We start from the raw sequence: 115,343 nt of genomic DNA, 5'->3' as shown, positions 1-115,343 counted from the left end.
GCACGCGCCCCTGGCGCAATACGCTGCGCCGAGCGAGCCCGTCACAGGAATCGCCCATGCCTCGTGAGATTGCTTTCCACGGTGTGTACCTGCCCACCGTTACCGTGCTGTTCATTGTTGGCCTGCTGGTGATGTGGGTCGTTGATCGCCTGTTCGCCAGCATTGGGCTGTATCGCTTTACCTGGCACCCCTCCCTGTTCCGCCTGAGCCTGTTCGCCTGCATCTATGGCGTCATGGCGCTGACCGTCTATCGTTGAGAGCCTTGTTCCATGACCTTGAAGAACCTTTTTAGCGTATTGGCGACCCTGATCGTCGTGGTAGCCGCACTGGTGATAGGCCGGCTGCTCTGGGTGCATTACATGAACGATCCGTGGACGCGGGACGGACGCGTGCGCGCCGATGTCATCAACATCGCACCGGATGTGTCGGGCCTTGTGGTCAACGTGCCGGTGCATGACAACCAGCTGGTCAAGAAAGGCGACCTGCTCCTGCAGATCGATCCGTCTCATTACGAGATTGCCGTGCATCAGGCCGAAGCCCTGGTCGCTTCGCGCAAGGCAACGCTGGACATGCGCCTGCAAAACGCCAAGCGCCGCGCCGATATCGACAGCCTGGTCGTTTCCAAGGAGAGCCGTGAAGACGCTAGCAGCATTGCCGCGTCGGCCGAGGCAGATTACAAGCAGGCCCTGGCTCAGCTTGAGGCGGCCCGCCTGAACCTGTCCCGCACCCGCGTGGTGGCGCCGGTGGATGGTTATGTCACCAACCTCCTGGTCTACCGTGGCGATTATGCTTCGGCCGGTGCACCCAAGCTTGCGATCATCGACAAGAACTCCTACTGGGTTTATGGCTACTTTGAAGAAACCAAACTGCCCCACGTGAAGATCGGCGCACCCGCCGAAATGCGAATGATGAGCGGCATGGTGCTTAAGGGCCATGTGGAGAGCATTGCCCGGGGTATCTACGATCGGGACAACCCGCAGAGCCGCGAGCTGATCGCCGATGTGAACCCGGTATTCAACTGGGTCCGCCTGGCGCAACGAATTCCGGTGCGCATTGCCATCGATGAAGTGCCGGAAGGCATGGAGCTGTCTGCCGGTACCACCTGTACGGTCGTGCTCGACGACGGTACAGGTCATGACCACCACAATTGGCTGGGCTTTGCCGACTGATACCGGCCTGCCTTACCGATCGACCAATAAAAAAAGGGCTGCACCGAGAGGCGCAGCCCTTTTAAGTTTCAGCTCTGACGAATCAATAGCCCAGCGCAAAGTCCTCTTCTGCCACGTCCATCAGGCTACCAGCCCCTGCCAGCATCGCTTCGACGTGCATGCGGGTACGTGGCAGCAGACGCTGATAATAGAAACGCGCGGTCTGCAGCTTGGCCTTGTAGAACGCAGCCTCATCGGTTCCGGCAGCAAGCTTCTCGCTGGCTACACGCGCCATATCGGCCCAGAAGTACGCCAGGCAGACATAGCCGGAGTACATCAGGTAATCCACCGCCGCAGCGCCTACTTCCTCACGGTCCTTCATGGCGGCCATGCCGACCTTGAGGGTAACGTCGCCCCATTCCTTGTTCAGCTTGGCCAGCGGCTCGATAAACTCCTTGAGCTCAGCATTGCCTTCCTGCGCCTGGCAGAACTTGTGAACGATCTTGGTAAAGCCTTTGAGCGACTCACCCTGGGTCATCAGTACTTTACGACCCAACAGGTCGATGGCCTGAATACCGGTAGTACCCTCGTACATCATGGCGATACGGCTGTCGCGCAGGTTTTGCTCCATGCCCCATTCGGAAATGTAACCATGACCGCCATAGATCTGCATGCCATGGCTAGCCGCTTCGAAGCCCACTTCAGTCATGAAGGCCTTGGCAATCGGCGTGATGAAGGCCAGCAGCGCATCGGCTTTCTTTCGCTCTTCCTCATCCTGGCTGTAACGGGTCACATCTACCAGCTTGGCAGCAAAGTAGATCATGGCACGGTTGCCTTCAGCGAACGCCTTCATGGTCAGCAACATGCGGCGGACGTCCGGGTGGACAATGATCGGGTCAGCAGCCTTCTCGGGCGCTTTTGGCCCGGTCAGGGAGCGCATCTGCAGGCGTTCACGGGCATACCGGATACCGCCCTGGAAGGCGATCTCCGCATGGGCCAGACCTTGCAGAGCCGTCCCTACGCGCGCCGTGTTCATGAAGGTGAACATGCAGTTCAGGCCCTTGTTAGGCGGGCCGATCAGAAAGCCTTTGGCGCTATCGAAGTTCATCACGCAAGTGGCATTACCGTGGATGCCCATCTTGTGCTCGATGGAGCCGCAGGTCACACCGTTGCGCTCGCCTATGCCCCCTTCGGCATTGGGCAGGAACTTGGGTACGATGAACAGCGAGATACCCTTGGTACCCGCCGGTGCGTCAGGTAGGCGGGCCAACACGATATGCACGATGTTGTCGGTCAGGTCATGTTCACCGGCAGAGATAAAGATCTTGGTTCCGCTAATCGCGTAGCTACCGTCAGCCTGCGGCTCGGCACGGGTACGCAGCATGCCCAGATCGGAGCCGCAATGGGGCTCGGTCAGGCACATGGTGCCTGTCCATTCGCCGGAAACCAGTTTGGTCAGGTAGGTGTGCTTCTGCTCGTCGGTACCATGGCTTTCAATGGTGTTCATCGCGCCATGGGAAAGGCCTGGATACATGCCCCAGGACCAGTTGGCCTGGCCGATCATTTCCGACAAGGCAATACCCAGCGACTCAGGCAGACCCTGGCCGCCATGAGCAGGATCATGCGGCAGACTTGGCCAGCCACCTTCTACGAATTGCTGATAAGCCTGCTTGAAGCCTGTCGGCGTCTTCACGCCCGACTCGCTCCATACGCAGCCTTCCTTGTCACCGACACGGTTCAGCGGCGACAGGACCTGCTCGCAGAACTTGGCGCCTTCCTCAAGAATGGCGGCAACCATATCCGGGGTAGCATCCTGGCAGCCGGGCAAGCTCTGGTAATGCGCGTCATAACCCAGCAGTTCGTCACGGACAAAGCGGATATCACGCAAGGGAGCCTTGTAGTCAGGCATGACTGTTACCTCTGGAATGCATTTTTATGGGAAGGCGCCGCAGGGATCTCCTGACCGGCGTTAAACAGTTGTTTGAAACTTATGTTTTCCTCTGAGGCCTGTCAAGCGTGTCTGACCACAGGCGACACCTGGATACAAAAACGCCGCGAGTGGTTATCCACCCGCGGCGCTTGTATTACACCTTCTCCCCCTGGAGGGAACAGAGGTCAGGCGTAGGTATCGATAAGGCTTCCCAATGTTGCACTGGCTGCCTGGATAACTCGAGAGCCCGCCAGGGCCTCGCGCTTACCCGCTTGCAACTCGACCAGCTGTGCGGCCTTATCTGCCTGATTCTGAGAAGCTCCATCGACGCTGCGAACCTGATCGACACGTGTCTGCGCATCATTCGGCAGGCTGCTGGCCGCAATGGCTGCACCGGCCTGATCGACACGGAACTGGCCAGCCTGATAGGCCGCCACCCCGTAAGTGAAACTGTTTCCGGAAATATTCATAAGCCGCTCCCTTTAACTGCTTGAGGCGTTTGGCCATTGAAGCAGATTCCGGCATCGAACCCTATGATTAAAACGTCATGCTTGCCGCTTCGCTTAGCGTCAGTTCGAATAACCAGGGAACGGTATCAGCCAGGCAATGCCTTCTTGTTAATCTTGCGCGCCCGCCTCTGGTTGGCGCCGAGGAAAAGCCTGGACATCCACTGGTGACTGTGTGGGTCCCCATAATGCAGCAAGACCGTTGCGCGTAGTGTATTAGGATCACAAGGCTCATTGGCATGTATGCTTCTATATCCCCAGAAGATATAAAGATTGCCAGGAACAAGTTTTATTTTGATGGGCTTGAGCAGGTTGTACTTGATCAATAAAGCTATGAACTTCTGACTTAATGGATTTTGAATAAGTGCTTTCTCGATAATATTGATGGCCACACTGCTCCTGATACGGCGGGTATTGGGAAACATAATAAAATCGCCACACTGGTCAGTATCATTTGGGATGAAAACAGGCACGAGTGCCGTTAATGCCGTGGCGTCATAATGAAAATAGTTGGACTCTTTAAGACCGGTTTTACCTTGCAGGCAACGCACGGCCGGAAAGATCTCTTCCTCTTCCGGTACCCGCCTGCCCAGACCGGCTTCCTGAACATCCGCCAGCATTTTCCTGAACCTCACCGAGGTGCTCAGCGCCTCGAAAAGACTACCAGTTACCGACTTTATGCCATGTAGCGCAAAATATTCGGAGTTATGTTTGTGAGTTTCCCGCAGAACATAGTCACGTGCACTTTCAAGTTGTTCCGTCGAAAGAAAGTGTTCAATAACGGCATAGCCTTGCCTCTCGATGTCGAGCGCCAGCCGAGAAACGTCTTGAGCATCAATACGCTTGAAGACAGGCATACAAAATCCTTTTTCCATTCTTGATATTGTTATAAAACTGGAACTACCACCAACGTCTGAACACCATGAGCAACTATCGGTAAGTCGTATAGCAATAAATATTAAAGGCATACAGTCACGCGCCATGCCGCAATCAATCATTAAGAATGATTGGCAGGCATAGCGAACAAACAGAAAGCACTCATAACCGCGACGAGAACATCCCTTTTAGATGAGGCGGGAAAGAGATCAATCGAGGCAAATGGACTATATGCGAAGCCGGAAAAAGCTGCGCAAAATTAAAGTAATCGCTGAAAAACTTTGTAATAAATAACGTCTATTCTGATATTAAAGTGCCTTATCACGAGCAGTCAGATACCAAAGGCGCATTAACGCGCCAATTGGCTTAAATCCAGATAATCCGCAACGGCCGCCGGCGTGGCTTCAGCCAGATAAGGAACAGTGCCCAGGCAAGGTGCAGGCAGGCGCTCATGAAGCGTGGCGAGGTTATCCTCCAGGCGTGATGTCTGCGGATCGACAATATTGGCAACCCAGCCGGCCAGGTTGAGCCCATCCTGCGCAATGGCTTCAGCAGTCAGCACCGCGTGGTTGATGCAGCCCAACCGTACACCCACCACCAGGATGACGGGAAAACCAACGGCCCTGGCTACATCTGACAGGTTCGCCTGCCCTTCCAGCGGTACGCGCCAGCCACCTGCACCTTCGACCAGCATGAAGTCGGCCTGTTTGGCCCGCATGGCCTGAATGGGCGCGACCAGGGCATCGACTGTCAAGGATGTTCCTACCTCACGGGCCGCCAGATGTGGAGCAATAGCAGGCGCAAAGGCCAGCGGATTGACCTCGGCGTAACTCAACGGCAACGAACACTCGCCCCAGAGCGACAACGCGTCGCTGTTACGCAGCCCCTCGGGCGTCATCTCGCAACCAGAAGCCACAGGTTTGACCGCTGCCGTGGAAAGCCCCGCAAGGCGGGCTACATGCAGCAGGCCGGAAGCAATGGTGGTCTTGCCGATTTCGGTATCGGTGCCGGTAATGAAGTAAGCAGACATAAGATCAGGATTCTTTCTGGAAAATGCCGTAAACCACGCGATAGCAGGCCGGGAGACCTTGGGGCTGGCGGAAGCGCTCATACGCTTGCGCCAGGGCATTCAGGCGGGCGCGTCCGGTCAAGCCAGTAGCGCGGCCAGGGTTCACGTTATGGGCGCCGAGCGCCTTGAGTTCATGGGTCAGCCTGCGGACATCCGGAAAATGCAGAACGCGTGTTTCGACGTCCAGCACCCTCTGCTTGAATTCACTGGCCGCACAGGCCCGCTGATAGACTTCAAACTGGCGGAAACGGTTAACGTGAACGAAACCATCCACTGCCTGCCAGCTGTCCCGCAACTCCTGCAGTGTACCGGTACACAGGCTGGTGAATGCAAACAGCCCACCGGGCCGCAGGATACGCTGGGCCTCGGATAATACCGCCGAAAGGTCGCCACACCATTGAATGGCAAGGCTGGTAAACAGCAGATCGCACGCCTGGTCCTTGAGCGGCAGCCGTTCGGCATCACCCGCCACAAAGTGCTCGGCCCCGCCGAGTGGACGTGCATGGCGCAGCATGCCTTCCGCCAGGTCAACGGCGATACCTTGCGCGTTGGGATAACGGGCCGCTAGCGCCCGGGTGAAGTAGCCTGTACCGCAGCCCAGGTCGACCCAGCGCTCTACAGCCTGCTCGGGCATACGCGCCAGAAGCGCTTCGCCGACATCACGTTGCAGGCTGGCAACGCTGTCATAGCTGGCCGCCGCCCGGGAGAACGAAGCCGCCACTTGCCTTTTATCCGGCAAGGAGGCGCCCTCCTGCGTTATTACAGGTAAAGCATCAGCCATCACGGCCCTCATAAATGAAACGTTCAATCGCTGCGGCAATTTCGTCCGGACGCTCCAGCGGCAGGCCATGGCTGGCCGGCTCGAAGACATGAACTTCGATGTCGGGTATCTCATCCATCAAGGCTTGCGCAGCCGATACCGGTACCAGTGCATCGTTTGACGCAAACAGGTGAAGTTGCGGACCGCTATACGCCTGAAGCGCCTCGCGTGTGTCCAGTTGCGCCAGCAGCTCAAGCCCGGCCACTGCGACTTCACCGGACGTCTCTGGCAAGGCCACCTGCAGTAGGCGTGCAAGCGTCTTGCGGTCCCGAGCCCCCTGGCTGACCAGATGGGTAAAGCGTTTGAGCGTCAGCTCCGCATCGAGCGTGCAGGCCTCGTAAAAATCAGTGAAGACACTGCGTGACATTGCGCTTTGCCAACCATGACGGGCAACAAAGCAGGGATTGCTGGCCATAGTGATCAACCCCAGGGTACGGTCACCCCGCCGCCGGGTAAGCTCACTGGCGATCATGCCACCCAATGACCAGCCACCCAGCCAGACGTTATCCGGCAGCCGGGCGTCGATATCATCGAACCAGCCACTGGCATCGGCCATGTCCGGCAAGGGTTCGATCAGTACATCCAGATATGGTGCTATTTCGAGGAGCTCATCACGCAGCGGCTCCAAAGGGGCCGTGCCCAGACCCCACCCGGGCAGCAGCACTAAAGTGTCACGCATGTTCCGTTCCTTTCAATTCCGACCAAGCTTCGGCAAGTGCGGCGAGCAGACGATCGACGTGCTGCTCGCTGTGTGCGGCCGACAGAGTAACCCGCAACCGGGCACTATTGTTCGGAACCGTAGGGGGACGGATCGCCGTGACGAGAATTCCATGGCGTTTCAGAGCAGCCGAAAAGGCTAGTGCCTGCTCGCTACTGCCGACCAGAATCGGTTGGATCGGGGTGAAGCTGTCCATCAGCGAAAGGCCGATAACCTGCGCGCCAGAGCGGAATCGCTGGATCAGTGCATTCAAATGCTCGCGCCGCCAGGACTCTGTCTGAAGCAACTCCAGCGCCTTCAAGGTGGCACAGGCTACTGCTGGCGGCTGGCTGGTGGTGTAAATGTAAGGACGTGCGAACTGGATCAAGGTTTCAATCAGCTCATCGCTGCCCGCTACAAAGGCGCCTGCAGTACCAAAGGCTTTGCCCAGCGTACCGACCAGCACTGGAACCTCATCCATACCCAGTCCAAAATACTCGGCTGCACCGCCTCCCTGCCTGCCCAACGGACCAAAGCCGTGGGCGTCATCGACCATCAGCCAGGCGCCCCGGTTGCGTGTCACTTCAACCAGGGCCGGCAGGTCGGCCACATTACCGTCCATGCTGAATACACCGTCCGTTACGACCAGCGTATTACCTTCAGCCTTGTCGAGCCGGCTGGCCAAGCTTGCTGTATCGTTATGCAGATAGCGGGAGAAGCGCGCACCGGACAGCAGCCCCGCATCCAGCAGAGACGCATGGTTGAGCCGGTCTTCAAGCACCGTATCACCACGGCCAACCAGGGCTGTCACGGCCGCAAGGTTGGCCATGTAGCCCGTGGAGAACAGCAGTGCCCGAGGGCGCCCGGTAAACTCAGCCAGCGCCTCTTCCAAGGCATGATGGGGGCCGCTATGGCCGATCACCAGATGCGAAGCGCCCCCGCCTACGCCCCAACGCTCGGCACCCTTTTGAAGTGCCGCGATGACGTCTGGATGATTGGCAAGGCCAAGGTAGTCGTTGTTGCAGAACGCCAGGAGCGGCTGGCCGTCGACCACTACTTCAGGTCCTTGCGGGCCTTCCAGCAATGGTCGCTGACGGTACAGGGCTTGCTCGCGGCGCTCAGCGAGGCGTCTGGCCAGGTCGAACGGCATAATCAGGCAGAAGCAGCGTCGTAGAACAGTGCAGAGTTCTTCTGCTCAATCAGGGCCTGCTCAATCGCGGCCTGATGCACTTCATCATCATGCTCTTCGCGCTCTTCCGGCTTGATGCCCAGACGCTTGAACAGGAGCATGTCCTTCTCAGCCTGCGGGTTAGTGGTCGTCAGCAGTTTCTCGCCGTAGAAGATGGAGTTCGCACCGGCAAAGAAGGCCAGGGATTGCATCTGCTCGTTCATCTGTTCACGACCGGCCGACAACCGCACATGGGATTTGGGCATCATGATCCGAGCAACAGCAAGGGTACGGATGAAGTCGAACGGATCGACGTCCTTCTCCTGCTCCAGCGGGGTGCCCTTCACCTTGACCAGCATATTGATCGGTACGGATTCTGGGTGCTCTGGCAGATTAGCCAGTTGGATTAGCAGGCCGGCACGGTCATCCACGGATTCACCCATGCCCAGAATGCCACCGGAGCAGATCTTCATGCCCGCATCACGCACATAGGACAGCGTTTCCAGACGGTCTGCATAGGTACGCGTCGTGATGATGTTGCCGTAGTATTCCGGCGAGGTGTCCAGGTTGTGGTTGTAGTAGTCCAGCCCAGCTTCAGCCAGGGCCTGGGTCTGCTCGCGGTCGAGCTTGCCCAATGTCATGCAGGTTTCCAGGCCCAGGGCCTTTACACCCTTGACCATCTGCAGCACGTAGGGCATGTCCTTGGCGGACGGATGCTTCCACGCCGCGCCCATGCAGAAGCGGGTCGACCCGATAGCCTTGGCCTCGGCAGCCGCCTTGAGCACCTTCTCCACTTCCATCAGCTTTTCTTTTTCAAGACCCGTGTTGTAGTGGCCGGACTGCGGGCAATATTTACAGTCCTCAGGGCAGGCACCGGTCTTGATGGAAAGTAACGTCGAGACCTGAACGCGGTTGGGGTCGAAATGCTGACGGTGAACCGTCTGTGCCTGGAACAGCAGGTCATTGAACGGCAGTTCAAACAGGGCGCGGACATCGGCAAGGGTCCAGTCGTGACGCGTAGCGGTAGCGCTCATGGCTCAATCCTTCGGTATAAAGAGACGGCTGCTCAGGCAGCACACGAATAATTGCCGTCAACTTTATTCGATACGAAGGTTTACATCTGATCAAAAAATAATCAATAGCCCTATTTATTTAAGGTTTTGATGACTGGCCCCCTTCAATAAGAGAGAGACTACGGCAGAATATGAAACTGTGAGCAGGATCGCTCGCTTGATTGAACCCATCGCTGGTAACGAACCCAACGGCATTTACAGGTTCCAAGCGACAACATGAGGACAAGGAAAGAAACATGCGTACAGAAGGGTTCTTCGACTGGCTTGGCCAAGCCCTTGGTCAGGTCATCCGCTTCATCATCGATTTGTTCAGCACCGTACTCAATGGCATTGGCGATGCCGTCCATGACTTCCTGCAAGGCATGGCTCGCGCCATCGGCATGGATGACTCCTACATCAGCTTCGTGGTACTGATCGTCGGACTGATTCTGCTCTATGCCGCGGTTCGTGCTTTTATGCGCCGCTCCATCATTGGCGGCATCATCTGGCTGGTATTGGGCCTGATGGTCATGAGCTGGCTGATTCGCTGAGCCTCTTGCACGCCAGGGAGCGGCGTGTCTGATCCCAATTGATCGATACTGGCAAGGATGCCTATGAATCGCTTGAATACCCTGCTTGCTTACCGTCCTGTCTGGCTCAAACCTCGCACGAACTGCGGGTTCTGCGGAGCAGGTGTAGAGTCCAGCCTGCCGCTATGCCTTGGCTGCGAGACTGACCTGCCCTGGCTCATGGGGCATTGCCTTCATTGTGCGATTCCGCTGCCTGACAAGGGGCTAATCTGCGGGGCGTGCCTGAAAAGGCCTCCGTCTTTTGATCATGTCGTAGCGCTTTGGCGCTACGGATTCCCCATTGCCAGTGCCATCAATCGATTCAAGCATCAAAAGGAATGGCCGCTGGGGCGACTGATGGCGGATCTGCAGGCTCGCCATTTGATGCATGCCTTTGACGAAGGATTGCCTCGGCCTGACCTTCTGCTTCCTGTCCCGATGGCGCAGAAGCGCCAACGCGAGCGTGGCTACAATCAGGCTGCCATGCTGGCGCGCTGGCTAGGAAAGTCGCTCACGCTGCCTGTAGCAGACGATGTCATTCAACGAGTGCTGGAAACCCCGGCGCAACAAGGCCTCGATGCCGCCCAGCGTCACAAGAACCTGCGCAACGCCTTTGCCCTCACCACTGCCAAGGCCGTACGCGGTCGCTCGATAGCGCTCATCGATGACGTCCTGACCACCGGTGCAACTGCCGAGGCCCTTGCCAGCCTGCTCAAGCGTGCAGGCGCCCTGCGTGTCGATGTGTACTGCTTGGCTCGCACGCCCAGGCCTGGCGACTAAACGCTCTTTTCACCTTGCCATGGGAACGGGCCGGCTCGTACACTGATCTATCGTTATATACTTTTTTATACTCCGACCTATGCTCAGTCACCTGACTCATCACATGACCCGCCGTCCCCAGCGGTTTGCGCTGCTGGAGCAGGTCGCCGCCCAGGGCTCCATTACAAAGGCTGCCAAGGCTGCAGGGCTGAGTTACAAGGCCGCCTGGGATGCCATCGATGAACTCAACAACCTTGCCGGCCAACCCCTCGTCGAGCGCAGTGTCGGTGGCAAAGGCGGAGGCGGCGCACGCCTGACCCAGGAAGGCGCACGGTTGCTGGCCTTGTATCACCGCCTTGAAGCGCTTCGCGAAAAGGTGATCGAAAGCGCTGAACACGTCGAGGACCTGGAGCGACTGGAGCGGTTGATGCTGCAAACCAGCGCGCGGAATCAGCTGCATGGGGAGGTTGTTGCTGTAGAACCCAAAGGGCATAGCGATCTGATCACGATCCGGCTGCCCGGTGGCCTTCAGGTGCTGGCACAAATCACCCGTGAAAGCACCGAGCGATTGGGCCTTGCACCGGGTCGCAGCGTTATCGTGCTGATCAAAGCATCGTGGCTAAGCCTCCATGAACACGCTCCTGTGGATGCGGCCAATGCACTTGAAGGCCGAGTCGACACCGTTACCCCCGCCCCCTCCGGACCTGCCGACATTCGCCTGAGCCTGCCCAATGGGCAAACGCTCTGCGTGCTGCTGCCAGCAGAAGCCGAGTTGTCTCCTGCTCCCGGTCAGACCGTGTTCGCCTGCTTTGAACCCGACCAGGTCTTGCTGGGGGCGCCCCTGTGAAGAAGGAATCCTTGATGAACAAACGGCTTTTGGCTGCCGCGGCGCTTGCCACGCTCTTTACCGGCGCCACTGCTCAAGCAGCTGATCACCTGCGCATTGCTGTGGCGGCCAATCTGCTGCCTGTCATGCAGACCATCGCCAACGACTACGAAAAGCAGACCGGCGCCAAGGTGGAACTGGCTGGCGGCTCCAGTGGTGCATTTTTTGAGCAGATTCAACGTGGCGCACCGTTCGATCTGTTCTACTCGGCAGACGCGATCCGCCCGGACAAACTGGCAGATGCCGGTAAGGGCACCGAAAGCCGGACTTATGCGTGCGGCCAGCTGGCGCTCTGGCAAACCAGCGGCAAGCCCGATATTCACAATCTGCCGTTCAAGCGTGTAGTGCTGGCGAATCCCGATACGGCACCTTATGGCGCCGCAGCCCTGCAGGCGCTGGACCGCAGCGGTGTACTGGAAACCGTCAAGCCGCGCCTGGCGTATGGACAGGACATTGGACAAACCTACAACTTCGTCAAAACCGGCAATTCACCCGCTGGCTTTGTAGCTCTCAGTCAGGTCAAAGCGGGGAATATGCCGCCCGCGCAATACACGATTGTCGATGCCACGCTGTACGATCCTCTGACGCAAAAGCGCGTTATCCTGGCGGAAGGCAAGCAACTCGACGCCGCCAAGCGCTTCGTGGCGTTCTTCGATAACCAGAAAGAGACGTTGCACCAGGCAGGTTATTCTCTTCCAGGCGAGACGGGCTGTGCTGCTCAGTGAAGGAGACTGGCAGGCCCTGGCGCTGACGCTCAAGCTGGCCGTGCTATCTACGGCCCTGCTTCTGCTGATCGGTCTGCCGCTGGCGGCTTGGCGAGTGCGTAAGCAGACCCGCCTGCGCCAGATCCTGGATGCCGTGATCGCACTCCCCCTGGTGCTCCCACCCACCGTGCTGGGCTTTTACCTGCTGGTGGTGTTTGCGCCAGACTCGATGCTGGGCAGCGCCTGGGAAACAGTGTTCGGTCACCCGCTGCCCTTCAGCTTTGCGGGCCTGGTCATGGGGTCCATGATCTACTCGATCCCCTTCGTGGTGCAGCCTCTTACGGTTGCCTTCCGCGAGCTGAATCCACGCCTGTTCGAGGCCGCAGCAACGTTGGGATGCGGCCGTATCGAGCGCTTCTTTCGCGTTACCCTGCCCTTGCTCAAGCGCGGCCTGCTGGTGGCTGCAAGCCTTGCATTCGCCCATACCCTGGGCGAGTTTGGCGTAGTGCTCATGCTGGGCGGTAGTATTCCGGGGCAGACCCAGGTGGTTTCCATCGCCATCTTCCAGCACGTGGAAGCCCTTCATTATGCCGAGGCCCACCGGCTGGCCGGCTTTCTTCTGGTGCTGTCGTTCCTGATCCTGCTGTTCGTCTACGGCAATGGCGATACACGGTCTTATTCGGCCCTGCGCGTCACCAGCCGCCACTAATCGCGGCTGGCGGCCGAATCGCTTCTGACACGAAACGTTCCCGAGCCGACAGGGCAGCATTTGTTACCAAATGTAACCTGCAACACCGCCGTCACAATGCCTCACTACCTTCGCCACGACCGTCCAAACCAGCCACGAAACCTGTTTCGACGACGCGACGTGAGCCGGCAGCCTGATTATTTCAAAACAAGGTCTGCGGGGTTCGTTGTACTCGCTCTCGCCTGGGGTTTTGCGCCTGCCACATCCTGTGAGGAGCGCCTTGATGAGCCTGCAAAACGAACAACACCTGAATAGTGATCTGCTTGATGACGATACCCCTACTGACCTGGAACGCATCGTCAATCTGAAGCGCCGCAGCTTTATTGGTGCCGGTGCGCTATGTGGCGCGGCCTTCTTCCTGGGCGGCAACCTGCTGTCCAACAACGCACTGGCGGGTCCGGTATCCGAAGCGGCTCGCTGGGGCAGCGCTGGACGTCCTTCACGTCCGCTGTTGGGCTTCAAGAACGTGCCAGCTTCAACGGCTGACCAGGTCATTCTGCCGCCCGGCTATGAGTTCCGTACGCTGATCAGCTGGGGCGAGCCGCTGTTTTCCAACGTACCGGACTTCAAGCATGACGGTACGAACACCTCCGAAGACCAGGAGCTGCAGTTCGGGGATAACAACGATGGCATGTGCTTCTTCCCGTTCTACAACAAGTTCGGCCGGATTGACCCTGATCGCGCCCTGATCGCCATTAACAACGAATACACCAACTACGAGTATCTGTTCTCCGATGGCCGTCAACCGTCCTCCCCGGACGATGTACGCAAGGCGCTGGCTGCAGAAGGCGTCTCGGTGATCGAAGTTCGCCGTCGCGCGGGCCGTTGGGTCTTCAAGCGCGACTCCCGTTACAACCGTCGCGTGCATGGCAACGTGATGATGGACATCAAGGGTCCGGCTGCCGGCCATGACCTGCTGCGCACCTCCATCGAGCTGAGCGGCAAACGTGCCCGTGGCACCTTCCAGAACTGCTCCAGCGGGCAGACGCCATGGGGCACTTACCTGACGTGTGAAGAAAACTTCAATGGCTGCTTTGGCAGCACCGACAAGAGCATCAAGCTCAACGCCGCGCAGAAGCGTTACGGCTTGTCGGCCAATAGTGATAACAACTGGTACCCCTATAACGAGCGCTTCGATCTCGCCAAGCATCCGAATGAAGCCAACCACTTTGGCTGGATCGTGGAGATCGACCCGTTCAACCCGGACTCCACACCGGTCAAGCGTACCGCGCTGGGCCGCTTCAAGCATGAAAACGCTGCCGTAACCACGACCCAGGATGGCCGTGTCGTGGTGTACATGGGCGATGACGAGCGTGGCGAGTTCATCTACAAGTTTGTCAGCGACCGTCGTTACAACCCGAACACGCCCCTGGCGAACCGTGACATCCTCGACCACGGTACGCTGTACGTCGCCAAGTTCGACGATGGCGACGGTGATGTGAATCATCCCAAAGGCCGCGGCCAGTGGATCGAGCTGACCTATGGCAAGAACGGGTTGACCAAGGCCAACGGCTTCAACAGCCAGGCCGAAATCCTGATCCATGCTCGTCTGGCAGGCTCGCAAGTTGGCGCTACCCGTATGGACCGCCCGGAATGGATCGCGGTGAGCCCCATCAACGGACAGGTCTTCTGCACCCTGACCAACAACAGCAAGCGTGGCAGCGCCGACATGCCGGTCAACGGGCCGAACCCGCGCGCCAATAACATCTACGGCCAGATCCTGCGTTGGGAAGAGCCAAACCCGGCCGCACTGACCTTTGACTGGGACCTGTTCATCGTGGCGGGCAACCCGGTGGTCCACCCGGAAGATCCGTACGATGGCTCGGAAAACATCAACGCCGACAACATGTTCAACAGCCCCGATGGTCTAGGTTTTGACGAAGCCGGTCGTTTGTGGATTCAGACCGATGGTGAAGACAGCAACGAAGGTGATTATGCCGGCATGGGTAACAACCAGATGCTGTGCGCCGACCCGAACACCGGTGAGATCCGCCGTTTCCTGGTAGGGCCAACTGGGTGTGAGGTCACAGGCCTGTCCTTTGCACCGGACTATCGGACGATGTTCGTCGGCTTCCAGCATCCCACCGGCGGCTTCCCGGACTATCTGCCTAACGGGCGTCCTCGCTCCACCGTCATTGCCATTACTCGTAAGGACGGCGGGATCATTGGGGAATAACATCTCCCCGCATAAAACCGGCAGCTAACCCTGCCGGTTTTTTTATGCCTGTTGATTGATGATCACTGGCACATGCATTGACATGATTTCGTCATACAAGCGCGCTAGCGTCGCGCCATCGCATACAAGGAGTCTGTTATGCATCCTGATACCCCTACCGATCTGGAACGTCTGGCCGGCCTGACCCGTCGCCGCTTCATTGGGGCTGGTGCGCTGTGCGGTGCTGCCCTCTTTCTTGGCGGCCAGCTCATTCCGCGGAGCGTACTGGCACAAAGCGTGTCGCAAGCCACCGGCAGTGCCCTGCTGGGCTTTGAGAGCATTCCGATTTCCACAGCCGATACCGTAATCGTCCCGCCGGGTTATAGGGCGTCGGTACTTATCAGCTGGGGTGAACCACTGTTTTCAGATGTACCGGCTTTCAAGCATGACGGCACCGGCACAGCAGAAGCCCAGGAGCGCCAGTTTGGCGACAACAACGACGGCATGAGCTTTTTCCCGTTCCCGAACGATCCCGACCGGGCGCTCATGGCCATCAATAACGAATACACCAACTATCGCTACCTGCTGGCCCAGGGCAAGGTACCTCAATCGACCGAGGACGTGCACAAGGCCCTGGCCGCTGAGGGGGTCTCGGTTATCGAGGTGCGCCGTATTGACGGACAATGGCATTTTGCACGTGATTCCGAGTTCAACCGTCGTATTCACGGCAACGCGCCGATTCGATTCAGCGGCCCGGCGGCTGGACATGACCTGCTCAAGACCGAAGCCGATTCAAGCGGCACGCATGTACTGGGCACCTTCCAGAACTGTGCGAACGGCAAGACGCCCTGGGGCACTTACCTGACCTGCGAAGAGAATTTTACGGATTGCTTTGGCAGTACTGATGCAACAATCAAATTCGACGCTGCCCAGAAACGTTATGGCGTGACGGTCGAAAGCAAGGGCAACGACTGGCACAAATACAATCCGCGCTTTGACATGGCCAAGAACCCCAACGAGCTGAACCGGCACGGCTGGGTAGTCGAGATCGATCCGTTCGATCCCAAGTCAGAACCCGTCAAGCGCACCGCGCTGGGTCGTTTCAAACATGAGAACGCTGCGCTGGCCCTGACTGCGGACAACCATGTCGTGGTGTACATGGGCGACGACGAACGTGGCGAATTCATCTACAAGTTCATCAGCCGCGATCGCTATGATGCCGCCAATCCCAAGGCCAACCGCGAGCTGTTGGACCACGGCACGCTGTACGTGGCGAAATTTGATGACGGTGACGGCAATCCCGATCATCCCAAGGGACGTGGCCAGTGGATCGAGCTGACCCATGGCAAGAACGGCCTGACCACCGAGAACGGCTTCAACAATCAGGCCGAAGTGCTCATCCATGCCCGCCTGGCCGGAACCCAGGTAGGTGCGACGCGCATGGACCGCCCCGAGTGGATTGCCGTCAGTCCCAAGGATGGTCAGGTGTATTGCACGTTGACCAACAACAGCAAGCGCGGCAGCGAAGGCCAGCCCGTAGGCGGGCCAAACCCTCGCGCCAACAACATCTATGGTCAGATCCTGCGCTGGAGCGAGCACGGCAATGATGCCGCTGCCATGGCCTTTGAGTGGGACCTGTTTGTCATTGCCGGCAATCCTGAGGTGCACAAGGAGACTGCCAACGGCGGCTCGCACAACATCAACGCCCACAATATGTTCAACAGTCCCGACGGCCTCGGGTTTGATGATGCCGGTCGCCTGTGGATCCTGACCGACGGGGATTACAGCAACAAGGGTGATTTCGCTGGCATGGGTAACAACCAGATGCTGTGCGCCGACCCGAATACCGGCGAGATCCGCCGCTTCATGGTGGGACCGATCGGTTGCGAGGTCACCGGCATTACCTTCTCACCGGATCAGCGCAGCCTGTTCGTCAATATCCAGCACCCTGGCGAAGAAGGCGGCTCGACCTTTCCGGAACACCTGCCCGACGGTCGGCCACGTTCCTCCGTCATGGTCATCACTCGCGATGACGGTGGCGTGATCGGCGCCTGATGACAAGGCTCTAATACGCGGGTACGGCCCTTGAGGCAGTATCCGCGTAGCGCCACTCCCTCTGTGACGGGACCTTTTTCCTCTGCACCGTCAGGCGTTCCAGTACGTACGGCATCGCACCTTCGTCACGCCCAGGCATCCAACCTGCTAGCATTCCGATTCAGAACCGGCATATGGCCGCTTCCAGATGCGTTGTAGGAGGATATCCATGTCACACCCGTTCGATACACTCAGCCCTGACGTGGTGATCGACGCCGTGGAAAGCCTCGGCTATCTCAGCGATGCGCGTATCTTGGCGCTTAACAGTTATGAAAACCGGGTCTATCAGGTGGGCATCGAAGACGAACAACCCCTGATTGCCAAGTTCTACCGCCCACAGCGTTGGACGGATGCCGCGATTCGCGAGGAGCACACCTTCTCTTTTGAGCTGGTGGAGCATGAAGTACCTGTCGTGGCGCCCTTGTCGCGTGATGGTGAAACCCTGTTCGAGCACGCCGGCTTTCGCTTTGCCCTGTTTCCCCGCCGCGGCGGCCGGGCGCCCGAGCCTGGTAACCTTGAGCAGCTGTACCGCCTGGGTCAGCTCCTGGGTCGCCTGCATGCCATTGGCGCCAGTCGCCCATTCGAGCACCGCGAGACGCTTGATGTACAGAGCTTTGGCCATGCCTCGCTGGATACGTTGCTAAGCGGCGGTTTCATCCCCAAGAGTTTGCTGCCTGCGTATGAATCGGTGGCGCGTGACCTGATCAAGAAACTGGATGCGCTCTTCAACTCGGTCAACTACACCACCATCCGCGTCCATGGAGACTGCCATCCGGGCAATCTGCTCTACCGTGACGAGACCTTCCACATGGTGGATCTCGACGACTGCCGTATGGCACCGGCGGTACAGGACCTGTGGATGATGCTGGCCGGGGATCGGCAGGAGCGCCTGTCGCAGCTTTCCGAGTTGATGGACGGGTATCAGGAGTTCCATGACTTTGCACCCCGTGAACTGGCGTTGATCGAGGGGCTGCGCTCCCTGCGTCTGTTGCAATACAGCGCCTGGCTGGCCCGCCGCTGGGATGATCCGGCCTTCCCGAAGAGCTTTTCCTTTTTCGGGACCGAGCGCTATTGGGGCGACCAGGTTCTGATGTTGCGTGAGCAACTGTCAGCGCTTGATGAAGAACCGCTGCGGCTGTTTTGATCCCTAAAGACACCAGGGCCGCCACAAACCGGGCGGCCCTGGTGTTCAGCCTTAATGACCGTTACGGGTCAAGCCGATCAGCGTATCGGCGACATCCTTGGTCCGCCGTGAAGTGCTTGCTGTTGCGCTGCTGGAGCCTTCCAGCGCACCCAACAGTTCAGTCAGGGCATTTACATCCTGAGACTGTACTTCGATCTGCTGTGCAACCTGACGGATTTCCTCAGCCAGCTTGTCGATATCCGTGCCGATTTCGCCAGCGTTCTGCTGAGTCTTTTCCGCCAGCTTGCGTACCTCGTCTGCTACTACCGCAAAGCCGCGCCCTTGCTCACCCGCACGAGCAGCCTCGATGGCGGCATTGAGCGCCAGCAGGTTGGTTTGCCCGGCGATCTGCTGAATCATCTGCACGATGGACTGGATCTTCAGACTCGATTGCGCCAAATCATTAGCACTGCGCACCACACTTTCAGCCTGACTAGACAGACTCTTGACGGTGCCACCCGCCTGATCGATCACGCTGCCCTGCTGGTTGATGGTTGAGCTAAGATCATCCATCGATACGTGCAATTCACCGGCATAGTGATTTAACTTCTGAGCAATTTGCTCCTGGTTCTGATCCGCCTGATGCAGCACTGCACCCAAGTCTTCAAGACCACGGAAAACCGGTTTGATGTGGTCATCCAGGCCGTTGCTGTCGATGTAGCTGGCAAAGTTCTTGCGCTTGAACTCATCGATCTGCTTGACCACAACCTGGCTCAAGCCCGCCAGCTTCTTGATCTGCCGACGCAGGAAGAACGCCTTGAATTCACCGTAATGCGCGGTGAAGTTGTCGATGTACTCATCACGGAACGGCGCCCCTTCCGGAGTACGGAAGAAAAATACCGCCGTCAGCGTCTGGTTCAGGTTGAGGCCCAGGATCTCGCCAAAGGTAGAAAAGCCCACCACAGGAATATCATCAAATGCTTCGTTCATGCGGCTCAGATCGTTGCCATTGTTCAGGCGACGCAGAATGCAGTCGTTGAGCAGCCCGCCTACCGGCTTGCCGGACTTGCCTTGCAGGAAGCGCTGAAGGTCTTTACGGGTAGCCTCAAGAATAGGCGTACGCTTGACCATCACCAGCTCTTCGCCTGGTGCTACGTCACAAAAGAGATGAATGCGCTCCTTGTCATAATCGATCTGCGCAATGGAGCGAACAAACAGCTCCTCTCCCACACGAATGGCAAACGAATAATTGGCCAGACGCTTTTCCAGGTCCTTGGGCTCGCAGTTCAGCGATTCGCACAGGGCGGCCACCATCGAGCGGATATTGCCCTTGGAGTCGATCACCTGACTGATGTAGCGCTCTTCCAGCGACGCGGTGAGCACGCTCAGGCTAACTGATGTCGGCTCGAAGTTCTGGCTTTTGAACACACCGAAGCGGGCATTACGGGCGCATTTCAGAAATACGATCTGTACGTGGTTTTCGTAGCTGCGCTTACCGTCATGGATCAAGGTTTTAACGAAGTCGGTCTTGCCACCAGCAGAGCCGCCTACGAACAGGCAGGGAAAACGGCCCGACTCGTAAAGGGCTTCCATGAAGAACGATTCGGATGCCGACAGGCCGTCAAACGTGACGTAAGCCAAGGTATCGCGATGGTCGATAGTCGTATTGACACGCAGCCGCTTAATCGACTCGATCAGCTTGGCGATTCGCTGCTGCATGGACATACGTGGCCCTCGGGCGCGGATATCCTGGCTTTCCAACGGCACATAGACGGTTTCGGCCGAGGCGATGATGCTGGCATCAAACAGCTGCAGCACAACCCGATCCCACTGGTTACCTGTGGCGCAGTAGAGCTGATCGTTCTGGCTGCACAGCTCACCGGAGGTCGTGCACAGGGTAAGGGCGGCGCCAGGGAAACGTTCGGCTACCTGGCGAGCCACCTTGTCCAGATCAACATGGGGCGAAACGAAACCGGCGATATAGGTCGGCTCGAACCGCAGGGTTTTCAGGTGGTTCTGCAACTGCCCGGAAGAGCTCAGTACGCTCATTACGCCGCCGGAATGGGCACTGGCGGGCTTGAGCCGGGAAAACAAGTTCATCATGAAATTTACCTGATAAAAAAGAATGCCAGACGTACGCCCACCCGCAGCGTTGAAGAACAGCACTACCCAGGATGATGGGCCGCCGTCCTCAGCAGCACGAATATGTGTGTATCAGGATGTCGACCCGCCGCAGAAGAACTGAAGGCCCTTTGTCATTGGACAAATCGATCGAGCCCATGGGAAAAGCGGCCTTTTCTTTGCTTGCGAGCTATGATTAGGGGCCTTACGAATACTAGAGACACATCATGTCCACATCCCCGCGCCAGGGTTACGTATTAGGCCTTACCGCCTATGCGCTCTGGGGACTATTTCCGTTGTACTTCAAACTGCTTGCCAGCATTCCTCCCGTCGAGATCCTGATCCAGCGTATCTTCTGGTCGGCTCTGATCGGGGTCTTGCTGCTTCTGATCTGGAAACATCAGGGCTGGTGGCGCGATTTGCGTGCCAATCCCTCCCGGATTGCCCGGTTATGGCTGAGTGGCCTGCTGGTGGGCGGCAACTGGCTGACCTACATCTGGGCGGTCAACAGTAACCATGTAATCGAAGCCAGCCTTGGGTATTACATCAACCCGCTCATCAATGTGCTGTTGGGCATGGTGGTGCTGGGCGAGCGGTTAAGGCCCCTGCAGTGGCTGGCCGTGGGAATGGCTGCCCTAGGCGTTGCCCAGCAGATCTGGACGCTTGGCCAGCTGCCCTGGGTATCCCTGGTGCTGGCCTTCAGCTTTGCTTTTTACGGACTGGTGCGCAAGGGCACCCAGGTGGCTGCCCTACCAGGCATGGTGGTCGAAACCTGGCTGTTGGTCCCGCTGGCTGCGATTGCACTACCCCTGTTGACCCAGCAGGTCAGCCTGGACCCGGCACTCTGGCAGTCACCGATGGCCATCGTACTGATCCTGTCCGGTCCCGTTACGCTGGTTCCCCTGCTCTGCTTCAACGCAGCGGCGCGCAAATTGCCCTATTCGACATTGGGCTTCCTGCAATACCTGGCCCCTACGCTGGTGCTGATACAGGCAGTCTTCCTGTTCCACGAGCCCTTCCCCATGGAGCGGATGGCCGCCTTCCTGTGTATCTGGGCAGGCCTTGCCGTGTTCAGCTTTGACGCCTGGCGCTCCCTGCGTCGTTACGCAGCCCCCTCTGCCCGCACCTGACCGTCGTGGTTGTCACGGTAGACTGCCAGCTCGACCATCAAATCGTCCGCCAGGGTCTCCAGACTCTGGCGGAGCGTATCCAGCTCAAGGGCGGGCGGCAGGGCCAGCAGCGCCGTGGTGTGGAACAACTGTTCGCTGCTCATCGGCGCCGCCCGCACATCGGTACTGAGCCGCTCGACATTGACGCCTAACCGGGTGAGTTGACGGGTAATGTCCCGAACGATCCCGGGACGGTCATTGCCCAGCAGATCCAGCTGGATGAGCTGAGGCTTGGGTGCCTGCTCTACCCGGCTTTCCGCTACCAGCACACGCATGCCCCTTACATCCAACCCTTTCAGCTGGGCAACCAGGGCGTCGCGCTGTTCCGGCGCGACACTGACGCTCAGGATTCCGGCGAACTGACCTGCCATGCGTGACATGCGGCTTTCCAGCCAATTGCCGCCCCGCTCGGCAACACAGTCGGCTAACTGCTCGACCAGACCCGGCTGATCCGGGGCAATGATGGTAAGGACCAGAACATCCACGATAGCGCTCCTTTTGGTTGATCATCTTTCCAGCGTAGAACAGCCAGCCAACCTTGCCGACCCACTTTTCATGAACGGACCTGCCATCGTTTTGCCTGTGGCAGACACTTTTCCAGCGAGGCCTAGTCACATGGCCAGATAGCCACCGAATGTCGGCGCGTCGTGCAGCCAAGCGAGGCGAACAATGAGTAGAAGAAAAACCATCGGCGGCCTGCAGATAGCCACCGCCCTTCACGAGTTCGTAAAGACTCAGGCGATTCCAGGCACAGGCACTGATATCGACCATTTCTGGCGTGGACTTGAAGGGCTGCTGGATGAGTTTGCACCTCGGAACAAGGCCCTTCTGGAGACCCGTAACCAGCTCCAGGTCCGTATCGATCAATGGCATCTGGCGCATGCCGGACAGCCACACGATGCGCACGCCTACCGCACCTTTCTTGAAGAGATCGGCTACCTGCTCCCCGAGCCGGACGAGGTCAGCGTCACGACAGCCAATGTCGACCCGGAAATTGCCCAGCTCGCCGGGCCGCAACTGGTCGTGCCGGTCACGAACGCCCGCTTTGCGCTCAATGCCGCCAACGCACGCTGGGGTTCGCTATACGATGCGCTCTATGGCAGTGACGCGATCCCTGAAGACAGCACGGTTGAAATCTGCGATAGCTATAACCCGCTCCGGGGCGAAAAGGTTGTGGCCTATGCCCGGGGATTCCTCGACGAAGCCGTGCCGCTTGCTGAATACTCCCATGGCAATGTCAGAGGCTACAGTGTCCAGCGTGGCGAACTCATGGCCGAGATTGGCGACAGTCGCTACGTTTGCCTGGCCGAGCCGGACGCCTTTGTCGGCTATCGCGGGCAGGCTTCGCAGCCGGAGGCCATTCTGCTCAGGCACCATGGGCTGCATATCGAAATCCAGATTGACCGCAACAACCCGATCGGCCAAGCCGATGCGGCAGGCGTGAGCGATATTCTGCTCGAATCGGCCCTGACGACCATCATGGACTGCGAAGACTCTGTCGCGGCGGTAGATGCCGAAGACAAGGTACAGGTCTACCGTAACTGGCTGGGCTTGATGAAAGGTGACCTCTCCCAAGACATCACCAAGAACGACAAGGCCTTTACCCGGATCATGAACCCGGATCGGCCCTACATCGCTGCTGACGGCAGCGAGTTAGTCCTGCCGGGCCGTTCACTGCTGTTTGTCCGCAATGTCGGCCTTTTGATGACGACAGACGCCATCCTGGACCGCGACGGCAACGAGGTTCCCGAAGGCATACTGGACGCCGTCTTTACCAGCCTGTGCGCCCTGCACAACCTGAACGGCAACACGTCGCGCCCCAACTCGCGCACGGGCTCGGTGTATATCGTCAAGCCCAAGCTGCACGGCCCGGAAGAGGTAGCCTTTACCGGCGCGCTGTTCGGGCAGGTCGAGGACCTCCTTGGCCTACCGCGCCATACGCTCAAGATCGGTATCATGGACGAAGAGCGGCGGACCAGCGTCAACCTCAAGGCCTGTATTGCTGCGGTGAAGGAACGGATCGTGTTTATCAACACCGGCTTTCTTGATCGCACCGGTGATGAGATCCATACCTCAATGGAGGCCGGCCCTCTCATCCGCAAGGCTCTCATGAAGCGTGCCACCTGGTTCAAGGCTTATGAGGACAACAACGTGGACGTCGGGCTGGCCTGCGGTCTGCGTGGCCGTGCGCAGATTGGCAAGGGCATGTGGGCCATGCCGGACATGATGGCCGCCATGCTCGAACAAAAAATCGCCCACCCCCAGAGCGGAGCCAGTACGGCCTGGGTACCCTCGCCTACGGCCGCTACGCTCCACGCTATCCACTACCATCAGGTCGATGTGGCGGCACGGCAGGTCGAGTTGGCCAAGCGTACGCCGGCCGCACGAGAGGAGTTGTTGAGCATTCCGCTGGTTGATGTCACCGAACTCAACGCTGAAGAGATCCAGGAAGAGCTGGACAGTAATGTCCAGAGCATCCTGGGCTATGTGGTGCGGTGGATTGATCAGGGGATCGGCTGCTCCAAGGTGCCGGACCTCGATGATGTGGGACTCATGGAAGACCGTGCCACACTGCGTATTTCGAGCCAATTGCTTGCGAATTGGTTACATCATGGTGTGATTAATAGGGAACAAACGATCGAAGCTTTCCGTCGCATGGCTCTAGTGGTGGATCAGCAAAATGCAGGCGATCCCCATTACCGCGCCATGGAGCCTGATTTCGATAGCAATATCGCTTTTCGGGCTGCCCTGGACCTCGTTCTGGAGGGAGCGAAGCAGCCCAGCGGCTATACCGAGCCGATCCTCCATCGTAGACGTCGTGAGGCCAAGGCGCGGAGGCAATGAACAGGTCTCGCTGATACGCCTTTGCAGTAGCGGCTGACGGGACCTATGGAACGCATCACCAACTATATAAAAGGCGTTACCCATGACCAATCTTCGTCCCCTGTACGCTTCAGCGCTTGCTATTGCCCTGGCCGGATGTGGCGAGCCGTCCAAGCTTGGCCCAGATGCCGCCTATGGCCCCAAGCCGCAACTTCCCGAGCCCAAGACCAGCCTTATTCCCCTGGTCAACGTAGCGCCTGCCACCGGCTGGCCGGAAGGCGGTAAACCCACTGCTGCCCAGGGCCTTCAAGTCAACGCCTTTGCCACCGGCCTTGATCATCCCCGTTGGATCTATGTATTGCCCAACGGTGACGTTCTGGTCGCCGAATCGAACAAGCCCACACAAGAGCCGGCGGGCTTCAATATCCGCAAGCAGGTTCAGGGCATGATGATGAGCAAGGCCGGAGCCGGCGTGCCCAGCGCCAACCGCATCACCCTGCTGCGCGATGCTGACCACGATGGCGTGGCCGAAACCCGGACGACCTTTCTGGAGGGCCTGCACTCGCCCTTTGGCATGACCCTGGTCGGCAATGACTTCTACGTGGCCAATGCCGATGCGCTGGTGCGCTTCCCTTACAAGGAAGGCGATACGACCATTCAGGACAAGGGCACCAAGGTGGTCGACTTGCCTGCCGGCATTAACCACCACTGGACCAAGAACGTGATTGCAAGCCAGGATGGCAGCAAGCTGTACATCACGGTTGGCTCCAACAGCAACGTCGGTGAGAACGGTATGGACATCGAGGAAGGCCGTGCGGCCATCTGGGAACTGGACCGCGCCACCAGCAAAATGCGGCTGTACGGCACAGGTCTGCGTAATCCCAATGGCATGGATTGGGAGCCGCAAACCGGCAAGCTCTGGACAACAGTAAACGAGCGTGACGAGATTGGCAGTGACCTCGTACCTGACTATGCCACCTCGGTTCAGGACGGTGGTTTCTATGGCTGGCCATACAGCTATTACGGCCAGCATGTGGACGAGCGCGTCAAACCGCAGCGCCCGGACCTGGTCGCCAAAGCCATCGTGCCTGACTATGCCCTTGGCACCCACACTGCCTCGCTGGGCTTGACCTTCTCCAAGGGCGATGCCTTGCCGGAGCAGTACCGTTATGGGATGTTCATCGGCCAGCACGGCTCTTGGAACCGTAAGCCCAAGAGCGGTTACAAGGTTGTCTTTATCCCCTTCCTGGACGGCAAGCCCAACGGTGCACCCCAGGATGTACTGACCGGCTTTTTGAATCAGAAGGAAGAAGCCCAGGGCCGCCCGGTTGGGGTCATCAATGACAAGCAGGGTGATCTGCTGGTTGCGGATGATGTGGGTAACGTTATCTGGCGAGTAACCGCGGCCAAGTAAGCAGGCCACCGTGCCTGGGCTGCTCTAAGCAGCCCAGGCACTTGCCTTAATGCTTTTCTAAACGGGCAATGGCTATAAAAACCGCAGCGGCTGTCACCACACCCCATAGGGCAGGCCCCAGGATTGCAGGTGAGAAGAAACTAATGGAGGCGGAGCAGTGCGGGCATTTCATGGGCAATTCCTTATGCTAGGCGTCGATTTCACGAGCCAGCATAACGTCTTTCAAACCGGTCCCTTGTGCTATGGTCGGCACGTCTGAACAGGCTTTACCGTCACGTAGCTGAAACATGAAACGGAGCGCATTCTAAAGGCGCCCACTATCCTTTGCGTTGTCACTCAAGCGCTAATCGCTTGTTCATCAATAGAGTCGGGCTAGGGGCTTCAGGAAGACAGGAAGACAGGAAGACAGGAAGACAGGAAGACAGGGATGAAGATCATACTTATGCGATATGGACAGCCAACATTGAAACCATGTCCAGGCAAAGTCTCGCCCTCTGATATGCACCGTTGGATCAGTGATTACAACCTGTCCGAGGTCATGGATGATCCTGCTCCGCCAACAACGCGTGAGCTGACAGCTCAGGCGAAACATATCATCAGCAGCACAATGCCCAGGGCGCTGACTTCACTCGACAGGCTAGGGCTGAAACCCTTTCAAACCAATACGCTATTTAGCGAAGCGGAGCTTCCTTTCCTGCACTGGCCTGGCCCCAGGCTTTCTCCGCTTACGTGGGCGTTTGTTTTTCGAATGCTTTGGCTCTGCGGTTATTCACATGGCGCCGAGTCGTTTTCAGAAGCACGCGAGCGGGCCCAGCGAGCTGCTCAGCGACTCATCTCGCTGGCCGAAGAAGGGACGCTACTGTTGCTGGGTCATGGCATCATGAACCGCCTTATTGCCAGGCAATTACTCGTTCACGGCTGGAAGAGCGAGACGCGCCATGGGAATAAATATTGGAGCGCCTCGTTCTATATACTGCCTGCCAGGACCTTGCAGGATTAGTGTTCACTGCTGCCCTTTTGCATAAAGCGTTACAGGCGAAAGCAGTCTTGCATGAACCCCAAGAGCGGCTTGTACTTATCAGGAAGCCCCTAATGCCTCCTCTAATTGCTGCAGGTTGAAGGGCTTGGGCAGTGACATTGATTGTATATTTGCGGATACAGTCCCTTCCCCTGACATGAAAATGACTCGCAGCCCAGGTTGCTGGCGTACAGCTTCATACGCAAGATCGATTCCGGACATACCCGGCAAGTTGACGTCTGCCAGCAGGATGTCAAACTTCAATCGCCCCAAGACCTCAAGTGCTTTTTCAGCAGTTTCACAACCTTTGGCGGTGTACCCCAGCATTTCGACCATCTCACAGGTCATGGAAAGCAGGTCGGTCTGGTCGTCCAGTATCAAAACCTGCTGTGCGCCGACAGCTTTTTCGATAGGCGCAGGCACCAGAACGTTTTCATCTATCCGTACCGGCTTATGGCTGGCCAGTAGCTGTCTAATCTTGCGTGCCAGATCATGCAGCCGATAGGGTTTGCTCAACAGCTCGACACCCGGATCAAGCCGCCCTCCGTGAACGATGGCGTTCTGGGTGTAGCCTGACGTAAACAGTACGGCAATGTCAGGCAACAACTGCTTGGCCTGACGTGCAAGCTCAGGGCTGCGCAGAGGACCTGGCATTACAACATCGGTAAACAGCAGATCGATATGTAGCCCGCTCTGCAAGATGCTGAGTGCACTTTGTGCATCATTGGCGCGTAGTACCTTGTAGCCAAGCCCGCTTAGCAGGTCGATGACCGTGGCTTGAACAGCCAGATCGTCCTCAACCACCAGAATCGTTTCATCGCCGCCGATAACCGTGCCGCCAACCGCTGCAGGCGAAGCAATCTCGATCTCATGAGTTCGGGGCAGGTATAGCTTGATTGTCGTGCCACTGCCCAGCTCGCTGTAAATGCGGATATGACCACCACTCTGCTTGGCAAAGCCATACGCCATACTCAAGCCCAGTCCGGTTCCCTGGCCCTCAGGTTTGGTCGTGAAGAAAGGCTCGAAGGCATGCTCCATCACATCAGGCGACATGCCTGATCCCGTATCGGATACCGCCAGCATGACGTACTGCCCTGGCGCAACGTCAGCCTGTGACTGGGCGTAATGGTCATCCAGCATGGCATTACTGAGTTCGAGAGTAAGCCTGCCATTGCCTTGCATGGCGTCACGGGCATTAATGGCTAGATTGAGAATGACATTTTCCAGCTGATCAGGGTCGACCATGGTCGTCCACAAACCGCCCGCAATGATTGTCTCGATCTGAACGCTCTCTCCCAGGGCGCGGCGAAGCAGGTCGTCCATGCTGCGCAGCAAGCGGCTCAGATTGGTCGGAACAGGCTTTAGTGGCTGTCGACGTGCGAAGGCCAATAGCTGCGAGGATAGTTTTGCGCCACGACTAACGGCCGCTACGGCTGCATCCAGCTTGGCCATGCCGCTGCTACTGTTTCCTAATGCGGGTCTTAATAGCTCAAGATTGCCTTCGATAATCTGAAGGACGTTATTGAAGTCATGGGCAACGCCGCCGGTCAGCTTGCCGATCGCCTCAAGCTTCTGGGATTGATGCAGCGCCAGCTGGCTCCGCTCCAGTTCCCGGGTACGCTCCTCTACCAGCATCTGCAGGTTTTCCCGGGAACGTTGCAATTCCTCCTGGGCGAGCTTTTGAGCCGTAACGTCATGTCCTTGGAAGAAGATGCCGCTTATCAGCCCGTTCTCAGCAATGACCGGCTGGAAAACAAAATCGATGTAACGTGTTTCTGCCGGTGCATCCGGCACACGTTGCACATAGACCGCCATGCTACGCCCTGTGTGGGGCCGCTTGGTGGAATACACCCGATCCAGCCACTCCAAGAGGGCTTGATCCTTGAGTCGAGGAAATGCCTTCGAAGCGGGTTTGCCGATGATATCGCGATGACCAACCAGTTGATAAAAAGCCCGGTTAGCCAGTTCAACCAGATGCTGCGGGCCTTGGGTGACTATTACAAACCCCGGCGCCTGTTCGAACAGCTGTTGTAAATGCTGCCGTTCCTGTCGGATGACGCGTCCAAATTCCTCATGGGCCAGTCGCTCAGCGACCAGTGCCGAAACATCACGAATGGTTACTGATACGCCAATCAGCGTACCTGACTCATCGCGAACACCCGACAGCATTACTTCAAGAACGGCTTCGGCATCGCATACCATGCAGTGATACTCGATCACATGCATCTTTTTGCCTGCCATCACCTGCTCAACTGACTCGTCCAATACGGGTGCCCAAAATGGCAGAGCTCGGATATTACGGCCTACCGTCTCGTCGGCACTTAGACCAAACAGCTCTTCAGCACCTGCGCTCCAATACAGTACATCCAGCCGCACATCGACACCGATGATGGCTTCCTGCGCCGCATTGATGAAATTAGCCAGGTAATAATCAGCAGCTCGCAGGCGACGATACTCATGATCGTCTACGGATCGCGTAGCACTTAAGCTGGCATTGGCCTGGTCCAGAGTAGTACGCAGCTTGATCCGACGCCGCGCCCGACTGGCGGCCTGGGCGGCCTGAAGGGCAAGCGTCCCTGGAACCAGCTCGGCAATGGACCAGTGTGATCCCAGCATGGGTGCCAGCCCCAGGTTTTTCCTAAACGCATCACCTTGTTCAGGTGCACGAACAAAAATCAGCTCGCACTGAGACCAGACGGCTCTCACTGCCTTGGCCACTGCAGCCGGTTTAATGAGCGACGGCATAAGAATGACAACAGCAGGCTCATCGCTTGCGATAAGCCCGTTTGAAACGTCTGTATCCAGGCAGTAACGAACGTCTAATGCCTGCGATTGGAGCGCCGCGCCAAGCATGAACAACTCATTACCAGCACGGGGTTCGTCTGGCGCAATGATGACAGCGGTCTGAAATATCACAACAGGTACTCAAAGCAAGGGAAGACCGAGCAGACTTCTGCCCGTCCATAATTTCAAAAGATCCGTCGTGGGTGACATGACATGGCTGGCGCGGGCATCACGGAGCATCTGAGACACTCGGCTGTTCTCCCGATAAGCCGCGCCGCCGCAGATGGTCATCGCTTCGTTAGCCAGCATAACAGCGGTATCACCTGCATCCGCCTTGCAGGCCAGGATGAAAGGCAGGGCATTCGGGTCTCCCAGATCGCCTAATCGGGCCGCCTCGCGAACCAGTGATCGAGTCTTTTCCAAAGCAATCCACATGCTGCCATAGCGACTCTGCAAGGTTTCGATATCACGCAGCGTTTCACCTGAATGCGCATAACTGCGCGTACGCAAGTGCTCACCGGCCGCATCCAACGCGGATTGAGCGATACCCAGATAGGTACCCGCCATGGCCATCAGAAAAAACGGGGCAACCACTTCGAAGACGTACCACACCTGATCACCTGGCTCACCCAGAAGATTTTTGGCAGGCATACGCACGTTGTTCAACCCTAACGCTCGAGAAGAATTGCCACGCATTCCAAAACCGTTCCAAGGCTCCTGCCACTCCAGGCCTTGCGCAGTGCTGTCCACGATCAAACAGCTGAAATCGCCTTCCTCGTTATCTTCCTCGCTTGCCACTGTAGAAACTACGTACGAATCAGCATGACCACCATTGGTGACAAACTGCTTAATGCCATTCACAACAAACTCATCGCCAACCGTGGCGATCTGAGTTGCAGGCAGATAAAAATGAGCGCCTGAGCCACTTTCAGAAAGCGCTAAGGTTGTAAGGTGACGACCGGCAGCAATCGCCTCCAGATAATGCTCTTTCTGATATGAAGTGGCTTTGGCCGCAATGACAGCGGTCCCGACACAGTGCATACCAAAACAAAGCGCAGAAGAAGGACACGCCTTACCAATGGTTTCGGTAATCACGCTTAAGGCCAGGAGCCCCTGACCGTGGCCACCCTGGGCCACAGGAACCTGGAGGCCCATGAGGCCTGCTTCGGACAAGGTCTCTATCGAATGAGCAGGCCATAAGCAATTCTGGTCCACCTGACTCGCAAGCGGAGCAATAGCCTGATCAACAACCTCTTCAACGGTTGATTTCAGTGCGGTGAGCTTAGACGACAAATGATAATCCATCGCTTGTATCACCTTTAAAAGAGACAAGTAGCCATCATGCCTGAATTCAAGCCTCAGCGATCACTACTTCATACTGAGTAATAAGTGATGGGATAGTGCCCCAGTGGCTACCCTGACCACCTTTTATGCTTGAAAACAGACGCTTCGTTATCCATTTCGTCGAAACGACGAAAAAGCCCCTTCATAAAAGACGCTTTGCGCCTTATGCCCAACAGTACGCCTCCCTAAGCTGATGCCATCTCCACACAACAACAAGGAATGGTCATGAACATCACACTTCTCGGGGCTGGCCATATTGGCTACACCATCAGTCAACTGCTGCAGGACTCCGGGGATTACCGGGTGATTGTGGCTGACCGTGATCCCAACGCCCTGGCGCGACTGGCCGCGCTGGGCATCGAGACACGGGAAGTGAGCCCGGACGGCAATGACCTGGAGCAGGTACTTGAAGGCAGCGACGCGGTACTCAACGCCCTGCCCTACCACATGGCCATTCCGGTAGCCCGAGCCGCCAAGACCACAGGCACCCATTATTTTGACCTGACCGAAGACGTCCATGCTACCAAGACGATCCGTGATCTGGCAGAGGACTCATCCACGGCCTTCATGCCGCAGTGTGGCCTGGCTCCTGGCTTTATCGGCATTGCAGCGCATACCCTGGCGTCGCGCTTCGACAGCGTGCGCGAGGTGAAGATGCGCGTAGGTGCATTGCCCGAGTTTCCCACCAACTCACTCAAGTACAACCTGACCTGGAGCGTGGACGGGCTGATCAACGAATACTGCCACCCCTGTGAGGCGGTTCGTCACGGCACGCTGAATCTTGTGCAGCCACTGGAAGGCTTGGAGCATTTCTCGCTGGACGGCGTGGAATACGAGGCCTTCAACACCTCAGGCGGCCTGGGCACCTTATGTGAAACCTGGAGTGGTCGCGTCGAAACCCTGGATTACAAAACCGTCCGCTACCCAGGGCATCGTGACCTGATGAAGTTCCTGCTCGAAGAGCTGCGTCTGGCAGGCGATCAGGAAACGCTCAAGCGCATCATGCGCGACTCGGTGCCTACGACGATGCAGGACGTAGTACTGGTCTTCGTGACCGTGAACGGCATGCGTGATGGCAAGCTGGTGCAGGAGGTGTTCAGCCGCAAGATCTTTGCGGCCGAACAGCGAGGCAAGCTGACCAGTGCCATTCAGATCACCACAGCGGCCGGTATCTGTACCGCACTGGATCTGTTCCGTGAGAAGAAACTGCCGCAGTCAGGCTTTATCCGCCAGGAAGAGATTGATCTGAACGTCTTTCTGAACAACCGGTTCGGCCGCGTTTACGGCGAACCGGCATAAGGCTACGCGTCGTGAGCCGTCAGCTACCGGGACGGCTCACTGCGGCGGTCAATCTTGCGGGTCAGGATGATCGATGTCTGGGTTTGCTTGACCCCATCGATGGCGCCGATTCGATCAAGCAATTCATCGAGCTGCTCATGCCGCTCGCAGCAGATGAACGCAAGATAATCGAACGCACCGCTTACTGCTGATACCTCTTCTACTTCCGGCATCGACGCCAGAGCCTTGATCACCTGCGCTGCGCTTCTTGGCAACACGCTAATACTGCAATAAGCCCTGACTGCGCCCGCCTCCACCGAAGCACCCAGACGTACGCCATAGCCTGCGATTACACCCTCGCGCTCTAGCCGGCCCAGCCGTGAAACCACTGTCGTCCTCGCCAGATTGAGCTTGCGGGCCAGCGTGGCCGTAGACTCGCGGGCGTTGGCCTGAAGCAGACGGATCAGTTGCCAATCGGTAGCATCGACTTTCGGATACATGAAGAACACGCGCCAGGGTTCGGAAATGCGGAGCCTAGGAGGCTCTGCAGCCAGCGTCAATGCCCGGCTCCGCTTAACCCCGGTCTTATACTCTGCGCCTCTTCGCGACCCGGCCACCGAATGGTTATCAGCGGCTCGCCCAGCAATAGACGATCACCCAGATGCTCAGGCCGGTGCCAGGTAGAACCACATCACTACGCGAGCCGCCGCTACCAGCGCCGCGCTGCCGCCAGAGCACCGGCAAGACAACCAGCTCATTCCCCACAGGGACCGCCAATGATTAAAACGGCTTCGGGTGCAAACGGCTTAGTCATCCTCTTAGCTCTTGGCGACAATGACCGGGATGCCCATGACCTCAGGCACATCCTAGTCGACTTACCACGCAGGGGCACAAGCAAGGCTGGTGCCAGAAAGGTGAAAAATACCGTAAAGGAGGGATGCAGACATGCGCCAGGGGTAGGCAACACCGCACCAGATACATGCAGCTATGCATTTAAAAAATGGCAGCCTTCCTTGGCTACCCAACGTCCGGACTGAGCGCAGGTAAGAGGTGGAGCTCTCTACCTGCGCTCGTTAAGCGCGCCGGATCACGCGGTACGGCTTACGCCGAGAGAAATGACCTTGGTGGGCTTGTTGCAGTAATAGATACCCAGCAGAACCAGACCGCCGCCTACCACCATCAATGGAGTGAGCTGCTCGCCCAGAATCACCACGCCCATCAGGACAGCAGACACCGGATTCAGGGCGATGAAGACACCCGACTGGGTAGCCCCGATCCGCTTGATGCCGTCGTAGTACCAGATATACGCCAATGCCGAGCCAATCACGCCCAGATAAGCCAGGCTGAAGCACTGAGCCTTGGTCAGGCTGGCAACAACGCCCCAGTTCAGATCACCCGTGCCGATCGACACACATAGCAGCAGTACCGTCCCGCACAGCACCGAGAAGGTCACGGTATGCAGCGGGCCGATCTCGCGAACCAGAGGCCGCGAAAACACGCTGTAGATCACCCAGCTGACCACACAGCCAAAGATCACAAGATTACCCAACCTGCTACCGCCTGCGGCTTCAAGCACCGAGGCGTCTTTGCTGACGATGACCGTTGCGGCGCCCAGGATGCAGGCCGCAATGCCACCGGTCTTGACCAGCCCCAGCCGCTCGCGATCAACAAAGAAGGTCGTCAACGCAATCATGGCTGGATTCAGTGCCACAATCAGTGAGGCCTGTGAGGCGCTGATCAGGTGCAACCCGTAAAAAAAGCACAGGTTGTACGTGAAGATGCCAAAGAACCCGAGCCAGAAAAGATGAATCACCTGTTTCACGCTGAGCCTGACAAACAGGCGTCGGGTGACTGCCAGCACAAGCACCAGGGTGAGGCTGGCCAGCAGAAAGCGCAGGCCGGCAGATGCCAGCGGCGGCACCCCGGCCGACAGGTAACGCCCGGCCACGAAGGTTCCACCCCAGATCACCGAGACCGCCGTCAGTTTCATGTACACCAGGAGCTTGTCATCTGGCTGCGCCAGGGCTGTTGCGTCCGACATTCAAATCACCTTTGCCTACATCAACATCAATCGCTCAAGCTCGGCTTGAGACTGTACGTGGGCCTTGCAGAAGTTCAGGGTCAGGTCGAGCAGCTCCCGTTGCGCACGACTGCCGCCCAGGCTCGTCCATTGATGTCGACTGGCGGTAAGAAGGTAATAACACTCCTCGTAGTGGCCTCGGGCGAACAGGGCAATGGCCCTAATGATGTCCAGTCCGGCGAGATGCGCATCAGGCTCGATACCAAAGCCGTCACTCTCGGCCATCATTTTCTCGATAAGCAGAGGCTGGTTGGCTCCGGCAAAAGCAAAGGCCGCGTGCATATTGTGAAAATGAGAGGTCGAGGTGGCGATGCTGCCAGACCAGAGAATGGCCAGCTCCTTCCAGACCTCATCAAATTCATGACTGTTGACATCCTCAAGCTTGAAGCGCCAGAGAAAGCCCACCGCATCCAGGTCCTGCTTGGAAAAGCGGTCGTTCTTGAGTGCATAGAACTCCAGGAACGCCATCTTTGCCGCCGCGTGATTGCCCAGCTGCTTGTAGGTAATTGCAAGATGCCAGTACACGTGCATACGCATACCCGGGTTGCGAATCCACTCTTCCTTGGAGTCTTCCAGGAAGTCCCGCAGCTCCACCCACATACCCTTTTCGTGCAAGGCATGGGCAACGGCGTGGATGCCGTAAATATTCGCGGAGCAGTACCGCACGGACTCCAGCCCCGTCGCCAGAGACTCATCGAATAGCCCGCACTCGCACAGCACGAATGACTTGATCGACAGGTAGAACGAGTACAGCGGATGCGATTCCTCCATGTACTCGTCACACAAGGCAAACAGCGGCTTCAACTCGGCGGTTCGGCCGGTGCAGAAGTCCAGCATGTGAATAAAGAAGAGCGCCTGCACATCCGTGGGATACGCGTGAAGGTGCGCCTGAAAGAGCGAGCGTGCCCCAACGTAGTCGAATTCGACCCATTTGCGGAAGGCACGCACCACATTAACCAGCTCGGCAGGCATATCCTCCGAGATCGCATTGAGGTAACGGGCAAACTTGTAGATGTCCTTGAGTTCGCAACCGGTAATGGCATCAAAGCCTTTGAGCAGCGAACGAAAGATGGCCTGGGTAGGCTCTTGGGCAATGACCGCCTCGGGCACGCCTTTGAGCGACAGGAACGGCACGTTGATTTCGGGCCATATGGACGAACAGCCGTCGGTTAGCAGACAGCCATTGAAACACCTGACATTAGCACTCATACCCGCCCCTCTATATCCCTATGCCGAGTAAGAAAAAGCTCTGGATAGCGTTAACCGGATAGCACCTGCTGTTGCGCTCTTATCGTGCGTGGTGTCGGCTGCCGGTGCGTTACAGGGCAAGCCGTCGTTCTATCCAAAGCGCCTATAACCCCCATCAGGCAGTGCGCAGGACGTGTTGTCGTTGTGGGTAAGTCCTGAACGATGCGTATAATTCCACTAATCCTTACTCATAGAAAAATGAGTATTTACTCATGAGGTCAGCGAGGCGCCATGACCTTTACCCAGCTTGAAATCTTTGTGCTTGTGGCAGAGCTGAAAGGCTTCACTTCGGCAGCTTCGCGGCTGTCCATCACTCAGTCGGCGGTGTCCCATGCGATCAAGGCGCTGGAGGCCGAGCTGGGTGTCGAGCTGATCAACCGGCACCAGTCGGCCCTGGAGCTGACTGCAGTAGGTGAGCGCCTCGTACTACGTGCCCGTGGCATTCTCGGGCTGGCCGAAACGATGCGGCAGGAGGCTGGCGATGCGCGCGGCATGAAGCGAGGCACGCTGCGCATCGGCTCCTTCGGCCCGACCTCTTCGGTCAAACTGCTGCCTGTCATTCTGGATGCCTATCGCCAGGCCTATCCGGGCATTGAGGTGCATATCGACGAAGGTCGGGACCGGGAAGTGGTCCAGTGGCTGCAGGATCGTCGTATCGACATCGGCTTTGTCGTCCTGCCCGATGAGCGCTTCGATACCTTCCCCATCGCCGAAGATCAGATGGTCGCCCTGGTGCCTACTCACCACGCACTGGCCAGCAAAGCTGACGTCACGCTCAAGGAGCTTTGTCCCGATCCGTTCATCATGACCGAGGCCGGGTCGGCACACCTGGTAGCGCACATGTTCAATGCCGCCAAGCTGGTGCCCAATACCCGCTACCACAGCACCCAGCTGCTCAGCACCTTGTCCATGGTCGAACGGGGCGATGGCGTTACCATTCTGGCGGAGCTGGCGCTGCCGGCGGAACGCGGCCACGAGGGCTACGTGAAAAAGCCCCTGCGACCACGGGTCAAGCGCAGTGTCGGATTGGCCCTGCTCGATGAGCGTCAGGCGTCGCCCGCCACTCAGGCCTTTATCAAGATTGCCCAGAAACTCAAGCGCCAGGGCCTGCTTCGGTTTAATGCAGACGCCTGAACTGCCCTACAGGCATGCTCAACTGTCTGTAGGCGCCTGATACAACCGCGCAGCGAATCACCATCACATTTTCGCGGCCCACCCTGAACCAAATGACATTTGGCGCCTCTGTTTGAGCCACTTACTTAACCGGCCCAGCCCAAAGGCGCTGGGATGCACAGTGACGCTCCGTGCACTGTGTCAAAATAGCTCATACCTCAGGATTGGAAGACCGTCATGGATACACTTTCGGATTTGCGAGCTGGCAAGCTGGCTGGCGCGACACGACTGGACCTGTCGTGCGGACTCACGGAATTTCCCCGCGAGATCTTCGAACTGGCCGACTCCCTGGAGATTCTCAACCTCTCCGGCAACCAGCTCAGCCACTTGCCGGATGACCTGGGACGGTTCAAGAAACTGCGTATCCTGTTCTGCTCCGACAACCCGTTCACGCATCTGCCCGAAGTGCTGAGTGAATGCCCTCAGCTGAGCATGGTGGGCTTCAAGGCCAATCAGATCCGCCATGTGCCGGCAGCAGCGCTGTCACCTTCGCTACGCTGGCTGATTCTGACGAATAACCAGATCGAAACCCTGCCCGACTCATTGGGTCAGTGCAGCGGCATGCAAAAGCTTATGCTGGCAGGCAATCGCCTGCAGGCGCTTCCAGCAACCATGACCGACTGTCATAAGCTGGAACTGCTGCGCATCTCTTCCAACCGCTTTGCCGCCCTGCCGGACTGGCTGTTGTCGCTGCCGCGGCTGACCTGGCTTGCCTACGCCGACAATCCTCTGAGCGAGGCACGCGAAGCGGCCAACGTTTCTCCCAGCGCCCCCATCAACCGGATCGACTGGAAGGACCTTGCACTCCAGCACAAGCTGGGCGAAGGCGCCTCGGGCCTCATCTACCAGGCGGATTGGAAACAGCCTTCCGGCCCCTCAAAGACCGTGGCGGTCAAGCTGTTCAAGGGCAGCATGACCAGCGACGGTACACCGCAAAGCGAAATGGCTGCCTCGATTGCTGTAGGTGGTCACCCGAACGTGATCGACGTAGAGGGCAAGCTAGTCAACCATCCTGATGGTACGGATGGCCTCGTTATGCAATTGATTGATCCACACTTCCAGAACCTGGCCAGCCCGCCCAGCTTTGCTACCTGCACCCGTGACGTTTACCCTGCCGAGACACGCCTCTCACTGCGGGTAGCACTGCGTATGGCCCAAGGCATTGCCTCGGCCACCGAGCACCTGCATGAGCACGGTATCGTGCATGGCGACCTGTACGCTCACAATATCCTGTGGACTGAACAGGGCGAGGTGCTGCTAAGTGATTTTGGCGGCGCGTCCTTCCTACCCACCGATAATCCGACGCAACAGAAGGCTTTGGAACGCCTTGAAACCCGCGCGTTTGGTTGCCTGCTGGAGGAGCTGTTGGAACGCTGTGAGCCTGCCGCGGGCGAAGAAGCGACCCATGCGGCGCTGTCTGACCTGCTCGCGAGTTGCCTGAGCACAGAAGTAATGTCCCGTCCAAGCCTAAGCGAGGTTCACGCGCAGCTGGCAGCACTCCAACAGCACCTGAATTAAGCAGAGAAAAGCCCTTCCCCGGTCAGGCAGGAAGGGCTTTGTACACCGGTTGGCCTTTACAGCCGGAACTGCTGCGCCAATCCATTAAGCGATACCGCCAGTTGCGACAAGTCATTCGAAGCAGCTGCCGTTTGATGGGCGCCAGAGCCTGTCTGCATGGACAGATCGCGAATGCTGACCAGGCTGCGGTCCACTTCCCGCGCCACCTGTGCCTGCTCTTCAGAAGCCGTGGCGATCAGGAGGTTGCGCTCGTTGATCTCGGCAATGGAGCTGTTGATCGTGGTCAGCGCCTCGCCTGCCGCTCGGGCAATGTCCAGGGTTCCGTGAGCGCGGCTGCTGCTCTGGGCCATGGACTGCACGGCTTTGTCTGTACCCGCCTGAATCGAGCCGATCATGCTCTCGATTTCACGGGTAGACTCCTGCGTCCGATGGGCCAAACCACGCACCTCATCGGCCACCACCGCAAACCCACGCCCGGCATCACCCGCACGCGCCGCCTCGATGGCAGCATTGAGTGCCAGCAGGTTGGTCTGCTCTGCCACTCCGCGGATCACGTCCAGCACCTTGCTGATATCCTGTGTCATGACGGCCAGACCCTGAACCTCTCCAGCCGTCGCTTCCACGCTGTCGTACAGCTCGTTGATGGCCTCAAGCGTTTGGGACACTTTCAGTTGCCCGGTCGTGGCCGCCTGGCTGGAACTCAACGCCGCCTCGGACGCTGACGCCGCGTTGCGAGCGACCTCATCTACCGCGGCGCTCATCTGGTTGACCGCCGTAGCCGCCTGCTCGATTTCATCATTCTGGCGCATCACGCCACGGGTCGTTTCCTCAGTAACCGCGGACATCTCCTCGGAAGTTGATGCCAGCTGAGCGGACGAATCACTGATATGACCCAGTGTTTCACGCAGGTTCGACTGCATCACGGCCAATGCCTTGAGCAGACGGGCCGGTTCATCGTTACCATGGCTCTCAATCGCGACACTGAAATCCCGGTTGGCAATGCGCTGAGCAACCTGCAGGGACTGATGAATCGGTGCGACCAGGCTGTGCGTGAGTCGCCAGGCGAGCAGTACGGTAGCCAGCAACGCGGCCACTACGATGATGCCCGTCATCATCCGGGTGCTGCCATATACCTCATCGGCATGCAGCCCTGCATTGCTGGCCTTTACATCAGCTTCCTGTTTGAGCGTGGTGATAGCGTTCTTGACCGCCTCAGCGGCGGCAAACATCTCCCCGCTGGAAAGCGCCACAGCCTCCGTCAGCTTGCCGTTGGTCAAAAGATCCAGATAGCGCTGATGGATACTGAGGTAATCGTTCAGGCCTTTGGAGAGCGCATTGAACGTGTCATGGCCTGCCTTGGTCACGATCACCTTACCGAGTTGATCGACGTAACCCAGCAGCTCTGTACGGGCGATCTGGATATCCTTCAGGGCATCAGCCTTCTTGGATGCAGGATCGCTTTCCACACGCAGCCGAGAGTTATCCAGACGAATGCGCATCAGGGTCGTATCGATCTGGCCGAGCACCTTGAGCGTTGGCAGGACATTGAGTTCGACCATTTTTTCCGCTTCATTCATCGAAGCGGATTGCTTGAGTGAATAGACGCCTTGAAAGAGGATAAGCAAGGCAAAGAGCGCAAAACAGATCGCGGAGCGCGGCGCGATATTCAATGAACGAAAGCCCATAAAGCACCTGAAATAGATTGTTACTATTGGGCTTATCGCTGCATTGACGGGCAACTTTAATTACCCGGCTAGCCATTAGTCGGACAATCAACTACCACTTGAAACCAAACAATCTGCGAGGTGTGTCCCAGAGCACTTGCCGCCTTGCACCCGGACTTGGGATCAGATTCTCGATCAGCTTGAGGAGCAGTCCGTAGTCGATTCGCTCCGGTGAATTCAGAAAAGGCCAGTCCGACCCCCACAGGCAGGCCTCGGGGCCGAAGGTTTCGAGAAGCGCCTGGACGTAGGAATGGGTATCAACGTAGGGATAGGCCTCGGCGGAAAACTGCGAAAGCCCTGATAGCTTGACGTACACACGCCCAGTTCCTGCCAGCGACAGCAGGCTCTGGAATCCGGGTTGCGCGATGCCTGCCGTCACATCAGGTCTGCCACAATGATCAATGATGAGCCGGGTGCGGGTGCGCTCGATCAATGGCATCAGTTCGCTTAGCTGCGCCTTTTCGACGTGCAGCTGGGCCAGCATATCCAGCTCAGCCAACTGATTGAATAGCTCTTCCGCTTTCAGGCAGGCCGACACACCATTCGTGACCACATCGAGCAGGACGCCTGCTACACCGGCCTCCTTGAGCCGCTTGAGCTCTCGGGTACTCGTGCGAGGCCCGACTACGGCAATGCCCTTCCAGCGACCAAATCCCAGGGCAAGCCCATCGAGCAGGCAGCGGTTGTTCTCGCCATAAATGGCCGGTGGCGTGACTACAACGGCGTGACGTACGCCATAGGCATTGAAGACATGCTGGAGCTGCGTCGAGGTCCCTACCTCCTGAGCGACGGGGGTATACACAGCATTATCGGCAATGGGAAAACGGGCGGGTTCTAGCAGGTGGGTATGGCAGTCGATCTTATACTCGCCGTAAATGCTCACTGCGGCTCCTTTTCGGTGGCGTGGCGTGCGGTCTGATAAGTCAGGAGTGGAGGCAGGATAGTCTACCGGGAAGCATTACCCGTCAGGCCGGCCGTACTCGTATAGCTAAGACTGGCGAACCCTCAAGCGGTTCAGGATGGGAAGACGGTCATCGGATGATGACTTCTACCCGGCGATTGCGCAGCTCTGCCGTATTGGGCGGCGTTTGGATCAGCAGGTTCTCCTCGCCATGGGAGGCGACTGTCAGATCCAGCAAGTCGAGATGCCGGGCCTGCAACTGGCGGGCAATCAGCTGGGCACGCTGCAAACCCACCTTTTCATTGATCGAGGCACTGCCTAGGGTGTCGGTATGCCCGATAATGGAGACGGCCGCGGGCGTGCGTTTACGCAGCGTATCGACAATGCGCTGCAGCGTGTCCTGTGACTCATCAGTGAGCCGGTTGCTGGCACCCTCAAAATACAGCGTGTAATACACCGGAAGCGTCGGCTGGGCTGCCAGCGCGGGGGTAAAGTCCATCAGGATCTGCTTGGGCGGCAGGGTAAAGGTCCGCCCCGGCGCCTCCTTGTCGAGGCTGACAGCCTGCTGGGTTCTGTCGATCTGGGTCGTGCCTGTGGGCGTCGTGACCGTGACATCTCGCGTCTGGCCATAAGGGCTATCCACCAGCACCACATAGGACTTGGAACTACACCCCGCCAGCCACACGGCCAACAACAACCACACAGCTTGGCGAAACGCTTTACTCATGGTCGACCTTGGCCATGAACTGGGCGCTGCGTGAGGCAATGGTTCCGTGAGGCGTAAGAATCTCGACCGCCTCGGGCTTGAGCCTGGCAATGCTCCCCGCCACGTAATTCAATGTGCCTTGCTTGAGTCTTGCAGCCAGCTTCAAGGCCCCCTTGGCTGGAGCAAACGCAAAAGCCTCGAGCGTGAATGTCGATTGGGGCCCGAACGACATAACAGACCCATCCTCGAGCGTAATCCCGAAGGAGCCATCGTCTCCGGCCTCGAAGGTACTGCCGACATTCACCGGCGTGCCCACCTTGATCGCGACAGGCTTTCCCTTGAGTGTGGTGGTCACGCTGCCTTGTACGGTCATGACATAACCTACCGGCCTGGGCGCGCCATGGGCAGGCCATGCCGCCAAAAGGCCCGAAAGGCAGAGAACGAGCCACGCATTCTTATTCATGAGCGTTGACCTTGAAGTCCGTATCGCACCACGCCTGGCCCTGGCGTCCTTTCTCTGCTCCGTTTCCCTGAGCGTTCCGTGCAATCGCTGTATACATACCGATAACCGTTACGTTAGTTCAAAACGTGCGGGCCATCGGACTAAAAATGCGATGCAGTCCAAACTGCCAGATACTGCCCCTCCTCCAGTGCCCGACAGGTATTACAGGTTGTGCAGCAGCTGCCAGAGCGAGGCGCCAATGCCCGTAATACTTTCCCCTGCAATCAGGCCTGCTGCCGCTGCAATGGCAAACCGCTCGGTCAGTCCGCGCCAGCGCAGTCCGGCAGCCCAGGTGAGGATTGCGCCCAGGGCCATCATCAGGGAAATCGAAGCCGGCAGAATAAACGCCAACCCCAACGCCGCGGCACTGGGCAGGTAACGCGCCAGCCGATCCTTGGCGCAAGCATCCAATACGCCCAGGGCCACGCCTGCAACGGCAGCTATCAGCATGGCCCACTGGATACTGGCAGAAAGTGAGTCCAGGCCCGAGGTCAGCGTCTGCGCTACGGCTTTCCAGGTCGCCACGGCCGGAGCAGGCCATTCCTGCGTGAGCAACATGGTTTGCGGATCTGGAATAAGCGTCTGGTAGACCAGCACCCCGACCACACTGCCTATCGCAATCCCCAGGCATTGAGCGATCACCTGCTTGGTGGGAGTCGCCCCGATGGCATGGCCCACCTTGAAGTCATTCATCAGGTCCGTGCATTGTCCGGCTGCGCCACCGGCCGTGTTGGCACTCATCAGGTTGATGGGCACCTGCCCCGGCGCCACGATGCCAAAGCTCAGCTGCGACAGCTGCCCGATGGCACCGATTGGAGGAATGCCGGTTGCTCCCACGACACGTGCCGCCACAGCTGCCAGGCACAGCGCCAGTGGAATAGTCAGCAAGGCCATGAACCAATCAATGCCAAACAGGGCCGCCTGTAGCACGATGATCAATCCGATAGCTAACGCCAAACCTGCCAGCGGGCCGGGTTTTGGCCGCTGCCAGACAGTGGAGGTCTCTGCCGAACGGGATTTCCCCAACGTTCTTACCTGCAGTACACGCAAGGCCAGAGACGACAAGGTCGAAGTCACCATGATCGTCACCCCAGGCCACACCAGCCATTCCACCAGCGTTGCGAACTGCGGCCCCTCGCTGCCAGGCGCAAGCTCTACCAACCCGTGCGCCAGCAGCCACGGCGCTATGCCACCCCAGGCCAAGGCCGCGCCCAGAAGGAGCGTCAACCCGACGCGCAGCCCGATGATGCCGCCAAACCCGACCAGTAGCAGCGACGGATCGAAGGTAAAGGTCAGTCGCTCCAGATGCGCCGTGGGCGACCAGCGAGGAAAGGTCCAGTAAAACGTATCGACAGCTTTGACCAACCCAGAGAACACGGCCGTTCCAAACAGCACCCACAGGCGCCGCATGGCTTCCTGTCCGTGGGTATAGATATGGGTCATGGTTTCCAGCGTGGCCATGCCTTCAGGAAACTTGAGATTGCCATCGGTAATCAGTGATGGCCTTAAATACCAGGCGATCCATATGCCCAGAAAGCTGACCGAAAAGACCCAGGCCATCATCGGAACGGCATCCATCTGCTCGCCGGTCAGCAGTGTGTAGGCTGGAATCGGCGCTACCAGTCCACCTGAAATAATGGACGCCGCCGCCGAGGCGACGGTCTGGTTGATATTGCTCTCATGCAGTGTCCAGGCAGGCCAGTGCCGGTTACGGACCAGCAGCCCCTGCCAGAAGCCAAAGCCCACCAGCAGCGCGATGATCGACATGTTGAATGACCAGCCGATCTTGAGCCCGGCATAGACATTGGAGGGAGTTAGCACGATGCCTAACACCAGACCGGTCAAGACAGCGCGCAGGCTCAGCTCGCGCTCTACCTTCATGGGCGTTCCCCGGCAGATGCTCGCTGCACGATGCATAAAAAGGAGCTATCAATAGGAGGAAAATTCGAAGCAATCACACCAGATCCTTATTGTATTGGGTGGGGTGTGCAGCACTTTGTCCCTCGGAATCGCCAAAGCGCTCAAAACAACGACCATGAAAAAACGATCAAGGTCCCTGCCCGCTCCCAAATTGGCCGTCATGGGCACCTTGTATATGGATTGCTCACTTAAATTGTCCTGTTCAAGGCAAGATTCATGCTTTTCGCTGGTCTTTACCGCGGCTCGCCTGATCTTTAGAATACGTGAGAACGGTTCTCATTTTTCCATTTGCGGAAATGTTCATGACGACGGGCGAAATAAAGGCAGCTCCTGGGTTGAACGTGCTGTACCGTGACCACGGCGACTGGCTGACAGGCTGGCTGCGCAGGCAGACAGGGTGTAGCCAGCGCGCTGAAGACCTGCGGCAGGACACCTTCGTACGGCTGCTGACCAAGCCTGAACTGCCTGCCATGCGCGAACCGCGGGCCTTTCTGACCCAGATTGCCAAAGGCCTCCTGATTGATCATTACCGCCGCGCCAGCCTTGAACGCAGCTATCTTGAGGCCCTGGCTACACTGGCAGACGAGCACTACCCCTCCGCTGAAGCCCTGGCTTCGATTATCGAGGCCTTGGCGGAACTTGATCGCCTGCTCGGCAAACTTTCCAGCAAGGCTCGAGCGGCCTTTCTATATAATCGCCTCGACGGCTTGACCCACTCTGAAATTGCCGAGCGCCTGGGCGTATCGGTTCCACGGGTTCGCCAATATATTGCTCAAGGGCTACGGCAATGCTATGTGGCCCTCTACGGGGAACCTGTGTGAATGTAAGACCTGTGAGCCGTCAGGTTCTGGATCAGGCGATAGACTGGCAAGTACGCCTGGAAATGGGAGAAACCAGCCAGGAGCAGCTAAACGCCCTGCAGACCTGGCTTGCCGAGCATGCTGAACACCGCCGTGCCTGGGAGCAGCTGAACGGCATCAATCAGCGTCTGCGCATTGCAGAACAACCCGCGGCGCGAAATGCCCTGTTGCAGCCCTCTGCCAACGGGCGTCGGCGCTTGGGTCGCAGTACGTTAGTCATCGCCCTTGCGGGCCTTCTGAGCCTTATTGCGGTAAACCGTTATGTACCGGTGCGTTACGCCCTGGCTGATAACGTAACCGCCACGGGGGAACAGCGCACGCTGATGCTGTCTGATCACACCCGCATCGTGCTGGCGGGTCGTAGTGCCTTGAATGTTCGCTTCGATGAGCACGAGCGCCGGATAATTCTCCTGGCAGGAGAAGCCTTTATCGAAACCGGGCACGACACCGCCAGTCGTCCGTTTATCGTGGAAACCCAGGCCGGACAAATGCGGGCGCTGGGTACGCGTTTTCTCGTGGAAGAGGAATCACGCGGCTCGCGTTTGACGGTCCTGCAATCGGCTGTGGCGGCACAGCCGCGCTTTGGCCTTGGCGAGGCGGTCATTCCTCAAGGCGAGCAGGTCCTCATGATGGCGGACCGGCTGGATGAGCTCAAAGATGCACCAGCCAATGCCGACGCCTGGACTCACGGCATGCTGGTGGTCGATAACCAACCCCTGAGCGATGTCGTGTCGGCATTGAGTCACGAGCGCACCGGACTCATCACCCTTGATCCGGTCATTGCCACGTTACGGGTAACGGGCACCTTTCCTCTGCACGATGCTGACCAAGCTCTGCGTGCCCTCGCCCTCAATACACCGATACGAATCGAGCAACACACGCGCTGGTGGCTGGCCGTTAAACCCCGTTAACTAACGGGGTTTCAGCACGACACGCTTGTTTTCTGCGTTTTTCTATCTTCGTTATTAAAAAATATTCCAAGACGGCTCTATCACTTTGCCATTCTCATTCGGCAATGAAACGAATTCGCATTCGCCTCTTGGAGAGAGCCATGTCGTCGCTTTTCCGTCCTTCCTTGCTTGCCGCTGCACTTGTCTTAGGTCATGTCACGTTAGTCCACGCCCAGACGACCACCGCTGAGCGCACCTACCAACTCCCCGCTGCGCCTCTGACCAGCACGCTGAACCGTATCGCCAGCGAAGCGGGTCTGACCCTGAGCCTTGACCCTTCGGTGGCCTCCGGGCGTACGTCGAATCCGGTCAACGGCCGCTACGCAGCGACCGAGGCCCTGCGCGAGGCCCTGCAGGGAACCGGGCTTGAGCTGACCGAACGCGAACCCGGCGTCTACACCGTACGCGTATTGCCAGCACCGGGCGACACCTTGAGCATGGCATCAACCACCATTACCGCCGGTGAGCTGGAAAATGCCTGGGGCCCTGCTGAAGGCTATGTGGCAACCCGCTCTGCTTCCGGCACCAAGACCGATACGCCAATCCTGGAAACGGCTCGCTCCATGTCGGTTGCCACCCGCGAGCAGATGCGCGACCGCGCCGTGCATAACATTGATGACGCCGTTCGTTATATGCCTGGCATCGTAGCTAGCAGCTACGGCAGTGATACCCGGGCCGACTGGTTGCGGGTACGGGGCTTTGAGCCGACCCGATTCCTGGACGGGCTGCGCCTGCCGGACGGCGTCTATGTCGATCCCAAGCCTGAAACCTGGAACCTTGAACGCCTGACCCTCCTGCGCGGCCCCGCGTCCTCCATCTATGGGCAGACGCCGCCCGGTGGCCTGATAGACATGGTCAGTTTGCGTCCCCAGGCTGAAACCAGTCATGAAGTGCGTGCCGAAGTTGGCAGTGACAACCATCGCCAGATCAATTTCGACACCACCGGTGCGTTCGATGAAAACGCCAACGTGCTTTATCGCGTGAGCGGCGTGGTACGTGACAGCGACACGCAGATCGATCACATCGAAAACAAGCGCTACAACATCGCACCCAGCCTGACCTGGAATATCGATGACGACACGCACCTGACATTCCTTTCGCAGTACACGCGCGACGATACGGGCGCGACTAGCCAGTTCCTACCTCTTCAAGGCACCAAGATTGATGGCCCGTGGGGCAAGGTTTCTCATCATAAGAATCTGGGCGATCCGGATTGGGAATACTATGACCGCACCTATTACTCGCTAGGCTACGCGTTCGATCATCGTATCAACGATGTGTGGCAGTTCCGTCAAAACGCACGGTATACCAAGAGCGACTTAGGGTTTCAGACAATTACAGCTGGCGGCTCCGCTACTGCAGTCAGCCCTGACGGCACCGTACAACGCAGCACAACCTCAACTGATGAAGACATCAGCCAATTCGCCATCGACAATAATTTCCAGGCAGACTTCAATACTGGCGACTTGCAGCACACCTTATTGCTAGGTCTGGATTATCAGCGTTCGAATACAAACTACACGTCGATTTTTGGCTCAGCGCCTGCGAGCAACATCCATAATCCAGTTTATGGCTTACCTATAGAACGCCCGGCGCGGTCAAACGCCTGGTATGACTACAATCAGAAAATCCACCAGACAGGCCTTTATGCTCAGGATCAGATTGCTCTTGATCACTGGCGCCTCACCTTGGGCGGACGTAAAGACTGGGTTACTACTGACACCGAGTTTTACAATGCCTTAGCAAACGGTGCCCACCCTAAAGATCGTGATTCAGCTTTTACTGGGAACATATCCCTCAGTTATGTCTTCGACTCTGGCTTGGCTCCTTACATCTCTTACTCAGAGTCCTTCCAACCAAGCAGCGGTGCCGACGTCAGTGCTACGCAATCATTCAAGCCTACCGAGGGCAAACAATATGAAGTTGGTGTGAAATACCAACCAGCAGGTACCAACACACTGCTAACTGCGGCGGTATATGACCTTACGCAAAAGAACGTTCAGGTTACTAACTACAACGAAGACGGTAATCCCATTACAAGTCAGACAGGCGAAGTCAAAGTCCGAGGCGTAGAGCTTGAGGCAACCTCAGACCTTACCCAAAACATCAAGATGATCGCCTCTTATTCCTACACTGATACGGAGGTTCAGGATGGACAGTACAAAGGCAACCGCCTGCAGCTCATCCCTGAACACCAAGCCTCGCTCTGGGCTGACTATACATGGCATACAGGCGTACTAGACGGCTTCGGCATAGGCGCTGGCGTCCGCTACGTAGGTGATACCTACGGTAATCAAGGCAACACTTGGGAAGGCCATGTCGGCTCCTACACCCTGTATGACGCTGCCGCACATTACGATCTAGGCCGCCTCGACAATCGTCTGAAGGGCGCTTCCGTAGGCGTGAATGCCACCAACCTGTTCAACAAGGACTATATTTCTACCTGTGATGGTTATTACTGCTACTACGGTGACCAGCGTAGCGTGATCGCCAACGTTACCTACAAGTGGTAATCGCGTAAGTTGTGACAAAGCCGGTGCCAGGCCGGCTTTTGTCCATCAGAAAGGGACCTGATGATTCGACACTAGTAGCATTGAGCATGCATAAGGCTTGCATAACAACCCATGCATCGCGGACGATCACAGTTCAGCTTTTGTTAAGCTTTGATGAAGAGAGTGCGTGATGTCGATGATCCTCTATCACACCCCCGCATCCCCGTTCGGCCGCAAGGTCGTCGTGATGCTGCACGAGACCGACCTGATCGAGCAGGTTGAGCTGGAGATCGTCCAGCAGACGCCCCTCAATCCCAATCGTGATGTCATCGATGCCAACCCGTCAGGCAAGATTCCGGCGCTGCGCCTGGAAGATGGCACTACCCTGCATGACAGCCGCGTCATTCTGGATTACCTGGATACGCTGCATCAGCACACCCCCATGATTCCTCGGCAGGGTCCCGAGCGCTGGCGGCGAATGACACTGGCCTCCCTGGCCGATGCCATGACCGAATCGGCCGTACAGATCCGCTACGAGACGTTCATGCGGCCACCGGGCATGCAGTGGAAGCTCTGGCTGGATAACCAGCATGAGAAGATTGCCCGTTCGCTGGATTACTTTGAACAGACAGCATTGTCCGAGCTTGAAGGCCACTTCGATATGGCCTGCATTGGACTGGCCTGCCTGCTGGGCTATCTGGACCTGCGTGTATCCAACTGGCACTGGCGCGGTGAGTATCCCAAGCTGGCGGCCTGGTACACCGAGGCGGATCAGCGTCCCTCGATGCAGGCAACCCGCCCCGAGGCACGCTAATCGTTTCCAGGCGCCAGCCCTGGCTGGCGCCTCCCAGCCTTAGCAGCGAGGCGACCCGGACACGTATTTTTCCCTGGGATCAACCGCGGCATCCAGCTTGCGCAAGGCCTTGGCTCCAATCAGCAGCGGATAGCGGAAGTGACTGCGGTCCGTCAGATTGACCTCGATGGTACGGGACACATCGCCTACACAGACTTCCATCTCGATGACCGGGCGTTGTGCACTGGACGGCGTATCATCCTCACCGTCTTCATCGCCCTCATCCGAGCGGCTCTTGATCTTGCTGATTCGCGCCAGACGGTGCTCAAATACCGTATCGTCCGCCTTCTCCGTCGCCAGACGGAAGCTGACCCACTGGTCTCCGTCACGCTCGAACGTCTTGATGTCCTTGGCCGACAGCGAGGCGGTCCAGGCCCCAGTATCCATCTTGGCCGGCAAGGATACACCCAGCTCAGGTAGACGGAATGTCTCGTAGCGGCCGTAGAGCGTCGGCTCGGCCGTCGCTAGCACAGGCAGGCTCAAAAGGCCCAGCAGGGATAAAAAACGTTTCACTCAATCACTCCGGCAGGATCACGGACAGAAGTCTCCCGCGCCAGGGCCGCTATGTCCACAACGTACTGAGATTATCGAATCCCCAAGCCTCGGGCGACTCACGACCAATGATGCGGTCGTAGCCTTTCAGGCGTGGCAAATCGATCACTTCATGCCCGATCGGCTTCTTGTGCCTTGCGTCATAAAAGACCTTTACGGTCGGTGTCAGCAGTGACTTGGGGTTCTGCTCCACCACCACCGCAAGGCGCTCGCTTTCCAGCTTTACCAGCGAGCCGACCGGGTAAATGCCGACCGCTTTGACAAATGCCTGAAAGACATGCGGATCGAAGTGCCCTTTCCATTCAGCCATCCGTTTGACGGACTCGGCCGGGTCCCAGCCTCTTTTGTAAGGGCGATCCGACGTTACCGCGTCATACACATCACATACCGTGGCGATGCGGGACATCAGGCTGATCTGCTCACCGGAGAGCTTATCCGGATAACCACTGCCATCGTATTTCTCATGATGATGCAGGCAGACATCGATGGCTGTCTCATCAGCTTGCCACGCTGTGAGAATGCGCTCCCCGGCCTTCGGATGACCCTGCATGATGATGAACTCTTCATCCGTCAGCTTGCCCGGCTTGTTGAGCACCTCCAGCGGCATCGTCATCTTGCCGACATCATGGAGCAAACCGGCCAGACCCGCCTGCCGAGCGGCCGTCTCACCCAGGCCAAGCGTTCGAGTAACGGCAATCATCAGCGCCGACACGGCCACCGAATGCAGATAGGTATATTCATCCGAGGTCTTGAGTCGCGCCAGGCTGATCAAAGCATTGGGATGGCGCAGCACCGAATTGGAGATTTCCTCGACCAGACTGGCAGCATCGCCCATCTCGACGACCTGCCCCATGCGTGCATCTTCCAACATGCCTTTGACGGCTGTCTTAGCGCTGTCGCAGAGCACTCTGGCCCGCTCTATCTCTTCAGCCATTTCAACTCGAGCGGCAACTCCAGACACAGGCGCCTCAGCGATGTTACTTAACTGGGCTGAATCGACATCAGTCCCCTTGCTAACATCGATCCACAACCCGTCGATGTCACTGTCCAGAATGCGCTGCAGCTCATTCGGTGAACGAATGACGAAATGCCCTTTCCAGAAGGGATGATCCACCCATGGTGCGCAAAATTCGCTCACATACATGCCCAGACGGGCCTGCGAAACGGGAATACGCTTAAGCATAATGAACAATTACAGCCGTTATCAGTGTCCTAGATAATCCATAGACGCCATTGCTGCCTAAGCGGCCCGGTAGAGGCTCAGAATGTTTATGGCGCTAACGAAAAGAATAGTACTCAGGGAGACTTCATGCGTCATCTGATCGTCGGACTGACTAGCGGCATTTTGCTCTTGATCAATACCCTCATTTTGATTGGCCCCTTGATGCTGGTTGCGCTGCTCAAGCTGCTCTGCCCCTACAAGCCGTGGCGCGACGCCTGCTCGCGCGGGGTTATGACCATCGCCGAGACCTGGGCAGAAATCGACAAGGTCATCTTCGCGCTCTGCACCCCTACAGTCTGGGACATACGCGGTGCCGAGAACCTGCGTAAGGACCGCTCTTACCTGATCATCTCCAACCATCAATCCTGGGTCGATATTCCAGCCCTCGTACAAACCTTCAATCGTCGGTCGCCCTACTTCAAATTCTTCCTGAAGAAGGAGCTCATCTGGGTCCCCTTCCTTGGACTGGCATTCTGGGCACTCGACTACCCGTTCATGAAGCGCTATTCGAAGGCCACGCTGGAAAAGCGCCCGGAACTCAAAGGGATCGACCTGGAAATCACGCGTAGGGCCTGCGAGAAATTTCGCGATCAGCCCGTTACGGTCGTGAATTACCTGGAGGGCACGCGGTTCACGCCAGCCAAACATGCCCAGCAGCAATCACCCTACCATCATCTACTCAAACCCAAGGCAGGTGGAATTGCCTTTGTACTGGCTTCACTGGGTAAGCAGCTCGATGCCATTCTGGATGTCACGATTCTCTATCCCGAAGGGAAACCGCCCGGCTTCTGGGCTTTGCTCAGTGGCCAGGTCAAGCGCGTCATTGTAGATATCCGCACTCTTCCCCTGGAGCCTTCACTGTGTGAGGGGGACTACCAGAATGATTCCGTTTTTCGTGAGCAAGTCCAGCAATGGGTCGGCGCATTATGGGCCGAGAAAGATCGGCGGATCGAAGCGCTGCAAAAAGAAATGCGCCAGGAATAATCCTGACGCATCGGGAGGAACCGTACACAGGCACGGATCGAAATCCGCGCCCGGACAGGTTTACTGCTTGGCGGCCTTGACCGTTACCGCCTTGATGTCGGCCTTCGACAGCGGGTTGCTGGTCGAATTGGACAATTCCTGGCGATACGGGTTGGTCAGGCTGGACGTCAGGCGGATATCGTTGGATGCCGCACCCACCGAGATCTTGAACGTATCAGCATCCACAACCCAGTTGTTGGTGGCTTCATTGAAGTAGGCCAACGAACGGTCGTTGAGCTGCAACGTGACACGCTTGGTCTCACCCGGATTCAGGAACACCTTGCCAAAACCCTTGAGCTCCTTGACCGGACGCGCCACCTGCGGCTTGTTCTGACCAATATAGAGCTGAGCGACTTCAGCACCCGCGCGCTGCCCCGTGTTGGTCACATCGAAGGACACCTTGATAGGTGCGTTACCCACTACCACCTTGGGCGTTACCTTGATGTTGGAATACTTGAAGCTGGTGTAGGACAGGCCATAACCGAACGGATACAGCGGCTTGATACCGCTCATCTCGTAACCACGATAGCCTACGTACAGACCTTCGCTGTAGGCCATACGGGTAATCTTGCCGGTGTTGTCGAACTCGGGGAAGCCGGCATAGACAGGGTTATCCTGCAGCTTCTTCTCAATGCTGAACGGCATTTTCGCGGACGGGTTGACTACCCCGTACAGGATTTCCGCCAGTGCCTGGCCACCGTACTGACCAGGATAGAAGGCATGCAGTGCGCCATCGACCTGATCCACCCAGTCGGTCATGTTCAGACCGGTGCCGCCATGCATAACAACCACAGTTTTCGGGTTGACCTTGGCAACGTTCTGGATCAACTGGCTCTGGTATTCAGGCAGATCAAAGCCGTGGTCGAAACCTTCGCCTTCATACTCATTGCTGTTACCCACAGCCATGACAACCGCATCGTACTTGGAGAGGTCCTGCGGAGCGGCCAGCGAGGCCCAGCTCATCTGCACGCCCACCATGCCACCCATGGTTGAGATATAACCCTTGCGGCGGGAGTACTCGAGCTTGATGTCGTAGGACTTGCCCGCTTCCAGATTGACCTTGCCGTATACCGGAATGGTCGGCGGAATGCTGTTGTTGGGCAGTGGGTTGCCATCGCCATTGTCGATGATCTTTTGACCATTCACATACAGACGCACAGCGCCATCCGCACGAACCTTGAAGATCTGCTCGCCGGAGATGGTCGGCGTTACCGATCCGCTCCAGCGAACGGACGTATTCTGATCGTCGCCGGTAACGGGATAGTTCGCGCCGTTGGTGGTATTGGAAACATAGTCCACTGTTGTGGTCTTGTTGCCATTGGCCCAGTCCAGGTTCACATGCTGATCGATACGGGTGTCAGAAGGAGTACCGGACCAGTTGGCATTATTGAAGAACTCAGCCTTCAAACCTCTTTCGGTATTGCCGGAGGCATCGGTGGTCGTCCATTCGGCCGCATTTGGGTCCAGGGACAGCGAGTCGATGAAGTCGACCTTGGCGTTACCAGCCACTTGCTTCAGGCCACTCAACTCACTGACGAAATTGCGTGCATCGACATTGGCACTACCGAAACCGGTAGGCGGCGCGTACTTGGCCAAGTTGCCAATGACCGCAATGGACTTGACCTTGTCGCTGGACAGCGGCAACAAGTGATCCTTGTTCTTCAGCAGAACGATACCTTCACGAGCACCTTCCAGGGCTGCCTGCTGGCTGCTGGCACTGTCCATGTCCTTGGACGCGGCAGGAATGGCCTGGTCGAAGCGGTACGCATATATCTGACGCAGGATCCGGCGAACCTTGTCATTGATGGTCTCGGTCGAGAGCTTTCCTGCCTGGATATAGGGCGTCAGGATGGTGCTATTCATCTGATAGCCCATCATGTCCAGATCGGTACCGGCATCAGCTGCCAGATAGCCATGAACGACAGCGTTGTAGTCGCTCTGCATGAGACCTTTCCAGCCCCATTCCTTCTTGAGCACGCCGGTGATCAGATGCTGGTGCTCACAGCTGTAAACGCCATTGATCAACTGGAACGCGCACATCATCATCGCAACGTTGCCGTTCTTGGCAGCCGACTCGAAGGCGGGCAGGTACATTTCGCGCAGGGTACGCTCGCCGATCCGCTCGTCCAGTGTAAAGCGGTTGGTTTCCTGATCGTTCGCGACAAAATGCTTGGCATTGGCCCAGACGCCCTGGGACTGGATACCGTTGATGACCGCAGGCGCCATCACAGCGCCCAGGTAGGGATCTTCGCCAGAAAGGTATTCGAATGCACGGCCGCTATAGGGCGAGCGGTACAGGTTGGCACCCGGACCTGTTACGAACTGATAGCCACCGGCACGTGTGTCGTAGCCCAGTGCTTCACCAAAGGACTTGGCTCGGTCGACGTTCCAGGTAGCCGCAAGGTTGGGACCCGCCGGGTAAACGATACCCTGGTTGTTGTCCTGACTGGTGTAGCGGATACCCACACCACCGTCTGCACCATGAATCTGGGGCAGACCAAATTTATCCAGCCCCTTGACATCCCAGGGGCCCGTTCCGCCAATCAGTGAAAGCTTCTCGGAAAGGGACATCTGTCCCAGCGTGCTCTCGACCTTCTTTTCAACCTGGGCAGGGTTTGCCTGGGTTACCGCATATGCTTGACCAACTGCCAGAGCCAAAGCCGTAAGCACAGCTCCCTGTAGCTTCATATTTCCCATTATTAATTAAGTCCTGCTTTTAAGTTAATAAAAACGAGTCACTTCGATATTGCCGAATATCAAGTTTTACTGACTTAACAGCGTCCCGCGTCCTGCGACAAATAACCTCAATACAATCAATTAAAGTTATTTGTACAAGTTGAGATTTTTTTGTTATGGGAGCAAACGAGAACAAAAGGTAGCAAAATGATGGCAACAGAAAATCGCGTAAACGCGCGAAAAACCCGAAAAGATTAAGGCAAAAAAGACGAAAAATTGTCAAATGAAACGGTTTAGCAAGTAGCAAACCATTTCTCTAATTTAACTTGAACTTTTACCATTAAAAGATGTCCAGCCAAACTCTCGGCTTTAATCTATCGATTAGAACTTAGTTAAGAATCGAAAATTTAGAGTTGATTTTTTCTTTCAGAAGAAATTAGCTAAATATATCTACCTAACTCAGGCAGATATTTATTTGAAGAGTGAGAGCGTAATGAAAAAGTTTATTTCCAGCCTATGCCTGGTAGCAGGTTTTGCTGTAACAGGATGTGCCCTGGCGGCTGAAGACTCAGCCACTGCCACTCAAGCGTCCGGCACCTCCAACGGCCTGATGCAACAGGAGCACAACAGCAAGGCCGCCCAGAAAGCCAAACAGGAGCAGGACACCAAAGGTGGTCGTCCTGACGGCGTGTCCAACCCGAATGCCCTGAGCACCAAATAAGCACTGCTCAGCGTTCAAGCGCCTGCCGTTAAATGAGGCAGGCGCTTTCGGCCAGCTCCAGCTCCAGCTTCGAGACTTGCGAATACAACGACATTGGCTGACTAAGCGCTCAGGTTCTATTCAGAGCGGCTTGGATGCTCGCTAATACCCCCTTCCGTTGACATGTCCTTCTGAGACAAAACCGACGAAGCGCCTCTTGCCCTTTTGTCAGCCTTTGTTCAGCTAAAAACAGGTAATAGAAGTAACTTTGCAGCTAAAAAGCGATTTGGCTCACAGCCAATTTCGGTGGGTTACAGCAGCAAACACGTATTATTAAGCGTCCATCTGTACACTAAGTGTTCATTTAACGGTGCGATTATCATCCGTTAGGCTTTGTTTTCTCGTTTAGCCAACGCCCACTGCTTTCTACGCTACCGCCTATAACCATGAACCTACTCCAACCCGCCTCGTCGACCACGGCTGAACGCAGCCCTTCCCAGAGCGCTTCGCTGCCCTCGGTGCCTATGAACGAGCCACCGCTCACGTCTGTGGATTCCCACAAGCCGGGTGACGATGCTGTATGCGAATGGCTGGTCAGCCAGGGAAAGCTCAAGCCTGGCGATCTGGAGCGGGCCCGCCGTCTTCACGAAACCTCCTCTGGAGAAAGCTTCAGCCATCTGCTGCTGCGCCTGGGCATGGTATCCGAGCGAGACATGGCGCATGCGTGGGCATCACTACTGGACGTTCCGCTGGTTCTGGAAAGCGATGCGCCAGAAATCCTGGAAGACCCGCTCGACGTCTCCACACGCTTTCTAAAACAGCATCAGATCGTGCCGCTGGGGCAGGACAGTAACGGTCAGATCCATCTGTTGGTGGCCAATCCCGCCGAGCGTTATGCCATCGAGGCGCTTGAGTACGCCTGTGGCCGCGCGGCTCGGCTGTCCATAGGGCTTCGCAGCGACATCGAAAACCTGATCGAGCGTTATTACGGTCAGGGCCGCTCGGCCATGGGTACCATCGTGGAAAACCTCGACGCCCAGGCTAACTCGGAAGACGACATCGAGCACTTGAAGGATCTGGCCTCAGAAGCGCCTGTGATTCGCCTGGTGAACCTGATTATCCAGCGCGCTGTAGAAAACCGCGCTTCGGATATCCACATTGAGCCCTTCGAGAATCGGCTCAAGGTACGTTATCGCATCGATGGCGTACTGCATGAGTCTGAAGCACCGCCCTCCAGCTCCACGGCAGCGGTGATCTCGCGCGTCAAGATCATGGCCAAGCTCGACATTGCCGAGCGCCGTCTCCCCCAGGATGGCCGCATCATGTTGCGTATCCAGGGCAAGGAGCTGGACCTGCGGGTATCCACTGTTCCGACCAGCTTTGGCGAGTCGGTGGTAATGCGTCTGCTCGATCGCGAATCGGTGAGTTTCGATTTTGACACCCTGGGCTTTGCCGGCAAGTCACTGGACAACTTCCTGAGCGTGCTGGAGCGACCCCACGGTATTTTGCTGGTCACCGGCCCTACTGGTTCGGGTAAAACCACCACGCTGTATACCGCGCTGTCGCGCCTGAACACCGCCGAGCGCAAGATCATTACCGTAGAAGATCCGGTCGAATACCAGATCGAGGGCATCAATCAGATCCAGGTAAAGCCGTCCATTGGCCTGGATTTCGCCGGCGCCCTGCGCTCCATCGTGCGCCAGGACCCGGATGTCATCATGATCGGTGAAATGCGCGACCTGGAAACCTGCCGTATCGCCATTCAGTCTTCCCTGACCGGTCACCTGGTGCTTTCGACACTGCATACCAACAGTGCGGCGGGCAGCATCACGCGTCTTTTGGACATGGGGGTGGAAGACTATCTGCTAGCTTCTACAATCAATGGCATTCTGGCCCAGCGCCTGGTGCGCCGCCTGGATCCAGCGTTGTCAGAAGCCTATGAGCCGCTTCCGGAAGTTATCAGGGAATATGAACTCGAAAAATACACGGATGAACGCCCGATCCGCCTGTACAGGCCACGTCGCGACTTGCCACCCAATGAGGGCTACCGTGGTCGTAGTGCCATCAGCGAACTGCTGGTCATGAGCGATACGCTCCGCAGCCTGCTCATGCAGCGCGCCGATGCCGCGACACTGGAACAGGCCGCTCGCGCAGAAGGCATGTATACCCTGTACGAAGACGGGCTGCGCCAGGCGCTGGCAGGTACGACTACCTTGGAAGAGGTCCTGCGTGTGACGAGCGGAGACTGAGCATGGCCCAGTTTCGCTATCGCGCACTGGATGCGGCCGGTGAGTCTGTTACCGGCCATCTGGAAGCCGCCGGCCAGGATGAAGCTGTCAGCCAGTTGCAGGATCGTGGACTTCTGGTCCTGCAGGTCACGCCCGCGCAAGGCAATGCCTCACAGGGTTGGCGTGCCTGGTTCAATCGAGACCCGTTAAGCGGGGCCGGACTTGCCCAGTTTACCCAGCAGCTGGCCACACTCCTGGGTGCAGGGCAGCCGCTCGATCGCGCCTTGAATATTCTGCTCAGCCAGCCAACGGAAGATAAATCCCGCCGACTGATCGAGCGTATCCGTGAGCGCGTCAAGGGCGGCAAGCCGCTTTCCGCCGCGCTCTCCGAAGAAGGCGGGCAATTTTCGCAGCTCTATATCAGCATGGTCCGTGCAGGCGAAGCCGGTGGCTCACTGGAGGAAACTCTGGCGCAGCTCGCTCAATACCTCGAGCGCTCGCAGGCCTTGCGTGGCGAAGTGATCAACGCCCTGATCTACCCCGCCTTCCTGGTCGTTGGTGTGCTCGGCTCACTGGCCTTGCTGATGGCGTATGTCGTACCACAATTTGTGCCGATCTTTGCTGATTTAGGCGTTCCTGTACCGTTCATGACACAGTCCGTACTCTGGATGGGCCAGTTTCTTTCGCAATATGGCCTATTGCTGCTGGCTGTTCTGGTTGCGCTCATCTGGTTCACCGGCGCCCGCCTTCGTGATCCGGAACGCCGTATCCGCTGGGATCGCCGGATGCTGAGCATTCGGATGATGGGACCGCTTGTACAGCGCTTGGAAACAGCACGACTGGCCAGAACGCTGGGTACCCTATTGACCAACGGCGTTCCATTGTTGACGGCGCTTTCGATCGGTCGTCAGGTTTGTTCCAATCATGCCTTGCAGGGCGCCGTTTCGCAGGCAGCCGACCAGGTTAAGGACGGCGGCTCACTGGCCGCTGCGCTCAGCACCAGCAAGCTGCTGCCACAGCTATCACTGCAAATGATTCAGGTCGGCGAAGAATCCGGCCAGCTCGATACCATGCTGATCAAAGTCGCCGACGTCTTTGATGCCGAAGCCAAACGTGGTATCGATCGACTTCTTGCGGCATTGGTACCCAGCCTGACCATCGTCATGGCCGTACTTGTGGCCTTCATCATGTTGGCCATCATGCTCCCGCTGATGAGCCTCACCAGTAACATCTAACCGTAACGAGCCTTGTTTATGACTAGAAAAATGCGCTCCCTCCCTCACCGCAGCGGCGGTTTTACCCTGCTTGAAATGCTGGCTGTCATCGTACTGCTTGGTATCGTGGCTACCATTGTGGTCCGCCAGGTCGGTGGTAACGTCGATAAAGGCAAGTACGGCGCTGGCAAGGCTCAGCTGGCCAGCCTGAGCATGAAAATCGAAAACTATGCCCTGGATGTCGGCGCACCGCCCAAGAATCTGCAACAACTCACTACCAAGCCAGCCAACGCCCGTAACTGGAATGGTCCTTATGCCAAACCCTCGGATCTGCAGGACCCGTTCGGCCATGAATTCGGTTATCGCTCGCCCGGTCAGCACGGTTCGTTTGACCTGATCTTTTATGGTCAGGACGGACAGCCAGGCGGCGAAGGCTACAACGCCGACGTTGGCAACTGGGAATAAAGAGTGTCATGCCGCGCCAGCCCTCCTGTACCCGTGCCCTACGCACCGTCTCGAACGGTATGCGCTTACAGGGCCGGACATCGCAGCGCGGCTTTACACTTCTTGAGCTGATCGTTGTCATCATCCTGGTCGCCATTGGTCTGACCCTGGTCTCCTTTGGCGTTACCCGCGGACTCGACAGTGTTCGATCCCGCGAGGCCGGTCGTGACCTGACCCTGGCACTGCGTGCCGTACGCACCCAGGCCATCACAACCGGCCAGACCACCACACTGAATTTCGATCTTGCCAACCAGCGATACCAACAACCCGGCCGGCGTCCTCAGTCGCTGCCCAAGGGCATGCGCATGCGGGTAACCACAGCGGCTGACCTGAGTACAGGTCGCAGGACCGCCATCGCCTTCTTTCCAGATGGCAGCTCAACCGGTGGAAATGTCAGGCTAGAAAAGGATGGACGTGCCTGGCGCGTCGATATCGCCTGGCTGACCGGCACCGTCAAATGGCAAGAGGTAAACCCGTGACGGGACAGCGCAGGCCCCGTTCAGAGGGTGGCTTTACCTTGCTGGAATTGCTGGCAGCCGTGGCATTGCTCGCCGTCACCTTTTTCGTATTGATGGGAGGCATTGGCCAAGCCACCCATGCCTTGCTGAAGGACAGCCGAGCGACCCAGATGGCCTTGACAGCCCGCTCGCTACTGGACGACACGGTCCATCATCCTCTGAAGCCAGGCTCCAGCCAGGGTTCATTGCCTGACGGTACACGCTGGAAGCTGGATATCAGCAAAGCGGGCACAGCGACGACCAGTCAGCTGTATCGCCTGGACTTGTCATTGACGGCGGGTCGGCATCAGGAGCGCTTCAGCACATTAAGGTTGCAGGGTGTATCCGAGGTCTCGCAATGAAAGCCTCAATGCGCGGCTTCACCTTGCTGGAAGTCCTGCTGGCTATCAGCCTGCTGGGTATCCTGCTGGTCCTGATCGGTTCTGCCCTCATCAGCGCCAATCGGACATTGGCTCGCAGCGAGCAGTACAGCGCCCGACTGGATGAACTGCGCTCTACACAGAATTTTTTACGTCGCGAACTGCAGCAAGCCCTTCCGCTGTCGATCCAGCGCACCCCCACCGGGCAGGGAATGGTGTTTATCGGCGAGCCACAGGAGATGCGTTTTATCGCAACGCTGCCTTCACATCTCGGCGGCGGTATTCATGTCCAGACGCTCCGCCTGGCCGGTGACAGCCGAGACCAATGGCTACAGGTCGACTTCGCCAAGATTGTTGGAAACAACCGCACTGAATCCTGGGGAGATCCCCAGCGTTTGTTGCGGCGGGTCAGAAACCTGCGCTTTTCCTATAGCGGCCTTGACCAGAGCGGACGACCTACGGACTGGCTGCCGCGATGGCCCTGGCCGCAGCACCTGCCCCAGCGGGTTAGGGTTGACCTGACGGCCGATGGCCCCATTGCCTGGCCGCCTCTACAGGTCGCCGTACGCCTCGACCTGGGCAACTCAAACAGCATGGGGTCTCTGCAGTGAAGCGGCAGCACGGGGTAGCGCTGCTCATTACGCTATGGGCACTGGCACTGCTCAGTCTGGTCATGGCCGGCGTCGTAACCGCAGTACGCCTGGAAAACAAACAGAGCGTCCATCAGCTTCAGGATGCCAGGGCGCATCTTGCGGCGGAAGCAGGTCTGGCCCTGGCTGTCCAGCATCTGACAGGCCTTCAACGAGAGCAGCGCTGGGTTGCGGATGGCCGCCCCTATCAACTCGAATTCGACCGAATGCGCCTGACCATTCAAGTGCGCAGCGAGCTGGGAAAGCTGGATCTTAACAGCACCTCATCCGCCTTGTTCATCAAAGTGGCGACTGCGTTGGGCGTTCCGGCTGGACAAGCGAAGCAAGTCGCGGCAGCCTTGCAAGCCCGTCAGAACGGGACGGATCCGACGCCCATGCGAACCTTGGAGGAATTGATTCAACTCCCCGGCATGGACAATGCGATGTTTACTCGCCTGGAGCCCTACATCACCGTCTGGAGCGGGTACGATCAGCCGGTTGTGAGCTTTGCAGCGCCACCCATACGCCAAGCCATGGGCCAGAAGAACATCATTTCCCTGGAGGGAGAAGATCCAGGGCAGGTATTGAGTGTGTATAGCCAGGCTGAACTGGACAATGGTTTCCGCTCTGCCTTGAACGTGACCCTTTTACTCAACCCAACGGATAGCAACATGCAACCTTACCGCGTGCTGCGCTGGCAAGAATGAAAACAATTCGACTGGAATGGCCCAATAGCCTGCGCCCTGCCGTGAATGCCTTTCAGGCGCAATGGCACGCCTCCGTATTCCCCCGCTTCTTCAACTGGTGGTTTACCGAACTTCGGGCCTGCCTGCCCTCTCGCCTACGCAGCCTGTTCGAGCGAAGCGAACATGAACAGATCATCCGCTGGGACAATGAAGAAGCCTGGCTTCACTCGGCGGAGGGCGAGCATCCATTAACCAGCGCCGATTCGCTGGGTACAGAACGCTGCGTTCTGCTGTTATCGCCTCGGCAGGCGCTGGTCAGAACTATCAATCTACCTGCTGGCGCAGCCCAGGACGTCATGGCGGCTGTCGCCTTCGAGATGGATCGCCATACCCCTTTTAAGGCCAGTCAGGTCTATTATGCGGTCCGCCGCTGGCCAAGCCAGCCCAAGCAGCCGCTCCGTGTGACGGTTGCCACCGTACTGAAGGATCGCCTCGACCCATTACTGGAGCGCCTGCAGGCGCAGGGCATTCGTCCCGACGAGATCGATGTGCAACAGCCTGAAGGGGGGCGCCTGGGTATTAACCTGTTGCCATCCGAACGCCGTCAGCTTCGCAAGAATCCGAGGCGTCAGCTGAACATTGGTCTTGCAGTCCTGGCTATCGCTTTGACATTCGCAGCCATGCAGGTCTGGTTGTATAACCGCGCCGTTGCGCTCGAAGCCATGCGTCATGAGGTCAGCCAGCTTCGTGCCGGCGCCCAGGAGATCGAAAGCCTGCGCCAGCAGATACAGAATGGCCTGGGCGCTACTCGCTACCTGACGGAGCGTAAGGCGGGTACTCCGCCGCTGAGCGTGATGCTTAGCGAGCTGACTCAGTGCCTGCCCAAAGACACTTGGCTGACGGAGCTGTCCGTTGAAGGAGACGGACAGGTCAATCTGGCCGGCCAGAGCCAGAAGGCTGGCGCCTTGATTGGCGAGATGAAAAATTGTCACTCGCTTACCGGTGCGCAGTTCCAAGGCGTCATCCAGCCAGACGAAAACACCAAGAAAGAGCGCTTCTACCTGCTCGCCCACCTGCGTCGGGAGGAAGCCAGCAATGCGCCGGTCACTGACACCCCGTGAAAGTCGCATCGCCGCGCTGGCCGTTCTGGCGTTCGCGTTGTATGTGCTGTACTGGATTTGTCTGGAATGGTGGTTCGTCGCGCCCCAGCAGGCCATGAACGACGAAATGGAGCAGCTCCGTCAGACCCAGCGCCGGTATGCCGCGCTGCAGGCCCAGCGTGAACCCTTGCAGCGCCAGCTCGAAACCGCACAGGAGCGAAACGCTGGAAGTGACAGCCTGCTGCCCGGTGACGACCCCAGCGCCGTAGCAGCCAACCTGATGCAACATACGGCTGAACTGATCGAGCCGCACAAGCTGGACGGCGCCGGCTGTGAATTGCTCAACCGCACGCCCATCGCCGGCAACCCTGGCGATGAGCCCTATGCCCAGGTCAAGGTCAGCTTTAACCTCAGCTGCGCCATCGAGCCGCTGGAAGCCATCCTGTACGACATTGAAAACGATCGCCCTTTCCTTTTCGTAGAGGAGCTGCGCGTCGAGCGTCATGAGGATGCGCCGCCCAAGGGTGGTGCCGGCAGGCTTGAAGTCCAGATGCTTGTCACTGGCTACATGCAGCGTAAAGCCGGTATGGACGATAACGAAAACACGGACTCGGATGACCCGACATGAACGCCGCTGATCAGCGTCGCCTCACCCCCTGGCTCGTCCTGATTACGGGACTATCGGCCGCGCTTCTGGTCATGTTCGCGCTGGGCATTGGCCGTAACGTACAATGGCTGCCTCCTCTTGAAGCACAGCACTCACCTGCAACCGTCAGGTCGCCGGAGCTGCCGAACGCACCGCCTCTTGATGCCTATGCCAATACCTGGCAGCAGCCCTTGTTCAGCCCGGACCGCCAGTCTGATCAGAAAATGGCCGCGCCGGGTCAGCCGACTTACCTTACTGGCTATGTGCTGACCGGCATTATCCTGACCGACTCGCTGCAGCTGGCCCTGCTCAAGGACAACTCAGGCAAGGCGCTCAGCGTTACCCGAGGCAAGGCACTACCCAACGGCTGGAAGCTAGAGTCCGTGGCTGCCAACAAGGCGGTATTTGTCTCCGGTGATCGTCAGCAAAGCTTGCCGCTCGTGATCGAAAAGGCACCTCTTGACGGCGTGTCGGCCCCAGCCGCCGAGGCGCCCAGCTCTACCACGGAAACGTCCCCGGAAGAGGATGACGATTCCGATAGCGAAGATTGATACGGAACCCGGATTCAGTGGCCGACGCGGCCGCCCCCTATTATCAGGAGCACTACAATCGTGACCTTGCGTTACCCCTTGGCCTGCATGGCCACCGCCACCTTGCTGGCAGGTTGTATCTCACCGGCCACCGATACGCAGCAAGACGATGCCCTGCTGCGTGAAGGTCTGGCCGGAACAGGCAGCCAACGCCCCTTGGTAAGAGAGCCCTCGCCCAATGTTCCCAGCTCGGCCGAAACGGGCGATAACCCCCGTACACCGGCCCGCAGTCAGATCATTCGTGGTGATAACCGCTTCATCAACAGTCGAGTGACACCTGCCGCCAAGCCGTCAGCCGCGCCGGACGGCGGTGTAGTATTCAACTTCAACAACCAGCCGATTCGAGCAGTGATCAACAGTATCCTGGGCGATCTGCTTCAGGTGAACTACACCATCGCGCAGGACGTAAAGGGTGAGGTCACTTTCTCCACGTCCAAGCCCGTTGCAAAGACTGAAGCCCTGTCGATCCTGGAGACGTTGCTATCCTGGACCAATAACGCCCTGGTGCGTGAAGGCGATCGCTACATGGTTGTACCAGCCAACCAGGCCGTGGCAGGCCGCATGGTACCGGCGTTACAGATGCCGGAGCCAGGCAGTGGCCTGTCTGCCCGCCTGTTCCAGCTGGACTACATCTCCGCCACGGAAATGCAGAAGCTGCTCAAGCCCTTTGCCCGTGAAAATGCTTTCCTGCTGGTGGACCCCTCGCGCAATGTCATCGCGCTGGCCGGTACGCCCGACGAGCTTGCCAATTACCAGCGAACCATCAGTACCTTTGATGTGAACTGGTTGAAGGGCATGTCGATCGGCGTCTTCGGCCTGCAGCGCGCCAGTGTGGCAGAGCTGATGCCGGAGCTGGATCGCCTGTTCGGCCCGCAGAGCGGCACCCCGCTGGCCGGTATGCTCCGCTTCCTGCCGATCGAACGCACCAATGCGGTGGTGGCCATTTCTTCACAGCCTGAATATCTGAACGAAGTTCGTCAGTGGATCGAGACCATCGATAAGGGCGGCGGCAACGAGCCGCAGATGTATGTGTACGACGTACGCAACATGAAAGCGACCGACCTCTCGCGGTATCTGCGTCAGATCTATAGCAACGAGGCCGTTAATGAAGAGCCGGAAGCCAAAGTCGCGCCGGGTTTGCGTACCACCACCCTGTCGACCAGCAATGGCTTTGGCAACGGTATCGGCGGCAACAGTACGGGTGGCAACACCATCGGTAGCAGCCAGGGCCTGAGCAACGGTATTGGTGGCGGCCTGAACAGCAACAGCGGTATCGGAGGCAACAACGGCACGGGCGGCGGTTTGGGTAGCACTCGTGGAAACGGCACGGGTACTGGCTCGGACAACGACAGTGAAGACAGCAGCTCAAGCAGTACCAACAATCAGAACGGCAATAACGATACAGGCGTCCGGATCACTGCGCAGAAGAGCAGCAACCAGCTCCTGATTCGTGCACGGCCCTCGCAATGGAACGAGATCCAATCAGCCATTCGCCGCCTGGACAATCCTCCGATGCAGGTCCAGATTGAAACCCGCATCCTTGAGGTCAGCCTGACCGGCAGCCTGAGCCTGGGTGTGCAATGGTACCTGGGGCGGCTGGCCGGTAATTCACCTGTCACCGACTCGAATGGCAACGTGACCAACAGTGTAGTGAACGCATCCGGTAGCCAAGGCGCGCTGGGACGAGGCGGCGCAGGACTCGGCAGTACCGATGCCCTCTTCTACTCGTTTGTCAGCAATAACCTGCAGGTTGCACTGCATGCACTCGAGACCAACGGCAATACGCGTGTGCTTTCTGCACCCTCGCTGGTGGTCATGAACAACCAGGAAGCCCAGATCCAGGTGGGTGACAATATCCCGATCAGCCAGACCTCGGTCAACACAACGAGCGATCTGACCTTCAACAGCGTTCAGTACATCCAGACGGGTGTCATTCTTGATGTTGTGCCCCGTATCAATCCGGGCGGCCTTGTCTATATGGATATCCAGCAGCAGGTCAGCAGCGATACCGGAACCCGTACGGACAGCAACGGCAACCCGTCGATTTCGACACGCGCCGTCACGACCCAGGTAGCTGTACAAAGCGGCCAGACCGTCCTGTTGGGTGGCTTGATCCAGCAGAACGACGCGGAAAGCGACAACAGCGTGCCATACCTGGGGCGTATTCCAGGCCTGCATTGGCTCTTTGGCAACACCACGCGCAGCAAGAACCGTACGGAGCTGATCGTTCTGATCACGCCACGTGTGATCACCAGCAACAGTCAGGCGAGCCAGATTACGGATGAGTACCGTCAGCAACTACAGTTGATCAGTCCCATCAAGCCTGTCAGCCAGATCGACACCTCCCGTTGACAACCCTGGTGGGTCGTCTGCATCGTCAGGCGGCCCACCAGGTGTTCAGGCATTTCCCTTAGCGACATGAACAGAACGCTTGAGGCGTCCTGCGTTCCAACCCTTTGGCCACAAAGGAAGTACGATCACTCATGTCCGCTTCGCTACTCGATGCCCGTACCGCTCGCTATTTGCCCTGGCTGGTTGCCATTGCATTCTTCATGCAATCGCTCGACGCCACGATCCTCAATACTGCACTTCCCAGCATGGCACATGATCTCAATGAAGATCCGTTGCGCATGCAGGGCGTCGTGATCGCCTACATGCTGACGGTCGCGCTGCTGATTCCGGCCTCAGGCTGGATTGCCGATCGCTTCGGAACACGGCGGGTCTTTTTCAGTGCCATCGCCTTGTTCACTTTTGGCTCACTGTTATGTGCGCTGTCTCCCTCGCTCCCCTTGTTGATCGCCGCCCGCGTCATTCAAGGTCTGGGTGGTTCGCTGATGCTGCCAGTCGGGCGGCTCGTCATCCTGCGGGCTTATCCTCGTACCGAACTGGTGCGAATACTCAGCTTCGTCACCGTGCCGGGTCTGATCGGCCCGCTGACCGGCCCTACCCTAGGCGGCTGGCTAGTGGAAGCAACCTCCTGGCACTGGATCTTTCTGATCAACCTGCCGGTAGGCTTGTTGGGCTGTTATGTCACCTCAAAACTGATGCCTGACCTGCGCAGCCCCATTCCCATGCGCTTCGACGGGTTTGGATTTCTGCTGTTTGGCGCGGCAATGATCCTGATATCGGTTGCCCTGGAGGGTTTGGGCGAGCTTCATATGCCCCATGCCCGGGTGGTTCTGCTGCTGGTGGGCGGCCTCGCCTGCATGATCGCCTACTGGCTGCGAGCCTTACGTATCGAGCGTCCGCTCTTCTCGCCGCAACTGTTCCGCACCCGCAGTTTTGCCGTTGGCATATTCGGTAATCTGTTTGCCCGCCTGGGCAGTGGCGCGCTGCCCTTTCTGACGCCTCTGCTGCTTCAAGTGGGCATGAATTTTCCACCGGCCAAGGCAGGTATGACCATGATTCCGCTTGCGCTGTCGGCAATGCTGGTCAAGCCCATCGCCAAGCCGATCATCGACCGCCTGGGCTATCGCCGATTACTGATCGGAAACACCATTTTACTGGGCTGCATGATCGCCAGCCTGAGCCTGATCACCACGGAGACGCCTTATCCACTATTGCTGATTCACCTGGGTCTTCTGGGCGCCGTCAACTCGATGCAGTTCACCGCCATGAACACCGTGACGCTGATCGATCTACGCGATGAGCAGGCCAGTAGCGGCAACAGTCTTCTGTCCGTGGTCATGCAGCTGTCGATGAGCTTTGGCGTCGCCTGCGCCGCTGCCTTGCTGGGTGGGTTCAAGGATGATTACGCCGATACCGATGTGCTGTCCGCCTTCCATGCCACCTACCTCAGCGTTGGGCTGCTCTCTATTCTGGCTGCCGCAATTTTCGGGCAGCTTCCGGGCAATCCTGACCGCAAGGCGCCTTCGCATCGCGTCGAGGAGCCGGAAAAGAGCCCGCAGAGCGCAGAGGCCTGATGATTCAGCAGGCATAAAAAACCCGAGAGCATTCTCGGGTTTTTTGCTTCGGCGCTCAGCGGTCAGACCACCTGAACGTGCTCAGCCTGCATGCCTTTCTGGCCCTGCACAACTTCGAAGCTGACGCGCTGGCCTTCTGCCAGGGTCTTAAAACCATTGCCTTCGATGGCACGGAAGTGAACGAAAACGTCGGGACCGCTTTCAGGAGTAATGAAGCCATAGCCTTTGGTTTCGTTGAACCACTTGACGGTGCCGTTCTGACGATTCGACATGAAGATGTTGCTCCTTGGTAAATCGGGTTTTGTTATTAAAGCTTTTAATGCCCTGAACGATGCGCCATCAGACCATTCGCCAGGGACTGCGTTGCAAGGAGAAACACCAATCGAGCAGGACGGGGCCACGTGGAAACCTACCGCCTCAGGTCACGATCAACAGCGACCCAAGCAAACACAGTGGTTTGAACTCTACGATAAATTTATTACGAAAGCGATTACACGAAAGCCGCCTGTCGCAAACGGGATAACCGGTACTTCAGATGCGATCAACGGCATAATTAATGCCGTCATTAGGTTTACTTCTCCTAGCATGACATGTCTATAGAAACACTAAATAAACGTGTTTTGGGACATATGCCATGCTTGATGAGCACCACTTCGGGAATCCATTTCGTGCGTAATATTCTGGTCGTAGAAGATAGCCAACTGGTCCTCAAGCTTTTGTCGCACCTCTTTCGACAGGAGCCCTTGTTCGAACCGGTATTCTGCGCATCGCTGGCCGAGGCTGAACTTCTTCTAGAGACCAGCCCCGGTCAGTTCTTTGCTGCCATAGCCGACCTGAACCTGCCCGACTCGCCCAACGGCGAGGTCGTGGATGTCATCCTTTCCCACAAGGTACCCTGCATTGTCCTGACCGGCCGCTACGACGAGCGCCATCGCGATGAGCTCATCAACAAGGGCGTTGTGGACTACATTATCAAGGAGAGCCAGTACTCCTATGACTATGTGCTGCGCCTCCTGCATCGGCTGGTCCAGAACCAGAATGTCAAGATACTGGTTGCAGAGGACTCGTCTGTCTCGCGGCACTACATGTGTCGGGTGCTCTCCTCTCAGCTATTTCAGCTGCAGCAAAGTATGGATGGGAACGAGACGCTCAAGGTGCTTCAGGCCCAAAACGACATCGACCTGCTGATCCTGGACCATGACATGCCCGGCCTGTTGGGCTTCGAGCTAGTCAAGCGCCTGCGTCAGCAGCTCAAACGGCACGACCTGCTGATCCTGGGGGTTTCGGCTGATCCACAGGGCATCCTTAGCGCACGCTTCATCAAGCACGGCGCCGACGACTTCCTACGCAAACCCTTCTGCCCGGAAGAACTCAACTGCCGCGTCATGGCCATGCTCGAGCGACGCGACCTGCTAAGGGCACTGCAACAGGCAGCCCGCTACGACTCACTAACCAACCTCCTGAACCGGCGAGCCTTTCAGGAAAAAGCCGAGCTGCACATCAGCCTGGCGCAAGCCCAGTCGCAACCCATCAGTATTGCCCTGCTGGATATTGATTTTTTCAAGAATATCAACGATCAGATGGGACATGCCGGTGGCGACACCGCCTTGATAGCGTTTGCCCATGCCCTGCGAACACATTTCCCGCAAGACATCATTGGCCGCCTGGGCGGAGAGGAATTCGCGCTGGTGAGCCAGTCAAGCGAACAGGAGCTGGCTAGACGCCTGGATATCTTCCGCAAACTCTGCACCCGGCTCAATTACCTGCCTAACGCACCCCTGCTGTCCTTTAGTGCCGGGCTTGCCAACCTGCAGACCCAGGCGCTGGAGCTGGCACTTCACGTGGCCGACCAGCGTCTTTATCAGGCAAAGCGCAGCGGGCGTGGCATGACGCTATGTCACTGACCTGCTGAATTGGCGGCCACACCAGGTCGTAGCGGGCAAAAATGTCGGCATAGGTACCATCTGTCTTCATCCGCTCGATCGTATCGTCAAACTGCGCAATGATTTTTTCCTGCTCAGGATGATCTTCCGATACCAACATATGCAGGCCTTTTTCCGCCAGCGGCTTGTCCAGAAACTGAAGCCGGGACGATTGAGCACTGGCCACGCGCTCAATCACACGCCTGGCCACATGCTCCTCTTCGATTGCCAGATCGACACGTCCCGCCAACAGCATTCTTAAAGCCTGCTCGAAATCGGCAACCGCGATCTTGTCCAGGGTTCGATCCTGATCGAACTCTTTCGAATAGGCATATCCCCGTACGACGGCCAACCGGTACGGCCTTAAATCCTCCAGCGTGGAAAAGGTAATCGCGCGCGTTTTCAATGCGATAAAGCGTAGGCAGTTTGCCAGGAAGGGTTTGGAAAACTGCCCCAGGCGCTCTCGCTCGGGCGCGTACCAGATGTCGACAATTACATCATGGGAGCCATTTTGTATGCCATACAGCACCCGCTTCCAGGGCTCCTCACGAAACGTTGTCTCGTATCCGGAGCGGCCAAGGGCCGTCCTGACGATATCTACGGCCAGGCCCTGGCCGACCGGCGAAGTCATGACATACGGCTCCCAGTGGTTTCCAACCAGTCGAAGTGGAGGGCTGGCCCAGGCCAGGAGCGAGCACGACCAGGTCAAAGCCAGGCAACAAAAGGTGAGGACACGCATAGAGCCTCCCTACCGGCATGACAATGCAATGAACAGGATCTTCTTAAGTATGTAGTTCCTAAGACGACTTTACGCCAGCGGTAGATGAAAACAGAAATCGCTGCCTTCACCCAAAGTACTGCTGGCCTGGATCGTACCGCCATGCGCCTCGACAATGGTTTTCACGATTGCCAGCCCCAGGCCAACCCCCTGGTGTTCACGCTTTTTAACCTGCCAGTAGCGATCAAAAATAAATGGCAGATCGCTTTCAGCAATACCGGGCCCGTTGTCACTGACCGTAAAGCGCACCCCCTGCGCCTCACGAACGACCGATACCCAGACCGTCGAGCCGGGCTGACTGAACTTCACGGAATTGCTCACCAGATTGGAAAAGACGCGCAGCAGGCGTTCGTAATCCCCCTTGATGACTGGCAGCTCCTGCTCACAGGACGTCAGCAAGCGTATGCCGCTCCGCTCGGCCAACGGCTGCAGCATCGCAACGGCGTCTTCCAGGAGCTTGAGCGGATCGAGCAAGGCGAGCCGAAGCTCCAGCTGGCTTTGCTCCATCTGAGAGATTTCAAGCAGCTCATCGATCAGCTTGCCCATATGACCACTGGCTTTTTGTGCATGGCTGACCACTTCGCGCTGCCGCTCATTCAAGGTGATCCCGTCGAACAGGCTGAACGCCATGGTCAACACCGATAAAGGCGTTCGCAGATCGTGCGCCACGACCGCCAGCAGCTCTTCACGCGCCCGAACGGCAATACGGGCGCACCGGGCATGCTGACGCACCTCCTGAACCGCCAGACGCAGTTTGATTTCACGTGTCGCTGAGTAGACCAGCTCGCTCAAAAGCTCCAAATCGCGTGGATACCAGAGCCGGGAACACTGATCGGCAACAGCAAAATAGCCAAGCAGCTCTCCATCACTGTCCTTGAGCGGCACGGCTAAAAAGGCACCTGTTCCAGTGGGAAGCATCGTCAAAGATGCAGCCACAGGATGCTGTGCAACAGCATCGATAATCAGCGGCACCCTTTCAGCCAGGATACATTCACCCAGCGCATAGGCCGATCGTTCCCAGTGACTGGCCAGAAAATCCGGCAGGCCATACTGACTTTTTAAAAAGGCACGTCGGTCATCCACCAGTGATATAAACGCGATGGGCACGCCCAACAGGCGAGCCGCCATGGCGGTCAGCCGGTCAAATCCCTCTTCCGGTGGCGTATCCAAAAGCTGCGTCCTGTGCAGCGCCGCCAACCGTGTTGCATCTCCAATCAATTCTGCCGGCTTGCAAGCCGATACGCACGGCGCATCATGGCTCATCTCAAGGCTCCACACCAAAAGGCCCTAACGCTCGCGGCTGCAAAACTTTTTCTGTGCAAGCCCTTCTAATGAGGCGGTTCCAGAGCCATTAAGGCCTGTTTTTCACAGCCGAGAGTCCTGTCTCCGCGTGGAGACACAATCCATGAACAAGGCAGAAGCGATTACACTACGTCGAGGCAGTGCCTTTTGCCCATACCCTAGCCTCACTTTAAATAATTTGTCTCCTGTCTCATGTACAACGTGGCAGGCAACCCAGCAGTGCAAGCCAATGATCAGCGGAGCGCTGTTTGCAAACGACCTGTCATCCAGACAGGCTCAGTGTCCCCTCCTCTTGTCTGCGGCCATACTGGTCAGCCGCACTAAGGACGTCTTTGATGAAACCACACGTGATCGAACTACTCATCAGCGACTGTGATGGCGTACTTGTCGACAGCGAAATCCTGTCGGAGCGTATAGTCATGGACGAGTTGAGCCGTCATGCCCCCAGGACGGAGCTCGAAAAACTGCTTGAGGGTACGTTCGGACTGACAACGCGCGATATTATCCAGCGGGTTAAAGAGCGCTTTGGCATTACCCTCCCTGAAGGCATTCACAAGGATATTCGCACTCGCGCCGAGCAGCTGATTGCAACGCAAGTCGAGCCCATACCCGGTGTCAAAGAGGCTCTCGAGCGCATTGACCTGCCACTGGCCGTTGCCTCAAACAGTCAACGCCACAGTGTAGTATCCTCCGTGGCGCGTGCAGGACTGACCGAGCGCGTTGCCGGTCATATCTTCAGCGCGGACATGGTGGAGCATCCCAAGCCGGCACCCGATGTCTATCTGCTGGCTGCCCGTACCATGGGTGTATCACCGGAAAACTGCCTGGTGATCGAGGACAGCGCCACGGGCGTTCGCGCAGCGCTGGCTGCCGGCATGCGTGTGATCGGTTTTACAGGTGCAAGCCACATTCCTCCCGAGCACGGTGAAACACTTAGACGCCTGGGCGTGACAGCGCTGATCAGCCATATGGATCAACTGCCGCAGCAGGTTGCCGCCCTGCGGGAAACGGCCACCAGCGGACACGCCTGACGGCTATCTCTTGCGACCAACCGCGTTAGCCCCCATTGAGCGGCCTGTTACACTGCACGTTTTATTTTGCATGCTGCAGGCCCTCCGTGACCGCTACCTCCTTTACCACCCTTTCACTTTCCGATGCACTGCTCGGCAACCTGGAGTCGCTGGGTTATCAGCAGATGACCCCCATCCAGGCCCTGAGCTTGCCGGTTATCCTGAAAGGGGAAGACCTTATCGCCCAGGCCAAGACCGGCTCGGGTAAAACGGCCGCCTTTGGTCTGGGTCTGCTGAATGGCCTTAATACCCGATATTTCGGCTGTCAGGCACTGGTACTCTGCCCTACACGTGAGCTGGCAGATCAGGTCGCTCAGGAAATACGCAGGCTGGCGCGATCAGCCGACAACATCAAGGTGCTGACGTTATGTGGCGGGGTCCCTTTCGGACCACAAATCGCTTCGCTCGAACACGGCGCTCATGTGATCGTTGGAACACCGGGCCGTATTCAGGAGCATCTGCGCAAAGGGACGCTTTCTCTTGAAGGCCTGAATATCGCTGTACTCGATGAAGCGGACCGGATGCTGGATATGGGCTTTCATGACGCTATAGCCGACATCCTTGGCCAGACCCCGACACGACGCCAAACCCTGCTGTTTTCTGCGACCTACCCCTCAGGCATCGAACAGCTAGCGAGTAACTTTCTACGCAACCCCAAGACCATCAAGGTCGAAGCGTTACATGACGATACCCGTATCGAGCAACGTTTCTATGAAATAGACCCGCGCCAGCGACTTCAGGCGGTTCTTCAGCTGCTTCAGCATTTTCGGCCTCAGTCTTGCGTTGCGTTCTGTCATACGCGCCAGCAATGCCAAGAGGTTGTCGACTACCTGAAGGTGAACAAGATCTCCGCGCTGGCCTTGCACGGGGATATGGAGCAGCGCGACCGCGATCAGGTTCTTGTACAGTTTGCCAATCGCAGTTGCACGGTTCTGGTAGCAACTGACGTGGCTGCCCGTGGAATCGATATCGCCGGCCTTGAAGCTGTCATCAATGTGGAGCTGTCCCGTGATGCCGATATCCACATTCATCGAATCGGCCGAAGCGGCCGGGCTGGCGAAACCGGCATGGCCTTCTCCCTGGTAGCACCTGCAGAGGCCGGTCGCGCGCAAGCCATTGAGGACAAACAAAAGGCTCCGCTGAATTGGCAGTCCATCGATACGCTGACGCTGGAGAACCCTGCTCCTTTGGTACCTCCCACGGTCACGCTCTGCATTGCTGGCGGCCGTAAGGAAAAAGTCAGACCTGGCGACGTCCTGGGCGCTTTGACAGGTGAAGCAGGTATTCCGGGAGACAAGGTCGGAAAGATCACCGTTCATGACTATCAGGCCTATGTTGCCATCGAGCGTGACACAGCACGTCAGGCCCTGAAGCGGTTAAGCGAGGGCAAAATAAAGGGGCGCTCTTTCAAAGTGCGCATGCTGTAACTCGAAAGCAGCCGGCGAGTCACTGTCGGCTGCCTTACTCAACGGAAAGCATCATTTCCAGGCAAATCGAAAAACTCATAAAAAACAACCTTTCAATTGCGAAAAAATATTTCGCCTTTTTACCCTTCCGGCTGAACTTGCTAGGCCAAAGTGATCAAAGAATCAGGCTAACGCTTAGGTGGCTAACCTAATAATTCTAGCGGTGTCGCATATCTGATTGATCGACGTTGTACCGCCTCGTGAAACGCAAGCAATGAGTTCTATTCATCACTTCGTAACGTTCGTTTTTGTTACCTTGAAATAACCTCTTCTAGATAGCTGTGACCACGCCGTCAAACAGGCTGCTTTCCGGTACGCCTGCGGGGTCGCCACTTCGCTCTAGGGCGCAGCTTACTTCAAGGAAAGTAAAGGCCATCCGGCTTTTACCGAAGTATGAATATCGACTATGACTGGTAAGGACGAGACAGTCTGATGAGAAGATTTACCGTACTCGATAGCTTTCGTGGCCTTTGTGCTTTGGCTGTTGTTCTTTTTCATACGTACGTTGTAAACAGCTTTGCGGAAATGAGCCTGTTTACCAACGCTTACCTTTTTGTCGAATTCTTTTTTGTGCTTAGCGGCTTTGTCCTCTACCACACCTATGGTCATAGACTTTCCAGTCTCACCGACTACAAGAACTTTTTCATCAATAGAACCCTGCGCCTCTATCCCCTGCATCTCACCATGCTTGGCGTCTATGTAGCGCTGGAATGCGGAAAGTACCTGGCTGAGCGTAAAGGCCTGCACTTCAATGACGGTGCCTTTTCCGGCGCAACGGCGCCTCACGAGTTTCTCCCTAATCTCCTGCTGATTCAGGCCTGGCTCAATAACACCATTACAGGCTCATTCAATTACCCCTCCTGGAGCATTAGTATTGAGTACTACATGTACCTCCTCTTTGGGGCTATTCTGATTCTGGCTCGCAGAGGCCATCTCAAGATCTTTGCGCTAATTTCCCTGCTCTCGTTCGTTGTCCTGTGCCTGCCGGAGTCGCCTCTTAAAACGGGCATCTTCAGAGGCTGCTCCTGCTTTTTTGCCGGCGCCTGCACGTATGTCATTTTTACCAAGATCAAGGATTTTCAACTCAGCGCATTAAGCTTTACGGTGCTTGAAGTACTCAGCGTTGGCATTACCTATGCCGTTATCATCTCTCACCTTGAGTACAAGGGTATTATTGCAAGCGTATTGTTCTGCTGCCTGATTCTGGTCTTCTCGTTCGAAAAAGGCTCGGTCTCACGCATCCTGCAAGGTGAATACTTTGTAAAGTTGGGTAACCTGTCTTTTTCAATCTACATGACTCACGCAGCCATTCTTTATATATTTAAAAGTGCTGCTATCGTATTGTCCAAAGTAACAGGCAAAGAACTTACAACGATGCTGCCGTCGCATGACACTCCGGCAGATCTGATCAAATACATCACGACTGGTGGCGCTGTAACGGATGATCTGGTTGTCTTGGCACAGCTCATTACTGTAGTACTGGTTTCCCGGTATACCTACCAGTACATAGAACTCAAGGGCGTAGCGATAGGTAAACGCTTGACCCGCAAGAAAGAAGCTACCGCGGAAGCCCTGCCTAACGGCTCAATCTGATCTCTTTCCATCCTTATAAAAGCCGGCTCTATTAAAGCCGGTTTTTTATTGCCTTTAAGCCAGCATATATCTTTAATTCGATAAACAGAATTGAGAGCATCTTATAATTTACCAAGCCGCTGCTTCGGCCTTTAACAAACCAAAACCAGTAGTAATTTATTAAGCAGACATGTGTCCGCCTCTAACTACTGTAAAAGCGCAGACAATAAAAAACCCTGTAATGCTTGCCGCATTACAGGGTTTCTTCAGCGCTTAATTAAACGACTGGGATAGTTCCAAAACCCTCATCAAGCCCTTTGCCGAAAGGAAATGCTTTACGAGGTTCGTTGGTATTCAACAGGCCCGGCATTTGTGCCTGAATAACGGCTCGATGTTGTTCAATAACAATGTCCAATGCACGGCTAGGCACAAGTTCGATGTCATCAAACGTAATCACCTGGCCCGGCGCAACAGCACGTTTGAGGACGGAATGCTTCAGCAAGCCGATCGGTAGATGATCAGGGTTTTCCGCAATCTTGACGGCCTCACCGCGCACCTGGAAGCCACCAATACCACGTTCGATGATGTCACCTGCCTTCATCGGGTTCTTAACGACAGCAGCGACACTCAATGTGGGAGTCGTCGAGTTATTCAGCAGAACGCCACCACCCGCGACCACACGGCGAATCGTCTTGCCGACCTCCAACGAGCAGAGATGGTAAGGACGAACGAGCACATAGTAAGGACCAGCGCCCAACTTGAAGTATTCGATCGCAGGTGCCTGATCTTCATCATGGCGGCACACCACAAACACGCCGCCAGCCGGATAACCGCTCGGTACGACATAGTCGACGATAGGCTGACCTAGCTGCTCAGCCATCTGAGCCAGCACGTTGGCCGTCTCGTTCAGGTTGGTGGACTTGAGGCCTTCCAGACCCTGACGCGTAATAGTAGCGCCAAAGCCGTTGCCTACGACTACCTGTTCAATCTGCACCTTGGTGCCATCGGTAAACGAGGTTGTCTGATCGATACTGATACCCTGCCGCTTGGCCCAGTACGCCATGTCTTCCGGCTTAGGATCCAGGTTCAGATAGCCTTTCATGTTGCCGTATACGAGGGGTTTGAAACCCATCTGTATGGCATCTTCATGCAAGGCAGCCAACGAACCCGGCTGATCTCCTTCAGCCTCTGTCAGGAAGCCTTTTCCGGCCAGATAGGAGCCTGTGGTGACCTGCAGTTCAGCATTGATAGTCACCACCTGCAAACCTGCCTGAAAGGCGCGTTCGATGACCTCTGTACCGTGGTAGACATCACCACTGCATTCAACGATAAGGTCGGAATTGTCCAACACCTCATCCAGCGAATTGGTCAGGCACTCAGGAAGTGGAAAATCCGAAATAGTGTTCAGGCTACGGCGAGTAAAGACCTTGGAAATAACCAGGTCTTTATAATGCTTTGCAATCAACCTTACAAAGCAGCGGGAAATCATGCCTGTTCCGACAACGCCGACACGTTTTACTTGGAGGTTGGACATACGAACGAATCCTTTCAGAAGTGGTAGGTATGCAGCGAACAGAAGAGAAAGCGCTGCATATGTCGTAACTAGGAGTTTGAATTAGTTGGCAGCAAGGCCTTGGCGATTGCCTACAGACATAACGCGTTCACAATCGTGCTGTAGGACACAAAGCTAGTTTAAAAAGTTCCTAGTTACTTGTTTTATTTCAAAAAATTACTGTCAAAAAGAAAGCGCCAATTTATCTAATGGAATTAATCCTTATAATTCCAGTGGATTAATGCTCTAGATCAAACTACTGCCCGCACAAGCTCGCAAAGCACTTTAAATTAAGTCTAACGCGCTATAACCAGCCTAAATCAAATTCTTAATTTAAATAGCGAATAAATTTAAAATTGTGACGATTGCAAGACAGTGACCGATAAGGAATTCGCAGGTTAGCTGGTCCCTCAGCTAACCTGTCAGATTTAAGCTGTTTTTACAGCGGTCCAGTACGAGCGCTTGAATAGGTCACGCTCACCCAGAACGACCAGACAGACCAGCAGGCACAGCAGCAAGGCCACTATGTAGGCCACTAACTCTACAAACCCGTCAGGCTGAGGGCTTACATACAGCGTGGCAAACGTAACGGCCAGGGAAGCAGCCGTCCAGCGGGCAAGCACTGCAACGCTTAATCCTTTGGGTGATGCTTGATAAAGGAAATAGGCCATGCATAGCGCTTGCACGAAAAAGCCAATCGACAGTGAATACGCAAGGCCATTGGCACCGTAGATCTTGTACAACACAGCATCCAGCAGCACCGTCAGAGCGGAACTGACCAAGGTTATGATGAGGAATGCACGCCCCCTTTGCTGAGCCAGCAAGGCACGTCCCCAGATCAGAGCGAGTCCCATCCAAGGCAGGCCAATAGCGTAAGCCACCACCAGGGAAGCCGTAGCCTGTGTCTGGGCCGCGCCAAATGCACCGCGCTCAAGTAAGACCTTGACTACAGGCTCAGGGAAAGCGATCAGTACCACCGAGGCAGGCACCAGGAACAGCAACGTTGCCAGTGAGGCCTTGCGGGATACAGCACTGAAACGATCGTGCTCGGAATCTGCCCAGCTTTTCGCCATGTCTGGAAACATGACAGCCAGAACCGACAGCGCATAAAGTGTAAGCGGGATGGTAACGATGCGATAAGAGAACGAGAGCATACTGATCGTCCCTTCAGCCAGGAAGGAAGCGAAGAAGCGCTCAGCCAGCATGCATCCCTGCTGTGCGCCTGCGGCCACCAGCACGGGCGCAAAGGTCAGCACAAACTCGAAGCCTCGACTTTCCAGCTTTCCTTTTACGGCTCGGCCAGTCAGATAACCAATCCGCTGATGCTGGATAAAAATCAGTATCACCTGCGGAATCAGCATGCCTGCAAACAGGTAGATTCCGCTGGGATAGAACGCATAAATGCCAATGATGGCACCTAGGTTCATCGATACCGTACGCGCCATCGGCAGGATGAAGATCCGGTCAAGACTCAGCAGTGCCCCCTGACAATACAGGATGGCTTGTACGAATATCAGGAAGGCGCCTACGGAAAATACCAGCAGTCCCGCATTGACCTGATCAGCCGTCCAGCCAGGCGCCAGTGCCTTAAGTACCCAAGGGCTGCCCAGGGCTGCACACAGTGAAACCAGAAGACCAAACAGCATGACTCGCCAGTAGAGCCACCGACTGGACAGGATGAACTGATCCTCACTTTCTGATCGTATGCGTTGCAGGTATGGAATCATGGCATCACGTAACGCGAGGCCGAAAAAATTCTCGAAGAACAGCGGCAGGATCATCGCAACGAAGATGAGATCCGTTTCCCAGCTAAGCCCGAACTCCTTAGCGATCAACAGATCACGCAGAAAGCCGAGAAGAAAACTCGCAACGGTGATGAGAAGGATAATTACGGTCTTCTTCATGTTTCTTTCCTAGAAAAATTACATCCATACCAAGCCCGATCGCTTGCAAGAAACACAAGGCATTTAGTCAAGACACAGCAGGCTTCGGACTCGATACCACAGCACGGGCTTACCGGCTCCCGTATAAGTCTCCCGGAGCAGATATCATACGTCCGGGATTTTGCTGCTGCACTGACAACGTAATCCTAAAAATATTTCGTAACATTCCTAAAATTTAGGCTTTTCCTGCTTATACCTGGCTGGCGCACACAAAATCTGTGCGCCAGTCTCCAATTAACGAGCAGTCGTTGGCGATCACTCAGCCTTGCAGGCCCTGATAAGCCGCCAACCACTATAAAGAGCCAATCCCACCGCGCCAGCCAAAGCCGCTGTCTTGGCAGGCTGCTGGCTGGCCTGGGCATACAGACTGTGGCGAAACATGGGACCGGGATTACGTCCCCTTGTAGAGCCACTAGTGACAGGTTCGTACAACGCATCTGACGGGAAAGCATCGGCTGTTTTACTCTGCTGAGCTGCGAACAGCGTCTTTATAGCTATCCAGTCAAATAACCGTGGCGTCAGTTGAGCCGCCCGAGTTATGAGCTTGCTGTTCCCGATGTACACATCCCGCTTGGGCCGTTCAGCGGCGCGCAGGATTGCCCGGGCGACGGTTTCCGGGACATAGGTCGGGGCCGGCAAGTGAGGCATATGGGCCAGGTAATTCTTGGCCCTATCATTAATGGGCGTGTTTGTTGAGGAAGGCCTGATCAAGGTTACGGCTACAGGCACATTGTCGTGGCGAAGTTCTATGCGCAAAGCATCTGTGAAGGCTTTAACGGCATGTTTGCTGGCGGTGTAGATACCTTGCAAGGGAGCAACGGCTTCCGATAAGGCACTCCCCAGATTGATCAGGGTTCCACCTTCCCGCTGCCTAAAGTGCTCGACAGCCACCAGTGATCCATTCACCACGCCCCAGAAATTCGTTTCAAACACTTTTTTGAGGTCGGCCTCACTTACCTCCCACAGCCGTCCCCATACCAGCGTGCCTGCATTGTTTACCCAGGTATCAAACCCATCAAACCGCTCGACTGCTCTTTTTGCCACTTGCTCCAGATCCGCTCGATTGCCTACATCGGCGGCAACATGAATAGCCTGTGCGCCCCACTGCTGACTGAGCTCATGCTGCAGGGACTGCAGAGCAGCTTCATCACGTGAGACCAGTACCAGCTTCGCGCCCTTTTGAGCAGCCATTCGGGCAGTTGCCAGACCAATACCGCTGGTGGCGCCGGTAATAACGATCGTTTGCTGATGTAACGGCTTGGGTACGGGTTTCATTAAAAGGCTCCAATAGTCATCTATTCCTATCGGAGCCTTTCAAACCCTTCAGGATTCCTTCAACCGGATATATGGGTGATCAGACGCGGCTATCTGAACGACACCTTGCCAGCAGGGATAGGACGTCTTGGTCAGAAACCGGACAAAAATCCTGATAGTAGGTCTCGATGTGCTTGACGACATCGGGCGTCGCCAAGCAGACCACGTCATCGGCCAGGGTTCTCAGCACCTCGGCGACGCCTGCAGGCCCAACGGGAGCCGCCCATACCAGACGTGCAGGCGCAGCCTCGGCTAATGCGACTAGCGCAACCCTGGCAGTGCTACCCGTTGCCACGCCGTCATCCACCACAATGACTGTACGACCGGTAATTACCATTGGATCGGTATAGCCGCGGTACAGCCGCCTGCGCCGCTCGATACTGTCTATCTGTCGGTCCCGCTCCGCCTCGAACCATCCGGCTGGCGGGTTGAGATACTCCAACATTGCCTGGTTTGCTACCCACCGCCTTGCAGCCCCATCAGTAACAGCCCCCAACGCCATATCCTTGTTACCTGGCGCGCCGATCTTGCTCACCATCAGCACATCCAGAGGCGCCTCCAATTCTCTGGCGACCTGATACCCCACCGGGACACCTCCGCGAGGTACTGCCAGTATGATGGGGTTATGGTGGATATACGGACGCAGCCGCGCAGCCAGCACCTGCCCTGCCTGGCTGCGATTCTTGTAAAGTACTGCCGGGCTCCATGCTGGTTTCATTGCCTGCCCTATGCCGTTCGGTCAGCCACCGACTGGTTATTTACGGATCTCTACCTACCTATTTATAGACCCAAAACTGAAAAATGACTCACCGGTCATAAATAAAACTCAGTAAGTCATCCAGAGATTTAAAAGGCGATTATCAACGTCTCACACTCTGGTTTCTGTCACGTACCGGCACCTTTATGACGAAACAGCAGCTCTACCAGCACATTGTGAGTACATTGCAAACTGACCTTCAGGCCGCCATAGCCGCCGCGCAAGCTGCACATGAAACGGCGACACATGAAGAGAACGTAGCGGAAAACAAATACGACACTCGCGGACTCGAAGCGGCATATCTAGCGGCTGGCTATTCAAAGCGCATACAAGAGATTCAGCAGTCCTTGCAGGCTTACCGTAATCTCGTCATACGTACCCACGAGGCGGAACATGGTGTTCAGCTGTCTTCCTTGGTCGTTGTCTGCGATACCGTAGGCAAGCAACAAACCTTTTTCCTAGGCCCGGCAGGAGCGGGTCTTAAAATCAGGACAGATACCGGAGACATCATGGTGATCACACCCAATGCACCGCTCGGGCGGGCGCTACTGGGAAAAACCGAAGGGGAAGAGATCAGTCTTTCAATCGGCAGCACAAAGCAAATATTTGAAGTTGTATCGGTCGAATAAACAGGCCTTTCCGGGTTTTTCTTTGCTCAGGTGCTGGTCAAAGCCAGTCTGGAAAGATATACTGTATATATAAACAGTAATGACGAAGGCGATGAGGTGATGAATGGCCGTCGAAGTCTTGTACCGCAGCAGCCGAGATCCGGAGCGCTTATTCATGGATAAAGCTGAAGCTGATCGCTATGACAAAATGCTGGAGCTTGCTGAGTCTCTGGCAGAAGTATTACAGAAAGCCGTACCCGATCTGACTGACAAACAGGCAGAAGATGTCGGTATCTACATGGCTCGTCATCGCGATCTATTCGCCAAGGCGTTCAAGAGTCAGCCCGATGTGCTAGCCGAGCTGAGCGGAAAAGAATCTGCCTGATTACAATGTTGCCGAGGCTGCCTTTTCCTGATCTCGCCAGAGCAGGAAAACACGCAGATCAAACTCGATCTGGTGATAACCCGGCAACATATGCTCGCATAACTGATAAAAGGCCCTGTTGTGCTCGTTCTCTTTCAGATGCGCGAGCTCATGGACCACAATCATTTTCAGAAACTCGGGCGCTGCCTCTTTGAACAAAGAGGCAATCCTTATTTCTTTTTTCGCTTTGAGCTTGCCGCCATGTACGCGTGAAATGGCCGTATGTAACCCTAGCGCTTTCTGCATCACATCAAGCTTTGCATCGTAAAGCACCTTGTCTATACCAGGCGCATTCTTGAGGTGCGTCTGCTTGATCTCCAGGGCGTAGGTATAAAGTGCCTTGTCGCTTTGTATGGAGTGAGACCCAGGATAGCGATTGGACAGGTATGCCTGTAGGCGGCCTTGTTCACAGAGCAGACGAACCTGCTCCTGCAGTGAAGCCGGGTAGCCTTGCAGGTATTTAAGAGAAGCCATGATTAATCGTGTCACTCGCTACCGTGGTGGGACCACTGACGCCTGAACAGTGAACCAGCCCACTATTGTAAAACACAGTCGACCTCCGCTCCTAAAAATGCGAGTCAGGCACAGCAAAGTGCCATCGAAACCGTGTAAAAGCGTGGGCAATCCTGTGGTTTATATCTAGCTGTTTCGCTGCAAATGCCGTGACGCTTGTCGTCTCTTTCATTCAGCGATCAGCATCGACCATACCCTCAGCGTTGCAATGGAATGCATATGTCTCATACCGACTTGGCTATAAGCGGAGAAGATTTGACCCCGCGTGCTCCAAAGGATTTGGCTGCTGATCTCCTGCAGCAGATCGGCCTGGACGTTCAACCCGCTGAACCCGCCTCCTCTTCCCCTGCGGAAGCAACACACGCATCGAGTTCTGCCTCGCCTGCATTATCCGAGGTGTTACCGCGCTCACCCTTCAGCTTTTTGCACATGCTTCACCTCGTACTGGTTGTGACTGGGTGTGCAGCGATCGTGCTCTTCTACGTGGCGGTGGTCACCGTTATTGCCGCTCTCCTGTTCATTGCACTGCCTGCACTCGATGTACAAAGCCTGACCTCAGTTGAATTACCTGAATGGGGGCCTCTCGCAGTAAAGTCTTTCCTGGCCTGCCTGGGCGGATTCATCCTGTTCTTTACCGCAAAGCCTGTATTCACGGCTCGTCGTCGCGAGAAGCCAGCCGTCATTCTCGCACCAGGGCAGGAGCCAGCACTCTGGGAATTCGTGGTTCCTTTGTGCACAGCCATGCAAGTGCGTACCCCTATAGAAATTCACCTGGGCAATGAAGTAGATGCCAAGGTCCACCTGGCTTCCGGCTGGAAAGGTCTGATTAAAGGCGATGTCACCTTGACGCTGGGGCTACCGTTAGCGGCAGGCTTTTCCAGGCAACAGCTTGCCGGCGTCCTGGCGCATGAGTTTGGCCACTGCGCCCGGCGCTTCAATATGCGGTGCTACTACTTTATCAATTTCTGCAATGCCTGGCTGGACCAGCGGGCCCACTTCAAGGACGCACTGGGTGAGCGCCTCAAGCACCTTAGCGAAGCTGAGACCTCGCGAGTGACCAACCTGGGTGTTCTGGTCGCTCGCATCGGCATGCGTCTGCCGCGCCAGCTTCTGCACTATTGCTTTTTGCTTAGTTACCGCCTCTCCAAGCCTGCCTGTAAACGGTTGGAGTTAGAGGCAGACCGTTATGCGGCACAGATTGCAGGCAGCGATACGTTTCGCGCCGCCACTCTGCATCATCATGCGTTGCGCTGGGCATTCAGGCAGGCAGATCGCCAGAACGTGAGTACCTGGAGCGAAGGCGCGCTGCTGGCAGACATGCCACAGGCTGCTGCCCTGGGCGCCACCCGGCTCGATATCGAGACGCAACGCCGCCTGGAGGCCAAGCTGCGCGACAGGCAACGCTATTGGCGTGTTCATCCTGCCGATGTCGAACGTATCGAGGCAGCAGAAGCCTTGGGTAGCACAGCGCTGATAACAGATGCGTCTCCTGCTACCGGGCTATTCGAATACTTCTCTCAGTACTGCCGACAAGTCACGACTGCGTACTATCAAAAACTTGGACTCGATGTGAGCCTGACTCAGTTTCGTGAAGCCAACGCGGCTGCCTTCGATATGGACCAGAACAACGAAACTGCCTTTCTAAACAGGTGGACACTGGGTCAATGGGCTGACCTGCCCTGGCTTCCTCTGCATGCGCCTGCTGGTAAAGAAAAGGCCACCATGGACTGGGCAGCCGTCATCTCGGCCTTGAAAAACCGCACAGAGGAAACAGGCCTCAACTGGCAGCATGCACAAAAAGAAGTGCAGCGGCGCTTTACGTTGGCTTATTGTGATGAGCTGAACGCTCATCAGATCACAAACCATATCCATGGCGTAAACACGTTTGATCCGGAGCGCTATCTGAACGAGTATAGGAATATCGATACCTGGCAAAGCCCGGCTCGTACCGTCATGAGTGACGTGGCAGCGCTGCTCCGCCAGCGTATCGACCTGTCGCTCAAAAGCCATCATTCGGGGCATGCACAAGCCCGCGACCTGGCCCAGTTGCTGTTTTCCCTCACCGAGCTCTATCCCGATTATGAGCGACTGCGCGAGTCGCAGTTATTGGTCAAGGAATACAACAGTCTTCATCGTCTACAAGGCAGCATGCAGACCCACCAGCTTAGCCACTATGCGCTTCTGGACTTCCGGACCCGGACACAACGCCTGGTAAAACAAGCCGAAGCCATCAAGCAATGTATCTTGCCCGGCGAGAGTATTGGCGGTTACCTCAAGCAGCAACATCCCTACCTTGAAGCCGAAGCAGGTCCCCTCCTCGATTTCTACCAGAAAAGTGATGCCTTGCTTGAAGCGTTTACCTATTGTTATCGATACACCTTCAACCTGCTTGCCAAGTGGTGTCTTGAGGCTGAAGCCGCCAAGGGACTCTAAATGGCAGCCAATAAAAAGCCCGCATCGAGGCGGGCTTTTTATTAATGCGTGATCAATTGACCTTGGGGTCCAACTCACCCTTTGCATAACGCTCGAACATTCTGTCCAGCGAGATCGGCTTGATCTTGGAGGCCTGGCCTGCAGTACCGAACGCTTCGTAGCGAGCGATACAAACATCACGCATGGCCGATACCGTCTTGGCCAGATACTTACGTGGATCGAACTCGCTGCGATTCTTCGCCATGAATTCACGAATCGCACCGGTAGAGGCCAGACGCAGGTCGGTATCGATATTCACCTTACGAACACCGTACTTGATGCCCTCAACGATCTCTTCGACCGGTACACCGTAGGTTTCCTTGATGTCACCGCCATACTCGTTGATGATGGCCAGCCACTCCTGAGGGACGGAGCTGGAGCCGTGCATGACCAGATGAGTATCTGGAATGCGTGCATGGATCTCCTTGATACGCTGGATGGAGAGCGTATCCCCAGTTGGCGGCTTGGTGAACTTGTATGCACCGTGGCTGGTACCGATGGCAATTGCCAGGGCATCAACCTTGGTAGCCTGCACGAATTGGGCAGCCTCTTCCGGATCAGTCAGAAGCTGGCTGTGGTCCAGTGTACCTTCAGCGCCTACACCGTCTTCCTCACCCGCCATGCCGGTTTCCAGGGAGCCCAGGCAGCCCAGCTCACCTTCTACCGAAACACCACAGGCGTGGGCAAAGGCAACGGTCTGCTGAGTAACGCGCACGTTGTATTCGTAGTCAGAAGGTGTCTTGCCGTCTTCTCTTAGAGAGCCGTCCATCATGACCGAGCTGAAACCCAGCTGAATGGAACGCTGGCAAACGTCCGGGCTGGTGCCGTGGTCTTGGTGCATGACCACGGGAATGTGTGGAAACTCTTCAACGGCAGCCAGAATCAGGTGACGCAGAAATGGCGCACCTGCGTACTTACGAGCACCTGCAGAAGCCTGCACAATGACCGGAGAATCGGTCTTGTCGGCTGCTTCCATGATGGCCCGCATCTGCTCGAGGTTGTTAACGTTGAAAGCTGGTACGCCGTAGCCAAACTCGGCTGCGTGGTCCAGCAGCTGACGCATGCTGATGAGTGCCATGGTGATCCTATCTCCCGGTATGGACCTATTATGTTTTCAGCCTGCACCACTGGCAGGCTGTTTTTCAAGCAAGAGCAGCGCACTGCTCTTGCTGTATCGTTTAACTCGTCAATTTCGAGTGATCACTCGGTCCGCAGACTACGTCCCACTTAACGGCAACCATCCGCACTTGTTGTCTGATCGGATGCACCGGTTGTCGTGGCTACCCGCTCATCATTCTGGCCGGTGGGTGTTGCAACGGAGACCGGTGGCGGCGAGAAAGCACGACAGGCCTTGTCGGATGTTGCTCCGGCACAGCCAGCCAGCATGAGGCAACTAAGTACAGAAAAAGCAGCGAGACGTATCATGGCGGTTATCCTTTAGCGCGTTGTTCCAGGACTTCGACCGCCGGAAGAACCTTTCCTTCCACGAACTCAAGGAATGCACCACCGCCAGTGGAGATATAGGAGATCTTTTCGCCTATACCGTACTTGTCGATAGCCGCCAGGGTATCGCCACCGCCAGCAATCGAAAATGCCTCGCTGTCAGCAATGGCTTGAGCCAGTACTTTGGTGCCATTACCGAACTGATCGAACTCAAAAACGCCGACCGGGCCATTCCACAGAATAGTCTTGGCCGATGTGAGCAGCTGGGCAAATTGCTTGGCCGTTTCTGGGCCGATGTCCAGAATCATGTCGTCATCCGCAACATCGCTGATGGATTTAACCGTTGCTTCGGCAGACTCGGCAAATTCCTTGGCGACAACCACGTCGACCGGCAGAGGCACGCTGACCTTGGCAGCAATGGCCTTGGCCGTATCGACCAGCTCGGCTTCGTACAGAGATTTGCCTACCTTGTGACCAGCAGCAGCCAGGAAGGTATTGGCAATACCGCCGCCTACAATCAATTGATCACAAACACTGGACAGAGAATTCAGAACGTCCAGCTTGGTAGAAACTTTAGAGCCCGCCACGATGGCAGCCATTGGACGCGCGGGCGCCTTGAGGGCTTTGCCCAGCGCATCCAGTTCGGCGGCCAGCAGCGGACCAGCTGCGGCCACTTTCGCAAACTTGGCAACACCGTGGGTAGAGCCCTCAGCACGGTGAGCGGTACCAAAGGCATCCATGACGAACACATCGCATAGCGCGGCATACTGCTGAGCCAGCTCATCAGCGTTCTTTTTCTCGCCCTTGTTGAAGCGCACATTTTCCAGCAGAACGATATTACCCGGCTGTACATCAACACCGCCCAGGTAATCCGTCACCAGCGGAACCTCACGATTCAAAGCCTTGGACAGGTATTCCGCCACAGGCTTCAAGCTGTTCTCGGCGCTCGCCTCACCTTCGGTCGGTCGCCCCAGGTGCGAGCAGACAATAACAGCAGCGCCCTTCTCCAATGCCAGCTTCAGCGTCGGAAGCGCGGCGACCAGACGAGCATCGCTCTTGATCTGTCCATCCTTTACCGGAACGTTCAGGTCCTCGCGAATCAGGACACGTTTACCGTTCAGATCGAGGTCGCTCATTTTCAACACGGACATGTATGCAATCCCTTCGTTGTGCTTGTTCAGATCGGCTTGGCGACGCGCAAGAAATGACTTGCCACGTCGATCATGCGGTTGGCAAAGCCCCATTCATTGTCGAACCAGGCCAGCAGATTGACGAGCCTTGGCCCCGATACACGGGTTTGACTGCCATCAACGATGGCGGAATGGGGATCATGATTGAAGTCGCAGGAAGCGTGCGGCAACTCGGTGTAGTTCACCAGATGCTGCAAAGGGCCACCCATCGCAGCCTCACGGAGCAGACCATTAACTTCCGAGACAGTGGTATCACGCGAAACATGACAAGTGATATCCAGCGCCGACACATTTACGGTCGGTACACGAATGGCCTTGGCCTGAACGCGCCCCGCCAGCTCCGGCAACAGGCGCTCGACTCCACGATCCAGCCCTGTAGAGACTGGAATGATCGATTGAAAGGCCGAGCGGGTACGGCGCAGATCATCGGCGTGATAGGCGTCGATCACGGGTTGGTCATTCATGGCTGAATGAATCGTGGTTATCGAGACGTATTCAAGACCCACGACTTCGTTCAAAAGTTTCAACAGCGGCACGCTGCAATTGGTGGTACAGGAGGCATTCGAGACAAGCCTCTCAGTACCGCGCAAGCTGCCCTGATTGACGCCATACACAATGGTGGCGTCTACGTCGCTTTCGCTGGCCATCGGCTGGGAAAACAAGACGCGGGGCGCACCGGCTGCAAGAAAACGCTCACCGTCTGCACGGGTGCTGAAGGCGCCAGAACATTCGAGAACCAGATCGACGCCCAGACGCCTCCAGTCAATGTCGTCAGGATTGGCGCAGCGCTGCACATGCATGCTGCAGCCATTGACGCGCAAGCGATCCCCTTCTATGGCAACTTCGCCGGGGAAGCGTCCGTGAGTCGAGTCGAAGCGTGTCAGGTACTCCAGGCTTGGCAGGTCAGCCAAGTCATTCAACGCCACGAGTTCGAAATCAACCGAGGCGCTGCGCTCATGTAGCGCACGGACCAGGCACCGACCGACACGGCCGTAGCCATTGAGCGCAACACGATAAAGAGAATCAGCCATGAAAGTGGGTTTCGGTGTCCGGAATTGAATAAGCAATGGCTAGTGATGTTACAAGTGTAGCCTGAGCAATGACACACTACACAAGCCCTAAGTGTAGGCTTTCAGACAATCTAGGCGAGCGAATCCAGAAAAGATTAGCGTAGCCAGAAGCGAATTTGCTGAAGATGCCGCTTCATTTGCAAAATAAAACACGCTTTTTCGTAGTCGATAGACGGATTGGCTACAAAATACTGGATCACCACGGTGTCGTTGATTCTAAAGCACACTCTGAGATCATAAGTATGGCAAAAGAATCTTCCTCAACGCTCTTAATGGATGATTGGGCTGGTATTACACAAATAACGGCGTTTATCTGGTAAACACCAAATAATAAAAACGCCACGGTTCTCACCGTGGCGTTTTTATTACCTCACTGGAGGATCAGTCCTCAAGCAGTTCGTTTGCAACTGCCAGCACGTTATCTAGTGTGAAGCCGAAATGCTCCATCAGTGCCGGCGCCGGAGCTGACTCACCATACGTTGTCATGCCGATCACACGACCATCCAGGCCAACGTACTTGTACCAGTAGTCCGCAATACCCGCTTCAATGGCAATACGGGCACCGACCTCAACCGGCAATACCGATTGACGATACTCGGCGCTCTGACGCTCGAATGCGCTGGTGCAAGGCATGGATACCACGCGGACCTTGCGCCCTTCCGCGGTGAGCTTGTCGTACGCCTGAACAGCCAGCGACACTTCCGAGCCGGTAGCGATAAAGATCAGCTCTGGCTCACCTTCACAGCTCTTCAGCACGTAGCCACCGTGGGCAATGGCCGCTTCGGTTTCATTGTCACGCAGGTGATGAGGCAGATTCTGTCGAGAGAAGATCAGCGCTGACGGGCCATCCTTACGCTCCAGGGCCGTCTTCCAGGATACCGCAGCCTCGACCGCATCGGCAGGACGCCAAGTGTCCAGGTTGGGCGTATAACGCAGAGATGCAATCTGCTCGACCGGCTGGTGCGTCGGGCCATCCTCGCCCAGACCGATGGAGTCATGGGTGAAGACATAGATGATGCGCTGCTTCATCAGTGCCGACATACGCACGGCATTACGAGCGTATTCCATGAACATCAGGAAGGTGCCGCCGTAAGGAATCAGGCCACCATGCAAGGCCACGCCGTTCATGATGGCGCTCATGCCGAACTCGCGTACTCCGTAATACATGTAGTTGCCGGAGGCGTCTTCCTCGACAACCGGCTTGCAGCCCTTCCACATCGTCAGGTTGGAGCCGGCCAGGTCGGCCGAGCCGCCCAACAATTCAGGCAGTAACGGGCCAAAGAAGTGCAGGCAGTTCTGGCTGGCTTTGCGGCTGGCGATGGTTTCGCCCTTGGCAGCCACCTCACGGATGAACGCCGACGCCTTTTCATCAAAGTCAGCTGGCAGCTCACCGGCCATACGGCGGGTAAACTCGGCGGCCAGCTCAGGATAAGCCTCAGCGTAAGCGTTGAATCGCTTGTTCCACTCGCTTTCCGCTTTAGAGCCTGCGTCCTTGGCGTCCCATTCGGCGTAGATATCCTGCGGGATTTCGAAGGCAGCGTGTTTCCAGCCCAGCGCTTCACGGGTGGCCGCTACTTCGGCGTCACCCAAGGCTGCGCCATGGGATTCTTCCTTGCCCTGCTTGTTGGGCGAACCAAAACCAATGATGGTCTTGCAGCAGATCAGGGTCGGCTGGTCGCTCTTGCGAGCCGTCTCCAGTGCCGTCTTGATTTCTTCCGGGTCGTGACCGTCGACGTTACGGATCACTTGCCAGCCATAGGCTTCGAAGCGCTTGGGCGTATCGTCGGTAAACCAGCCGTGGACTTCGCCATCAATGGATATGCCGTTGTCATCATAGAAGGCGATCAGCTTGGACAGGCGCAGCGTGCCAGCCAGTGAACAGACTTCGTGAGAAATGCCTTCCATCATGCAGCCATCACCCATGAAAACATAGGTGTAATGATCAACGATGTTATGGCCTTCGCGGTTGAACTGCGCCGCCATAACCTTTTCAGCCAAGGCGAAACCCACAGCGTTGGCGATGCCCTGCCCCAGCGGGCCGGTCGTGGTCTCGACACCGGCGGTATAGCCATACTCGGGATGGCCTGGCGTGCGGCTGTGAAGCTGACGGAAATTTTTCAGATCGTCGATGGAGAGGTCGTAACCGGTCAGGTGCAGCAGGGAATAGATCAGCATGGAGCCGTGACCATTGGACAGCACGAAGCGGTCGCGGTCGGCCCACTTTGGGTTCACCGGGTTGTGCTTGAGGTAATCGCGCCAGAGCACTTCGGCAATATCGGCCATCCCCATAGGGGCGCCGGGGTGGCCGCTGTTGGCTTTTTGTACGGCATCCATGCTGAGCGCGCGGATGGCGTTGGCACGGTCACGACGACTGGGCATCGCTGATCTCCTGAAAGGGGGTCAAACGTTTAAAGGAAGTTTTATTGTGCCTAGCCGGGCACGCAGGAGCAATCCGAACGGTCATATCCAGCTTGGCTTCAGCCACGTTAATGGTTCGTCATGGCCTCGATTGCGTGATGGCCTCCGCCACCAGCTCCAAAAACCAGCGCAATGCAACAGAGGTGTCACTGCGCTCATGCCAGTGCAGCGTGACCTTAAAACTAGGCACGTCGAAAGGCAGGTTACATATGCGCAACGGGTGCTCTGCTGCAAACAACGTGGCGATCTGTGAGGGAAGGATGACGAGCAGGTCCGTTTGAGGAATGATTTTTGGAAGTACGGAAAAATGAGGAATGCGCAATGCAATACGCCGCGAGATACCCAATCTCTCTATTACATCCTCTGCCATCCCATGACCAGAGGCTCGAGTTACCAGCACATGACTTTCTCTCTGGAATTGCTCAAGAGTCAATTCGCGCTTTATCCGTGAGTGTTTACGACTGAGCAAACAGACATAACGCTCATCGATCAGAGCCTGCCGAACGATACCTGTACTCGAGAGAGGCCGGCTGCAAATGGCTGCATCAACCTTGCCTATGCTCAACCACTCATTTACCTGATCAATTTCCAAGGGCACGACTTCAAGCTCTGCCTGAGGTGCCAGCCTGTTGAGTCGATGCAGGATCAAAGGCAGCAAGGCCATTTCACCCAAATCTGATAACGCGATACGGAAACACCGCGCCGTCTTATGCGGATCGAACTCTCGAATCCCTTCAACCGTTCCCTCGATACGACTCAAGGCGTCTTTGAACGTGGCATAAAGCGTTCGGGCGACAGAGGTTGGCTGCATCCCATCACGGTTACGAACAAATAACGGATCGTCAAACAATTCCCGTAGCCGCGCAAGGGCATAACTGACAGAGGGCTGTGTTACGAACAGCCGCTCAGCAGCGACCGTTACACTGCCGGAATCGTAAAGCGTTACAAACGTCCTGATCAGATTAAGATCAATCTGGCCCATATCTTTATAAACCAGCTTTATTTTTAGAAGAAAAACTATCGATTTGATCAATTTACTGTGAAGCGACAGAGTGCCAGCGACAAGAACACTTATAACAGGCTCGCTGATGAAAACCGTTCACTCCGCTTCATACGATATTTTGCGCCGCTATGGCTTGACTACCATTTTTGGCAATCCCGGCTCCAATGAACTGCCTTTTCTCAAAGATTTTCCCAAAGACTTTCGCTACATCCTGGGATTACATGAGGGAGCGGTAGTTGGTATGGCGGATGGCTTTGCACTAGCCAGCGGTAAGCCAGCGTTCGTCAACTTGCATGCTGCTGCCGGCACCGGCAATGGCATGGGTGCTCTCACCAACGCCTGGTATTCGCATAGTCCGCTTGTCTTAACGGCAGGACAGCAGGTTCGCTCGATGATTGGTGTTGAAGCAATGCTCGCCAATGTTGATGCGCCTCAGCTACCCAAGCCCTTGGTAAAGTGGAGCTATGAGCCAGCAACGGCTGAAGATGTACCTCGTGCGCTGAGTCAGGCCATTCATACCGCCAGCTTGCCGCCCAGAGCGCCGGTATATCTGTCTATTCCTTACGATGACTGGGCGAAAGAAGCGCCACCAGGTGTAGAACATTTGACTGCACGGGAGGTTGCTCACGCAGGTCTCCCCTCTTCTGCTCAACTGCGCGAGCTGACCGAACGCCTTTGCGCTGCGCGTAATCCCGTATTGGTACTGGGCCCTGATGTAGACGGTTATCAGGCCAATGAATCTGCCGTTGCCCTCGCTGAAAAGCTACGCATGACGACTTGGATAGCGCCCTCTGCATCGCGCTGTCCTTTTCCAACACGTCACCCTTGCTTTCGAGGCGTATTGCCTGCAGCCATTGCCGAGATCAGTCGATTGCTGGCTACACATGATCTGATCTTGGTCGTTGGTGCCCCCGTGTTTCGCTATCATCAGTATGCACCGGGCGATTACCTTCCTGCCGGCACGCAGCTTTTTCATATCACCTGCGATCCACAAGAAGCCGCCCGTGCGCCCATGGGAAATGCACTGGTCGGGGACATTGCCCTAACCCTGAAGGCTTTGACCGATGAGGTTTCCCCGAGCAGTCGCCCAATGCCCGAGCCACTGCAGCATCCGGAGCACTATACGGATGAGCCTCACCTGCTCCGCCCGGAAACCGTTTTCGATGTGATCAACGAGTGCGCGCCGAAAGACGCCATTTACGTGAAAGAGTCCACTTCCACGGTATCTGCCTTCTGGCAGCGCATCGAGATGAAACAGCCTGGAAGCTACTTTTTCCCCGCAGCCGGAGGGTTGGGTTTTGGCTTACCGGCAGCAGTGGGCGTTCAATTGGCGCAACCACAGCGCAGGGTTATTGGAATCATAGGTGACGGCTCAGCCAATTACGGAATTACCGCGCTGTGGACAGCGGCCCAGTATCGCATCCCTGTCATTTTCATCATTCTCAAGAACGGCACCTATGGAGCGCTTCGCTGGTTTGCCGGCGTGCTTAAGGTTGACGATGCTCCCGGCCTGGATGTGCCCGGCCTTGATTTCTGTGCCATTGCTCAGGGCTATGGTGTGAAAGCCATACATACCGATAACCGAGAGACCTTCCGGCGCGCATTAACGGAAGCACTGGCTGGCAACGAACCTGTACTGCTCGAGGTACCTACCGTGACTATCGAGCCGTAACCGCGGGTATAGCTATCCGATCGGACACCTATACCCCTGCGCTGCGACACCCACAACAAAAACAAAAGAGGTGGATATGCAACAGACATCAGTTGCCGAAGTCATTGGCAAAGCACGCTTGAACCGCACACACTTTACGATTTTGTGCTGGGGCTGTTTCATCATGTTGTTTGATGGCTATGACATGGTGATTTATGGATCGGTAGTCCCGCGATTGATGCAGGAGTGGTCCTTAACGCCTGTACAAGCCGGTACGCTGGGCAGCTGCGCCCTGTTCGGCATGATGTTTGGTGGAATGCTGCTTGCCCCACTGGCCGATAGGCTAGGTCGGCGAAAGCTGATCATTTCCTGCACATTGTTGGCCAGTGCTGCAGCCTTCACGACAGGCCATGCCACGACACCGTGGATGCTAGGCACCTGCCGTTTTGTCACTGGGCTTGCCTTGGGCGCGCTAGTACCTAGCTCGATCAACCTGATCAGTGAGTTTGCGCCTGCCTCACGGCGCAGTACGGCTGTTACCGTCATGTCAAGCTTTTATTCCGTGGGCGCAGTACTGTCCGCCTTGCTTGCTATCGTCCTTATTCCCCGCTGGGGCTGGCAATCGGTGTTTTACGTGGCGGTCCTTCCCGTTCTGGCCATTCCATTGATGCTGCGTTATCTGCCGGAGTCCGTAGCGTTCCTGGCGCTTAAAAATCGTCGTGATGAACTGGACGGACTACTGCGAAAACTCGATCCAACTTACCAGCCCGGGATGCCATTGAATCTGAATACTCCAACCGCAGCCCAGCAGCGTGCTCGGTTACCGCAATTATTCGAGGGGCGTCAGGCGCTATGCACGCTGCTGTTATGGGTAGGCTTCGCAATGTGCATGCTGATGAGCTATGGACTTAATACTTGGCTGCCCAAGCTGATGGTGGCTGCAGGGTACCCGCTGGGGTCAAGCCTATCTTTTCTGGTAACCCTGAATATAGGGGCCACGCTTGGTGCACTATTTGGCGGCTGGCTGGCCGACCGTTGGGGTGCACGTGGCACACTCTGCCTATTTTTTGCCCTGGCTGCGGTCTCTTTGGCTTTACTTGGTTTGAAACCCGGCCCCATCTTACTCAACGCGCTTCTGCTTGTTGCAGGCGCAACCACTATTGGTGGTCTAGCGGTCATTCACGCCTTCGCTGCTTTACTGTACCCCACCCATATTCGCTCGACGGGCGTCGGCTGGGCGGCGGGAGTTGGTCGTCTGGGAGCCATTGCCGGCCCGCTGTTAGGGGGCAGCCTGTTCGCCCTGAACCTACCATTCCAGCAGAATTTTCTGGCATTTGCATTGCCAGGACTAATAGGGGCTATAGCTATTGGCTGCATTCACGGTCAGTCCCACAACCCTTACTCTGCAAACAAGCAGGCTCGCCCTACCGTAAAAAAACTCGTTTGAACGAAAGGAAACCGGAATGACCGATTCTACACCGAATGCCTTTACCGACTTTCACCTGCAGCCCCTTGGTGGACAATGGCGCAAGGGTCGCGCAGACAAAACGCTAACGGTCAGTGATCCGTTCAACGGCGAAACCCTAGTCAACATTTCCCAGGCGAACCGGGATGATCTTGACGAGGCCTATCAAAAAGCAGCACAGGCACAACAGGAATGGGCCGCCCAAGGACCTTCTGTACGTGCAGCCGTTCTGCTCAAGGTGGTCGAGATTTTCGATCGCCGCCGCGAAGAGATTATCGACTGGATCATTCGGGAATCCGGCAGCACTCGCTTGAAGGCTCAGATTGAGTGGAGTTCGGCACGCAGTATTACCCTGGAAGCGGCTTCATTCCCCAAACGTGTACACGGACGTATCGTCGAGTCTGACGTGCCAGGCAAGGAAAGCCGCGTTTATCGCTCGCCTATTGGCGTCATCGGTGTGATAAGCCCATGGAATTTTCCGCTCCATCTGACTCAGCGCAGCCTGGCACCTGCATTGGCGCTAGGCAATGCCGTGGTGATCAAACCGGCCAGCGATACGCCGATCTGCGGAGGCCTGTTGCTGGCTCGTATTTTCGAGGAAGCCGGCCTTCCCTCTGGTGTTCTCAGTGTTGTTGTAGGGGCGGGTAGTGAGATTGGTGACGCTTTTGTTGAACATCCGATTCCAGGGCTCATCACCTTTACAGGCTCCACACCCGTTGGCCAGAACATTGCGCGTCTAGCGGGAGGAGGCAAGTATCTCAAACATGTTGCCTTAGAACTGGGCGGGAACAGCCCCTTCGTCGTTATGGCAGACGCAGACCTGAATCAGGCCGTTAATGCAGCAGTCATGGGTAAATTTTTACATCAAGGTCAGATCTGCATGGCGGTCAACCGCATTATCGTTGAGGAAGATGTCTATGATGACTTTGCTGCACGTTTTGTAGAGCGCGTCAGACAACTCAAGGTAGGCGACCCTTCGCGTGCAGAAACGGTCATTGGTCCGATTATCAACAAGCGCCAGTTGGAAGGGCTTCAACAGAAAGTCGAACAGGCCCGCCAGGAAGGTGCCAAAGTGCTGCTTGAGGGCCATGTCGATGGACAGCTCTTGTCACCTTATGTGTTTGGCGAAGTGACACGCGACATGGATATTGCACGCAACGAAATTTTCGGCCCGCTCGTTGGACTTCTACGTGCCCGAGACGAAGCCCATGCCCTTGAGTTGGCAAACGACAGCGAATTCGGCCTTTCCAGCGCCGTCTTCAGCGGCAATACAGATCGAGCTGTACGGTTTGCCAGGCAAATCAAGGCTGGCATGACGCATGTGAATGATATCTCCGTCAGTGATGAGACCAATGCGCCCTTTGGAGGTGAAAAGAACTCCGGGATTGGTCGGTTCAATGGCGATTGGGCGATTGACGAATTCACGACTGACCATTGGATCACCGTCCAGCACGCCCCTCGTCACTATCCCTTCTGATCAGTATGCCGGTCATGCCACCATGACCGGCCTCTTTCAATATCAAAACTTTTTGATGCTTCTCTTGCAGCTGGTCTCCGCGGCCACTAGACTGCGCACCCATGAACCATTTGCGCGTGCCTACATTTCGCCATGATGACTGCGACGAGCTGGCCGCGCTGTGCAAGGCGGGCGGTGATCCGCTGCGCCTGAATGTGTTACGTGCCTTGGCAAACGATTCGTTTGGTGTACTGGAGCTGGCTCATATCTTCGATACTGGGCAATCCGGGATGAGCCATCACCTGAAGGTACTGTCACAGGCGCGACTGGTGGCGACACGCCGGGAAGGCAACGCGATCTTTTACCGTCGCGCCCTGCCCCGGCTGGACACCCTGGGTGGTGCGCTGCACGCAGCGCTGCTGACGGAGGTGGACGGGTTGCAGTTGCCAGCTGAAGCGCAGGCACGTATTGAGGCTGTACATGCTCAGCGGGCCGAGGCCAGCCGGGATTTTTTCGCCAGGATGGCGGACAAGTTTCAGGCGCAGCAGGATTTGATTGCCGGATTGCCTCAGTATCAGGAGAGCCTTCTGGCCCTGCTGGACACAATGGCTTTTTCGCCAGTGGCAACAGCGATCGAGATCGGGCCTGGAGATGGAGGGTTTCTGCCCGAACTGGCAAGACGCTTCACGTCGGTCACGGCGATTGATAACAGCCCAGCCATGCTGGAGCTAGCGTGTCAGCGATGTGAGCGCGAGCAATTGAACAATGTGTCGCTGGTATTGGCCGATGCCCTGGACAATGCCTTGCTGAGCGCCGACTGCGTGGTCTTGAACATGGTGCTGCATCATTTTGCGGCACCCGCTGAAGCCATGAAATATCTGGCGGACTGGATCCGTCCCGGTGGCAGTTTATTGATTACAGAGTTGTGCAGCCACGACCAGAGTTGGGCCCGGACGGCCTGCGGCGATCTCTGGCTCGGGTTCGATCAGGAGGAATTGGCTCGTTGGGCCGTTGCCGCAGGACTTGTGCCAGGCGAAAGCCTCTATATAGGTTTACGTAATGGCTTCCAGATCCAGATCAGGCATTTCGCCCGTCCTGGTTCGTAGACGATGCATAGGGTTGGCAGCTTGTCTGTCCAATCCGCAAGAGTGACTGTTTTAGACATGGCCTTCGGGCCGCCTCACCCACCGGTATATAGGAACCGTTAGATGAGCGAATACTCCCTGTTTACCTCCGAGTCCGTGTCTGAAGGACATCCGGATAAAATCGCCGACCAGATCTCCGATGCGGTGCTCGACGCCATCATCGCAGAAGACAAACACGCCCGTGTAGCCTGTGAAACGCTGGTCAAGACCGGTGTAGCCATTGTTGCCGGTGAAGTGACCACCTCCGCCTGGGTAGACCTTGAGCAGCTGGTTCGCGATGTCATCGTCGATATCGGTTACAACAGCTCCGACGTCGGTTTTGATGGCGCTACCTGCGGTATTGTCAACATTATCGGCAAGCAGTCCGTGGACATCGCCCAAGGCGTTGACCGCAGCAAGCCGGAAGACCAGGGTGCAGGTGATCAGGGCCTGATGTTCGGTTATGCCTGTAACGAAACCGACGTGCTGATGCCTGCTCCGATCCGCTTCTCCCACGCACTGGTCGAGCGCCAGGCCGAAGCTCGCAAGTCAGGCCTGCTACCTTGGCTGCGTCCGGATGCCAAGTCCCAGGTGACCTGCCGTTACGATGGCAACAAGGTTGTAGGTATCGACGCAATCGTCCTGTCTACCCAGCACAACCCCGAGGTCAAGCACACCGACCTGCAGGAAGCCGTGATGGAGCTGATCATCAAGCACGTCATTCCAGCTGAACTGCTGCACAAGGACACCAAGTTCCACATCAACCCGACTGGCCAGTTCATCATTGGCGGCCCGGTGGGTGACTGTGGCCTGACCGGCCGCAAGATCATTGTGGACACCTACGGCGGCATGGCCCGTCATGGCGGCGGCGCGTTCTCCGGCAAGGACCCGTCCAAGGTTGACCGTTCTGCGGCATACGCGGGTCGCTATGTTGCCAAGAACATCGTGGCCGCCGGCTTGGCTGACCGCTGCGAGATTCAGGTGTCCTACGCCATTGGCGTGGCTCAACCGACGTCCATCTCGATCAACACCTTTGGCACTGGCAAGGTGAGCGACGAGAAGATCATTCAGCTGGTTCGCGAGCATTTCGACCTGCGTCCCTACGCAATCACCAAAATGCTTGACCTGCTGCACCCGATGTATCGTGCTACAGCGGCTTACGGCCACTTCGGCCGTACTCCCTATGAGATGACTGTGGGTGAAGATACGTTCACTGCATTCACCTGGGAGAAGACAGACAAGGCTGAAGCACTGCGCGCGGCGGCTGGCCTGTAAGGCCGCAACCGACAAGAAAAACCCCGCCTGGTGCGGGGTTTTTCTTGTGCCTATTCGAGGCCGGACATCATCTGGATTGCACGGTGTAGATCATCGTCCGTACAGTCAGAACAGGCACCTTTGGGCGGCATGGCTTTTACACCTTTGATGGCGTTGCGCAGCAGGCCATCCATTCCCCCTTTCTGGCTCGCCAGAACCTCCCAGCTGGCTCTGTCACCTATTTTTGGGGCTCCCAGGAGCCCACTGGCGTGGCAACTTCTGCAGCTGCGGTCGATGACCTGAGCGGGATCTTTCCCGGCAGGCTTTTGCTCACGGCTTACCTTACGGGACTCTGCAAGGCAGTCCTGCCCTTGAATACAAACCTTGCCCACCGGCGCCAGCCGCTTCTCCAGGGCGTCTCTGTCTACCTGTTCGGCCTGTGCAGAGAGCGTCCAGATCAACAGCATAAAGGCATATACCAGGATGCCTCGGGCGTTCATACCAGGTTTTTTGAGCACTGCTAGAAGTTGGCCGGAGTCGTGGCGCTGATCAAACGCGCCGGCTCATCAAATGGATTACGGAAGCGATGCGGGCGGCTGCTTTCAAAATAATAACTATCGCCTGATTCCAGCAGGTAGGTTTCCCCACCAACCGTAAGCTCCAGACGGCCTTCGATCAGCAGTCCTGCTTCCTCCCCCTCATGAGCCAGCATATCCATGCCAGTGTCAGAGCCTGGCGGGTAGGTCTCGTCGAGAAAGGCAATGGCGCGGCTGGGATGTGCCTTGCCGATCAACCGCATACTGACGGTATTGGCGCCACTGGAAATGTCGATCAGCTCGCTGGCCTTGTATACCACCTGAGTAGCGGACTCGTCTGCCAGATCCATGGAAAAGAACTCCACCAGGGACATGGGAATGCCGCTCAGGACTTTTTTCAACGAGCTGATGGAAGGACTGACACTGTTCTTCTCGATCATCGAGATGGTGCTGTTCGTCACACCGGCCCGCTTGGCGAGTTCACGTTGTGAGAGACCTTTGAGTTTGCGAATGGTTTGTAGACGAGCACCGACGTCCAAGGGGGGTGTCCTCCTTCTCATGACAGACAGGCAGAGGTGAACGGCAGGCGCCGCAGAGCGCCGGGCGCGCCGTATCATGGCAACAGCGTTCAGTATTTACAACAGAACGATGGAAAATCCTGCGCAACCCGACGAGCGCGGTGTTTTAACGGTTATTCACCCATGTATTGGCGTGGAACCCGTTTCAGGTTGCAAAACAGCTGATAAGGGATCGAGCCACAGAGACCGGCCAGCTGACTGGCGGATACTTGCCTACCCCAAAGCTCTACCTGACTTCCCACCCCCGCCTGCGGCAGGTCCGTGAGATCAACCGTCAGCATGTCCATCGATACGCGACCGACAAGACGAGAGGCATGGCCATCAATCATGACAGGAGCGCCATCAGGCGCGTGCCGTGGATAACCATCCGCGTAGCCCATGGCGACTACACCAATACGGGAGGGCTGGCGGGTAACAAAGCGTGCGCCATACCCAACCGGCTCACCAGGCGGTAGCTCACGCACACTGATGATACGTGACTCCAGCGTCATGACCGGCTGTAGCTGGTCGGCCACAGGCTGTTCGGTTTCAAACGGCGTAGCACCGTACAGCATGATGCCAGGGCGAACCCAGTCACTGGGCACTTCTGGCCAGCCGAGCACGGCAGGCGAGTTCCGCAGACTGGTTGCGCCTTCCAGGCCGGCCGTAGCCCGCTGAAAGGTCTTGAGCTGACCGATAGTGGCTGAGCAATCCAGCTCATCGGCACGGGCGAAGTGCGTCATTTTCACAACCTCGTCAACCTTGCCCGTCGCCTTGATCCGCTTATAGGCTGCTGCGTAATCCTCAGGGAAGAACCCTACCCGGTGCATGCCGGAGTCCAGCTTCAGCCAGACACGGATAAGCCCTGATAGAGCCGTACGTTCAAGCGCCTCGATTTGCCAGGGCGAATGGATGACGCACCACAGATTGTGGCGAGCGATCAATTCCAGCTCGCTGGCTTCGAAAAATCCTTCCAGCAGAAGTATCGGTGCTTTGATACCGGCTTCGCGCAGCTCCAGCGCTTCTTCGATACAGGCAACCGCGAAACCATCCGCCTCATTCATCAGTGCCTGCGCACATCGAACAGCACCATGTCCGTAGGCATCCGCCTTGACAACAGCCAACGCCCTTGCCCCGTTACTGAGTTCACGAGCAAGCCGATAGTTCTGGCGTAAGGCGTTAAGGTCGATCAAGGCACGGGCGGGGCGCATGGTTATCTCTCAGAAAACAGGCGGGTAATGAAAAGACAGGACGTATAAAAAACCCGGCAGGCGCCGGGCTCTTTGGTTCTTTATTTACGGTAGCGCAGCCACCACACTCATTTCGACCAGAATTTCCGGTTCACAGAGTTTGGCTTCCACAGTTGCCCGAGCAGGCGCTACACCTTCAGGCAGCCATTCGTCCCAAACACTGTTCATGCCGGCAAAGTGGGCGTCGATATCTTTCAGATAAACCGTAACGGACAGAATATGGTGAGTGTCCGTACCGGCTTCCTTGAGTAGACGCTCGATATTGGCCAGGGTCTCACGAGTCTGTTGTTCCACACCGGAGTTCAGGTCTTCACCGACCTGACCGGCCAGATAAACAGTACCGTTGTGAACAACGATTTCACTCATGCGGCGATTAGTGTGCAGGCGCTGGATGGCCATTCTTACGGGTCTCCTTGGAGTCGCTGTAGCGAGAAATATCAAGGCCTTCGGCGCTGATCTGTGGACGTTTCCTACCGATGACATCCGCCAGGAAACGTCCGGAGCCGCAGGCCATAGTCCAGCCCAGTGTACCGTGACCGGTGTTCAGAAACAGGTTGCGATAACGGGTAGCGCCTACGATCGGAGTACCATCCGGTGTGGTGGGCCGTAGTCCAGTCCAGAAAGTTGCCGCCTGCAGATCCCCTCCCTGCGGGTACAGGTCGTTTACGATCATCTCCAGGGTCTCGCGGCGGCGGGGGTTAAGCGAAAGGTCATAACCCGATATTTCCGCCATGCCACCTACACGGATACGGTTATCGAAACGCGTCAGCGCCACTTTGTAGGTTTCATCAAGAATCGTGGACGTAGGGGCCATATCGCCATTGGTGATCGGCACGGTAAGCGAATACCCTTTGAGCGGGTATACCGGAGCCTTGATGCCAATGGGTGCCAACAGCTGAGGTGAGTAGCTACCCAATGCCAGGACATAGTGATCGGCTGTTATCAGCTGACCATCAATCCAGACGCCATTGAGACGATCTCCTACCGCTTCGAGCCGTTCGATCTTCTGACCAAAGCGGAATTCCACACCCAACTGACGCGCCAGCTCGGCGAGGCGATTGGTAAAGAGGAAGCAGTCACCTGTCTGGTCATTCGGCAACCGCAGCGCACCAGCCAGCTTGTCCTTGACATGGGCGAGCGCAGGCTCGGCGCGGGCGATACCGTCGCGATCCAGCAGCTCATAGGGTACGCCGGAACGTTCCAGCACAGCGATATCCTTGGCAGCGGCGTCAACCTGCTGCTGCGTTCGGAATACCTGAGTCGTCCCTAACTGGCGTCCTTCGTAGGCAATACCCGTTTCGGCACGCAGCTCATCCAGACAGTCGCGACTGTACTCGGACAACCGCACCATGCGCTCCTTGTTGATCGCATAGCGCTCGGCCGTGCAGTTGCGCAGCATCTGAGCCATCCAGAGGTACTGATGAATATCGCCGGTCGGCCTGATTGCCAGAGGCGCATGCTGAGTCACCAGCCATTTGATGGCCTTGAGGGGCACGCCAGGAGCCGCCCACGGCGAGGCATAGCCAGGAGATACCTGACCTGCGTTGGCAAAGCTGGTTTCCAGCGCAGGGCCTTCCTGGCGGTCCACCACCACCACTTCAAAACCGGCCCGCGCCAGGTAATAGGCACTGACGGTACCGATTACACCACTGCCAAGCACCAGTACTCGCATAACTGTGTCTCCTCGCCGCGAAGAATCGCCTACGTTTCATAAAATCTGAGGCAGATATGAAAAGTATAAAAAGCCTTAAGCAGTGGTATTCACTGAATGAAAGGCTATATTTGGTGTAATTCTTCGGTTAAGACACTATTTTTGGAGACGCCCAGGTATGCGAACCCAGCACCAAGCGAGACGCGAGCTCGACAAGATTGATCGTAACATCCTGCGTATCCTGCAGGAGGACGGCCGCATCTCGTTCACCGAGCTAGGCGAGCGAGTCGGCCTGTCCACGACACCCTGCACGGAGCGGGTACGCCGGCTGGAGCGGGAAGGCGTGATACTGGGCTACTCGGCGCGCCTGAATCCGCAGCATCTCAAGGCCAGCCTGCTGGTCTTCGTCGAGATCAGTCTAGATTATAAATCGGGTGATATCTTTGAGGAGTTCCGCCGCTCCGTCCTGAAGCTGCCGCACGTTCTGGAGTGTCATCTGGTTTCCGGCGCATTCGACTATCTGGTCAAGGCGCGCATTTCAGAGATGGCCTCCTATCGTAAGCTTTTGGGCGACATCCTGCTCAAACTGCCCCATGTGCGGGAGTCGAAGAGCTATATCGTGATGGAAGAGGTCAAGGAGTCCCTGACGCTTCCCGTACCGGACTGAGCCAGGTCTGCACTTCCCTGGCTTGGCGCAGGCGCCTACAAACGTTTATTGTCCGACCTCAACGCTTCGCCAGGATTGTCTTTCATGGATGCAACGACCCATTCATCCACTGACCCACACGCACATGCTTCGTCTTACTACGCGGCAACGGTTAACCGAGCGCTGCAGTTCGCCCCGCTCAAGGGTGAGATTCGGGCAGATGTCTGCGTTGTAGGGGGCGGGTTCTCCGGGCTCAATACGGCTATTGAGCTGGCAGAACGTGGGTATTCGGTTGTGCTGCTAGAGGCCCACCGGATCGGCTGGGGTGCTAGCGGGCGTAACGGCGGACAGCTGATCCGGGGCGTTGGCCATGATGTCGAGCAGTTTCGCCCAGTCGTTGGGGATGAGGGCGTACAGGCATTCAAGCAGATGGGGTTTGAAGCGGTAAACCTGGTACGCCAACGTATCGAGCGCTACGGCATCGAATGCGACCTTACTTGGGGTTACTGCGACCTGGCCCTGAAACCGCGTCACCTGGAAGACTTCCAGGCCGAACTGGAGGAGTTGCATCAACTAGGCTATCCCCATGCGGTTCAGCTCGTTGCGCGCGACAGAATCCGCTCCGTAGTGGGTTCGGAGCGCTACCTGGGTGCGCTCATAGACTCCGGCTCCGGTCACCTGCACCCGTTGAACCTTGCCTTGGGCGAGGCCGCCGCCGCCCAGTCACTGGGGGTGCGTCTGTATGAGCAATCTGCGGTCACTCACATCGAGTATGGGTCGAAGGTATGCGTTCATACTGCGCGAGGTCAGGTGCGAGCCGAAACGCTGGTCCTCTGTTGCAACGCCTATCTCAAGGATCTGGAACCGGCCCTCTCCGGGAAGGTGCTTCCGGCAGGCAGCTACATCATTGCAACTGAGCCACTTCCCGAAGCGTTGGCCGAGGAAATCCTGCCCCATAATCGAGCCGCGTGCGACCAGCAGATCACTGTCGATTATTTTCGACTCTCACATGATCGCCGATTGTTGTTCGGAGGCGCCTGCCACTATTCAGGCCGTGACCCGAAGGACATAGCAGGCTACATGCGCCCCAAAATGCTGAAGGTGTTTCCTCAACTCGATCGGGTCACCATCGATTTTCAGTGGGGCGGCATGATTGGAATCGGGGCCAACCGGCTTCCACAAATCGGCCGTCTCAAGGATCATCCCAACGTTTTTTATGCCCAGGCTTATGCCGGCCATGGGCTGAACGCCACGCACTTGGCAGGCCATTTGCTCGCGGAAGCCATTGCTGCCCAGTCGACAGGGTTCGACCTGTTCAACAGCGTTCCTCACGCCACGTTTCCAGGAGGGCAACGCTTCCGCTCTCCCCTGCTTGCCTTGGGTATGCTCTGGTATCGCCTGAAAGATGCCTTTCACTAAAAAGCCGCGGCAGTTACCCGGCGCGGCTTTTTGAACGCAAAGCGTTTACAGACCAGTATTCAGGCTGGTTGCTTCGTCTGCGCCGATGTGGATGTTCATGCATTGAACCGCTGCGCCTGCGGCACCCTTGCCCAGATTATCCAGACGAGCCACCAGGGTCAGACGCTCCTCATTGCCGAACACGAACAGGTCGGCGCGGTTGGTATCGTTGCAGCCCTGTACATCGAAGAATCCCTCGTCAAGATTGCCGGCATCCTCAACCGGCATGACGCGAATGAACTGCTCGCCCGCGTAATGCCTGGCGTATGCCGCCTGGATCGCCTCGGCATTGGCGCCCTGGGCCAGGTGCTTGACATGCAGAGGAATCGTCACGGCAAGCCCCTTCAGGAAACTGCCCACAATTGGACTGAATACGGGCGCCTCATCAATACGACTCTGCACCTGCATCTCAGGGAGGTGCTTATGTCCCTGGGTCATGCCGTATGGCCGTGGACTGGCCAGCTTGGGCTCATTCCCAGCCTCGTAATCGGCAATCATCTTCTTGCCACCACCGCTGTACCCCGTGAGGGAAAAAGCCGACAGTGGATAATCAGGCGGTAGAAGGCCAGCCTCCACCAGAGGGCGAACCAGCAGGATAAATGCCGTGGCGTGGCAGCCGGGATTGGCAATGCGCTTGCTGGTACGGATTTTTTCACGCTGCCCAGCGGCCAGCTCAGGCAGACCATAGGTCCAGCTGCTATCGGTACGAAACGCCGTGCTTGCATCGATGATGCAGGTGTTGGGGTTATCCACCAGCGCCACGGCTTCGCGAGACGCAGCATCGGGCAGACACAGAAAGGCTACATCCGCTGCGTTGAGGAAACGAGCACGCTCGGCTGGATCCTTACGCTTGTCATCGGCGATACGTAGCAGCTCGATGTCATCGCGGCCGGACAGATAATCGAGCAGACGCAACCCTGTGGTGCCTTCCTGCCCGTCAACGAATACTTTGAACGTCATGACTTGCCCTCATGCAAAACGCGCCGGCCAGGCGTTGTATGAAACGGACCTAACAGCCGCAATGGAACATGCATTGTAGCCAGACCCTACTGCTTGACGCAGCCCTATTGCCAAACAGTTATCGGCCTGATGATCGGATCAGCACGCTTCATTGCCCTGCTGGGTGCGCTTTTTACCGGTACAGCAGGCTGCGTCACGAGGCTGTACCTCCTTCATTTCAACATGTTGTGTCTGGAGAACACTGGTGGTTGAAGCCACAGTAAAATGCCGTCCTGAACCTGGATATTGCCATGCGAGATCTATCTGCGCTGCCTTCTCTCAGATCAATCCATTTGTCTGTTCATGGTTGTCATTGGCTGGCACGCTGTGCCTTGGGTGTATTACGCGCCGTCTACTGTATGCTGCAGAAATGGCAGCAGAACGCCAAAACGCGAAGACAGCTGGCTTTTTTGAACGACCGTGAACTAGCGGACATCGGTCTGACCAAAACTGAGCAACAATGCGAGCTGAACAAGCCGTTCTGGCGCTAGTCTTGTAAGGACGGTACATACCGCGCCTTATTGTTCAGGAGAGATTCATGACCCGTTTGCACCTGCTGGGCGCTGCTGCCCTGCTCAGCCTGTCTACTGCTGCGTCAGCATCCAGTTTCTTTGTGACCACCGACATGATCGTCGACGCCATTGATGCGACGTCCGACGCCACATCCGGTATCACCCATTCCATTCGTGACGACAAGATCGTCCTGGCTGCACGTGACGATGCCGCCAGTTTTGTGGCTACCGAAGGCGGCATTCGCGGCGTACGCCTGGAAGCGGCCCTGGATCGTATCCGTGCCCTGCAACCGCAGCTCGAGGCAAGCGACGCTCAGCTGGCCCAGGCCATTCTCTCGTTGTAAGTCCATCGGAACGGCACCGCTGGTATCAGCGGTGCCGTTCCGTTAGCCTTGGCCTGTAGTTTTTCTTGAAAGAGTTACCCTACCTGCCTATGCGCCTGCGTTATCTGTTCATTCTAGGCATTGCCGTTACGACCACGCCCGCCTTCGCGTTCGATCCCACTACAGGATTTATTGTTCGCAGCCTCTATGTCACCAGCAAGGTGACCTCCGCTCCGTTCGATAACAAAGTAGTACGTGATGCACGTGACGATGCGGCATTATTTGTTGCCAGCGGCGGGGCTCAGCGTAGCATTGAGCTTGAATCCGCCTTACGTTGGCTGCGTTCACATAATCCAACGCTGACCGCCAGCGATGAGGAACTGGCTGAGGCCATCCTCGCTCAATAAGCTGCTTTACCGTTCCGTTCAGGAGATTTTCCATGCGTCGTTCCTTATTTCTTGCAGCCGCGCTAGTTCTGGGTACGTCCAGCGCCGCGCACGCTCATACCGTTGTGGCGACCAGCAACATCATCGTGCGTGCGCTGGATCGCAGTATCGATTTCACTTCCGATACCACGACCTCCATCCGTGACATGAAAGTGGTGCAGGAAGCCCGTGGCGATGCGGCCAGCTTCGTTGCATCCGATGGAGACATCCGAGGCGCTCAATTGGAAGCGGCCTTCATGACCCTGCGTGAGCGTCTGCCGGAAGCACGCCAGGCCAGTGATACCGAACTTGCCCAGGCGATCCTTGCACTGTGAAACCTGCCCTTCGCCGAGCGCTCCTGGGAAAGCTCGGCCGCCTCGCCAGACCAAGCCTTCTCTGCACCGCGTTTATCGCCTGGCTAGGGGCCGGTAACGCTCACGCGGCGCTGAGCCTGCATCTGGACGACCACTCATTGTCGCCAGAGCAGGCCCAGGCCACCCAGCAGTTACTCAACGAGGCACTAGGCAAGCTGCCTCCCCGCTTCAAGCAAGCATTGGATGAGGATATTTCCGTCCGTTGGAGCCAGGATCTTGAGCCGCAGGCATACGGTCGCGCAGACCGTCGTACCCTGCTGCTCAATGAGCGCCTGCTACCGGCATTGACTGACGGCAGCGATGCTCATATTCAAACCGGTCGCCCCCATGGCACCCAGCGAGAAGAAATGCTGGCGACTGTTCTGCATGAGCTTACTCATTTTTATGACCGGGAGCGGGCCTGGACTCCAGCTGAGCGCAAGGAAATAATCGCCTGTAGTACCTTGGCCTCCTCAACCAAGTCCGCTGACCTGCCTATCCATTGCCAGGGTCAGGCCGGTCGCCGCTACACCTTGTCCGATGATCCCCGCCTGCTGGATCTGGCTGGCTGGCAGGTCAAGGTCAAAAAGCATGGCGCCCGCGAGACTCGCAACAATTTCATTGCACGCAGCCCCGATATCTACGAGGTGACCAACCCTCGTGAGTTCGTAGCAGTGAACATGGAGTACTTCCTGCTGGATCCCAGCTACGCTTGCCGTCGCCCGGCCCTGGCGCGCTATTTCACCGAGCACTTTGGTTGGTCTCCCCCTCACGATACCTGCTCCAGCAAACTACCCTATCTGAACGCGGGCAGTGATTTTGGCAAGACCCCGCTAGGCTGGCTTGATCCTGAGCGCGTCTACGAGGTGGACTATCTGTTCGCCGAGGGTAACGAGCATGTCATGAGCCGCTGGGGACACAGTATGCTGCGCCTTGTCGTGTGCGCCCCCGGACGTCCGCGTGGCCCCGACTGTCGCCTGGACTTGCAGGAGCATCTTGTGCTGTCGTTTCGGGCCTTCGTCAACGATGTACAGATCTCCAATTGGGATGGTTTGACCGGTTCCTATCCTTCCCGGTTGTTCGTGCTTCCGCTGGCTCAGGTAGTCGAGGAATACACCAAGATCGAGCTGCGCGGACTGCAATCTGTTCCACTCAAGCTGAACCGGCAGGAAATTGCCAATCTCCTGGAGCGGACCGCTCAAACCCACTGGGGTTATGACGGGCATTATTACTTTGTCTCTAATAACTGTGCCGTCGAGACCTTCAAGCTCCTGCATGACAGCGTACCGCGTCTGCAACAGACTCCGCTCGACAGCATTACGCCAATCGGCCTGCTGGACGCCCTGCGGATAGAGGGTGTCGCCGATACCTCCGTATTAAACGATCAACGTGAAGCCTTGCGCCTGGGTTATCGATTCGACTCCTTCCGGGACCGCTTCCAATCCATGTTCAAGGTTGCTCGTGATCGGCTTAACCTACCTCAGCAGAAAGTCGAAGACTGGCTTGAGCTGGAGCCACGGCAGCGCCGCGAATGGTTCGACCGAGCCGACCTGCGCGCCAGTGCGGCGCTTCTGCTACTTGAGCAGGCCGCACTGCGACGTGAACTGCTCCTCGCTCAGAATGAGCTAAAGGACCGCTACTTGGGCCAAAATGGCGAGCTGGAAAAAGCCCGCTTCAGCAAGGCAGGCGATGCATTACAACAACTGCTAGCCGATAGCGGTTATCTCAGCCGACCTTCGGAGCTTTTGGGAGCCGGTGGCTATGGGCTTCCACAGCCAGGCGAATGGGATAAATTGACGGCTGAAAGTCAACGACGCCAAACCCACCTGCTCAGCTTACGCGAAACCCTCAACACGGAAGTCCGCACGCTATTGGATAGCCAGATACAGCGAGGTCTTGACGACACCGAAGCCAACCTCAAGCAGTTGGGTGATCACCTGAGAGCCTTACACAAGGCTTCGGGAGGACTGGAGCTGCCATGAGGCAGCTCTCTATTTTTCGCGTCATTCACAAGTACTGGAACTGCTAATATTGTCCGTGCCTTGATCTATAACGATAAGAAACCAACTGGCTGCGCCCTCTGTGACTACCATCCTTCTCGCTCTCTGGCCGCTGTTCGCCCTCATCGTGGCGGGGTACTGGATGCGCCAAAAAGGCTTTCCTGGCGAGGCCTTTTGGCCAGCTGCGGATCGACTCAATTACTTCATTCTTTTTCCATCGCTTCTGTTCAACAATCTCGCTACAGCACCACTTGATGACCCCGCTCTGGCACATCTGGCGCTGACGGCCCTGACGGGGCTGGGTGCTTTATGGATTGCCCTATTGCTTGCTAGACGTTTTTACCACTGGCCCGCCGAGCGATTCGGCGTCATTGCCCAGGGCACCCTGCGCTTCAATACCTACCTGGGGCTAGCAACCGTAGGCAGTCTGTTGGGCAAATCGGGCCTGGGACAGGCTGCGTTACTGCTGGCCCTGATGGTGCCTACCGTAAATGTCATGTCGGTTTGGGCACTGAAAGCCGAGCGCGGCGCTCGCTTGGGTGAGTTGTTATTACCCGTCCTACGCAATCCCCTTATTCTGGCCTGCGCAGCAGGCGCGTTGGTGAATCTGCTGGGATGGGGACTGCCCTTTGGCACGGATCGGCTACTGGGGCTTCTGGCAGCAACCAGCCTGCCTCTAGGACTTTTCTGCGTAGGCGCCGCCCTGAAACTTCAACAGATCGCCGGCGAATGGCGAGCCATTGGCACCATGACACTGTTCCGCCTGCTGGCATGCCCTCTCCTGGCAGGGTTGATCGCTTACCTTCTAGGCCTGCCGCCTCATGAGAGGCTTCTGCTCGTTCTGTTTTTCTCGCTGCCTACCGCACCGACCGCTTATGCATTGACCCGCCAGCTGGGTGGGGACAGCGCGCTCATGGCAGGTGTGATCACATTGCAGACACTTGTGGCTGCGTTCACATTACCACTGGTGATTTCGCTGCTGGGGGGCAGCCTCCCGCAAGGTTCATGAAAGCTTGCCCGGTTAGGATCAATTATCCAAAGGGTTAATGGCCCACTTATGGCAATGCCATGACGTGCACCTGCGGTACTAACAAAAACAAAGGATTAACTCCATGATTCGCTTGTCCCCAGCAGTGGCCCCCGCCGCTCCATGCCTCTCCATACGCTACTCGTGAGCCCTGAATCGCGCTTCGGTCGTTTCTTCACCTTTCACGCGTAACCGTTGGAGTTTTCCATGCTGACATTCCTTGGCTTCGCCATGGTCGTGACCTTCATGTTCCTGATCATGACCAAGCGGCTCACCCCTCTCATTGCGCTTACTATGGTCCCGATTCTCTTTGCCGTACTGGCATGGGCGTTGGGTAATCACTTTGCCAGTCTTGGGCATATCCAGCTCAATTCGCTCGGTCCCATGATGCTGGATGGATTGCGCACACTGGCGCCTACTGGCGTGATGCTGCTGTTCGCCATCCTCTATTTCGCTATCATGATTGATACCGGCCTGTTCGATCCGGCAGTTCGCTGGATTCTGAAACTGGTAAAGGGCGACCCGCTCAAAGTTGCCATCGGTACGGTCTTCCTGACCCTGGTGGTATCGCTCGACGGTGACGGTTCGACGACTTACATGATCTGCGTGGCAGCCATGTTCCCGCTGTACAAGCGTCTGGGTATGAATCCGCTGATCATGACGTGCCTGATGCTGCTGTCCAGTGGCGTCATGAATCTTACGCCTTGGGGTGGCCCGACGGCACGCGCAGCCAGTGCGCTGCACGTAGACCCGGCAGATGTTTTTGTCCCGATGATTCCTGCCATGTTGGCCAGCATTGCCTGGCTGTTTGTCCTCGCCTATCTCTATGGACGCCGTGAACGGGCGCGCCTGGGCATTCTGGAAATCCATGAAAGCGAAGGTGCCAAGGTTACCGTTTCTCAGTGCGAAGAAGCCCGCCGTCCTCATCTGCGCTGGTTCAACGGCCTTCTGACCCTGGCCCTAATGGCAGCGCTGGTCAAAGGCATTCTACCCATGCCAGTGCTATTCATGATTGCCTTCGGCATCGCCATGACTATCAACTACCGCAATATCGATCTGCAAAAACAGCGTGTTGCCGCTCATGCGGAAAATGTTCTTGCGGTAGTTTCACTGATTTTCGCCGCCGGGATCTTCACAGGCATCCTATCAGGCACCGGCATGGTGGACGCTATGTCCAAAAGCCTTTTGGCCGTTATTCCGGAAGCGCTTGGCCCGTATATGGCCGTCATCACTGCGCTAGTAAGCATGCCGTTTACCTTTTTCATCTCCAACGATGCGTTCTACTTTGGCGTACTGCCCGTATTGGCCGAAGCAGCTGGTCACTACGGTATCGCTCCAGTGGAAATTGCCCGTGCGTCCATCGTAGGCCAACCGGTGCATCTCTTGAGCCCATTGGTACCTTCGACCTACCTGCTGGTGGGTTTGGCTAAAGTAGAGTTTGGCGATCATCAACGCTTTACTTTGAAGTGGGCAGTCGTGACATGTCTGGCTATGCTGGTAACAGCTTTGTTACTAGGTGTGTTTCCGCTGTTCAGTGGTACCTGAACTAACGAAATTTTCACATTTACCTGATTAGTTTTGTCGGTTTGTTTTCGGTACTCGTCGTACCGACGTTAATGAAGAGGAATTGGAATGGAGTGGCTGACAAGCCCGGAAATCTGGGTGGCTTTCTTTACCCTGACGGCCCTGGAAATCGTATTGGGTATCGACAACATCATCATGATCTCGATCCTGGTGAGCCGTATGCCCAAGGCGATGCAACCACGCACACGTTTCTTCGGCCTGGCACTGGCCATGGTGACACGGATCCTGCTGTTGCTCTCGATCACTTGGGTGATGCGCCTGACGGCCGATCTGTTCCATGTGTTTGGCCAAGGCATCTCCGGGCGCGACCTCATTCTGTTCTTTGGTGGCCTGTTCCTCCTGTACAAGAGCAGTACCGAGATCTATCACGGCCTGGAAGGTGAAGAGGAAGAAAGCGACGAGCCTAAGGGCAAGGGCGGCAGCTTTATCTCTACCATCGTCCAGATCGCGATCATCGACATCGTGTTCTCGCTGGACTCGGTCATTACGGCAGTGGGTATGGTGCAACATGTACCAGTGATGGTTGCGGCGATCATTGTTGCAGTACTGGTGATGATGCTGGCAGCGGGTAGTATCAGCAGCTTCATCGACAAGCACCCTAGCCTGAAGATGCTCGCACTATCCTTCCTGATCGTAGTAGGTACTGTGCTGATCGCTGAGAGTTTTGAGATTCACGTACCCAAGGGCTATGTCTACTTCGCCATGGCGTTCTCGCTGGCAGTGGAAGCCATCAATATCCGCATGCGTACCGCAGCCGCCCGCAAGAAGGCCCAGCAAGGGCATCCTGTGAAACTGCGTAAGAATACGCCGTAAGCCCTACGGCAGTGAAAGCCCTGGTTTACCGGGGCTTTTTTTATGGCTTCCTTTCACCAGGCATAAAAAAGCCCACCCGCCTTTCAGCGAGTGGGCTTTTCAGTCGCGCGGTCGGGTTATTACACCTTGCTGCGCTCGTAACGCTTACGATCGTTTTCGTTGAGCAGCTTCTTGCGCAGACGAATCGACTTCGGGGTTACTTCAACCAACTCATCTTCAGCGATGAATTCCAGGGCCTGTTCAAGGGTGAACTTGATTGGTGGAACCAGGGCGATAACCTCGTCCTTGCCGGAAGCACGCATGTTGTCGAGCTTCTTGCCCTTGGTGGGGTTGAGCACGAGGTCGTTGTCACGGCTGTTGATACCGCATAGCTGACCTTCATAGATTTCATCGCCAGGCGCGAGGAACAGCTTGCCGCGGCTTTGCAGAGTTTCCAGCGAATACGTCAGTGCAGTACCGGTAGCCATGGACACCAGTACGCCGTTCTGACGGTTGGTGACTTCACCTGCCTTGATCGGGCCATAGTGGCTGAAGGTCGAGGTCAGGATGCCAGTACCCGAGGTCAGAGTCAGGAAGTTGTTACGGAAGCCGATCAGACCACGTGCCGGAATGGTGTACTCCAGACGAACACGGCCTTTTCCGTCAGGGATCATGTTGCTCAGATCGCCCTTACGCAGACCCATTTGCTCCATCACGGGACCCTGGTGCTGCTCTTCGATGTCGATGGTGACGTTCTCGTACGGCTCCTGCTTCTCGCCGTTTTCGTTCTCGATGATCACCACCTCTGGACGGCCTACCGCCAGTTCAAAGCCTTCACGACGCATGTTCTCGATCAATACGGACAGGTGCAGCTCACCACGGCCAGAGACCTTGAACTTCTCGGGAGATTCGCCCTGCTCAACACGCAGTGCCACGTTGTGCAGCAGCTCCTTGTCCAGACGGTCCTTGATGTTACGGCTGGTCACGAACTTGCCTTCTTTGCCAGCGAACGGCGAGTCATTGACCTGGAAGGTCATCGAAACGGTCGGCTGGTCAACGGTCAGCGGAGGCAGCGCCTCGACGGTCTGCTGGTCGCACAGGGTATCGGAAATGAACAGCTCGTCCATGCCGCTGACGCAAACGATGTCACCGGCCTGCGCCTCAGGAACCTCGACACGCTGCAGACCGTGGTGACCCATGATCTTCAGAATGCGGCCGTTACGCTTCTTGCCATCGGCACCGATAGCGGTTACCGGAGTGTTGGCCTTGATCGTACCGCGTGCGATACGGCCAATGCCGATTACGCCGAGGAAGCTGCTGTAGTCCAGCTGGGAGATCTGCATCTGGAACGGGCCGTTCACGTCGACCTGGGGGGCCGGTACGTGGTCAATGATGGCCTGGAACACAGCATCCATATTGTCGTCCATCTTCTCGTAGTCCATGCCGGCGATGCCGTTCAGGGCGCTGGCGTAGACGATCGGGAAATCCAGCTGCTCATCAGTGGCGCCCAGGTTGTCGAACAGGTCGAAGATCTGGTCGATAACCCAATCTGGACGCGCGCCCGGACGGTCGATCTTGTTCACGATCACGATCGGACGCAGGCCCGCCTTGAACGCCTTCTGGGTCACGAAACGGGTCTGAGGCATGGGGCCGTCTTGCGCGTCCACAACCAGCAGTACGGAGTCAACCATCGACATTACACGCTCTACTT

The 115,343-nt window shown here is 56.7% G+C and carries 104 protein-coding genes (2 of these 104 cut by a window edge); 59 read left to right on the top strand and 45 right to left on the bottom strand.

Annotated elements, in window-relative coordinates; all coding sequences use genetic code 11:
- The 3 genes in view from PLU01S_RS09085 to PLU01S_RS09075 are tightly spaced (at most 12 nt apart) and all read left to right on the top strand, a layout consistent with a single transcriptional unit that may run on beyond the window.
- On the top strand, positions 1-67 hold the end of the coding sequence (locus tag PLU01S_RS09085) for an FUSC family protein (protein WP_074826937.1). It extends 2,126 nt beyond the left edge of the window; 67 of the gene's 2,193 nt are visible here — the last part of the coding sequence; the start codon falls outside the window, past its left edge; the stop codon is at positions 65-67.
- Entirely contained in the window at positions 57-257 is a 201-nt protein-coding gene (locus PLU01S_RS09080) for a DUF1656 domain-containing protein (protein ID WP_010796023.1), read from the top strand. Before PLU01S_RS09085 ends, PLU01S_RS09080 begins: the two co-directional genes overlap by 11 nt.
- 12 nt (positions 258-269) lie before the next feature.
- Positions 270-1,169, top strand: a complete 900-nt coding sequence (locus PLU01S_RS09075; RefSeq protein WP_019366673.1) for an efflux RND transporter periplasmic adaptor subunit — start codon at positions 270-272, stop codon at positions 1,167-1,169.
- Positions 1,170-1,251: 82 nt separating this feature from the next.
- On the opposite strand, the gene PLU01S_RS09070 is transcribed toward PLU01S_RS09075, so the two are convergent.
- From PLU01S_RS09070 to bioB, 8 genes are all read right to left on the bottom strand, one after another.
- Positions 1,252-3,057 carry a phenylacyl-CoA dehydrogenase gene (locus tag PLU01S_RS09070; RefSeq protein ID WP_074826939.1) on the bottom strand — a complete coding sequence of 602 codons (1,806 nt, stop codon included), beginning with the start codon at positions 3,055-3,057 and terminating at the stop codon, positions 1,252-1,254.
- 206 nt (positions 3,058-3,263) lie between these two features.
- Positions 3,264-3,548 (bottom strand): hypothetical protein, encoded by a 285-nt coding sequence (locus PLU01S_RS09065; protein ID WP_074826941.1) that lies wholly within the window; start codon positions 3,546-3,548, stop codon positions 3,264-3,266.
- A gap of 125 nt (positions 3,549-3,673) precedes the next feature.
- Entirely contained in the window at positions 3,674-4,441 is a 768-nt protein-coding gene (locus PLU01S_RS09060; RefSeq protein WP_010796027.1) for a hypothetical protein, read from the bottom strand.
- A 368-nt stretch (positions 4,442-4,809) separates the two neighbouring features.
- Positions 4,810-5,490 (bottom strand): dethiobiotin synthase, encoded by a 681-nt coding sequence (bioD, locus tag PLU01S_RS09055; RefSeq protein WP_074826944.1) that lies wholly within the window; start codon positions 5,488-5,490, stop codon positions 4,810-4,812.
- Positions 5,491-5,494: 4 nt separating this feature from the next.
- Positions 5,495-6,310 (bottom strand): malonyl-ACP O-methyltransferase BioC, encoded by an 816-nt coding sequence (bioC, locus tag PLU01S_RS09050; RefSeq protein WP_074826946.1) that lies wholly within the window; start codon positions 6,308-6,310, stop codon positions 5,495-5,497.
- Positions 6,303-7,028, bottom strand: coding sequence for an alpha/beta fold hydrolase (locus tag PLU01S_RS09045; protein WP_010796030.1), 726 nt, complete (start codon positions 7,026-7,028; stop codon positions 6,303-6,305). Before PLU01S_RS09045 ends, bioC begins: the two co-directional genes overlap by 8 nt.
- A complete protein-coding gene (gene bioF / locus PLU01S_RS09040; protein WP_074826949.1) occupies positions 7,021-8,196 on the bottom strand; it encodes an 8-amino-7-oxononanoate synthase in 1,176 nt (391 codons plus the stop codon). Before bioF ends, PLU01S_RS09045 begins: the two co-directional genes overlap by 8 nt.
- Positions 8,197-8,198: 2 nt before the next feature.
- Positions 8,199-9,248, bottom strand: a complete 1,050-nt coding sequence (bioB, locus tag PLU01S_RS09035; RefSeq protein WP_010796032.1) for a biotin synthase BioB — start codon at positions 9,246-9,248, stop codon at positions 8,199-8,201.
- A gap of 275 nt (positions 9,249-9,523) precedes the next feature.
- On the opposite strand from bioB, the gene PLU01S_RS09030 reads away from it, so the two are divergent.
- The 8 genes from PLU01S_RS09030 (at position 9,524) to PLU01S_RS08995 (ending at position 18,325) form a co-directional block, all read left to right on the top strand.
- A complete protein-coding gene (locus PLU01S_RS09030) occupies positions 9,524-9,817 on the top strand; it encodes a hypothetical protein (RefSeq protein WP_010796033.1) in 294 nt (97 codons plus the stop codon).
- 63 nt (positions 9,818-9,880) lie between these two features.
- On the top strand, positions 9,881-10,615 hold the full coding sequence (locus PLU01S_RS09025) for a ComFC family protein (protein ID WP_074826952.1): 735 nt from the start codon (positions 9,881-9,883) through the stop codon (positions 10,613-10,615).
- A 103-nt stretch (positions 10,616-10,718) separates the two neighbouring features.
- The gene (locus PLU01S_RS09020) at positions 10,719-11,441 is read left to right on the top strand and encodes a TOBE domain-containing protein (protein ID WP_083397930.1); all 723 of its coding nucleotides are present in this window, start codon (positions 10,719-10,721) and stop codon (positions 11,439-11,441) included.
- A 14-nt stretch (positions 11,442-11,455) separates the two neighbouring features.
- The gene (modA, locus tag PLU01S_RS09015; RefSeq protein WP_074826958.1) at positions 11,456-12,205 is read left to right on the top strand and encodes a molybdate ABC transporter substrate-binding protein; all 750 of its coding nucleotides are present in this window, start codon (positions 11,456-11,458) and stop codon (positions 12,203-12,205) included.
- Positions 12,192-12,893 (top strand): molybdate ABC transporter permease subunit, encoded by a 702-nt coding sequence (modB, locus tag PLU01S_RS09010; protein WP_074826960.1) that lies wholly within the window; start codon positions 12,192-12,194, stop codon positions 12,891-12,893. The genes modA and modB overlap by 14 nt, the downstream gene beginning before the upstream one ends.
- 262 nt (positions 12,894-13,155) lie before the next feature.
- Positions 13,156-15,108 (top strand): PhoX family protein, encoded by a 1,953-nt coding sequence (locus tag PLU01S_RS09005; protein WP_074826963.1) that lies wholly within the window; start codon positions 13,156-13,158, stop codon positions 15,106-15,108.
- Between the two features lie 138 nt (positions 15,109-15,246).
- Positions 15,247-17,142 carry a PhoX family protein gene (locus tag PLU01S_RS09000; RefSeq protein ID WP_074826966.1) on the top strand — a complete coding sequence of 632 codons (1,896 nt, stop codon included), beginning with the start codon at positions 15,247-15,249 and terminating at the stop codon, positions 17,140-17,142.
- A 208-nt stretch (positions 17,143-17,350) separates the two neighbouring features.
- Entirely contained in the window at positions 17,351-18,325 is a 975-nt protein-coding gene (locus PLU01S_RS08995) for a serine/threonine protein kinase (RefSeq protein WP_074826968.1), read from the top strand.
- Between the two features lie 51 nt (positions 18,326-18,376).
- Here the strand turns inward: PLU01S_RS08995 and PLU01S_RS08990 are convergent, their stop codons facing one another.
- Positions 18,377-20,404 carry a methyl-accepting chemotaxis protein gene (locus tag PLU01S_RS08990; RefSeq protein WP_074827259.1) on the bottom strand — a complete coding sequence of 676 codons (2,028 nt, stop codon included), beginning with the start codon at positions 20,402-20,404 and terminating at the stop codon, positions 18,377-18,379.
- 248 nt (positions 20,405-20,652) lie between these two features.
- Between PLU01S_RS08990 and rarD the strand changes: the two genes are divergently transcribed.
- Positions 20,653-21,555 carry an EamA family transporter RarD gene (gene rarD / locus PLU01S_RS08985; protein ID WP_139208828.1) on the top strand — a complete coding sequence of 301 codons (903 nt, stop codon included), beginning with the start codon at positions 20,653-20,655 and terminating at the stop codon, positions 21,553-21,555.
- Here rarD and PLU01S_RS08980 read toward each other — a convergent pair.
- Entirely contained in the window at positions 21,528-22,079 is a 552-nt protein-coding gene (locus PLU01S_RS08980) for a glycine cleavage system transcriptional repressor (RefSeq protein WP_074826976.1), read from the bottom strand. The two genes, rarD and PLU01S_RS08980, sit on opposite strands and share 28 nt — an antisense overlap.
- A gap of 184 nt (positions 22,080-22,263) precedes the next feature.
- On the opposite strand from PLU01S_RS08980, the gene PLU01S_RS08975 reads away from it, so the two are divergent.
- From PLU01S_RS08975 to PLU01S_RS08965, 3 genes are all read left to right on the top strand, one after another.
- Positions 22,264-24,438 carry a malate synthase G gene (locus PLU01S_RS08975; protein WP_074826979.1) on the top strand — a complete coding sequence of 725 codons (2,175 nt, stop codon included), beginning with the start codon at positions 22,264-22,266 and terminating at the stop codon, positions 24,436-24,438.
- Between the two features lie 82 nt (positions 24,439-24,520).
- On the top strand, positions 24,521-25,831 hold the full coding sequence (locus PLU01S_RS08970; protein ID WP_074826981.1) for a PQQ-dependent sugar dehydrogenase: 1,311 nt from the start codon (positions 24,521-24,523) through the stop codon (positions 25,829-25,831).
- Positions 25,832-26,258: 427 nt separating this feature from the next.
- Positions 26,259-26,831, top strand: a complete 573-nt coding sequence (locus PLU01S_RS08965; RefSeq protein WP_233432188.1) for a histidine phosphatase family protein — start codon at positions 26,259-26,261, stop codon at positions 26,829-26,831.
- Positions 26,832-26,909: 78 nt separating this feature from the next.
- Here the strand turns inward: PLU01S_RS08965 and PLU01S_RS08960 are convergent, their stop codons facing one another.
- Together PLU01S_RS08960 and PLU01S_RS08955 are read right to left on the bottom strand one after the other, a co-directional pair.
- Positions 26,910-29,765: a response regulator gene (locus PLU01S_RS08960; RefSeq protein WP_074826984.1), complete on the bottom strand. Its 2,856-nt coding sequence runs from the start codon at positions 29,763-29,765 to the stop codon at positions 26,910-26,912.
- Positions 29,766-29,774: 9 nt separating this feature from the next.
- Complete coding sequence (locus tag PLU01S_RS08955; RefSeq protein WP_074826987.1) at positions 29,775-30,938, bottom strand: acyl-CoA dehydrogenase family protein; 1,164 nt, start codon at positions 30,936-30,938, stop codon at positions 29,775-29,777.
- Positions 30,939-31,202: 264 nt separating this feature from the next.
- Here PLU01S_RS08955 and PLU01S_RS08950 point away from each other — a divergent pair, with 264 nt between their 5' ends.
- Positions 31,203-32,276, top strand: coding sequence for a saccharopine dehydrogenase family protein (locus tag PLU01S_RS08950; protein WP_074826989.1), 1,074 nt, complete (start codon positions 31,203-31,205; stop codon positions 32,274-32,276).
- 23 nt (positions 32,277-32,299) lie between these two features.
- Here the strand turns inward: PLU01S_RS08950 and PLU01S_RS08945 are convergent, their stop codons facing one another.
- From PLU01S_RS08945 to PLU01S_RS08935, 4 genes are all read right to left on the bottom strand, one after another.
- Positions 32,300-32,755 carry an Lrp/AsnC family transcriptional regulator gene (locus tag PLU01S_RS08945; RefSeq protein ID WP_074827263.1) on the bottom strand — a complete coding sequence of 152 codons (456 nt, stop codon included), beginning with the start codon at positions 32,753-32,755 and terminating at the stop codon, positions 32,300-32,302.
- Between the two features lie 127 nt (positions 32,756-32,882).
- The gene (locus PLU01S_RS25670; protein ID WP_169715106.1) at positions 32,883-33,020 is read right to left on the bottom strand and encodes a hypothetical protein; all 138 of its coding nucleotides are present in this window, start codon (positions 33,018-33,020) and stop codon (positions 32,883-32,885) included.
- A 322-nt stretch (positions 33,021-33,342) separates the two neighbouring features.
- Positions 33,343-34,296 (bottom strand): DMT family transporter, encoded by a 954-nt coding sequence (locus PLU01S_RS08940; RefSeq protein WP_074826993.1) that lies wholly within the window; start codon positions 34,294-34,296, stop codon positions 33,343-33,345.
- A gap of 15 nt (positions 34,297-34,311) precedes the next feature.
- Positions 34,312-35,544 carry a tetratricopeptide repeat protein gene (locus PLU01S_RS08935; protein WP_010796054.1) on the bottom strand — a complete coding sequence of 411 codons (1,233 nt, stop codon included), beginning with the start codon at positions 35,542-35,544 and terminating at the stop codon, positions 34,312-34,314.
- A 270-nt stretch (positions 35,545-35,814) separates the two neighbouring features.
- Here PLU01S_RS08935 and PLU01S_RS08930 point away from each other — a divergent pair, with 270 nt between their 5' ends.
- On the top strand, positions 35,815-36,717 hold the full coding sequence (locus tag PLU01S_RS08930) for a LysR family transcriptional regulator (protein WP_074826996.1): 903 nt from the start codon (positions 35,815-35,817) through the stop codon (positions 36,715-36,717).
- Positions 36,718-36,933: 216 nt separating this feature from the next.
- The gene (locus PLU01S_RS08925) at positions 36,934-38,274 is read left to right on the top strand and encodes a leucine-rich repeat-containing protein kinase family protein (protein ID WP_074826998.1); all 1,341 of its coding nucleotides are present in this window, start codon (positions 36,934-36,936) and stop codon (positions 38,272-38,274) included.
- 56 nt (positions 38,275-38,330) lie between these two features.
- Here PLU01S_RS08925 and PLU01S_RS08920 read toward each other — a convergent pair whose 3' ends face one another.
- The 5 genes from PLU01S_RS08920 to PLU01S_RS08900 form a co-directional block, all read right to left on the bottom strand.
- On the bottom strand, positions 38,331-39,959 hold the full coding sequence (locus PLU01S_RS08920) for a methyl-accepting chemotaxis protein (protein WP_074827002.1): 1,629 nt from the start codon (positions 39,957-39,959) through the stop codon (positions 38,331-38,333).
- 91 nt (positions 39,960-40,050) lie between these two features.
- Positions 40,051-40,881, bottom strand: a complete 831-nt coding sequence (locus PLU01S_RS08915; protein WP_074827006.1) for an amidohydrolase family protein — start codon at positions 40,879-40,881, stop codon at positions 40,051-40,053.
- Between the two features lie 148 nt (positions 40,882-41,029).
- Entirely contained in the window at positions 41,030-41,626 is a 597-nt protein-coding gene (locus tag PLU01S_RS08910; RefSeq protein ID WP_074827007.1) for an OmpA family protein, read from the bottom strand.
- Complete coding sequence (locus PLU01S_RS08905; protein WP_010796060.1) at positions 41,619-42,068, bottom strand: FecR family protein; 450 nt, start codon at positions 42,066-42,068, stop codon at positions 41,619-41,621. Before PLU01S_RS08905 ends, PLU01S_RS08910 begins: the two co-directional genes overlap by 8 nt.
- Positions 42,069-42,269: 201 nt before the next feature.
- Positions 42,270-44,024, bottom strand: coding sequence for an OPT family oligopeptide transporter (locus PLU01S_RS08900; RefSeq protein WP_074827010.1), 1,755 nt, complete (start codon positions 44,022-44,024; stop codon positions 42,270-42,272).
- A 305-nt stretch (positions 44,025-44,329) separates the two neighbouring features.
- Between PLU01S_RS08900 and PLU01S_RS08895 the strand changes: the two genes are divergently transcribed.
- The 4 genes from PLU01S_RS08895 to PLU01S_RS08880 all read left to right on the top strand — a co-directional run bounded on the left by PLU01S_RS08895 (position 44,330) and on the right by PLU01S_RS08880 (position 49,143).
- Positions 44,330-44,848 carry a sigma-70 family RNA polymerase sigma factor gene (locus PLU01S_RS08895; protein WP_074827013.1) on the top strand — a complete coding sequence of 173 codons (519 nt, stop codon included), beginning with the start codon at positions 44,330-44,332 and terminating at the stop codon, positions 44,846-44,848.
- Positions 44,845-45,798, top strand: a complete 954-nt coding sequence (locus PLU01S_RS08890) for a FecR domain-containing protein (protein WP_083397931.1) — start codon at positions 44,845-44,847, stop codon at positions 45,796-45,798. Before PLU01S_RS08895 ends, PLU01S_RS08890 begins: the two co-directional genes overlap by 4 nt.
- Before the next feature lie 128 nt (positions 45,799-45,926).
- Complete coding sequence (locus tag PLU01S_RS08885; protein ID WP_074827265.1) at positions 45,927-48,350, top strand: TonB-dependent siderophore receptor; 2,424 nt, start codon at positions 45,927-45,929, stop codon at positions 48,348-48,350.
- A 169-nt stretch (positions 48,351-48,519) separates the two neighbouring features.
- A complete protein-coding gene (locus PLU01S_RS08880) occupies positions 48,520-49,143 on the top strand; it encodes a glutathione S-transferase (protein ID WP_074827018.1) in 624 nt (207 codons plus the stop codon).
- A gap of 39 nt (positions 49,144-49,182) precedes the next feature.
- Here the strand turns inward: PLU01S_RS08880 and rloA2 are convergent, their stop codons facing one another.
- Entirely contained in the window at positions 49,183-49,695 is a 513-nt protein-coding gene (gene rloA2, locus PLU01S_RS08875) for a retropepsin-like aspartic peptidase RloA2 (protein WP_010796066.1), read from the bottom strand.
- Between the two features lie 49 nt (positions 49,696-49,744).
- The gene (locus tag PLU01S_RS08870) at positions 49,745-50,917 is read right to left on the bottom strand and encodes an HD-GYP domain-containing protein (protein ID WP_074827020.1); all 1,173 of its coding nucleotides are present in this window, start codon (positions 50,915-50,917) and stop codon (positions 49,745-49,747) included.
- A gap of 126 nt (positions 50,918-51,043) precedes the next feature.
- Between PLU01S_RS08870 and PLU01S_RS08865 the strand changes: the two genes are divergently transcribed.
- Positions 51,044-51,940: an acyltransferase gene (locus tag PLU01S_RS08865; protein WP_074827022.1), complete on the top strand. Its 897-nt coding sequence runs from the start codon at positions 51,044-51,046 to the stop codon at positions 51,938-51,940.
- Positions 51,941-52,000: 60 nt separating this feature from the next.
- Here the strand turns inward: PLU01S_RS08865 and PLU01S_RS08860 are convergent, their stop codons facing one another.
- Positions 52,001-54,676 (bottom strand): beta-glucosidase, encoded by a 2,676-nt coding sequence (locus PLU01S_RS08860; RefSeq protein WP_074827025.1) that lies wholly within the window; start codon positions 54,674-54,676, stop codon positions 52,001-52,003.
- A 472-nt stretch (positions 54,677-55,148) separates the two neighbouring features.
- On the opposite strand from PLU01S_RS08860, the gene PLU01S_RS08855 reads away from it, so the two are divergent.
- From PLU01S_RS08855 to mdtD, 13 genes are all read left to right on the top strand, one after another.
- Positions 55,149-55,376 (top strand): hypothetical protein, encoded by a 228-nt coding sequence (locus tag PLU01S_RS08855; protein ID WP_019367344.1) that lies wholly within the window; start codon positions 55,149-55,151, stop codon positions 55,374-55,376.
- Positions 55,377-55,864: 488 nt separating this feature from the next.
- Positions 55,865-57,604 carry a type II secretion system ATPase GspE gene (gspE, locus tag PLU01S_RS08850; RefSeq protein ID WP_026004166.1) on the top strand — a complete coding sequence of 580 codons (1,740 nt, stop codon included), beginning with the start codon at positions 55,865-55,867 and terminating at the stop codon, positions 57,602-57,604.
- 2 nt (positions 57,605-57,606) lie between these two features.
- Complete coding sequence (gene gspF, locus PLU01S_RS08845) at positions 57,607-58,818, top strand: type II secretion system inner membrane protein GspF (RefSeq protein WP_074827027.1); 1,212 nt, start codon at positions 57,607-57,609, stop codon at positions 58,816-58,818.
- 18 nt (positions 58,819-58,836) lie between these two features.
- Complete coding sequence (gene gspG / locus PLU01S_RS08840; protein WP_010796073.1) at positions 58,837-59,262, top strand: type II secretion system major pseudopilin GspG; 426 nt, start codon at positions 58,837-58,839, stop codon at positions 59,260-59,262.
- Positions 59,263-59,270: 8 nt separating this feature from the next.
- Positions 59,271-59,780, top strand: coding sequence for a GspH/FimT family pseudopilin (locus PLU01S_RS08835; protein WP_010796074.1), 510 nt, complete (start codon positions 59,271-59,273; stop codon positions 59,778-59,780).
- On the top strand, positions 59,777-60,160 hold the full coding sequence (locus tag PLU01S_RS08830) for a prepilin-type N-terminal cleavage/methylation domain-containing protein (protein WP_083397932.1): 384 nt from the start codon (positions 59,777-59,779) through the stop codon (positions 60,158-60,160). Before PLU01S_RS08835 ends, PLU01S_RS08830 begins: the two co-directional genes overlap by 4 nt.
- A complete protein-coding gene (locus tag PLU01S_RS08825; RefSeq protein ID WP_074827036.1) occupies positions 60,157-60,789 on the top strand; it encodes a prepilin-type N-terminal cleavage/methylation domain-containing protein in 633 nt (210 codons plus the stop codon). The genes PLU01S_RS08830 and PLU01S_RS08825 overlap by 4 nt, the downstream gene beginning before the upstream one ends.
- Positions 60,786-61,514 (top strand): type II secretion system protein GspK, encoded by a 729-nt coding sequence (locus PLU01S_RS08820; RefSeq protein WP_010796077.1) that lies wholly within the window; start codon positions 60,786-60,788, stop codon positions 61,512-61,514. Before PLU01S_RS08825 ends, PLU01S_RS08820 begins: the two co-directional genes overlap by 4 nt.
- Entirely contained in the window at positions 61,511-62,614 is a 1,104-nt protein-coding gene (locus tag PLU01S_RS08815; RefSeq protein ID WP_084339928.1) for a PilN domain-containing protein, read from the top strand. Before PLU01S_RS08820 ends, PLU01S_RS08815 begins: the two co-directional genes overlap by 4 nt.
- Positions 62,589-63,221, top strand: coding sequence for a type II secretion system protein GspM (gene gspM / locus PLU01S_RS08810; RefSeq protein WP_074827267.1), 633 nt, complete (start codon positions 62,589-62,591; stop codon positions 63,219-63,221). Before PLU01S_RS08815 ends, gspM begins: the two co-directional genes overlap by 26 nt.
- On the top strand, positions 63,218-63,790 hold the full coding sequence (locus tag PLU01S_RS08805) for a hypothetical protein (RefSeq protein WP_074827040.1): 573 nt from the start codon (positions 63,218-63,220) through the stop codon (positions 63,788-63,790). The genes gspM and PLU01S_RS08805 overlap by 4 nt, the downstream gene beginning before the upstream one ends.
- Before the next feature lie 87 nt (positions 63,791-63,877).
- On the top strand, positions 63,878-66,181 hold the full coding sequence (gene gspD, locus PLU01S_RS08800) for a type II secretion system secretin GspD (protein ID WP_074827271.1): 2,304 nt from the start codon (positions 63,878-63,880) through the stop codon (positions 66,179-66,181).
- Positions 66,182-66,312: 131 nt separating this feature from the next.
- The gene (mdtD, locus tag PLU01S_RS08795; RefSeq protein ID WP_074827043.1) at positions 66,313-67,752 is read left to right on the top strand and encodes a multidrug transporter subunit MdtD; all 1,440 of its coding nucleotides are present in this window, start codon (positions 66,313-66,315) and stop codon (positions 67,750-67,752) included.
- Positions 67,753-67,814: 62 nt separating this feature from the next.
- On the opposite strand, the gene PLU01S_RS08790 is transcribed toward mdtD, so the two are convergent.
- Entirely contained in the window at positions 67,815-68,024 is a 210-nt protein-coding gene (locus tag PLU01S_RS08790; protein ID WP_010796083.1) for a cold-shock protein, read from the bottom strand.
- Between PLU01S_RS08790 and PLU01S_RS08785 the strand changes: the two genes are divergently transcribed.
- Both PLU01S_RS08785 and PLU01S_RS08780 read left to right on the top strand, forming a co-directional pair.
- Positions 68,023-68,352, top strand: coding sequence for a hypothetical protein (locus PLU01S_RS08785; protein ID WP_074827046.1), 330 nt, complete (start codon positions 68,023-68,025; stop codon positions 68,350-68,352). The two genes, PLU01S_RS08790 and PLU01S_RS08785, sit on opposite strands and share 2 nt — an antisense overlap.
- Positions 68,353-68,420: 68 nt before the next feature.
- Positions 68,421-69,656, top strand: a complete 1,236-nt coding sequence (locus PLU01S_RS08780; protein ID WP_074827051.1) for a diguanylate cyclase domain-containing protein — start codon at positions 68,421-68,423, stop codon at positions 69,654-69,656.
- Here the strand turns inward: PLU01S_RS08780 and PLU01S_RS08775 are convergent.
- Together PLU01S_RS08775 and PLU01S_RS08770 are read right to left on the bottom strand one after the other, a co-directional pair.
- On the bottom strand, positions 69,541-70,413 hold the full coding sequence (locus PLU01S_RS08775; RefSeq protein ID WP_074827056.1) for a substrate-binding periplasmic protein: 873 nt from the start codon (positions 70,411-70,413) through the stop codon (positions 69,541-69,543). The two genes, PLU01S_RS08780 and PLU01S_RS08775, sit on opposite strands and share 116 nt — an antisense overlap.
- A gap of 69 nt (positions 70,414-70,482) precedes the next feature.
- Positions 70,483-71,715, bottom strand: a complete 1,233-nt coding sequence (locus tag PLU01S_RS08770) for a sensor histidine kinase (protein ID WP_074827058.1) — start codon at positions 71,713-71,715, stop codon at positions 70,483-70,485.
- 374 nt (positions 71,716-72,089) lie between these two features.
- Between PLU01S_RS08770 and PLU01S_RS08765 the strand changes: the two genes are divergently transcribed.
- From PLU01S_RS08765 to PLU01S_RS08755, 3 genes are all read left to right on the top strand, one after another.
- Complete coding sequence (locus PLU01S_RS08765; RefSeq protein WP_074827061.1) at positions 72,090-72,785, top strand: HAD family hydrolase; 696 nt, start codon at positions 72,090-72,092, stop codon at positions 72,783-72,785.
- Between the two features lie 86 nt (positions 72,786-72,871).
- A complete protein-coding gene (gene dbpA, locus PLU01S_RS08760; protein WP_074827065.1) occupies positions 72,872-74,251 on the top strand; it encodes an ATP-dependent RNA helicase DbpA in 1,380 nt (459 codons plus the stop codon).
- A 471-nt stretch (positions 74,252-74,722) separates the two neighbouring features.
- Complete coding sequence (locus tag PLU01S_RS08755; protein WP_074827069.1) at positions 74,723-75,883, top strand: acyltransferase family protein; 1,161 nt, start codon at positions 74,723-74,725, stop codon at positions 75,881-75,883.
- Positions 75,884-76,139: 256 nt separating this feature from the next.
- Here the strand turns inward: PLU01S_RS08755 and PLU01S_RS08750 are convergent, their stop codons facing one another.
- From PLU01S_RS08750 to PLU01S_RS08735, 4 genes are all read right to left on the bottom strand, one after another.
- A complete protein-coding gene (locus PLU01S_RS08750; protein ID WP_230382176.1) occupies positions 76,140-77,351 on the bottom strand; it encodes an NAD(P)-dependent oxidoreductase in 1,212 nt (403 codons plus the stop codon).
- Between the two features lie 491 nt (positions 77,352-77,842).
- A complete protein-coding gene (locus PLU01S_RS08745) occupies positions 77,843-79,318 on the bottom strand; it encodes a lipid II flippase MurJ (RefSeq protein ID WP_074827072.1) in 1,476 nt (491 codons plus the stop codon).
- Positions 79,319-79,612: 294 nt separating this feature from the next.
- A complete protein-coding gene (locus PLU01S_RS08740; protein ID WP_074827075.1) occupies positions 79,613-80,632 on the bottom strand; it encodes an SDR family oxidoreductase in 1,020 nt (339 codons plus the stop codon).
- A 79-nt stretch (positions 80,633-80,711) separates the two neighbouring features.
- A complete protein-coding gene (locus PLU01S_RS08735; RefSeq protein WP_074827078.1) occupies positions 80,712-81,389 on the bottom strand; it encodes a phosphoribosyltransferase in 678 nt (225 codons plus the stop codon).
- A 185-nt stretch (positions 81,390-81,574) separates the two neighbouring features.
- Between PLU01S_RS08735 and PLU01S_RS08730 the strand changes: the two genes are divergently transcribed.
- Positions 81,575-82,057 carry a GreA/GreB family elongation factor gene (locus PLU01S_RS08730; RefSeq protein ID WP_074827080.1) on the top strand — a complete coding sequence of 161 codons (483 nt, stop codon included), beginning with the start codon at positions 81,575-81,577 and terminating at the stop codon, positions 82,055-82,057.
- A 103-nt stretch (positions 82,058-82,160) separates the two neighbouring features.
- Complete coding sequence (locus PLU01S_RS08725) at positions 82,161-82,421, top strand: YebG family protein (protein WP_074827084.1); 261 nt, start codon at positions 82,161-82,163, stop codon at positions 82,419-82,421.
- Here the strand turns inward: PLU01S_RS08725 and PLU01S_RS08720 are convergent, their stop codons facing one another.
- Complete coding sequence (locus PLU01S_RS08720) at positions 82,422-82,934, bottom strand: YgjP-like metallopeptidase domain-containing protein (protein ID WP_074827086.1); 513 nt, start codon at positions 82,932-82,934, stop codon at positions 82,422-82,424. It abuts the gene before it with no gap.
- 258 nt (positions 82,935-83,192) lie between these two features.
- Here PLU01S_RS08720 and PLU01S_RS08715 point away from each other — a divergent pair, with 258 nt between their 5' ends.
- Positions 83,193-85,406, top strand: a complete 2,214-nt coding sequence (locus tag PLU01S_RS08715; protein WP_074827089.1) for a M48 family metallopeptidase — start codon at positions 83,193-83,195, stop codon at positions 85,404-85,406.
- Between the two features lie 52 nt (positions 85,407-85,458).
- On the opposite strand, the gene fba is transcribed toward PLU01S_RS08715, so the two are convergent.
- The 6 genes from fba to PLU01S_RS08685 all read right to left on the bottom strand — a co-directional run bounded on the left by fba (position 85,459) and on the right by PLU01S_RS08685 (position 92,548).
- Complete coding sequence (gene fba, locus PLU01S_RS08710) at positions 85,459-86,523, bottom strand: class II fructose-bisphosphate aldolase (RefSeq protein WP_010796099.1); 1,065 nt, start codon at positions 86,521-86,523, stop codon at positions 85,459-85,461.
- Positions 86,524-86,672: 149 nt separating this feature from the next.
- A complete protein-coding gene (locus tag PLU01S_RS08705; protein WP_010796100.1) occupies positions 86,673-86,870 on the bottom strand; it encodes a hypothetical protein in 198 nt (65 codons plus the stop codon).
- 5 nt (positions 86,871-86,875) lie between these two features.
- Positions 86,876-88,039 carry a phosphoglycerate kinase gene (locus tag PLU01S_RS08700; protein ID WP_010796101.1) on the bottom strand — a complete coding sequence of 388 codons (1,164 nt, stop codon included), beginning with the start codon at positions 88,037-88,039 and terminating at the stop codon, positions 86,876-86,878.
- Positions 88,040-88,065: 26 nt separating this feature from the next.
- Positions 88,066-89,109, bottom strand: coding sequence for an erythrose-4-phosphate dehydrogenase (gene epd, locus PLU01S_RS08695; protein ID WP_074827092.1), 1,044 nt, complete (start codon positions 89,107-89,109; stop codon positions 88,066-88,068).
- 420 nt (positions 89,110-89,529) lie between these two features.
- Positions 89,530-91,527 carry a transketolase gene (gene tkt / locus PLU01S_RS08690; protein WP_074827097.1) on the bottom strand — a complete coding sequence of 666 codons (1,998 nt, stop codon included), beginning with the start codon at positions 91,525-91,527 and terminating at the stop codon, positions 89,530-89,532.
- A gap of 118 nt (positions 91,528-91,645) precedes the next feature.
- Positions 91,646-92,548 carry a LysR family transcriptional regulator gene (locus tag PLU01S_RS08685; protein WP_010796104.1) on the bottom strand — a complete coding sequence of 301 codons (903 nt, stop codon included), beginning with the start codon at positions 92,546-92,548 and terminating at the stop codon, positions 91,646-91,648.
- A 106-nt stretch (positions 92,549-92,654) separates the two neighbouring features.
- Between PLU01S_RS08685 and mdlC the strand changes: the two genes are divergently transcribed.
- From mdlC to metK, 5 genes are all read left to right on the top strand, one after another.
- The gene (gene mdlC / locus PLU01S_RS08680) at positions 92,655-94,241 is read left to right on the top strand and encodes a benzoylformate decarboxylase (RefSeq protein WP_074827100.1); all 1,587 of its coding nucleotides are present in this window, start codon (positions 92,655-92,657) and stop codon (positions 94,239-94,241) included.
- A gap of 76 nt (positions 94,242-94,317) precedes the next feature.
- On the top strand, positions 94,318-95,667 hold the full coding sequence (locus PLU01S_RS08675; protein WP_074827103.1) for an MFS transporter: 1,350 nt from the start codon (positions 94,318-94,320) through the stop codon (positions 95,665-95,667).
- A 16-nt stretch (positions 95,668-95,683) separates the two neighbouring features.
- Positions 95,684-97,162 (top strand): aldehyde dehydrogenase family protein, encoded by a 1,479-nt coding sequence (locus tag PLU01S_RS08670; RefSeq protein WP_074827106.1) that lies wholly within the window; start codon positions 95,684-95,686, stop codon positions 97,160-97,162.
- 101 nt (positions 97,163-97,263) lie between these two features.
- Complete coding sequence (locus PLU01S_RS08665; RefSeq protein WP_074827109.1) at positions 97,264-98,247, top strand: ArsR/SmtB family transcription factor; 984 nt, start codon at positions 97,264-97,266, stop codon at positions 98,245-98,247.
- A 102-nt stretch (positions 98,248-98,349) separates the two neighbouring features.
- A complete protein-coding gene (gene metK, locus PLU01S_RS08660) occupies positions 98,350-99,540 on the top strand; it encodes a methionine adenosyltransferase (protein ID WP_010796109.1) in 1,191 nt (396 codons plus the stop codon).
- Positions 99,541-99,590: 50 nt separating this feature from the next.
- Here metK and PLU01S_RS08655 read toward each other — a convergent pair whose 3' ends face one another.
- From PLU01S_RS08655 to dadA, 5 genes are all read right to left on the bottom strand, one after another.
- A complete protein-coding gene (locus tag PLU01S_RS08655) occupies positions 99,591-100,019 on the bottom strand; it encodes a c-type cytochrome (protein ID WP_074827273.1) in 429 nt (142 codons plus the stop codon).
- A gap of 20 nt (positions 100,020-100,039) precedes the next feature.
- Positions 100,040-100,594, bottom strand: a complete 555-nt coding sequence (locus PLU01S_RS08650; protein WP_010796111.1) for a cupin domain-containing protein — start codon at positions 100,592-100,594, stop codon at positions 100,040-100,042.
- A 152-nt stretch (positions 100,595-100,746) separates the two neighbouring features.
- Complete coding sequence (gene alr / locus PLU01S_RS08645; protein ID WP_073449789.1) at positions 100,747-101,823, bottom strand: alanine racemase; 1,077 nt, start codon at positions 101,821-101,823, stop codon at positions 100,747-100,749.
- An 84-nt stretch (positions 101,824-101,907) separates the two neighbouring features.
- A complete protein-coding gene (locus PLU01S_RS08640; RefSeq protein ID WP_010796113.1) occupies positions 101,908-102,261 on the bottom strand; it encodes a RidA family protein in 354 nt (117 codons plus the stop codon).
- Complete coding sequence (dadA, locus tag PLU01S_RS08635; protein WP_074827111.1) at positions 102,236-103,534, bottom strand: D-amino acid dehydrogenase; 1,299 nt, start codon at positions 103,532-103,534, stop codon at positions 102,236-102,238. Before dadA ends, PLU01S_RS08640 begins: the two co-directional genes overlap by 26 nt.
- Before the next feature lie 157 nt (positions 103,535-103,691).
- Here dadA and PLU01S_RS08630 point away from each other — a divergent pair, with 157 nt between their 5' ends.
- Both PLU01S_RS08630 and PLU01S_RS08625 read left to right on the top strand, forming a co-directional pair.
- The gene (locus PLU01S_RS08630) at positions 103,692-104,180 is read left to right on the top strand and encodes a winged helix-turn-helix transcriptional regulator (protein WP_010796115.1); all 489 of its coding nucleotides are present in this window, start codon (positions 103,692-103,694) and stop codon (positions 104,178-104,180) included.
- Positions 104,181-104,264: 84 nt separating this feature from the next.
- Positions 104,265-105,578 carry an NAD(P)/FAD-dependent oxidoreductase gene (locus PLU01S_RS08625; RefSeq protein WP_074827113.1) on the top strand — a complete coding sequence of 438 codons (1,314 nt, stop codon included), beginning with the start codon at positions 104,265-104,267 and terminating at the stop codon, positions 105,576-105,578.
- A gap of 45 nt (positions 105,579-105,623) precedes the next feature.
- On the opposite strand, the gene argC is transcribed toward PLU01S_RS08625, so the two are convergent.
- Positions 105,624-106,577, bottom strand: coding sequence for an N-acetyl-gamma-glutamyl-phosphate reductase (gene argC, locus PLU01S_RS08620; protein WP_074827114.1), 954 nt, complete (start codon positions 106,575-106,577; stop codon positions 105,624-105,626).
- Between the two features lie 290 nt (positions 106,578-106,867).
- Between argC and PLU01S_RS08615 the strand changes: the two genes are divergently transcribed.
- The 8 genes from PLU01S_RS08615 (at position 106,868) to PLU01S_RS08580 (ending at position 113,653) form a co-directional block, all read left to right on the top strand.
- On the top strand, positions 106,868-107,107 hold the full coding sequence (locus tag PLU01S_RS08615; RefSeq protein WP_010796118.1) for a DUF1127 domain-containing protein: 240 nt from the start codon (positions 106,868-106,870) through the stop codon (positions 107,105-107,107).
- A gap of 47 nt (positions 107,108-107,154) precedes the next feature.
- Positions 107,155-107,472: a DUF2388 domain-containing protein gene (locus PLU01S_RS08610; RefSeq protein ID WP_074827116.1), complete on the top strand. Its 318-nt coding sequence runs from the start codon at positions 107,155-107,157 to the stop codon at positions 107,470-107,472.
- 95 nt (positions 107,473-107,567) lie between these two features.
- A complete protein-coding gene (locus tag PLU01S_RS08605) occupies positions 107,568-107,858 on the top strand; it encodes a DUF2388 domain-containing protein (protein ID WP_376748353.1) in 291 nt (96 codons plus the stop codon).
- A 32-nt stretch (positions 107,859-107,890) separates the two neighbouring features.
- On the top strand, positions 107,891-108,211 hold the full coding sequence (locus PLU01S_RS08600; RefSeq protein ID WP_010796121.1) for a DUF2388 domain-containing protein: 321 nt from the start codon (positions 107,891-107,893) through the stop codon (positions 108,209-108,211).
- Positions 108,212-108,234: 23 nt separating this feature from the next.
- A complete protein-coding gene (locus PLU01S_RS08595) occupies positions 108,235-110,211 on the top strand; it encodes a DUF7844 domain-containing protein (protein ID WP_162842018.1) in 1,977 nt (658 codons plus the stop codon).
- A 100-nt stretch (positions 110,212-110,311) separates the two neighbouring features.
- Positions 110,312-111,238 (top strand): AEC family transporter, encoded by a 927-nt coding sequence (locus tag PLU01S_RS08590; protein ID WP_074827120.1) that lies wholly within the window; start codon positions 110,312-110,314, stop codon positions 111,236-111,238.
- 225 nt (positions 111,239-111,463) lie between these two features.
- Complete coding sequence (locus PLU01S_RS08585) at positions 111,464-112,801, top strand: CitMHS family transporter (protein WP_074827122.1); 1,338 nt, start codon at positions 111,464-111,466, stop codon at positions 112,799-112,801.
- A gap of 87 nt (positions 112,802-112,888) precedes the next feature.
- The gene (locus tag PLU01S_RS08580; protein ID WP_074827124.1) at positions 112,889-113,653 is read left to right on the top strand and encodes a TerC family protein; all 765 of its coding nucleotides are present in this window, start codon (positions 112,889-112,891) and stop codon (positions 113,651-113,653) included.
- A 119-nt stretch (positions 113,654-113,772) separates the two neighbouring features.
- Here PLU01S_RS08580 and typA read toward each other — a convergent pair whose 3' ends face one another.
- Positions 113,773-115,343, bottom strand: partial view of a translational GTPase TypA gene (gene typA, locus PLU01S_RS08575; RefSeq protein ID WP_026004159.1) — the 3' portion only. It continues 250 nt past the right edge of the window; only the last 1,571 of its 1,821 coding nucleotides appear in the window; the start codon falls outside the window, past its right edge; the stop codon is at positions 113,773-113,775.

Origin of the sequence: Pseudomonas luteola NBRC 103146 (genome assembly GCF_002091675.1) — a bacterium.
GTDB lineage: Bacteria > Pseudomonadota > Gammaproteobacteria > Pseudomonadales > Pseudomonadaceae > Chryseomonas > Chryseomonas luteola.
The sequence above is the reverse complement of the archived record's forward strand: the minus strand, read 5'-3'. Positions and strand labels throughout refer to the sequence as shown.

Bases quoted from the DNA above. Each gene is read 5' to 3' on its own strand.
- PLU01S_RS09080 (WP_010796023.1), top strand. From the start codon at position 57: ATGCCTCGTGAGATTGCTTTCCACGGTGTGTACCTGCCCACCGTTACC.
- PLU01S_RS09075 (WP_019366673.1), top strand. From the start codon at position 270: ATGACCTTGAAGAACCTTTTTAGCGTATTGGCGACCCTGATCGTCGTG.
- PLU01S_RS09070 (WP_074826939.1), bottom strand. From the start codon at position 3,057: ATGCCTGACTACAAGGCTCCCTTGCGTGATATCCGCTTTGTCCGTGAC.
- PLU01S_RS09065 (WP_074826941.1), bottom strand. From the start codon at position 3,548: ATGAATATTTCCGGAAACAGTTTCACTTACGGGGTGGCGGCCTATCAG.
- PLU01S_RS09060 (WP_010796027.1), bottom strand. From the start codon at position 4,441: ATGCCTGTCTTCAAGCGTATTGATGCTCAAGACGTTTCTCGGCTGGCG.
- bioD (WP_074826944.1), bottom strand. From the start codon at position 5,490: ATGTCTGCTTACTTCATTACCGGCACCGATACCGAAATCGGCAAGACC.
- bioC (WP_074826946.1), bottom strand. From the start codon at position 6,310: ATGGCTGATGCTTTACCTGTAATAACGCAGGAGGGCGCCTCCTTGCCG.
- PLU01S_RS09045 (WP_010796030.1), bottom strand. From the start codon at position 7,028: ATGCGTGACACTTTAGTGCTGCTGCCCGGGTGGGGTCTGGGCACGGCC.
- bioF (WP_074826949.1), bottom strand. From the start codon at position 8,196: ATGCCGTTCGACCTGGCCAGACGCCTCGCTGAGCGCCGCGAGCAAGCC.
- bioB (WP_010796032.1), bottom strand. From the start codon at position 9,248: ATGAGCGCTACCGCTACGCGTCACGACTGGACCCTTGCCGATGTCCGC.
- PLU01S_RS09030 (WP_010796033.1), top strand. From the start codon at position 9,524: ATGCGTACAGAAGGGTTCTTCGACTGGCTTGGCCAAGCCCTTGGTCAG.
- PLU01S_RS09025 (WP_074826952.1), top strand. From the start codon at position 9,881: ATGAATCGCTTGAATACCCTGCTTGCTTACCGTCCTGTCTGGCTCAAA.
- PLU01S_RS09020 (WP_083397930.1), top strand. From the start codon at position 10,719: ATGACCCGCCGTCCCCAGCGGTTTGCGCTGCTGGAGCAGGTCGCCGCC.
- modA (WP_074826958.1), top strand. From the start codon at position 11,456: ATGAACAAACGGCTTTTGGCTGCCGCGGCGCTTGCCACGCTCTTTACC.
- PLU01S_RS09005 (WP_074826963.1), top strand. From the start codon at position 13,156: ATGAGCCTGCAAAACGAACAACACCTGAATAGTGATCTGCTTGATGAC.
- PLU01S_RS09000 (WP_074826966.1), top strand. From the start codon at position 15,247: ATGCATCCTGATACCCCTACCGATCTGGAACGTCTGGCCGGCCTGACC.
- PLU01S_RS08995 (WP_074826968.1), top strand. From the start codon at position 17,351: ATGTCACACCCGTTCGATACACTCAGCCCTGACGTGGTGATCGACGCC.
- PLU01S_RS08990 (WP_074827259.1), bottom strand. From the start codon at position 20,404: ATGAACTTGTTTTCCCGGCTCAAGCCCGCCAGTGCCCATTCCGGCGGC.
- rarD (WP_139208828.1), top strand. From the start codon at position 20,653: ATGTCCACATCCCCGCGCCAGGGTTACGTATTAGGCCTTACCGCCTAT.
- PLU01S_RS08975 (WP_074826979.1), top strand. From the start codon at position 22,264: ATGAGTAGAAGAAAAACCATCGGCGGCCTGCAGATAGCCACCGCCCTT.
- PLU01S_RS08970 (WP_074826981.1), top strand. From the start codon at position 24,521: ATGACCAATCTTCGTCCCCTGTACGCTTCAGCGCTTGCTATTGCCCTG.
- PLU01S_RS08965 (WP_233432188.1), top strand. From the start codon at position 26,259: ATGAAGATCATACTTATGCGATATGGACAGCCAACATTGAAACCATGT.
- PLU01S_RS08955 (WP_074826987.1), bottom strand. From the start codon at position 30,938: ATGGATTATCATTTGTCGTCTAAGCTCACCGCACTGAAATCAACCGTT.
- PLU01S_RS08950 (WP_074826989.1), top strand. From the start codon at position 31,203: ATGAACATCACACTTCTCGGGGCTGGCCATATTGGCTACACCATCAGT.
- PLU01S_RS08945 (WP_074827263.1), bottom strand. From the start codon at position 32,755: ATGTATCCGAAAGTCGATGCTACCGATTGGCAACTGATCCGTCTGCTT.
- PLU01S_RS08940 (WP_074826993.1), bottom strand. From the start codon at position 34,296: ATGTCGGACGCAACAGCCCTGGCGCAGCCAGATGACAAGCTCCTGGTG.
- PLU01S_RS08935 (WP_010796054.1), bottom strand. From the start codon at position 35,544: ATGAGTGCTAATGTCAGGTGTTTCAATGGCTGTCTGCTAACCGACGGC.
- PLU01S_RS08930 (WP_074826996.1), top strand. From the start codon at position 35,815: ATGACCTTTACCCAGCTTGAAATCTTTGTGCTTGTGGCAGAGCTGAAA.
- PLU01S_RS08925 (WP_074826998.1), top strand. From the start codon at position 36,934: ATGGATACACTTTCGGATTTGCGAGCTGGCAAGCTGGCTGGCGCGACA.
- PLU01S_RS08920 (WP_074827002.1), bottom strand. From the start codon at position 39,959: ATGGGCTTTCGTTCATTGAATATCGCGCCGCGCTCCGCGATCTGTTTT.
- PLU01S_RS08910 (WP_074827007.1), bottom strand. From the start codon at position 41,626: ATGAGTAAAGCGTTTCGCCAAGCTGTGTGGTTGTTGTTGGCCGTGTGG.
- PLU01S_RS08905 (WP_010796060.1), bottom strand. From the start codon at position 42,068: ATGAATAAGAATGCGTGGCTCGTTCTCTGCCTTTCGGGCCTTTTGGCG.
- PLU01S_RS08900 (WP_074827010.1), bottom strand. From the start codon at position 44,024: ATGCATCGTGCAGCGAGCATCTGCCGGGGAACGCCCATGAAGGTAGAG.
- PLU01S_RS08895 (WP_074827013.1), top strand. From the start codon at position 44,330: ATGACGACGGGCGAAATAAAGGCAGCTCCTGGGTTGAACGTGCTGTAC.
- PLU01S_RS08880 (WP_074827018.1), top strand. From the start codon at position 48,520: ATGTCGATGATCCTCTATCACACCCCCGCATCCCCGTTCGGCCGCAAG.
- PLU01S_RS08870 (WP_074827020.1), bottom strand. From the start codon at position 50,917: ATGCTTAAGCGTATTCCCGTTTCGCAGGCCCGTCTGGGCATGTATGTG.
- PLU01S_RS08865 (WP_074827022.1), top strand. From the start codon at position 51,044: ATGCGTCATCTGATCGTCGGACTGACTAGCGGCATTTTGCTCTTGATC.
- PLU01S_RS08860 (WP_074827025.1), bottom strand. From the start codon at position 54,676: ATGGGAAATATGAAGCTACAGGGAGCTGTGCTTACGGCTTTGGCTCTG.
- PLU01S_RS08855 (WP_019367344.1), top strand. From the start codon at position 55,149: ATGAAAAAGTTTATTTCCAGCCTATGCCTGGTAGCAGGTTTTGCTGTA.
- gspF (WP_074827027.1), top strand. From the start codon at position 57,607: ATGGCCCAGTTTCGCTATCGCGCACTGGATGCGGCCGGTGAGTCTGTT.
- gspG (WP_010796073.1), top strand. From the start codon at position 58,837: ATGACTAGAAAAATGCGCTCCCTCCCTCACCGCAGCGGCGGTTTTACC.
- PLU01S_RS08835 (WP_010796074.1), top strand. From the start codon at position 59,271: ATGCCGCGCCAGCCCTCCTGTACCCGTGCCCTACGCACCGTCTCGAAC.
- PLU01S_RS08825 (WP_074827036.1), top strand. From the start codon at position 60,157: ATGAAAGCCTCAATGCGCGGCTTCACCTTGCTGGAAGTCCTGCTGGCT.
- PLU01S_RS08815 (WP_084339928.1), top strand. From the start codon at position 61,511: ATGAAAACAATTCGACTGGAATGGCCCAATAGCCTGCGCCCTGCCGTG.
- gspM (WP_074827267.1), top strand. From the start codon at position 62,589: ATGCGCCGGTCACTGACACCCCGTGAAAGTCGCATCGCCGCGCTGGCC.
- PLU01S_RS08805 (WP_074827040.1), top strand. From the start codon at position 63,218: ATGAACGCCGCTGATCAGCGTCGCCTCACCCCCTGGCTCGTCCTGATT.
- gspD (WP_074827271.1), top strand. From the start codon at position 63,878: ATGGCCACCGCCACCTTGCTGGCAGGTTGTATCTCACCGGCCACCGAT.
- mdtD (WP_074827043.1), top strand. From the start codon at position 66,313: ATGTCCGCTTCGCTACTCGATGCCCGTACCGCTCGCTATTTGCCCTGG.
- PLU01S_RS08785 (WP_074827046.1), top strand. From the start codon at position 68,023: ATGAAGATGTTGCTCCTTGGTAAATCGGGTTTTGTTATTAAAGCTTTT.
- PLU01S_RS08790 (WP_010796083.1), bottom strand. From the start codon at position 68,024: ATGTCGAATCGTCAGAACGGCACCGTCAAGTGGTTCAACGAAACCAAA.
- PLU01S_RS08775 (WP_074827056.1), bottom strand. From the start codon at position 70,413: ATGCGTGTCCTCACCTTTTGTTGCCTGGCTTTGACCTGGTCGTGCTCG.
- PLU01S_RS08770 (WP_074827058.1), bottom strand. From the start codon at position 71,715: ATGAGCCATGATGCGCCGTGCGTATCGGCTTGCAAGCCGGCAGAATTG.
- PLU01S_RS08765 (WP_074827061.1), top strand. From the start codon at position 72,090: ATGAAACCACACGTGATCGAACTACTCATCAGCGACTGTGATGGCGTA.
- PLU01S_RS08755 (WP_074827069.1), top strand. From the start codon at position 74,723: ATGAGAAGATTTACCGTACTCGATAGCTTTCGTGGCCTTTGTGCTTTG.
- PLU01S_RS08750 (WP_230382176.1), bottom strand. From the start codon at position 77,351: ATGATTTCCCGCTGCTTTGTAAGGTTGATTGCAAAGCATTATAAAGAC.
- PLU01S_RS08745 (WP_074827072.1), bottom strand. From the start codon at position 79,318: ATGAAGAAGACCGTAATTATCCTTCTCATCACCGTTGCGAGTTTTCTT.
- PLU01S_RS08740 (WP_074827075.1), bottom strand. From the start codon at position 80,632: ATGAAACCCGTACCCAAGCCGTTACATCAGCAAACGATCGTTATTACC.
- PLU01S_RS08735 (WP_074827078.1), bottom strand. From the start codon at position 81,389: ATGAAACCAGCATGGAGCCCGGCAGTACTTTACAAGAATCGCAGCCAG.
- PLU01S_RS08730 (WP_074827080.1), top strand. From the start codon at position 81,575: ATGACGAAACAGCAGCTCTACCAGCACATTGTGAGTACATTGCAAACT.
- PLU01S_RS08725 (WP_074827084.1), top strand. From the start codon at position 82,161: ATGGCCGTCGAAGTCTTGTACCGCAGCAGCCGAGATCCGGAGCGCTTA.
- PLU01S_RS08720 (WP_074827086.1), bottom strand. From the start codon at position 82,934: ATGGCTTCTCTTAAATACCTGCAAGGCTACCCGGCTTCACTGCAGGAG.
- PLU01S_RS08715 (WP_074827089.1), top strand. From the start codon at position 83,193: ATGTCTCATACCGACTTGGCTATAAGCGGAGAAGATTTGACCCCGCGT.
- fba (WP_010796099.1), bottom strand. From the start codon at position 86,523: ATGGCACTCATCAGCATGCGTCAGCTGCTGGACCACGCAGCCGAGTTT.
- PLU01S_RS08705 (WP_010796100.1), bottom strand. From the start codon at position 86,870: ATGATACGTCTCGCTGCTTTTTCTGTACTTAGTTGCCTCATGCTGGCT.
- PLU01S_RS08700 (WP_010796101.1), bottom strand. From the start codon at position 88,039: ATGTCCGTGTTGAAAATGAGCGACCTCGATCTGAACGGTAAACGTGTC.
- epd (WP_074827092.1), bottom strand. From the start codon at position 89,109: ATGGCTGATTCTCTTTATCGTGTTGCGCTCAATGGCTACGGCCGTGTC.
- tkt (WP_074827097.1), bottom strand. From the start codon at position 91,527: ATGCCCAGTCGTCGTGACCGTGCCAACGCCATCCGCGCGCTCAGCATG.
- PLU01S_RS08685 (WP_010796104.1), bottom strand. From the start codon at position 92,548: ATGGGCCAGATTGATCTTAATCTGATCAGGACGTTTGTAACGCTTTAC.
- mdlC (WP_074827100.1), top strand. From the start codon at position 92,655: ATGAAAACCGTTCACTCCGCTTCATACGATATTTTGCGCCGCTATGGC.
- PLU01S_RS08675 (WP_074827103.1), top strand. From the start codon at position 94,318: ATGCAACAGACATCAGTTGCCGAAGTCATTGGCAAAGCACGCTTGAAC.
- PLU01S_RS08670 (WP_074827106.1), top strand. From the start codon at position 95,684: ATGACCGATTCTACACCGAATGCCTTTACCGACTTTCACCTGCAGCCC.
- PLU01S_RS08665 (WP_074827109.1), top strand. From the start codon at position 97,264: ATGAACCATTTGCGCGTGCCTACATTTCGCCATGATGACTGCGACGAG.
- metK (WP_010796109.1), top strand. From the start codon at position 98,350: ATGAGCGAATACTCCCTGTTTACCTCCGAGTCCGTGTCTGAAGGACAT.
- PLU01S_RS08655 (WP_074827273.1), bottom strand. From the start codon at position 100,019: ATGAACGCCCGAGGCATCCTGGTATATGCCTTTATGCTGTTGATCTGG.
- alr (WP_073449789.1), bottom strand. From the start codon at position 101,823: ATGCGCCCCGCCCGTGCCTTGATCGACCTTAACGCCTTACGCCAGAAC.
- PLU01S_RS08640 (WP_010796113.1), bottom strand. From the start codon at position 102,261: ATGGCCATCCAGCGCCTGCACACTAATCGCCGCATGAGTGAAATCGTT.
- dadA (WP_074827111.1), bottom strand. From the start codon at position 103,534: ATGCGAGTACTGGTGCTTGGCAGTGGTGTAATCGGTACCGTCAGTGCC.
- PLU01S_RS08630 (WP_010796115.1), top strand. From the start codon at position 103,692: ATGCGAACCCAGCACCAAGCGAGACGCGAGCTCGACAAGATTGATCGT.
- PLU01S_RS08625 (WP_074827113.1), top strand. From the start codon at position 104,265: ATGGATGCAACGACCCATTCATCCACTGACCCACACGCACATGCTTCG.
- argC (WP_074827114.1), bottom strand. From the start codon at position 106,577: ATGACGTTCAAAGTATTCGTTGACGGGCAGGAAGGCACCACAGGGTTG.
- PLU01S_RS08615 (WP_010796118.1), top strand. From the start codon at position 106,868: ATGCGAGATCTATCTGCGCTGCCTTCTCTCAGATCAATCCATTTGTCT.
- PLU01S_RS08610 (WP_074827116.1), top strand. From the start codon at position 107,155: ATGACCCGTTTGCACCTGCTGGGCGCTGCTGCCCTGCTCAGCCTGTCT.
- PLU01S_RS08600 (WP_010796121.1), top strand. From the start codon at position 107,891: ATGCGTCGTTCCTTATTTCTTGCAGCCGCGCTAGTTCTGGGTACGTCC.
- PLU01S_RS08585 (WP_074827122.1), top strand. From the start codon at position 111,464: ATGCTGACATTCCTTGGCTTCGCCATGGTCGTGACCTTCATGTTCCTG.
- PLU01S_RS08580 (WP_074827124.1), top strand. From the start codon at position 112,889: ATGGAGTGGCTGACAAGCCCGGAAATCTGGGTGGCTTTCTTTACCCTG.